A 115,343-nucleotide genomic window follows, 5' to 3' on the forward strand; every position below is an offset into this window, starting at 1 on the left:
TGAGCCGCGATTGCTTGAAGTCGTTGTTGATGGAAATATGAGAGAGGCCGCGTTGTACTTGTCAGCCAAGCCGGAAGAGGCGGCGAATGTATTTGGCTGCGCCTATCTCTATAACTCGCACTTCAATAACGAAAGGTCGGATATCCTTAAGATGTCGGCATCGTTCGTTGAAAATTTTGATGAAATACGAGTTGCATTTATTGAGAATGCCGTGAATAACCGTGATGTAGATACATCAATTGAACTGGTTAATTCGGGTGTTTTGGATGGGTGTGGGGACATTGAGCAACTTCTTGTTGAATTGTGCGAAGCCTACAGTTGTTGTCCGGAGATGGAACATCTGGTTGCAACCATCATTCATCGGAGTAGGTCTGTGGATTGTGCAGTGGTACTTCACCAACTGAACTATTTTCCATTGCTTTCACGCCGCCATGGATTAAGGGGAAGGGGCGTACATTCCGCTCTTCGTATCATGCATAAGAATGGGTGCAAATTCGGTGGTGGATCGCCCGTAAATCCAAAATCATTTTTCTATAGTTTTAACTACAGTCACGGTCTGATTTCGGACTTGATCGAATGGGGTGTTTGTGTGGAACGTCCATCACGCGACTGCAATGATGATGAGAGCAACGATGATGTTCGGTATATCAATTCGGAAATCGATGAAGGCGAACGCCGTATCGCCGAGCGTGACGCTGCAAATATCACCCAAGCACTTGCCGATGCCGGCCTGACTCAAGATGACGCCCCTAAGCCGAAAAGAAGGATGTGATGTCTGTTGCGCAACCATTGATCGGCTTGGTGGATGGGAACAACTTCTACTGTTCCGTTGAGCGCGTATTTGACCCCAAGTTGCGCGGTGTTCCTGTCGTTGTGATGTCCAACAACGATGGGTGCGCCATTGCCCGCAGTGAGGAAGCCAAAGCGCTGGGCGTGACCATGGGACAACCCATCCATCAAATCCCGGCACACATCCGCAAGCAAATCGCGTTTCGCTCACCCAACTTTGCCTTGTATGGCGACATCTCCGGACGCATTGCCACGATCCTGACCGACCTGTTTCCACAGGTGGAGGTGTACTCGATCGATGAGAGCTTCGTGTCCTTTGACGGGATCCGCGCCCAGGAGAGGCGGGCGGTTGCCATTGAAGCGCGTGCGCGGATCCTGCAATGGGTGGGGGTGCCGTGTTGTGTGGGAATTGGACCCACCAAAACGTTGGCAAAAATGGCGAACAAGATTGCCAAGCGCACACCGCATGGGGTCTGGAACGTTCGCCGCAAAGACCTGGGCGCGTTCCCCATCGGTGACGTGTGGGGCGTTGGGAGGAAGTTTGCTGCGCGCCTTACGGCCGAAGGGATCCACACAGCAGCGGATCTCATCTCCGCCGATCCGCGAGCCATCCAGGACCGCTACGGGGTGGTGTTGGTGCGCACGCAAACCGAACTCAATGGCGTGCGATGCGCCGAGCTGCAGGACGAAGAGCCCGAACGACAGCAGATCGTGGTGTCCCGCTCATTCGGCAGTGAAATCCGCAGCCACGACGACCTGGCACAAGCGGTGGCCACCTTCGCTCAGCGTGCCGCCGAGAAGTTGCGCGCCCGCCATCTCAAAGCGCACGGGGTGTGGGTGTTCTTCCACACCAATCCGTTTGGGAACACCCCCCAATACCACCCGTCTCGCACAGTCCGCCTGGTTGCGCCGACATCCGACACACGAACTATTTTGGGAGCAGTTCAGGCAGCAACGGCAGCGATGTACCGCCCCAACGTTGCGTGGAAGAAGGCCGGGGTAGGGCTGGTGGATCTCAGCGCCGAACACATCCAGCAAGCGGACCTGTTCGCCCCAGTGCGCAACCCCAAAAACGAAGCCTTGATGAAGGTACTGGACGCGGCCAACCACAAATTTGGGCGCGGCAGCGTGTCCTTCGCGTCGTCCAGTGCAGCGCCGGACAGTACCCCCGCATGGGCCATGCGGCAGGAGCATCTGTCGCGTTCCTTTACGACACGTTGGAGTGAGATACTGGTTGCCCAATGAGGTGGCACCAACCCTCATGATGTCTGGCTTACAGATGTAGGCAGGCGCGAACGACCACGACAGGGGCTTTTCATGAAATGGATTTTCGGTGTTGCAGCAATGGCCGCGTGTGCCAATCTTTGGGCGAGTGTATCTCCGCTTGCTTCGCCATGCGTGTTGACTGTTGGGGCCGTGGTTGGGACGCATCCCACATTGGAAGTTGCCGCACTGCTGGAGGCGGCGCCGACGAAGGATGAATTCCAGACATCGGAGCAACACGCAGCGAACGTAAAGGCATTTCTTGCAACTCTCCCGGCACAAGTGCAGGGCGGGCAATTGTGTGTATCGCCAATCGCCGACCAAAAGTTTTTCGACTACGACGCCGATGCCCAAGTTTTGTGGGCCAATGTGGAAGCTGCCTCCGGCACCCGCATTTTCCGTACGGCTCATGGGCGGATCACTGTGAGGGATGTTGTCTCCGATGAATGGGACAGCGTGGTTTCCGACCGAGTGATGACCAATGCTTTGGGTGTCAGCGTGGATGGGTTACATGCCACTGGAAAAGCAGCATCCGTTGGCTTCACCAGCGAGCAGATGGACGCATTTCACCGAAAGCTTCCTTACCACCGCTTCAAAAGCGCGTATGGGTCAAAGGCAATGTCCGTGCTCATGGATCCGAACCAGGCGCGAGACGTAAAGCCACACGCAATGTTGGTGTTCCAGTACAGGCTGCGAAGCCCATATCTGGCTCAAGGAACCGATGTTCATGCCGCTATGATGGACAGCCCTGGGAGCTTTGCCATTGAGAAATCGGTGGTGCTGGGTGACCTGATTGCCGTCGGCATTGTGGATGGCCGGACGGGTGAAGTTCTCGCCGTGACGCGGAATGAGGCAGATCCAGCACTTTAACTTTGGGTTGTCGAGCTGCTTTGTAGGTCATCAGAGCAACAGTCCAATGCGTCCATTGGGCTGCTTGCCAGTGCCGATAGTTTTCCAATCAACCAATGATTTTTCCGATTTCTTTGACTATCTTAAGTATGATTTTGAGATTTTCAACGGGTCCGTAAATTGCCATTACTGAGATGAGAATTAGAGTTGAGTATAGGTCCATAACTATTTTTCCTTGTAAAGTTATGGTTGCACGGTCATTTCCTTGTGTGGGTGTGAGTGCGGATTGAATTCTACGCTGAAAGTTATAATTAACAACTGGCGATGTGTGGCAAGTCCAAGTGAAGCCACTGCACTCCCTTGAAGTGCGTATGTCGCAAGCAAGGGTGCAATTCTAAAATTGAAAATAATTCGTAAGGGGGAGGTGTGGCATGATGACCATCGATGATATTGCCAATCAGTTTAAGGAATATATCGAGAATGGCGGCAGCAGTGCGCGTCGAGATATGCAAACTGTATCTCAGATGATCGATTCAGGCGAGCTAACACAAGATGATGTTCTTTTGCGTGAGAATTTCGTTGAGCGATATGTGTGGCTTATTTGCAAATCGAGAAATATCTTCTTGTCGTGGGCGAACTCCGATAATGGGCGGCCGGTACTCAATCAAAACGCGGGTATCATTGGGATGGTTGACCCGGAAAATGGAAACATTGTGGCGTTCACGATGCGTCACTCTGAACTAGCTGAAATTGAAGTCGATATACCGAAGAAAGGGAGGTACGCCGTCATTTCATATGAGGATTTTTCAGTTTGCCTGTACAAGTCGTACGAGGACTATCTGGAAAAATGGAATGAAGAGCATGGTGCCCCATCTGAGTATACGGACGATGCGCCATCGATGGCAGAAGAGCTAATTTCCAAGTTTTCAGAGTTCAAAAAGCAACTGCAAAACGCGGAAGATGGCAATGATGATCGTGCGTTTTCTTTTATGGAGCGCATGAAAGCCAGCGCAGACTCATACAGACGTCCGAACACAATAAGAGAGGCGCGAATTCAAGCTGGGTCAGTGTTCGCTGAGTCAGACGATAAGTTGCTAGAAGCTGTTGTAAAGGGTATCTATCAAAGTCGTCACGTTGACATAGATCCGAACGATCTTCGACGCTGTGCTATTGCTGCCATCTGCGCTGGACGGGATTTGCTTTACAAACAAAATGGACGAGTGGTAGATGACTCAAATCCATTCTCAAATGTGGCCGCTTCTAAGTCCCCGGAAGGCATCATCCATTCGTTTGCAATGAGCAATCATGTTGTTTTCTTTGGAGACGAGCCACTGGAAGAAGATGAGCGTCTGACGTTCGATTTGGACTACGTTCCACTTTCAATCCATTACGTTGACGCACGCACGCGAACTGTTAAAGAAATCACCCAGGAAGGCGAGCCGAAGAGTAAATGCCAAGATTTTCCGCGCCTGTTGGATCTAATCAATAATATTGGTCACGATCAACTTGGTGTTGTTGCAAACAATTTGGCTGTGATCGATGGAATAGCCAACGAGCAGCTGCCACAAGCCTTGGAGCTGGCGCTGTCAGTCGCAAAAATTGGATTTAAAGGCGGGCAGCTGGACGCCGTAAACGCCTATATCCGCGTGCGCTATGCAATGCGACTCAGTGGAAATCAAGACTGGTCTGTTGCCACCAGTGGCCGCGTTGTCACCGGACGCAACGCTGCCATCATTCTCAACTGTGATGCCGGGGCGGGGCACATCTATGCTGACGATGATGTGTACATGGCATCTATCAGTCAAATTTTCTTTATAGGCAAGGATGGCATCAGTCGATTTGTACGTAATTGATATTGAACGTAATCGTCAGTGAATCGAAGTGTGTAAAAACAAGCCCGCGAAAGCGGGCTTTTTTATTTGGATTGTATCCCACTCTTAAAGTGGCTTGGGGCTTGTTACTGCAAAGTACAACAAAAGGTATTGACAATATTGGCTTCCGTGGTTGTGTGGATATATCGCAACCAGAAAGGGGGTTTTATGGAAAATCGATGGGTGTGTACTGCGCGCGGGAAGCATATCTGCGAAAAAGCCTTGAGGACTTCACAAAGATCGTTTCAGTCTGCGTCAACATCAACTATCACTTGGGGGGCAGCGTCACAGACCAGGGGCACAAAAACACAACTTTGTTGCACGAGTGCATCAAAGATGGCGCGTACGATTTTGCAAAAGTGCTGATTGTGCACGGTGCGGATCCCAGCATTGGGGTTAGCCGTTCGTGGGAACTGACGGAATACGAAGCCAAGCATGCAAGTCCCCTTCATTCGGCAGTGCAGGATGAACGAATTGAACTTGTGCAGTTGCTGCTTGACGCAGGAGCTGACCACAGTGCAGTTGATGGAGACGGGTACACGCCGCTGTGTGTGGCAGTGAGAAACGACAAAATTGCTATTGCCAGGACTCTATTGGCAGGGGGAGCCAATCCCAGTCAAGTGCATGACACCGTGAAATGTCCGCTTCTGTGTGCCAATTCAGCGGCTATGGCGAAGTTGCTTGTAAGTAAGGGGGCAGATGTCAACATGGTGATGGGAAATGGCTATCCTCTTTTGTCCATGTTGATCTACGACGGAAAAGTAGCAATCGCCCGCTATATTCTCAAAGAATACCAACTCAGGTTTGATTTACGAGACAGGGATGGACAGTGGTTGGATCGACATCCGTTGATTGTTGCATACAGGGCCAATGAGTTTGATGTGTTCAAAGATTTGGTTGAATTCTCATGCCCAAACCAGCTAGGAGCATGGGGCAGTATTCAAGAGACTGTTGTTGAATTAGACTCGTACGATTACGCGAGAGTGTTGCTTAAACGAATGGTGCGACTGGGCTTAACTATTGATAGCACCTTGCTGTATTGCGCAAAGTCGCGCCGAATGCAGGAAATGCTTGTTCAATTTGGCGCCGATCCAACCATTAAAAGCCCGGAATACGGGAAAAAAACGCCAGATGAGTACATGATCTACCGGGATCGAAAATTGGTTTGGCGTGATCTGATTGAGCGGGCTCCCAGCATTGTTTCTGAACATCAGCGGAAATTACTGGCGGAAGCAGTGGGGCTGGAAGCTGAGCCTGCACCAGTCAAGCGGCGCATGTAGACCAAAAAATCATGATATTTGATTTTCATGCTTGACAATTTTGAACCCTCTGTTTGATTGGTGAAATATCAATCAAATAGGGGGTTCGCAATGAATGATGATGAAACTATTACTTCAAACAGCTTCAATATTTGGAGCATCGTCTTGACCTGGCAATCAAGCAAGATGATGTGGGTGCTATCCAAAAGATGATCGGGGAAGGTCTTGATCTTAATGTGCTGAATGCCCATGGCGTTTCTTTATTGTCAGCTTCGATTTGGTATGAGTCTCGTAATATTGTGCGAGAACTCATTGCGGCCGGTGCGGATGTCAACACCCAGGACGCGGATGGCGATACGCCACTGCACATTGCTGCGCATATCAACGACATTGAAGTAGTGAGCTTGTTGATTGATGCAGGCGCTGATATCAATCGTCAAGGCGCCTATGGGTTGACGCCACTGCACCACACAGACTGTGGAAAGTGCCAGGAGCTCCTGGTTCGGAATGGTGCAGACCCAACCATTAAAGATGAAGACGGACAATCTGTCGATGTTATGAACGCTGCACGTGTTGAGGATCGAATGTTCGGTGGTCAGAGCTACAGCCAAGCCGTGGGTACTATGAACATGTATCTGGAAGCAGATCAGCGTGCGGCTGAGCAGCGCGACGTTTTACAACAGGCCATTGAAGAATGCGTTCCCAGCAGACAATCCATGACGCGCCGAATGTAATTGATGAGCATGTTGGAATAAGGCCCGCTTATGCGGGCCTCTTTTTTGTCTTGACAAAGTTCAAACTTCTGTTTGATTGAAGTCATATAGAACATACGTAAGGGGGTATATATGACAAATTTGAAGTTGAATGAACTGCTTAGAACCGATGAATGGGATGCTGTTTTGGATCGAGACGAAATCAAGGAATATTTTCAAACCCATGACGTGAATGAGACGTTCTATGTGAGTGGAGGTGCGAGCCAAACACTATTGACGCCACTTGCTTATGTATCATCAAAGAGTATCAAAAATAACGTTGGTGACAACGTTCTTGATGTGATGAGGGATTTGATTGAATTGGGTGCAGACGTGAACGCGCCAGTTCGCAAGAGTGATTACTTTGGCGACGGGTTCTTAGATGGTGACAAGGAATTGGTAGACCTTGCTAATGGTGCAGATCGCATCGAACTGTTGGTCAAAAATGGTGCCAGGGCAAAAGAGTCGCACATCCTCACTTTGTTCCGAGACGGGGCGGATGGCGCTTTCATTGCAGAAAATTATTCTGACTTGATAAAGCCCAGGCATTTCTTCTACTTAAATAACGACGATGCAAGTGCAGCAATCATAGATGAACTGGCTCTTAAAGGTTATGACTTTAATATCCAGGATGTGAATGGTGACACCGCGCTCAGCATGGTGCAGGACATTGGTGTTGTGAAACGTCTTGTTGATGCGGGAGCTTCGGTGCGTATTCCGAACAATGATGGTGAAACATTCTTGGATCAATGCGATGCGGGGTTTATTGAGAGAAATACATCTGCTGAGGGTGTTAAAATCATGAAAGAACTTGGCGTTGATTTGAATTCTAAAGATATTTGTGGAGATAATACCGCCCTTCACATCATGATGATAAATGGCAACAAATTGGATGGCATTAGAAATCTGTTGGACGCCGGAGCCGATCCAACTGTCCGGAACGCAGATGACAAGCTTCCATCCCAAGTGGGTTTCACTGGGGCGGATCGCCATGAAGCCGTATTGTTGTTGGAAAGCGCGGTCACAAAGAGAAAATTGATGGAAGAACTGGGTGAGTCGCAACAACAACCCATCATGCGGCGAAAGATGTAAGAAAAATCTTGCTGATCTAAGGCCCGCTCAAGCGGGCCTTTTTTCTATCTTTCAATCCGGAACAGTTATCTCATTGACAAAAGGAAGTCATCTGTTTAATTGATGTAAGGCCAGAGCTATAGGGGGTTTGAAAATGAAAACTAAGGCGGTGCATGATGTTCTAAAAACCAGCGAAGTTGAGGCTGTTTTGGACCGTGAAGAAATTAGAGAATATTTTCGGGTAAATGATATCAATGAGTCTTTTGTTGTAACCGGAGTTGCGAGCCAGAGCCTAGTGACGCCGCTTGCGTTCGTTGCAACAAAAAGCTTGCATCCAGATAGACGGGGGCACGTCATTGAAGTTATGCGAGATTTGATTGCGCTGGGGGCGGATGTTAATGCGCCTGTCCAGAGATTGGGGTACTTCGCAGACGGCTATTCTGGCGGTGAAGGCCATGATTTGGCGGACGTTGTATACGGCGCAGATCGCATTGAGCTGTTGATCAAAAATGGTGCAAGTGCCAAAGAGAAGCACATTCACTGTTTATTTCAGGAAGGGGAGAATGGAGCTTTCATTGCTGGCAACTATTTTGACTTGATAAAGCCCAGGCACTTTGCTCAATTGAATAACAGACATGGAAGCTCATCAATTATCGATGAGCTGGCTCTTTCCGGGTTCAATTTCAATGCGCAAGATCGTAACGGTGACACAGCTCTTGCTTTTGTGCGTGACATTCAGAACGTGAAGCGCCTTGTTGACGCAGGCGCGTCATTAACAATCCCGAACGTCAGTGGTGAAACGTTTCTGGACCAGTGCAACGGTGATTTTGTGCACCGAAATTCGTCGCACGAAGGCGTTAAAATCATGAAAGACCTCGGCATTGATTTAAATGCGAAAGACGCATTCTCTAAAAACACAGCACTTCATAGATTGATGATCCTTGGCAACAATGTGGCAGCAATAAGTGATCTATTGGACGCAGGGGCTGATCCGACGGTTAGGAACGGAGAAAACAAACTTCCAACAGAAATGGGTTTCCCTGGGGCGGATCGCCGTGAAGCTTTAATGCTGATGGAGAGCGTAATCAGCAAGAAAAACTTGCTGAACGAGTTGGGTGAGACATGCCAACAGCCCATCATGCGGCGAAAGATGTAAGAGAAAAGCCCGCGATAGCGGGCTTTCTTTATTTCAAGAATTGGCCTTGCATGCCATCGGCCATTGACAAATTCCAAACTTCTGTTTGATTGGTGAAATATCAATCAAGTAGGGGGTTTAATGAACGAGCGAACTATATTTAACAACGATGAATTTGTTGCCTTTATCGATACAGCGACACCCGAGGAACTGAGGGAATACTTCAAGGAAACACATTTAAGTCACAATGTGAACGACACTTTTCTTGTCGAGCTAAGCGATGGAATTGATTTTGCTGGCAACGCACTTCAATACGCAATCTACTCAGATAAAACAGACGCAAGTCATGTCCAGGCGATCATTGACAGTGGTGCAAAGGTTGACCGCATTGAGAAGCCAGGTTTGCATCAACTGTATGATCCCAACGTGCAGGATCCGGACGAAAATGATTACATTCAACTTTCCTTCGATCCATTCACTGATGCGTCGGCCGACAAGGTGGAAGTGATTACCCGTGCCGTTGAAGAGTACAGCCAGTGGGTTAATCGAAAGTACAGTGACGCAGAAGTTTACGATTTGCTCACCAAAAAGGATTCATCGAGCATTGGCGACTACTTCGGCCGCCATGACCCGAACGCGGAAATCACCTGGGAGTACCCCGAAAAAAATTTGAGGTACGTCGGCTCCATATGTGGTTTGGCAGCGTTTGATGAAAAGGTGGATGGCTATTACGGCTTCAACACAGTTTTAAGCAAGGGCGGGGATCCGAATTTGCTGTGTCGTGTTGAAAACATCGACAACACGGAAAATTACGACGAATTAACCGTCACCGAGTTGTGCCATTCGGTCGATAAAATCAACCGTGCCTTAGACAAGGGTGGACTTCCCACGGAACATCTGTTGGGCGACGTTCTGTATGGCATGAAAGAGGAAGCTGCTAACGCTTCTCAGTTTTTCTCTGTCCAGGATTTTGCTAGTCGAATGACGATGCCAAAGGAACAACTTGAAGAAGCGCGGCGGAGAGAAGAATCCGCTTCCAATAATCTCAGGCAACTTGCGCCGCTTGAATTGAGGCTGGTCACGGACTATCCCGATATCTTTGAATCCCAACATATGCATGGGATGACAAACCCCCAGGCTGTAACAGAAATGCTGCTGATGGGGCACGATCCCAGCGTGGTGAACGAAGACGGGCACAGTCTGATGCTGGGTTCGCTTTTAAACGGAAATTTTGAGACGTTTGCAGTTTTGCAGCGGTTCGGCGTTGAGCCTGGGCCCGAAGGTCAGCGCCCCATGGATCTGGTGGTTAAGCACTATGAAAAAGTGCAGAAGGAACATGTACCTGGCTCAGGGGAGTTTGGAGAGTGGAGAAAATGCGACTATGCCATCAAGCATCTGATAGAAATCTCTGATGACCGTACATCAGATCTGGACTCCTATATGAAGCAAAACAGCCCCGACGCTGATGTGATCGTTGAGATGATTGATCGTGGCGCCGTGATGAGTGATGAAGCGCAGCAGAAATATATGTCACGCGGAGGAAGCAGTTTCTTGGATGAGGCGTACCAGGCTGGCAAGGATGCAGTCCAAGATGCCCTGAACCGACAGCAACGGGATACGATCCTGGCGGAAGTTGGGGAGGTATATACCCCGCCAACCATGAGACGAAAGATGTAAGAGAAAAGCCCGCGAAAGCGGGCTTTTTCTTTGAGCTTGACAATGTTGGCTTCCGTGTTTGAGTGAATGCATGTCAATCAAATAGGGGGTCAGTATGGATGCAAGTTATATAGGGTGGATCGCATTGGGCATTAGTTTTTCATCAGGTGCAGTATTTTACTATTTGGTCAGACGGTGGATGAAAGGTATTCTGACTGTAGAGGCTGAAAACAATCCCAAGATTGAAAGAGGTTTTGATATCGATGGTTTCTTGGATCTTGTTTGCACTAGGCTGGATGAGAATGCACCTGGTCTTGTTGGTGTGGTAATAAATCCCCTAGCTTCTCAGTTTTGGAGTTCGCGCCCACCAACAATTCGATCTGCATTTTTTTCACTACTGTATGGCGAGTTAAAAGAGAAACTAGAGGGTGGAGCCAAAGTCAACCCACATGACGCTGCGACGCTTCTACAGATGCACAATCGTGCGAGGTACTTCACCAATGGAGCAGGGGACATTCCTCAGTGGGAAACGGACCAAAGATGGCCCACACTTGAAGAGCAGTGCGAGCATTTAATTGAGGTTGCGCGGCGCCGACAGCAGAAAAAACTTTTGGACGTTGTGTCGGAAGTGCAGGTTGAAACGCCAGAACCGGGGAAGCGAAAGATGTGACGAATGAAGCCCGCGAAAGCGGGCTTTTTCATTGAGCTTGACAATGTTGGTATCCATGTTTGATTGATTTCATCGCAATCAAATTGAAGGGGGTGTTATGGATAAAATTTATCTTGCAGTATTGCAACACTGTTTTGATGATCTACATGGCTCTATCACTAGCTACATCGAGGCGTCAAAATCAAAAGCGAAGGTTGAACGAGCGATGTGGATCAGAACTGTTTGTTTGTCAGTTGTGACTGCTTTCAGTTTTGGGCTTGCCCTGGGATGTTTAATCGCCAGCGTTTAAATTGGATTGACTGATGTGTTTGAGACAACAAAAAGCCCGCTTCGGCGGGCTTCTTTATTGGGATTATATTCCACTCTTAAAGCGGCTTGGGGCTTGTTGGCGTAAATCACAATAGAAGGTATTGACAATGTTCGGCCTTGTGTTTGATTGAAGGTGTATCAATCATTCAGAGGATTAAAATATGACGAATTATTTATTGAGTGGGGTATCTGGGATTTGTGCTTGGGCGGCAACCGCCAAAACAAAGATTTCTGATGCAAAGCACAGGTTCCAATCAAACAGATCAGCAAAGGAAATGGAGCGTGCACTTGCGAAACTGCCAGCTGGGTTTCGTTTGACGTATGCCATTTCAAAAGGCGATGTTGGGACGTTTAAGTCGTTGATAAGCGAAAATCCGTGCCTTGCTCAACAACACGCTGCGCTGGGGACTGGATTCAATCAACCCGAACTGCTAACGATAAACCGCATTGTCTGTTCGGCCACGGCTGAAGCAGACCCACACAAAGAAGAAATGATCTTATATGCACTCGAAAAAGGGGCTGACATCAACGCCCGTTTGCACGGCAAGGGTTGGACCGCTTTGGAGTCAGCAGTCTATTCCCGAAACATTAGACTTATTCCGTTTCTTATCAAGCATGGCGCGCGCCCTGTGGATGGCGATGGGGATGATGTTCTTAAGGGTGAGAATTTTTTGCAGGAAATTTTCAAACTCAATCGCTACTATTTGGGAATCGCTTCCTCAGGATTACTACTTGAAATTATGGATTCGTTTGCCTCAATTGGACTGGTGAATGATTGCTCTAATCCAAAACAGGTGTTAATTGAATTTAACAACTCAGATCCTCTCCCTGAGATTTACGTTGCACTTGTCAATCGCTTGGTGCAGTCAGGGCTAAGGACTGATGAAGTGCAATTCGATCTTTGTTGGCTATGGAGGTTGATAATCGAAAAGATAGACGATTCATATGATTTGACCGTACTCCAAAACAATTTTATCGAGGATTTGGCCGTAAGTGGTTTTGAGTTGACAGATCAGCACGATATATGTAATACCGATATGATATCCATTCCGAGTGAGCGCCGCCCCGCAATTAAAGAATTGATTTTGCAATTCAGTGCCGCAAAGGCAAGTGTGCAAGCAAGAAAAGAGAAGGAAAACATCTTGCGCGAACTTACTATCGCTTCGGAAGATATAGAAGTCCGGCCCAGACGGCGTATGTAATGGAAACCCATAAACCCGCTTCGGCGGGTTTTTTATTGGACTTGACAAAAGTGTGAGGCGTGGTTGATTGAGATTTCATCATCACGTAGGGGGTTGAAATGGTTGGATCTTTTTACGACAGTGCGCCGGCCACCGAACAACAAAGAATTTGGCGCGAGTCGACACCAATAGGCCGCATCTTTGAACAGCCGGAACCCATCGTTCTAGGACCATTGCTGTGCGAAGCGCTGGACTTCAACGCTGCGGAATTGCCTAGTGATTTAACGTTCTGGCGTTCGGCCATCGAAGACCTGGCGCTTCGATTGCACGAAGGGCTCAAAGTCACGCCCAGGGCGGCCGCCAAAATCATGTGCGCGTACAACATCCATGTTCGTTTTAATGATCTTCCAACACCCCAATGGTCGATCCCCGACAGCCCCACAGAAGTGGAATTGACCCAGCACCTCAGCGATTTCCTGCATCACAAACAACGTCAGCGATTGCACCACGCCATTGGTGTCGAGCTTAACCATTCGGAAAGGATAGAGCGGCGAATGTAATTCCAGCTTGACTCCCGAAGCTAATGGGAGCTAGCTAGAACGGCTATGGGGTTGACAATATCCGTTCTTCTGTTTCAGTGAGTCAACTATTGGCTAACAACGGAGGTGCACAAATGAAAGTTGCAATTAACGCTTTAATCGGAACGATCTGGATTGGCTTTTGGTCAACCATCGTCGGCTTCCTTGTCAGCGGGGTGTTGTGGGGAAGCATGGAATTGGGTCCAGTTGTTGGCGTCCTGGGCTTCATCATTGGCGCCGGCATTCCTTTCTTCTTCCTCATGCGCAACATGCTTCGCAATATCGCCAAGTACCAAGCAGAGCAGCGCATGCGAACGTACTAGTGATGGCGTTTATGAAATATAAAGGCCCGCTTCGGCGGGCTTTTTTGTTCGCTTGACAATATTGCCATCCGTGTTTGAGTGAAATAACTCAAGAAGAACGGGGGTTTGTATGGAAAAAAAAGAAAAGCAGTTGATGGACAAATTGGAGGCAATGCTGGAAGCAAATTTGGATGTGAGTGAAATTCTTTCAAATTTGCCGCTGGTGGCTGTGTGTGAACTCACCTTACGCGATATTCTGTCACGTCAATTCGTTCTCTCCCACGCGCGGAGCGTCGGGCTTGTGCAAGCGGCCATCGCAGCTGGTGCCGACCCGAACGCACGTATACCGGCCTTTTACACGGTTCTCAGCGATGCCGCAGCGGCGTACCTTGCACCTTTGACGGCGATGTTGGATCACGAAGAGCGCACGCAGCGGTATCACAAGTATGTACCGCACTATCTCGATATTTTTGATGATACAGAAAGCATTGATACCGATCAGGATTGGCTCAAAATGTGTGGGAATTCTTTGGCCGTCCACCAGATCGTCAGCACCGAGTACCTGGGTGTGTCCACAGCCACGCAAGACACGTTTTTGTTATTCCACGCCAACAGCGCCGATCACGCACGTGGCTTGATTGAGTGTGGGTGTGGGGTGAGATCCTTGCACAACAGTGAGCATGCCGATGTCGTGCACTACCTTGTGTCGTTGGGTGTGGATCCAAACGCCCAGGACGAGCAGGGGCTTACCCCGCTGCATACAGTGGTCAGCGCCGAAGCGGCTCAGGCTTTGGTGGAGTGTGGGGCGGATCCCAAGGTCGCGACAAAGAAAGGCTGGACGCCTCTGCACACAGCAAGCAACGTTGACGTTGCCCAGGTGCTGATTGATGCCGGCGCCAACATCTCTGCACGAACCAACGAACGCTACACACCCCTGCACACAGTTACCAGCGATGTGGCTGCGTTGCTTCTGAGCAAGGGCGCAAATCCCAACGCGCGCGATCGCAAAGGCCGAACACCCTTGTTCCATGAGAGAAGGCTTAAGGCGTCTCGTGTTGAAGCATTTGTTCAGGCCGGAGCGGATGTCAACGCCAAAGATCACAAGGGAGCTGGAATTCTCAGTTGTGGTGATTGCTGTTTCGACACGCGGTCCGTTGAGGTGCTGCTGGACAATGGATACAACCCACTGGATAAAGCCACTGACACCATGTTCAATGGGACACTACTGCATTGGTTGATTGACGAGACAGTGAATTGCCGGCTCATTCATCGCGTTATTGACCTGGGAGTGGATGTCAATGCGCAGGACAAAGATGGCGATACAGCGCTGCACTATCTGGCGCAGTCTGATTACACCACGCGAATGAACTGGCTGCTGCAACGCAAGGCCGATCCCCGGATCCGAAACAACGAGGGTTTGAGGCCATCGGACATTGCTGTCAAACCCAAAGCAAAGAAACTGCTGTTGGAGCATGAAGCACGCTGGGACAAGGCCGCCATCACCAAGGCTGTTGGATCCGTGCGAAAGCAGCCTGTTGCCCGCAGAAGAATGTGATGGGTTTTTCAGCTTGACAATATTGGCATCCATGTTTGATTGAAATCAGTCAAACAATTGGGGGTGTCAATGTCAAAAGAATTCTATGCGCGCGTTTGCTTCTTTGCGTTGGTCTTGGGGTTTGTTGTTGAAATGGTGGGTTATGTATATATCACCCACAATGCACTGGTGTACAAGACAGGCATCGATATCACCATCGCCTGTCTGGCATTGGTTCAAGCCTTTGTTCTGTCTAAAAAGTACAGATATCCGACGCCAGAGTCCATCTCAAGAACTCAAGAATTGGCGTCTTTGCTGCAAGGTTTGACGGTGTTCGGCTTGGCTTTCTATGGTGCCTGGGCCATCGGTGGTGTGTGGCGCAGCGGACTGCTTGCCGCGCTGCTGGTCGGTCTGGTGCTGCGCTTGATCGTCAAGACATGCATGCAGAGATATTCTCAACTGCACAATAGTGTTCAGTGTTGATTGAAAGGCCCGCGAAAGCGGGCTTTTTTCTTGACTCGCCTTCATTTTCTGATTGGATGGGTATTCCATCCAATAAGGAATTGCCTATGCTGAAAATTAACGAATTACGACCCGGAATAATTGTCTACGCCTGCGTTGAGGTTTTGCACCGCAACAAGGTTGATACCACCTTACGTGTCACCCACCCATTGCTGTGCTTAGGGGTCAATGAGAAGGAGGGGTTGTGGGCGGTGGTCACAAGTTTGGAAACAAGTTTGGAACTTCGATCCCGCTGGAAAATTGGCCCAAGCACGTGGATTAAAAAGCGCTCATTTATCCACCCCGAGCGCGCAACCCTGCGCATACCCAATGACGTGCTCATGGAAGCTGCAGAGGCAGGGGAGGCGGACTACTACAGCGACAGCTACGAGCGGCCAGGTGTGAAGCCCAGCGCGTTGCAAACCATCATTGAAACGCTCGGGGTGGGCAACTCATTGCCCAGCACGGAACTAGTCAACATCAACGACCTGTCCATCACCGAATTGGAGCTGCTGTTAAGCCGGAAACACGACGAGCAACGTAAAGAGGATCTGGTGTTGGTTCTCAAAGGAATTGCAAAGGATGCAGGGTTTGATCTGTCCAACGTTGCTTTGTCGCCGTGTAAGTGACCGTAATAGGAAGAAAGTGAGCCGGCAAAGTCCGGCTCATTTTTGTTTAACGAGCGACAGAGCGGGTTTACGGTCCATGCCGTGCAGATTTAGCTTGACTCCAGCGGAAAATCGGAGCTAGCTACCACAGCGGGGGCTTGACAATGTTTCATGTTCTGGTTCTGTGAATGGATCAAATGAATAGGAGGAATTATGGACTTGCTCAAAACTTTAGGACGTATCTATCAAGACGCTGACCAATCCACGAGCAACTTGATCGAACAGAACATTCAGTTTGCACAGGGGCAGCAAGAGGATCAAAACATTCGGCAGCATCGGGTCGAGGAGCGGCGGAAGCACCGCCGTTCGGCTCTCGATCTGGATGCGGTCCAGCGGTCCTACGACTTGGCAAGACAGATCGAAGAGCTTCAGAGCCAAGTACGCCGCTTGGAACATCGGTGTGAAGTGACACGTGATCTTGCAGCAGATCTGATCTTGGATCGCTCAAGCATCATGAGTGCGATGAAATCACTGATTTCGAGCTGGAATGACCCAGTGCGTGAGGAACAGTTTCTTGCAAGCTTCGACACCGAGCGCCGCGAAGAAAAGGCGCGCATTGAGCAGGACGACGAGCGCCAAAACGCCGCCTATCATCGGGTGGATGAGGTTGTTAACAGTTGGTCCCTGCCAGACTCTATTCGCCGGAGACGCCCGCCTGGGCTAAAGAAGACATGATAAAGAAGCCGCCACAGGGCGGCTTCTTTATGTCGATGGATCTTCATTGGACAGTAGAAGGGAAATGGCTTGGCAATTGAAATTTGATCGGATATGATCCAGTTGCCAATTGCGGCTCATTAGACAAAAGTCACCCAATGAACGAGAAGACCTTTAGCTGGAAAGAAGCAGATGAGCTGGAAAAGAAGCTCGCCAAGGATCTTGCCGCGCTTGAAGAAAAGCAGGCTGCTGATCGTCAGCGCATTCAGGAAGCTCGCCGTGCTTCCGCTGGTGAAGTCCTTGAAGAAGCGTTGAACACTCTTGCCAATGTTGCCGAGTACCTGACCGACGGTCAGAAGGCCCAGGTCAGCAACTTCTTTGGCCCGGTGAAGAAGGGTGGCAAGTCGGCTGGTTCCAAGCCGCGCAACACCGTCCCCAAGGAACTGCGCGCCAACAACCGCTTCTTGCACGACGGCAAGAAGACCCCGTTCTACTACGGCGGCAAGGGGCCGAAGCCCGAAGCCCTCAAGAACTTTGAAAGCAGTGAAGCAGGTAAGAAGCTTCGTGAAGAAGGCAAGCCGACGTTCGGCGATCTGTAAGTCCTGCTGCAATCGCATTGGTTAAGCCCGCTTCGGCGGGCTTTTTTTTGTCCAGAAGTAGCTTGACAATATTGGCATCCATGTTTGTGTAAGTACATCTATCACACAAACAGGGGGCTGTATGCTGACGTTCTATATCAATCACAACAATCAAATCTGCGACGAGTTCAACGCTTCTGTCAGCTTCAAATGGAACCAGACTGTCGCCAGCTACCACATCTTCAATGCGAGTGTCTGGACGGGTGAAACATGGGCGGATCAGCCCTACAAGGTGATTGCAAGCGATTGCAGTAGGGAAGCCGCCATCGACGCCTGGGAGCAACTTGAAACACGCTTGCTGGCGCTTGAGGACGAGGACGCGGAGTTTTGCGAGAACCCAAGCATCTACGAATTGTACGCGTTGGGAAGCGATCACTGGTCTAGTGAGCAGGTCAAATGGTGAGCGGCGAACCCATGGTTCCTTGCGACATCTTTGGGGATAACGAGTTGCACAAGGCAGTCATCTTGGATGACCAACAAACCATAGCAAGACTTGTGGAAGAGGGCTGGGACATCAATGTCGTCAATCCTCGCGGTGAGTCGCCACTTCACTTTGCCGTGTGGTGCGAAAGCCCTTTGATAAAGAAATCTGGTGCGGACGGTTCCACAATTAGTTTGCTTCTGAGATTGGGAGCGGACGCCGGTTTACGCACGGACTATGGAATGTCAGCTAAGGACATCGCCTTATTTACCGCACGACCGGATCTTGGCGAACTGATCGACATCGAAGGTCAACGGGTTCGTATATCCAGTGAGGTCGCAAGGGTAGGAGCTGATGTTCCACGATCAAGAAAAATCTAAAGCAATGAGCCCGCTTTCGCGGGCTTTTTTATTGGGATATTATCCCACTCTCAAAGCGCCTTTGATTTTATTTTTTCGCTTCACAATAAAAGGTATTGACAATGTTGGACCTTGTGTTTAAGTGAAATAAGTACAAACAAAACATGGGGGTAGTTATGCAGAGCATCATTGATAAAGTTATCGAAAACGGATTTGTTGAATTGACCGAAGTTGCTCAACTGTGGAGCCGTGAGGGCATCGTTCGCGAAGCAATTGTGCGCGCCAAGTCCCGCTCGGATGAAGAGTTGTTCCGTGGATGGGAAGGCGACTTGTCCGCGTCGTTTTACTACACCTTCAACTGGATGGACGCCTCGGAGATTGCCGACAGTGAGCTTGAAGAGCTTCTGACCAACGCCCAACGGATCAATACAGAAAGCGGGTGGGTGGCCCAATGAATAAACTCAACGCGTACATCGTCGCCGTCATCGTGGTTGCACTCTTAATGAGCTTGGCGCTGTTCTCTGTCGCCGCAGCGTTCCCAGGACTGGGCGTTACTTTGGATATGTTCTATCCGGTTCTCACGTCGTTTCTTATTTGTGTGCCCGTACTTTTCATGGACTTTGAAATCACGCCACCCAATACGATCGCTCAATAAGTTTCTTCTGTTGTTTACATGGGGCCGATACGTCGGCCCTTTTTTTGCGGATTAAAAAAATTCAACCAATATTCAAAACTGTCGGTTATCTCACAGTTTTTACTCAATGTCTCAATAAAAGGTATTGACACCTTAATAATTTCTTTTACATTGAATGTACGGACAATAAATAAGGGGACACAAAATGATTATCGCAACTTTAGCAACCGCCGCCATTCTTCATGTGTCAATTTGCAATTTCATCAACCGAGTTTGCGAAACAATCTAACTTCAAAATCTCATTTAACTTTAAGGGGTAACTTATGGAAAACATCTTCAACCAAACCACATTGAAAATCACCGCCGCCGCTTTGGTCGTTGTCCTGGCTGGATGGTTGCTGGTCACTGTCGTCACTGGGTTGTTCAACTCAGCAACAAGTTCCACAAGCATGTACGACCGCGCCGACGCCGCTTTCCCCACAGCCGGCAAGATCCGCTGACAGGAGAGCAAAGCATGAAACACAACGACATCCGCCTCACAACCAAGGTTAAACGCGAATTGCGCTTTATCAAAAAACTGAAAGATAAATCCAAACGCCGTTAATTTCCCGCCCAACACCATCTCGGAGCCATACATGAATACATCAACCAAACTCTTCAACGCCATTGAAAACGCCAACTTAAAAAAGGTTCGTTCGATCGTCTTGACCACCATGATGAACCGCAGCATCAACCGCCGCACCGGCCACCACGATGACTCAACGGGAACAACGATCTTCCAAATGTTCCGTGGCTGCTTGCCTCCGTTCGTTCAGATGTATATCAAAACGGTTGACATGACCACTTACGAAAAACACACCGCCACTATCGGCTGATCCCCAATCCAAACGCTAAGGAGTTCCACTATGAAATTACGCTATGAAAGAAAATACGGTCGCAGTGCAATGACGTACTACATATTGCGTGCAGCGCTGTACGCAGCAATCGCCTTCAACGTATACGGTGTGTTTTACGTCTTCTGTGTCGAAGAGAATGACCCGATGATCTACGAAGCCCCCGTGTCCATACAGGAGCAAATGAAATGAAGACATCCGCACGCCAACGCTTGAAACGCTTTGAACGTCAAACCCGTTTCCAAATGCACGCAGCACTGATGGTGTCCATCGCCGTCCTCTCTTTCGCTGCCGGCTTCAACTTCTGAGACGCACACATGCACAGCCTATAAAAAAGGACCGAATGATCGGTCCTTTTTCTTTTTGGACTACGACAACTTGAGTTGCAGCTGCAGTTGTCGTTCCACCCGTTTGACCCGTTCGTCCCAATCTTCCAGTGGTTGGCCAGCCGCCACGCGCAAATCCAGCACCTGGGCGTGCTGTTCCATCCGTTCCAGGGTCTTGGCTTTCTTTGAGTTGTAGTGGCGCCGCGCGCGTACCGCGCCCGCGCTCATTGACAGTGTGTTCTTGATGTGCCAGGGCGCCGGTGCTTCACCGTACACGCGGCGTTTGAGATTGTCTTTCAGTGCGGCGTAGGAGCGGAACCAGTAGGAACGCCACTCACTGGTAGCATGCTCAGGGGTGATCGAAACGCGAACCTCACGGAGCCAACAGTTCTCTTCTGTCAGTGCCATCGTTGCTGCAAGCAGTCGATCGCGCGGCACGACGAACAGGTTCAAGCCGGCCTTGGCTGCCGGCATGTCATAGTCGCCATCGTTGCCCAGCCGCTGGGCTTTGAAGCCAAACACCAACAGCGAAGCCATCTCAGCAACGCGCTTGTTGGATCCACTGCGATCGGTCAGCCCGAAGACAACGTGTGTTGGCAGTACGGTGGCGAACACCGTTGTGCGTTCGTGGATCCATCGCCCTTGCACGTTCTTGCGCACAAGCTCGATGTCCGATTTGGGGGACAGCGGGGTGAGGTGGTTCCTCGCTCGCAGCAGCGCTGCATCGCGCATGGCCGTCAGCTTTGCATGCCACGTTGGGGTCAGCACCGTTTCATTGTCGGTCAGCGCCGACAGACAGTCGGCCGTTCCATATTTCTGGATGCACGGAATGCACGAGGGGATCCGGTTGTCGGCGGATGACTCCCCGCCCAGGTGCAACGGTATAGCGTGGGTGACGCCCCACGCATTCTTCTTTGAGCCGTTGAGTGGATCCCCACAGTACGCACACACGCCGCCGAACTTATCGAAGATGGTTGGCTTTTGATATTTGGGAATGTTCGTGCGCTGGCGCTTATTGAGGCCCAGCATGATCGAGATCATTTCGTCTTTTGGATTTGTCATTGAGTCCCCCTTAATTTGATTGTTTTCATCCAATCACACATATCTGTTTTGTCAATTTTCTCTTGACAAATGTGCAAGGTGTGGTGATGTAGGTTGAGTACAACTACAAAAAGGAGCTTTATGAACTTTGAAGACGAAAATTATGTAAGGGTTATAAAGGCCGCTGGTGCCTTGTCGAAATCTTCTGGCGGCTCGGTTGAGTTGAAAGAATTTTTGGACTCTATTGAGAACATACCCGATCTGAACGTTCTCAATGATAAAGGAAACTCATTGATGCACATGGCAGCTTTTAACGGTCAAGAACTGGTTATGAGGGAACTGGCTGATGCAGGGGCAGACATCAATGTGAGGAACGAGCCGGACGGTTGGCCCCCGCTTCATTGCGCCATGTACAGTAATTCTTTTGGATGCATAAATGCGTTGGTGAGCATGGGGGCGGATGTCAACGCCCAGGACGCAAAAGGCAACAACGCGTTGCATATCGCAGCCGCTTACAGCATTCCAAAAGTTGCTGAAATAATCTTAAATGCAGGTGCTGACGCCACAGCGCAAAACAAACATGGTCAAGTCCCAGCCGATTTAACTCAAGATGCTTTTACTTATGAAAAATTGAGCGAGGCTCTAAACGTTCAGACTGGGGAAAAAATAATGAGTGAGGTGAAAGCATGCCTGGACATGGAGCCGGTTAGGGTGCGGCGAAAAATGTAATCCTTAAGAACCCGCTTCGGCGGGTTTTTGATTACAGTAGGATAGTTTGGTAGGCTGAGATTTAACTGCCTAGGTACGGCAATGTGATTTATGGGGCTGGATGGTGGAGGTGTCCTTTGAAAGTAAATGCTTTTCAACTTATGGTTGAAAATAGGTTTGACGAACTTTTGACGAGTATTGATCGCGGCGAAGTCGATAATCTTAACGCTGATGGTAGTGTGCTTGGGCTAAAATTGATGCATTACGCAGTGAGCTATGATAAACCGCATCTAATAAGAGAGCTTGTTCGCCGTGGTGCTGATGTGAATTGCGTTGATCACGAAGGGAGGACACCCTTGGTGTCGGCACGGACAGTGGAAACAGTTAAGGCTCTACTTGAAGCTGGCGCAAACATTAACGCAATGGATCATTCTGGTCTTACGCCGATCTTCCATCTTTGGGGTGATGTCGAAACTGATGCGATTAAATTGCTTGTTCATGCGGGTGCGGATGTCAATGCGAGAAACAAAGACGGTGAAACGCTTCTAATGCATCACTTCATTAGCGCAAGTGAGTGGTGCGCTAATGAAGTTAATCCAGTGGCGTCCCTAATCGCCCTTGGGGCTGACGTTAACGCAGTCAACAATTATGGTGACACTGTTTTACATATGGCTGCATACGGGGCAAATGATGTGGAGGTAATTAAAGTTCTGCTGAATGCTGGTGCCAATCCCTCTGCATTAAATGCCAAGGGGAAAACCCCCGGTGATGTTGCAAACAGATCGGGCATCAAAGCGATTATTCAACGAGCAGTGCTAAACGCGGAGTTGCTTGCGTTATCTGAGAATTCAACGGACCGCATCAAGCGTGGTGAAGGTGGGATCTGACAACTAACAATTTTGGGGTTGCACGATAGGCCGTCCAATGGACGGCCTTTTTTATGCCCGTTGAATTCTCAACACCTGACGATTAAGTGTTCCAGGGTACTTGAGGCAGGACAACGTATGTATAACCAGAACGGCTGGACGAACAAAAGGTGTTTGGTTTGAGAACCTGACGCTGCGCGCGTTGACCGGACCAGACGCGTGATTGGCGTGTGGGGACTCAACGGCATCACCAGACGGCTGCACGCACGAACCCACAGAGCGGACCAGACGACGTGTGCAGGCCGTCCGAACAGACGGCGCACAGGTATCTCGCAAGCAACCAGACGAGCAGCAAAGAGCCGCAGGCGAGGGCAGGGGGTGCCCAGCTAACAGATACAGACGGCTGACACACAGACAGGCGCACAGCGGGCGAACCGAGCTGCAGGCACAAGCGGTGGTGCCGCGCTGCAAACATCCAGAGGAACAGCACGAGACGGCCAGGGCGGGACACTGACAGGCGAACGAGCGCGCCAGTGGGCAAAGCGAAGAACAAAAAGCACGAGCGCCCGCAAGGAGCAACAGCGGGACAGCCAGAGCAAGGCAGAAGCAAAAGCCAGAGCAAAAAAACAAAAAAGCGAAAAGCAAAAACAAAAGCTCGCGGGGGCCGAAAGTCTACAGCCGTCGGTTTGGGACTGAACAGAACGTATGCACATGTCGCACCTGTGGTGTTCTAACGGCGTGTAGCTAAAAACCAACAAAAGCCATTGGAAAGCCTTTAACGCCAATGCTTTCCGGATGTACACGCCCGTGTATTTTTGCAGCGGAAATTAAATGCCAAAAACCCAGTAATGCCAACGCTTTTGGGTGTGAGCTTGACAATATCCAATTTTTTGTTTGAGTAATGGAAACAAAAGGGAGGAAAAATGAAAACAATTAACAAGCACATCAAAATTTCAGAGCGGCAATTGCAGCGGGTTGAGCAACAAATGGCCCAAAACGGTATGACATTTACCGACTGGGTGCGTAATGCAATCGAGGTCAAGCTCGGTCGCGTTGAAACAGTGGCCGCAATCGAAGAAGCAAAATCCGATTTGCTCCGCACCCAAGAGGATCTGCGTAAGGAGGTGGCAAATCTCAGATTGAACCTGATGGCGGATCAAAAAACGTTTGTTGAGGCCGTGCGGAGCATCAATGAAGCAATGTCCGAACAGCATATCGAAATTTGCAAGCAACATATTAGTGGATTGAACACATTGGCGAGCCGACTCATTGAGGGTGGTGGTTTGCAAATAAATAATGGCCGGGGAAATCGGCAGCAGACATCTACGAGAAATTCCGGTGGTGTGTCGTTCCCGACGGACAACTCGTAAGAAAAATATCTTGGATGCAATGTCACGGGGAACATTGCAAAAGATCCCAACAACTTCCCCAGGTGCAAATTATTCATCAACAAAAAACTAGGAGATAAAAATGAAACAAATGATTTTAACGACAGCAGTAATGGTTGCATTGGTGGCCGGATCGATCGGCGCACACGCCCAGGCTCCGGCCGAAGATCAAGCGCGCACACAAAAGGCCGGGAAGATCGGTTGTGTGGTTGGCGGAATTTTGGGTGGAGTAGTTGGCGCGAAGGTATTGAAAGACGACAAAGCCGCAGGCGCTATTGGTGGCGGTGCGCTGGGATGCGCGGGCGGTAACTTCTTTGGGAAGAAGTGGAGCAAGGCAAAACAACTCAAAGAGTTCCAAGAGGCAAGCGCTTACGCGCAACAAGCCGGCTTGAAAGCATCGGTCGATGAGCGCGACGGTGTGGACGACAAGGGCAAGCCCACAAAAGAACTTGGCGCGATGGTGATTGCGTACGACCCCAAAGACATGTCACCGGTTTCTGATAAGACCGCGCTGGTGTTCGACAAGGTGGCTGCGATCAGTTCGCAATCCAAAAACCAATTGACGTTTGAGTTTTCCGGGAAGGCCGGTTGCGAACTTCCATTGGCCGAGTTGGGCAAGCGCGGTGCGTTCAACGGTGCTGGCGTGCAACACGCAGTGAAAGTGAGTTGCGGGCAGGGCGACAACAAGTTCGTCATCACCCCACTGCCTGAGATTGCTCAGCGGTAACCAAAGCAGGAGGCGAGGGCGTCAATGCGGCGGCGCCCTCTTCTTCAAGACCATCGTGAGATTGAAAGGAGAAAATATGACAGAAGAACACAAATCTAAAATTGATCCGCGCGCATTGCAAATGCAAATGGCGGACGACGATGATGATTTATTAAACGACAAGTCCAGCCAAGAATTGGACCGTGCCGTGGATAAGACCATCGAGACGGCACACAAGATGAAGGACGGTGCAAAAAAAGTGGGCGCCGGAATTTGGTCGGGACTAAAAAGCGGTGTGTCCGCCGCAACCAAAAAGAAAGAAGATCTATCGCCCGCACCCGTGAAGAGCGTCGCGGATGTCCAGGCACAGCCTGTGGTAGGCAATCCGGAACCTTCGGTCGCCGTTTCAGAACAGCAGCCGGTTGAACCGGAGCATGTGGTTCAAGCCGTAGAGCAAGGCCCGGTGGTTGGGGACGAAGTAAAACCAAAAGTGACTCCCACACCCGTCCCCGCAACACCTCACGCCCAGGACATCGAGACAGCCGATCGTGTGCAAGCTGCATCACGGCCGAAACGAAAACTGATCGTGATCGCAGTCGTTGCTTGCATCGTTGCAGCCGGATCGTTGGCCGCGTATTTCCACTTCAATGGATCCAGTGAAGCTCCATCGGCAGCAGTGGCGCCGGTCAAAAAAGACTTGCCAGTGATAAAGGAATTCAAAACACCACGCGGTGCTGTGTTGGGTGAGCGTGTGACAGCCATTTTCGGAAAAAGCTGGACCGATGGTGAAACCACATTTGAGATATCACGCAAGGGTGTTGTGACCTTGACCAGCCGTACGGTTGATGTGCGCGAGGAATACACGTTGGAACCGTCAGCGGATTACACCCCAACTCAGGTCAATCCGAAGATTTTGATCGTGACACCGGACGGCTACATAAAAACAACCGTTCACTACAAATCCGCAACGGAAAAATCGCCGCACAGCATTAGCATCACTCCGCGTGAAAATGTTCTTGTGGTTTTGCGGGACAAAGAGTTGTTCGACGCGGAGCAAGCGCAAGCGTTGGAAAAAGAAAAAGCGGCACAAGCGGAAGCTGAAGCTCAGAAGCGCGCGAAAGAACAACTGCCATTGGACGCAGATCATCAAGGCGAACTCAAACCCGTTGCAAGCAATTCACCTCTTGCCCAACTCAAACCGGCGCCTGAGCCTGCACCTCAACCAAAAACTGAGCCCGAGCAGAAAACTGTCAGCGTGAAGCAGCCGTCCAAAGAGTCGGTGGCACCCAAGGCAACTGCGACTGCACCGAAGCCGGTGGAGAAGCGTAAGGCAAAAAATGATGATGCGAAAGTAAAGGATAAAAAAGACGACTGGCAGGACAAGGCCAATTCGGATCTGGATGCATGGGCCAAAAAACTTTAACTATTGACTCTTGACAATATTGGCTTCCGTGCTTGAGTAACAATCACTCACATATATAAGGAGTAAAAATGCTTCATAAAATTTACGATCAATACAAAACGAAGTTTGGCCTGTCATTGGGAAGTCGGCTGTACGATTTTTACGGGCGAACACTAATCCGGACACCGTTGGATAAGTTTTCAAAGATGAACCCGCATTTGCAGCGGGAGTATTACTACAACACAGGCGATCGCGGAAGCACGTCCGACATTTCCGAGTCCGAAAGCAACTGGCGGGATCAAAGTTTGTTGTTGGCTCAAATTCGGGATGAAGAGGCACCACGTGTGTCGCGCGGGGTGTTCATGAATTCGCTTGCCATAATTTCATTTTTGGGCTTCATATTTTGGTTAATCATTAAAATCTAAAGGAGGTGGTATGGGTTTAAACATTTTCACAATTCCAGATTTTCTCGACAAGTTGAGCGGGAAAATCAAAAATGCGGGGGCGGTCCTTACGAGCGAACAAAAAACAGTGCGCAACGCCAACAAGCGTTTCTTGCGCTTAATTGGACGGGGTGATCGCTATGTTCTCAACGGTGAACTGCCGAACGTTCGCAGCAGCGACGTTGAGAAAGTATTAAAGATGGGCGCACAACGCCGGGATGATGGAACCTTGTACGTTCCCGAAGGCGTTGATTTGGAGCCGTTCCGGATGTACTCGCCCATGATCGCCGAAGACCTGGACGACGAGCATTCCAGCTACAAAGTAACGGCCGATGGATTGCCCTGGGAAAACTTTGTAACCACCAATGACCTGACTCAAGGCGCGGACTCCACAGCGACATCAATTGTGTACGGCATGATCCCCGTGTTGGCCGCCCTCACCATTGTGCTTGCAGCCCTGCCAAGCTTTTGGGCGTTACTGGCGGTGATCCCAGCGGCGCTTGTCGTTCCTCACATCATCGCCTTGCATCAAGGGGAGGACGTGAATGAAGCAATCAAGATGGGGTTCATCGGCTTTATCGCACCAGTCTTGTTCTCGCTGTACGCCATCTTTGTTGTCAAGACAGGTGTGAGTGTTGCGGCATTGGATCAAATGTCCGGGGACGGTGGATCATCCATGTCCGTGATGCAAGGGCTGACGAACTTCGCAGCGAGCCCATTTGGTTTCATCCTCAATATTATGGGTGCTATCGCCTTTTTTCTTTCGACCGTTTGGGGCGTGTTTATTTTTGGCACGATCGTCAACTGGGGCGACGACTCAAAATTGGGCGGCGCGGTACAAGGTGGTAAAGCATGGGCTTGGGGCTGGGCAAAGCTTTGCGCTGGTTTTGGCATTGTCATGTGTTTGCCGCCCGTCATGGCACCTTGGGTGATCTTGTTGTTCGCGTCTGCGTACGCCATGCGCTACACAGAATTGAATTTCCGTGCACGTGGTTGGGCACTGGATCAACAAAACAAGGTGGTTGGTGGGGTGATGCAAGACCACTCTTTCAAAACCACGAGAGAAGACCGCCACATGCAAGCGGTCAACGTAGAGAAGGACAAGTCACCAACAATCGTGATTGCCATTTCCAGTGGCTACTTGGCGTCCAAGCGTTACGATTTCAGTCCCGATCCCGGCAAGAAAATGGTTGTGTCAATCAATGACCTGTGCACACATATGCTGTGCTTGGGCCGTACCGGTATCGGTAAAACAACCAACTTCGCACGTTTGGTGGCACTGCAAATTGCGTTGTGCAGCATGGAAGGATATCGCGTTGGGTTGTTTGTTCTGTGTGGTAAGGGGACATTGCCAGGCGAACTGTCTAACGTTCTTGAGTGGAACATCAAGCCGGGTATGGCCGTTGGTTTGATTGAAGGATTAAGCGCCAAAGAACTAGCCAAAGCCATCAACTCCATGGTTGCCAGTTCCGACGATAAGAACAAAATTTGGTCGCAGGGTGCCGACAACCACGTTCTCAATGCCTGCATCATCTTTGAAGCGTTGTGTCAGCACGAAGAAAGTGTTTACAAAAAAGCTGTCCAAGAGTTGACCAAGATCGACATGATGATCCCCAACTTGGAATTCAACGTCAAACAGTTGAACAGCAATCCGGCAACCAAAGGTTCCGAAAACCACATCAACGCCGTCAAAGAGTTGCAAAAAACACGCGACCGTCTTGCGTTCTATAAAACCGAAGTGCAACGTCCGCGCAAATGGCGCTGGTGCTTCGATGACGCCGTTGCGGTGTTGGATCTGTTGGATAACATCGTGGTCACCCAGGGCAACGCTCAGGGAGCGATGGGTCCAGAACTGCAAAAATGGTTCAACTTCTTGGGCGTGAATGTTGTTGGCGTGGACCGCTCGCCAATTGCCATCCACCCGGAACTCACACGCCAAGGTTCAGCGCTTCAAAAAGCTGTGACATATGTGGCCAACACATGGGTAGGCATGCCCTATGAGCAACGCCAATCGTTCCGCTTGAACGTCAACCAACGCATCAACCCACTGATCCAATCCACCGGGCTTGTGGACGAGAACGGAACCCCATGGACCGCCTTGACCACGGGTGTTGACATCACAGCCGTTATGCGTGGTGCGCGCATCGGTATCGATCTGCCTGAGTCGCTGCACGAGGACGCCGGCACCGCAGTCCAGATTCTGTTGAAGCAACGTGTATACGCCAAACTCAAGCAGCGGGTGAAGGTTGCTGATTGGCGCAAGGAGATGCCCGAGGAAACAGTGTTCATCCAAATTATCGATGAATGCCAATTGTTGGTCAGCCAGCAGGAAATTAAGTTGCTCCCGATCGCACGTTCGTTCGGAATGGGTGCTGTGTATCTGACTCAAAACGTTGAAGGCTTGATGTCGTGCTTTGAGACTGAGGCAGGCATGGAAGGCTTCTTGGATCAATTCCAATCAATTACGTGTTCGCAAGCATCGGAAGCAACGTATGAGTTTGTGATGCGCAAGGTTGGACATGGAACATTGATCCAATACAACCCCTCTGGACGCGGTTTGGACTTCAAAGCCAGTACGTCCACTTACAAACGTTCGACTCTCAATGTTGACGATCACCCACAGCGCGCATTCATGCGGAAATTGAAGCGTTGGGGCTTTGCCAAAGTGGTGTCGCAAGACATGTTCCGCAACGACATTGGACACCGCTGGGATCAAAAATGGAGCGCTCTGCGTGGCACGAATGTCAAGGAAGGTTCGTCGTCCATCCGCTCGGCCATGATGGTTCACGGTTCAGGCGCAATGCAAGACGGTCCCATTGTCACGTTGGTGGAAATGGGACGCGAGTTGAACACCAGTGGCGGTGCGCGTGCGCTGGTTTACCTCAACCGTGGAAACGTCCGCCGTGTTGATTTTGCCAAAACCATTCCCGTCACACCCGGCAAGGTCGATGAGTACATGCGCAAGTTCAAAGAGGATCAACTTGAGCAAGAACTGTTTGAAACCGAAGCTGCTTAATACAACCAATAAAGGAGACTACTAATGAACAAAGACATACAAGATCAAAAAACATACAACGACTCGATGTTCAGCACCGATCTGAACAGCATCTTTGCTGCCCCCGATGACACATACCGTGAGGGCAAGCACCAAGCTGCAGAACAAGGAGACACCCAGGCGCAAGCCTGGGTGGAGCAAGATCAGAAGGTGGACACTCTTGAGCGGCGTATTGGACAGTACGACAGTGAGATTGAGCGTCGGAAGGATCCAACCCATGTGCTGCGCTTGGAAGAGGACTATCAGAGAGTTTTGCAAGCCCGCACCGAGTTTTTGGAAAACAACCCCAAGCCAATGACGTTTGGAAAAGACAAATGGCAAGAGCAGTTCAACGTCTACGAAGACAAGATCGCTGAGAGCCGTCAAGCCATGGCCGAATGGGAAGAAAAGTCTTCCCCCGAAGTGCTGGGTGAATTGACCGCGCGGCGCAACGCTAAGTTTGAAGAAATGTTGGAGGCCACCGGCCAACGCCAAAAGCTCGGAGAATTGCCCTCAGAACAGTTGATGCACGCCCAAGCGCAGGCGGATGCGTACGATCTTCAACAGGACAGCAATTCGTTTTCGTTTTCTCAACGCATTGCCCAGCGTCGCGCAAAGCAAGATGAACAAGGAGAGGGAAGCCAGTCGCAATCCGGACAGCGCGTAGGTGGCATGGCCTGGGCGGCGGAGACATTGGCAAAACCAAGCGATGAAGAAAAAATGCTTGCCGATGTCCAACACCGCTTTGTCATTGAAAACAACCGTTGGCCCAAGGAGAAAGAAGTCGATGCACTGCTTGCTAAGCAACGTCAGGAATCAGAAGGGCAGGTGCAAGTTCAAGAACAAGTGCAGGTTCAAGAGCAAACTCAGCGGTTCAGTCATAAAATGTGATCGTTTCAAGAAGAAGGCCAGATTGCTCTGGCCTTTTTTTTTGCGTCCAGTTCAATAAAAGGTATTGACAATGTTTGACGTTCCTCTTCAATAAATACACTCGTATTTAAAAAAGGGGAATTTATGCATCAATGGATTTTACGTTTCGTCTTTCTGTCACTTATGTCTTTGACAGTTAGTCCGTGCTTTGCGCACGTTGAAAAACCAATCACGTCCTATCCGTTGCAATCGTCTGTCAGCGTATCGCCGGTAAAAAACGCCAACGAAACCCAGTGGTGGAATTTCTTCAAGAAAAAACGCAACGAGAAGTTGTGGAAAGGCGTGCACCCGGACATGCGCACAAAACTTGAGGCGGTGTACGACATGATGGCCCAACGTGGGTTTGACATGCGGCCGATGGAGGGCATGCGCAGCGAGGCCCGTCAAGCGGCGCTGCTGGCAAGCAATTCGGGTGTCACGAGCGTTGGAGCGGGAATGAGTTGCCACAACCACGGCTATGCGATGGACAGTGTGTTGCATGTGGACGGCAAGCCCACGTGGGACATGAACGATCCACATGTGCGGGAAGGCTATATGTTGTTTGGCGAAATGGTTCAGGCGGTCGGTTTGGACTGGGGTGGAGCCTGGGCCTCCCTGAAAGACTATCCGCATGTGGAGATGAAATCCCAATGCCGTGTGGCAATCAGAGCCAAACGCAGTGGACAAAAAGCTCCCGCAATGATCGCCGATGCATCACAAATCTCCCCCGATATCTTGTTGTCGGCTTTTGCCTATCAGCCCATGGGTGAGATATGTCCCTTCGACAGCCCGTGCGAGGAACAAATTTATCTTGCTGTGCAAATCTGCCCCAGTCCTGCAACGCAAGCATGGGCCATGTATCAGCCCATGTATCAACTAAAATTCAGTTGGACTTGACGGAACGAAAAGCCCCTTTATGTTGAAAAGCAAAAGGGGGTTTTTATGGAACAAATTTATGAGGCGTTTGGGCGCGTGGGCAAGCATGTGCCACCCCACACACTGGTTCGGCGGTGGGACACGGCATTTTTATTGGCAACGGGTGTCTTCTGCCTTGTCTACACTCTTCTGATATTTGGAGTGCGGCTGTGGGAACCATCAACCGCAGTGCCCTACAGCTTGCATCTGAAATTGGGTGTGGTGGTCAGCATGAACTACGCGACATTGGGATTGATGATTGGTGGCGCACGCGACGCCATCGAAAGTCTTCAACTCACGGGCTCGCCTTACGCGACAATTTGGAGCTTCGTATTCTCTGTTGCCTGTGCCATTGGCGCACTGAAATACGGATTGATCCCACGGCGGAACATGTACGTCTTGGACGGGCCGCAGGTGCGAAAGGGGAAAGACGCAATCAAAGTGGCGAGGCAGATCACGAAGGCGGAAGTCGGCAAGGATACAATGCCGTTGCTCTTGCACCCTGAGTTGCGTTTGTCCCAGGAGCGCTGGAACCGACATCTGCTGTTGTACGGTTCGGTTGGATCGGGAAAGACACAGATCCTTTTGCCGCTCATTCGGCAAGTCATCCGTAAGAAGAAGAAATTGTTCTTGTACGACGTAAAGGGTGACTTCACGAGCTACGGTGATTTCAGTGCCGGCACTTACACTGACCCCGCATCACGCTGGAAGCGCGTGAAGGCCAAAACCATCAACGTGGTGTACCCACGCCCTATCGTTCTAAGCCCGTACGACAAGCAAGGGTACGTGTGGGATGTGGCGTGCGATATCCACACCAGCATCCAAGTGGAAGAGTTCGCCCGCTGCATGATCCCGGAGAAGCCTGGGGACAACAATCCATTTTTCACCAACACAGCCCGCATGATCTTTGTCGGATCCGTCCGTACATTGATTGCCAACAAGCCAAAATTGTGGAATTGGACGGACTTGAATGAGCAGTTGAACAAAACCGCCGAACAAATGCAGCCCGACATTCTTGCACACTACAAAAAGGCATTCCCGCTCATTGAGAACCCCGACTCGCAAACGACATCGAACATCATGTCCACCATCATGTCGAACATGCAGGCTGTGGAGTATTTCGCAAAGGCGTGGCCGGTCGTTGGCAAGCGCCGTTTCTCAATCACTGAGTGGGCTTCGGACGACTACAAAGGGCGCAAGGGCGTCATTGTCCAGGGAGGCGGAATGGAGCTTCTGACCAGCGCTTACATTTCCTCCCTCATCAATATTTTGGTGGGAGAGGTGATTTCCCCCAAGATGAAAGAAGACAAGAACCGTGGGATGTACATCATTTTGGACGAGCTGACATCGGCGGGGCGGTTGAACATCATGCCGTTGATCGACAAAGGACGGTCCAAGGGCGTCACCTTGATTGCCGGCATCCAAGAGCTTGGTCAGTTGTCGAAAGTGTACTCACCGGAAGAGGCAAAGATCCTGCCCACCATCGTCGGTACACACGTGATTTGTCAGCTGCAGATGTCCGAGACACGCAAACACGTGGCCGAAATGTTTGGAACAAATGTCACCGCCACCTTGGCCCACGACGAGAACGCCAACGTCCATCAAGACGGCCGTCAGGTTGTCTTTGAACACCAATTGACCAACGAGCTGGGTCCACGCCGGGGCAAGAAGGGATCGTTTGAGGTGCGGGCGATCGTTGCAACGGCCGGTTATGACCCCTTGTTGTTGTCGTTCCCCGGCCAATCGTTGGAGGTGCAACGACCTGGGCAAGTGCCAGCGCGTTGGATGATCGAAGCTGCGGCAATAGCCAAACCAGCGGAAGCCGTGATCCAGTCCCCCAATGAGTCAAACGCCGGAACCCACCGCCAGCCTCAAGTCCTTTCTCAGCAAGAGGTCATGGATTTGTTTCGATAGTATTGACTTTAATGGCTCATCTGTTTGTATGGATCAATACCATATAAAAAGGGGGTCAGTATGGATGCACGTAAAAAGTATAAGCAATTCATGGCAAATTTGGATGAAGATGAGGTGTCTTCTTCTGATTACGCTCAATTTCTGTTGGGTGAATTGTCATTGGATGAGCGTCTAAACAATCTCGATGTTGTTGCGGACGTTCTTGCGAAGGCGGGGTATTCAACCGTTGAGTATTGGGGTGGATCCCAGTTTGGAACAGCCAGTCGCGAGCTTGCTGAATTGTACTTGCAGTACGGTAACGTTGGTGGTGGCCCATTGACGATCAACTCCCATGCGAGCAGTGGCGTTGATTTGGACGCTGAATTCAAAGTTGCCGCCGAAGCACACAATATTCCGGTTATGAAGTTGCTCTATCGGCGTGGATGCAGCATTGACGGCGAGGGCGACATGAAAGATTCAGCACTGCACGAAGCGGCACGTGTGGGCGATCATGAATTGTCGGAGATATTGATAAATGACTTTGGCTTTGATCCATTACTTAAGAACGCCGAAGGCCGCACGCCATACGATATTGCCATGGACAGAGAACTGTGCCAGGCCGCTGCGCGTGGGGATCTTGAGACGGTCAATCAATTGATTGATGAAGGATATCCCTCACGAGCGGCCATCAACGAGTACCGTGGTGAAGGCTACTATTACGGGAGCTTTGAGCATGGTGTTCCCGACCGCCCGCTGTATCGTGAACGCCACTTAGAGAACATGGAGCCTGCATGGAAAAGCGCTTTAGACAACGGGCATGTTGAGGTCTTTATGGCCATAATTAACTGCGTTGGTCCCAATGACTATTTTTTAAACGACTTGCGCGAGCATATGTCGGCACTGCGTTGTGCCATGGAAATAGGCGACACAGGCGTTGCCATTGAGCTACTGGAACAAGGTGCGAGTATGCATTCGCTTTCTCAGGAATTCCATTTTGCCGTATCTCAGGCCGACACCACGTTGAGCCCAAAAATGCTTTCCTTGGGTGCGGATGTGCATCGGCAATCAAACATTAAAGTTGACGACCCCCAAAATCCCTACTTCATGAAATCCGTATCAGAGGGGTTTACACCGCTTCATTGCGCAGGATCCGCCGAACAAGTTCGACTGCTGATCCAACACGGGGCTGATGTGAATTCCAATGCCATGGGGGATGCGTGTTGGATAGTAAAAAGCGATGAGTTCATAACCCCGAAAGGGATTACTCCATTGCATTCGGCACGATCACCGGAAGTTGCTTTAGAGCTTCTTAACGCCGGGGCTAACAGCTGGGCAATTATGCCCTCAACGATGAATGATATTCACCAAAATCCTTCGCTGTCACATAGGATATCTGGGCGCGATGACATTGCCGATGCAATTGACAGTTTCGTTCAAAAGCAGTCACTGCTAACCCAACTGACAAATACGGCTGAACTCAAGGACGAACAGCCACGAATGCGGCGAAAAATGTGAGCAATGCCCGCCAATTGGCGGGCATTGAGCTTGACTTTGGCCGGTTCTTTGTTTGAGTGAATGTCACATTCATTTCTCAGGGGGCCGCATGACCTATTTCAACGAGCGCTTTAAAGGCGCAATCATCGACAACGACAGTCGCGCTGTCGTGGATTGTATTGCCGAGTATGGCGCCAACGTCGCCGATGAAAACGGCATCACACCGCTGCACTTCGCCGTTCTCGGGCACCGGGTAGAAATCACCGCTTTGCTTCTGGACAACGGCGCCAACGTGGAAGCGGCCGACATGCACGGTCAGCGTCCATTTGATCTGCGCAAGCCTGTGGTCAACAGCCGCGAACAACACCGGCTCACGGCCCACCAAGCTGCAAGCATGGGCAACCTTGAGCAAACGCGCGCGTTCATCGCCCTGGGCGGTGACCTGCACCAGTTGGACCACGCCAACAACACTGTGCTACAGCACGCGGCACGCAACGGCCACGCGGACGTTGTGCAAGAGTTGATTGAAGCCGGCGCCGACATCAACCGCACACACCGCTCGACCACCCCAGCGGTGCACTTGGCCGCTCAAAGCGGATCGGTGGACACCCTTTCCGTCTTGCTCAACAGCGGTGCGGATCCCACCGTTGTGGATCCTTTGCACCGGACGGCCATACACACGGCGGCAAGCAGCGGCAGTGTGGAGTGCCTTGCCTTGTTGATCGATCGTTGTGACCCCAACGAATTAAATATTTTGAAAGAGACAGCGTTGGACATCGCGCAAGCGGGTGGGCATGAAGACGCAAGCCGTTGGTTGGTGGAGCAGGGTGGCAAAAACGCTCCGGAAATCAAATTGCAAGATTTGGGCGTTGTAGAGGCAGAAGCCTATAAGCGCCGACTGCTGGCGTCGGCGTCCACACAGTACGAAGTGGGGCGCGGCGATACACCTCCCCGCTTGCACTTTCAATGCATGATCCCTTGACAAAACGGTATTCTTTGTTTGGATGAAGTCATTCATTCAAATGGGGGTGCCCGTGATCCAACGACAACTATTGCAACACAGATCAAGCAATCCAAAAGGCGATGATGTCATTGACTATCTGTTGGCGGTTCCCGATATCGAACTGCAACAGAAGACTCAAAAACAAGACGGTCAAGCCACTGACTATTACCTGGACGGCACACCGGATCTTGAGAGCGCAACATCCACCTATGTCACGTCCCACTGGGGTGGCAAGCTTGCCGGCGAGTTGGGGTTGCTCGGAAAGCCGGTCAACAAAGAAGACATGATGGCGCTGTTCGACGGCTTCTCACCAACAGGTAAGGAACTGTGTCAGAACGCAGGCGCCAGACCCACTGCCGAAGTGAAGATCGACAAGCGTACCGGCAAGCCTCGCTTGGACAAGGATGGCAATGTGATGATGGTGGACAAAGGCGGACGACGCGCGGGCTACGACCTTACGCACTCCCCACCTAAGTCCGTTTCGCTCTTGCATGCCCTGGGCGATGACGACACAAAGCTCATTGTGATGGAAGCCCAACGTGTGGCCGTGGAAACGTCCATGAGCAAGATGTTTGAGGCGTTCACCCAGTGTCGGCGCAGCAAAGGCGGGAAGGACGTGATTGACGTTGACGGCTTGGCGTACTCAATGCACATGCAGTTCGGAAGCCGCGAGTTGGAACCTCACTTGCACACCCACGTTCTTGTGTACAACGTGTGCAAAGGGTCGGACGGCACGCACAGCACTTTTGACGCATCTGAGATTTTTCGCTTCCGCCACGCAGCCGACATGGTGTACCAAAATGTTCTGGCGACAGAACTGTCCAAGGCTGGCTTCAAAATTGTTCAGAGCGAAGAGGTTGATGCCCATGGACAGAAAACAGGCGCGCGGTCCTGGGAGGTTGCGGGCTTGCACGACAGAGAACTCATCAACGAATTTTCGTCGCGCCATCTCGAAATCATGGAAGAGCGCTCCAAGGGCACGGCCGACGCCGCAGCATGGTTGAAGACGCGCAAGCACAAAGACGAGCCGTCCTACCCCGAACTGATGGACCACTTCTCCAAGCTCATCGAGAACGTCAGCCAAAAATTTAAAATACCCACCATTGCGGAACTCAAGGAACAGCAGGATGTGCGTTGCCCCGCCCGGACTCGTGAGGAACTGCTTGAACTGCTGCACGAGAACGACGCGGCGTTTGACTACCCAACATTGCTGCGTCAGATCGGCACAGAAAACCTGGGCTTTGTCACCGCAAGCGAACTGTTTGCCTTGGCCGATGCAGCCGTGTCGGACACCAGCGACTTGATGGAAATCAACCCAGTGGCGCTGCACGACGACGACAAAGGAATGACCTTGGCCCGACGCCACACTGAGTCGCGCTACGCGGCGCGATGGATGGTGGAGTGCGAGTTGGATTTGGTCACCATGTCCAACGCCCGCAAAGGGGAGGAATGGTGGAAGGTGGGCAAGGAATTGTCCACACCGATCATTGAAGCATTGGAACTGAAAAAAGGCTTCAAGTTGTCCAAGGAACAGCGTACAGCGGTCGATCACATCGTCAGTGACACGGCCGGGGTGTGCGTGGCGTCAGGCTTTGCGGGTACAGGAAAAACAACGGTGTCGGACTTCTACTCAGAGGTGTACCGCGCCCAAGGCAAACGCATGCTGGGTTGTGCCGTGTCCAACCAAGCGGCCAAAAAGCTGCAGGAAGAAAGCCGCATGGAATGCCGATCGGTGACCAAGATCCTTGCCGACTTATCGCGCAACCGCCTTGTGTTGACCAGCAATGATGTTGTTGTGTTGGACGAAGCTGGCATGATCGACGTGCCGCAGATCCGTGCGCTGTCCGCGCACTGCAAAAACGCAGGCGCAAAACTAATTTTGCAGGGCGACGAAGAGCAGTTGAAGCCCGTGGGCGCAGGGCAGGGCATGGCGTTGATGAGCGATGTCCTGGGCGAAAGCACCATCACCGAAATTCGCCGGCAGAAGGATCAACGGATGCGCGACATCGTAAAGATGTTCTACAAATACGACGAGAACGGGTTGCCGGTGAAAGCACGCTCACCCAAGTCCCGCAACGAAGTGTTGGAGCAGTCTTTCGCCATTTGGGGCGCGCTGGAAGCCGCAGGATGCATAGACGAGTACAACACCCACGCCGAGGCGGTTGACTCGTTGGTGTCCGACTACTTTGCTTCACATGCAACCACCGACGAGCGGTTGGTCCTGGCGCACTCCAATGCGGATCTTAAGACACTCAATCAAGCCATTCGTAAGGGCTATCAAGAGCGCGGTGAAGTGGCAAAGGAAGAGGTTCACATCCGTGCAATCGGCAAAAAGTTCTTTGAGGACATGTCGTTGTCCGTTGGTGATCGGATCCGCTTCACCACCGCCGACAGCGTGATGAATGTCGTCAACGGGACCGAAGCAAAAATCACATCGATCGTGCCCAACCGCAAGCGTGGCGGATTTGACGTAACGGTGGACATCGATGAGGGGTTGGAGCGTCGCAAACTCAAATTCAACACCGAAGAGTGGAACGCCATTCAGCACAACTACGCGCGCACGGTGCACGGTGCGCAGGGGCAAGGCAAGACAGATGTGTTCTTGCTGGGCAACGCGGGCATGACCGACAGCAGCAGTTTGATGGTTGCAATCTCACGAGTGACCAAAGGGAAGTTCACGTTGTACACAACCACCCACGAAGCCGAAACACTACGCCAACGCGCGGCTCTTGATCGCAACAAGGAGAACACCTTGCACGCGGGTGTGCGTGGCGAAGAAGGCGCGGAGATTGCCAAGATGTTTGATAAATTCAAATTTCAAAAGTCAGAAGTTGGTGCAGGTGTGAAAAAACGTGGAAATGAGACGCGGCAAAAACAAGCCAAATTGAACGCTGAAAGCAAACAAATTGAGGATTGGGTGGGACAACATGTATCGGAAATCCAAAAGGCGATGGACCGTGCGTTGACCCCCAATACTCAGCGTGATAGCTTCAAGAGACAGACCTTATGAGCTTAACGGCCATGGTGTATGTCCTTGTCATCATCTTGCTGGTCGCCGCGTGCTGTGTCGCGTGGCGATTGACTCGCCCACGTCCAGCGTTTGGTTCAGAAGAGGAACAAGAGCGCTTACGAGACGCCAACGAACGCGGGTACTACTGAATAATAATGGCCCCAAGGGGCCATTTTTTATTGGAACAGCGCCACCATTCCGGCAGCGGCACCGAACCCCAAGATCCATTTGAGCCATCCCCACATCCCGCGCTTTTGCCCAGGCCAGACGCACTGTTTGGCGATCGACCGGCGCAGGGGTGTCATGCGCAGTGCGGTGTTCACACGGATGTTTGGTGGCTTACCGTAGATTCGCCAACCAGCCCGTTGCGCAGCGAACCGCCACGCGTACTCATGGTTCTCCGCTTCGGCTTTGGTGCCGGTCATGGTCGCAAGTGGGATGAAGGTGAAGGACTGGCCTTGCCAGCCACCCGCGTGGCTTCTGTGCTGACCTTCGCGCCTACGCAGGTCTGTGGTTTGACCCACATAGCAGCACCCGTTGTCGAACAAGAGCGCGTAGATGTGGCGGGGGCGGGCTTGGTATTTTTCAGAGCGGCCAAACCGTGCCGCTCCATCACCACTCAAGCGCCCCCTTTATTAGCCAGACGGATCCCGTTGTTGGAAAGCAACGATAGATCCATCGTCCATTTTTGATTGTTCGCTGAGCGTTGGGTCCACAGCCCGAATGCTTCGATGATGTGCTTGTCCAGGAAGTCATCATCACAACCGTTGGTTGCCTTGAAATGGTGCCGCACTTCCGTCTCAGAACTGGTCAGCTTTGAGTAACCATAATTTGTGGCTCTCACGCACATCTGGCACGCGCTCACAAAGCGCTTGAGCGTTTGCACGTTCCCAGTGTCGCTGTACTCCCACCGCGCAATCACATCCAAGTATTCCGAGCGCTTTTGATCCTCTTTGGCGCCGCACAACTCGCATGTGTGGTTGCTTCTTTGGCGAAGCCCCGCCGACAGGCGTTTCCAGTCCGAGGGGTCCAAACAGGCTTTCACAGAGCGCATCCAGCAGCTCATGGGCACCATTGTGATGTGCAGATGGTTCCCGCCAAACGTGCGGTCTTCACCAATCAGTGTGGTGATGGGGTTGGGATTGGTGATGGGGTCAAAGTGCAGCCGCATCTTTTCGATGCATTCCACTGTGTCGGCGTACCAATGCTTTGTGTCGCCATCGAAGCGTGCGCCCAGTTCACGGGCTTTGTCTTTGTCGCTGTAAGGGACGTGGAAGTATTGAGCCATCATTCCCCCTTTGCATGGCTTGCAACGCCATACACCCGCTGGTTGGGTCCAGACCACACCCAGGAGAATAGGATGGACGGAGAGTCGTATCGCACGATATCGCCCACGAAGTTCTGGCGGTGTGTCTGTCCCAACTGGACTCGACCCGTGAACGATGTTGCCGCGTGGGACACGGTGTATTGGCCGTCCGACCGCACATTATTGAAGTGGTAGCGTCCTTTGCTATTTGTTCGTCGTTCTATCAGGCGGTTCGTTTCGTGGTGGTAGGCCCGCACCACTTCGCCCGCCATGGGCTTGCCCTGTCCATCCACAACAACCCCTGTGATATCTGACGCAAGAACGTGTGCTGCTTGTGCAGAAGCTGCAGACACCATGAGTGCCAGCGTAAGAATTATTTTTTTCATCATATGAAACCTCCTTTAATGCTGTAGAAAAAAGGGGGCGCTTGCCGGCGCCCCCATTGGTACTGCCGAGTTGTAGTTGTTGCGAGATATCAGTCGAAGGTGATTGAAGCCCCGAAGCCGCCGCCAACACTTGTTCCACCAGATCCGCCAGTGATGCTGCCGACTAAGCGAATGCGCTCAGTGACCTGTGCTGATCCTCCAAGAGCCACCGCAGCGGCTGGCCCGTAGAAGCCCACGCCCATATTGAAAGAGACTTTTCCAACAGGCAGGTATTGACTGGACATCGCCATCTGGCTCATCGCCATGGACTGTGCGCCCAAGCCGTTGATCCGTTTGTCCTGTTGAGAAATTCGACGGTTGGTGTCTTCCCAGCGGTCGTTCCAACGGTTCTCCATATCCCACAACTGCCCACCGTTCACCGCGTCTGTGGACCCTTGAGCGATACGGCCAGGTGCAACGCCGCTCAGGCGAGTCGACCCACCGGAGGCGCTTTGCAGTGTGGCTGTGGACTTGCTTTCGTCGTCGTACTTCACGGCCAAAGGATCAGTGGCGCCGTCGATGCCGTCTTTTCCGTCAACGCCATCCCGACCGTGTAAGGATTCAAGCCACTCTTGCTGTGATCCCTTAAACCCATCGGCAACCGCCACTTCATATGCACTGCGTCCATCCAAGCCATTCAACCCGTCAACACCATCCCGTCCGTCAACCCCAATTCCGTCTTTTCCGTCTTGACCTGGGGGGCCGGCGGGACCGGCGGGACCGGGTGTTGACGAACCACCGCCTGGGTTGTTCTCCACGGTGGTGAGGCGTCCATCGAGCGACACAAGAGCGTCGTGTACGTTCGTGTAGCTCGAGCCGCCAAGACTGACGCTCCAACCGTTGTAAACGCCGTTGGTAAAGCCGGCAGTGCCACCCAATGACTGGCTGACAGCCGACAACTGTCCAAGGTTCACTGCGTCGGTGCTGGCAATGCCGTTGGACACGAACAGCAGACGTTTTGTGCCATTGGCGTTTCCATTGCCAAACGACACTGTGTTGGCCTCACTGCACTCCGAATAATTGCCCAGCGATACGCAGGCGCCGTTGACCAGGGTGTTGTTGCCCAAACCCAAACCGCCATTGCCTACCGCGTTATTGAAGTGACCGACCAGTGTGCTGTTGGTTCCGCTCGCTTGGTTGTACGTTCCGGCCAGCAGATTGCCGCTTGCTGTTTCGGCACTACGGTTCCCATACCCGAACAGGTAGTTGTTCGTTCCGTATTCGTAGTTGGACACGCCGAACACTGCGCCACCTGCAACCGACATGATGAAGTTGTTGGTTCCAGAGATAAAGCCGCTGTGGCCTACGTTGCTCGTTCCGTAAATCATTGCGTAGCCGTACAAACCATTGCTTGAACCGTAGGCCATTGCGCCATTGGCAAGTTCGTCACTGACGTTCATATTTCCGGACACGAAAATATTATTGCCGCGCAACACATTTTCACGGCCTGAGACAAAGACCTGAGTCCCATCCAGCACGCGATTTTCAATGCCTGTCGCATACAAATTATAGCCTTGCAGGTAATTTCCATTTCCGTATGCGGTGTTGCGTGTGAGTCCGTACATGACCGATGGATCGGGAACAACTGTGGACGACCAAATACTTGTGTTGCCAAAGCCATTGAGATTGTTATGCACGCCATTATTGATGTTGTCATAACCAATTAAAATGGCTCCGGATGCATAGGATGGAGCATCATCGGTGGATGTGTTGCCTTCACCGACATTGATTGTTGACTGAGCTGCAGCATGTCCGCTTAGTGACGCGCCAATACATATGGCTAATATTAAGCCTGAATGTTTATTGCGTTTCATTTGACCTCCTTTTGATGGTGAGTAAGTTCACCAATTCAGGAAATCAGACATTGCAATTTTGTCAATACCTGACATCTTAATTGCGCGATGTCATTTTAGACAGTGTGACATTTTGGGTATGCAATTGACGACAAGCGTCCATAACCGTCCATTGGCGTCATTGCTCTTGCAAATAAAAAGCCCCCATTGAGGGGGCTTGCCTGTGCAGCGAAGGGGGTAAACGCTGCCGGCTCAATCAAACTAGCAAATCATAATGGGAAATCAAGCTTGTTGTATTGACTAAATTTCTTTTTTTGTTAACCCAAATATATCTATTCCATATTTGGGGAAACTATGAAGCTAATTGTATCAACAAGTCTTGCAATGGCGTTGAGTGTGGCATCCATCATGCACTGCCAAGCCCGCGAAAAAATACAAACAATCTATTCTGAGCCCAGCCAAGAACTCAGTGAATTTCTTAAAGTGGTCGGGTCTAAACTTCGGACATATACAGACAGGACAGGTCATGAAGCATGCGCGGCCATAGCAATTGACAACGCCAATACGTACAGCGTTCAAGTCTTTACCGATGGGGTGTCCATTGGATGCACGATCAACACAGCGGACATTGAATCTCAATCATCATTTACGGGTGAAATAATCCATTCGCATCCAACTCAAAAAATTCTCACGATAGGGTCGGCTGAGCGCAATTGGGCAAGTGAACACCGCCACTCCATTGGATCCACAACGGTGCGCAATGACGGAACCTCTGGTTTCTCCAAAGTTGATTACCAGTATCCAGGTGTGAGTTGGTTGGTTGCTGGCCGCAATTTGTTGCGCAAGGACGAGCGGGGTAGAGCGCAAAAAGTAGGCGAAATTGAACGATAATAAAAGGGGCCGACTGGCCCCTTTTCTTTTAATTGCACACGTATTCGTGAAGTTCCATTCGGGCTCCATCGCCATCCCATCCCATAGACATGTAGTTGTACACAACCACACTGGCATTATTTAATTTTTGACACGAACATTGAGCGGGCCACGCAAGTGGTGATCCGCCAATCGCGCTCATGCTCTTCCCGTAGTTTTGCGAACTGAGCGTATTTAGGCATGCGGTCACTTCGGGTGTGATTGTTCCCGAGCGTTTGAACGTAAATGGTCCGTAATACTCCGGCGCCCATGTTGCATCGCCAAAGTTTTCACTCATGTTCGGATTGCGGATACACAGACCGGCGTTGTATTGGTGCGCTCCATACAGCGATGTCATTGTTGAGTTGTCGCAAGCAATCGCCCAACCAAAGCCACTCTCGCCTGCACGCGCCCAGGCTCCACGGATGGTGCGAGCGGGAAGCAATGTTGGGAATGTTTCGGCATTGACACAAGTGTTGACCACATTGCGTGTGGCTCCGGTGTCCGCCCATCCACTCCAAGCACTGTATTGCGGGGCAGGACTTGTTGTTTGACCTGCTGGGCAGGAATAACTCACTGTGCGGGTGCGGATTTGTCGTTTCTCATACGAGTTCTGACCGCTTTGGCCGCTGGGGCAGCCAACGTTCACACCCACCCATTGTTCTTGAGCTTCCGAAGTTGAAGCAGGACAACCGCTGCAATTCTCAGTCAGACCAATGATCCCGGTTTCACGCCAAGGGGATGTGGTTTCATTTCGCCCAGGCGTCGTGTGCCCTGCCGAAGAATTGCACGCATACGAAACGCCCACAGTCTGCTTAAAGACCGCTTGCCACGTGCGTGTACCAAACGTTCCAGCTGGGCAGGATCCCGAGCGGGGTTCTGTGCGGGTCAATGTCGTGGAGGTGTCAGCTGGGCATGCGTTGCATTGCCCAACAACCGTTGACGCATTCAATTCCCACACGCCACTCCACACTGGGGCAGAAGTTGCGCTGGTGCATCGAGAGAATTGCTGTTCAACACCATTGCGTTCGCCATAGGTGTAAATGGGACACGCAACGGATGTGGCGCGCTGCATGCGTCCAGGCGCACAGCAGGTGCCCGTTGTTGTGCACGACGCGCTGCATGTGCTTGTCATCGTCTGCCATTCACCCCATTCCTTTGTTCCATCCGCTTTGCAATTGCGGTAGCGCTCACGAATGATGCTTCCGCCTTGACCAGCAGGACAGGTAGTCGTTTCCGTGCCTTTGTCCGTTGCAGGGTCAAATTCGCACGTTGTTTGAGGTGGCGCCGGATCGATGCATTTCCGAGTAACAGGCGTCCATGCTCCCCATTGTTGACTTGGACATGCGCGGGTGCGCCCTTCAACGACAAATCCAATTTGATTGCTTGGACAGTTCGATACGCGCTGTTCGTTGATTGGCGTGCAGATGGATTGTGGGACTTGCGGATCAATGACGAGTACAGGCGCAGCATTGGCCGCGCATGTGTTGCTGGTGGTCACCCACGATGTCCATTGGCGACTAGGGCAGGTCGTCGCAGGGCATGTGGCGTTGCGCCGTTGGGTAATGGAACCGCTGGCGTTGTCCTCGCACGCTAAAGTTTGGGTTTCGATTGTGGGCGAACACTCACAAGCAGACATGTCTGTTGCTTGAGTCGAAACATTTTTATTTGTGTAGCGAAACAGAACTTCATTGCGATCACGTGTGGCGCATTGCGTAGCCAGCAAGTCCTCACGCAATTTGGAGTATGGCTTTTGCACTTCCACACTGTTGATGCGGACAAAATCCGCCGAGCGGGCCAGTGCTGTTGCCAACTTCACACACGATCCATTTGGTACGGCTTGATAAACCAAGTCAATTGAGTCGTTGGTTCCAAAAGCTGTACCGGGTTGCACAATGGCCGAGGCGCCAATGCTTGATGGCGTGTCCAATGTGTCGTTGTGCACAATGAATTTTGAGTTGTACGTGCTTTCAAGTGTCGCCGTGGACAAGCCGGCGTACGAAGGTTGCAGCACATAGAGATCCGTGAGCGATTGAACGATTTGGCCTGCACGTGTTTGTTCTGTGCGGATCGCAGCCATTGAAGCTGATGGCTTGAACATCTTATATGTCAACGCCCCCAGTCCGACAATAAGCGCCATGACCAGGGTCAATTCAATCAAATTAAATCCTCTTTGTCTCATTGACCCTCCGTAAAATAATCTCAATTGAAATTACATTACGGGGCTTTTTACTTTTGGCAAGCTGTGGCAATTGAAACCCATCAAGCAATTGCCAATTGCAGAGTCAATTACAAAACCTCCGCATGGTCACACAAGCGATCATCGGGTGTTCGTTGTGTCCACGGGGAAACGGCCGTTGAAGACTTAAGAGTGAGGCGGGGGCGTCTTAAGACAGGTTGGGACACGAGGGGGCAGAACCTGTGTCCATTGTGTGTCCATGGGGAGTTTAGCTGGACACAGCGGCGGTGAAAGCCTTACAGTGCAAGCACTTTGAGGGTATCCGCAACCACACGCGAATAGTGCTTCATCAGCGGGGTGTGTTCGGCGGGCTTCTGGGTCACGCGGGGTCCATCGGGGCAGGCGGGTCCCCCCTATTGTAGAGCCACGCCCTGCGTGGCTGGGCCCTGCGCTGATCCCCTTGGTGCCGCTTCCTGCGATTTCATGGGAAGCAAAAAGAAACCGGGGCCCGTCACTCACGTAAAGCGTGTGAGGAGGGGAGCTGATCCGGGTGTGTGGATCCATTGTATCCCCGGGTCAGCCAGTCAACACCGTGATGCGGGGATGGGCCGCAAAGACGTCCATGACAATCTGGAAGAAAGTCAGGCCTTTTCCAGCCTCCAGCGCCTGCAACTGACCCGCGATGAGCGGTCGGTTGAACCTGTCGTTTCCATCCAGCTTGGCCTGCAGCCAGGCACGGGTGGTCTCCACACCGAGCGAGTTGCGGCTGTGCTCGATGTCTTTCCAGATCAAAGTGGCGCCTGCGTGCCCGGCCAACACCCCATAGCCGCCGTAAAGCATGTCATCCAGCGCATCCAGGCTGTGCCCGAGCTGCCAGTCCTCGTTGGCCATGAAGAGGCGGTTGATCTCCACGTAGAAGCTGGGGATGTCGTGTACGGCGCCGCCCTCGAGAACCAGCACCAGTGGATCCTGGCTTGTCATTAGGTCCTGCCCATCGGAGTGGGGACAACGAAGTGCTTCCTGAGGCTTCCAATTCAGACCACCACCAACCGGGCACGATTCGGTGTCGGTTAGCTGCATGATCCCAGGATACGAAAAAGCCCCTGCGTGGGGGCTTTAATCGATACCGCGCTAAGGCTTCTTCGGCGGTGGCGGCGGGTTCGGCGGCGGAGCAGGACGACCACTCCGGGCAGGGGAGTTGGCATTGTCAAAAACATGCTGTCTCCCAGGGGGAGGCGGGTTAGACCCCTTTCGCAGATTTGTCATCTTCGGTTCACTCCTTGGGGAACACCTCGACCCAACGTACGTCGGTCGCGTGGATAATTATGCCATCAAGCTTGGCGAGGTCTACAACGTCTCCAGCGTCGTCGATCCAGGCGGGCTGCTGTATGTAAAACTGACCAGTGGCGGGACTCGTAGGCCATTCTTTTGGCCAGCCAGTAAGGCGTCTTCCGTCTTGCAGCTGCAGGACTATGTACGCGGGATTAGAGTCTAAGACACAGAACCACTCGCTTGGGTGTGAGGTGCGGGAAGTAAACACGCGGCTCCTTAACCATGAATGGAACGTGTCCTTGTTGACAGCGGCTGCGACCGCAATTCCGAGCGCAGCTGCGACGGCGATTGACCATACCGTTTGGCTCTCGTTGGTCCAAAGGCCGAAGCTCCAGACTATTCCGCAAGCGAGAAGTGCCGCTTTGACTAGAGCCGTGATGCCTTGGACCACAAAGGTAAACACGAGCGCTTCAACTGTGCGCTCGAACTGGCTAGGTTTTGGGTGTGAAGTAAGTCCATAGAAGATCCAGGCTGAGAGAAATCCTGGCAGCAGGAACATGAGAAGAGGTGTTGCCTGCGAAAACAAGTTGTCCATTGTCCCTCAATAGTCCTTGATGGTCGGCCTGGTCATGTCAGACGGGCGCGGATAAGAGCCAGTGCGCGGGGGTCTTACCACTCGCAACTAGCGTGCTTCAAGGACGAAGCAGGGGCGATATCTGATTGCGACATCATGGGGGCGGGAGCTCGATAATTGGTCGGAGCTTCGGCCAAGGATGTCGGAAACAACTGGCGCGGCTGTTCCTGTAGCTACAACCGTATATGGGAATCGCCAACGGTTATTTAACTGCGGCGTTGCGGCATGGAAGAGTGGGCTTCTGTTCACGATCCGCCCCGGAGACCGCTCGCCCATGTCCATCGCCCGCTCCATGTCGCCGCTCAAGGTTATCGGTGCCACCGCACTGTCTGCAATGCTGCTGTTGGCGGCCCCACTGGCGTTTTCTGCTGAAGAAGGCGCCTCGCCGCTGCGTGCCTACCTCGCCGCCAAGCACGATGCCATCCAGGCGCAGTCGGCGAGACCGGCCACGCCCACCGCCATCCATGCGAAGGTCACCGCCGAAAGCCGCTCGGGCGTGCGTCGCCTGCGGATCGGGCCGACCGGGGAGTTCCAGTACATCAGCGACAGCGGTCGCGACTACGCGGGCTACAACCTCGGGGCCGGCTCCTGGGACTCGCTGGTGGGCACGCTGGCCAGTGCCGTGGCCGACGAGTACATCGTGCAGGCGGCGGCGCAGAGCGTGCCGCTGGATGGGCTGGACGTGGTGTTCACCAGCATTCCCGAGCGCAAGAGCGAAACCCTGGCCTACCCGAACAACCTTTCCTACGTGGCCTACATCGACTCACCGGCCACCGATGCGCAGTTGCAGGCCCTCAAGCGCGCCGTGCACGCGAACTCCTCGGCCATCGACCTGGTCACCCGGCCGCAGCAGGTCAGCCATGCCGAGGTGGAGTACGTCCACAGTGCGGCCACGCGCGATCCGTCGCTGCCGCCGGGCCTGCGCGATTTCATCACTGAAGAGAAGCGCCCGGCGGTGCTCGCCCGGCAGGTAAAGCCAGCCGCCGGCAAGCCCAAGCCCGCCGGCCAGGAACCGCTGGTGGCGCGTGCGCATGTAGAGCCGCATACCGGCCTGCGCCAGGTGTTCCTGGGCAAGGACGGCTACCACCAGCAGCAGCACGACAGCGCGCCCGAGCTGCTGGGCTATGGGCTCGCCCCGACCGTTGAGGAACACCTGCTCGGTGTCACCGGCACCTGCCTGACCCACATCTTCGAGGTGCAGGCCGCCTCGCGGAACGTGCTGCTGGATTCGCTTGAACTCACCGTGGATGGCCAGGTGAGCCCGCGCTTTGGCAGCAACGTCACTTCGCCGGCCCGCTTCAGCGGCATCACGTACAAGGTGCGGATCGAGTCGCCGGCGTCGGAGCAGGAGATCGACGCGCTGCGCCAGTCGGTCGAAGCCACGTGCCCGCTGTACAACCTGGTCAAGGACGAACAGAAGCTGGAAGGCAGCATCGTGCGAGGCGCGTATGCAGAAGCCGCGCGCTGAGAGCGGGCTGGTGCGCCGCAGCCCACGCGGCCTGCCGTGGCGACGCAGCCATCTGGCGCTGGCGTTGTGCACGCTGCTGGCGCCGGTGGGCGAGGCTGCCGAGCCGGCCGAGGAAAGCACTGCGTCGGCCTCGCAGACCCAGGGCTCCAACGCCCGGTTGCTGGACAAGGTCTCGGTGCTCGGTTCGCAGATCGCCGGGGGCGGCGCGCAGGCCGCGCTGCCGGTGGTCGCGGTGGACCGTGAGCAGATCGACGCCACGGCGGCGACCAACGGCAACGAGCTGTTCCGCAGCCTGCCGCAGTTCGGCGATGTGGCCATCACCGAGAAGGGCACCACCAATGCAGGCCGCAACTCCAACGTTGCGCGCGGCGATGTCGGCTCGGTGAACCTGCGCAACCTGGGCTCCAAGTACACGCTCCTGCTGGTCAACGGCCGCCGTACCGTGCAGCACCCGATCAGCAACAGCGGCGACGACACCACCTACAACGCCAACGCGATTCCGGTATTCGGCCTGGAACGGGTCAACCTGCTGCTGGATGGCGCGTCGTCAATCTACGGCTCCGACGCCATCGCAGGCGTTGTCGACCTGGTGATGCCGAGCAACCTGGCCGATGGTGGTGGGATCAAACTGAACTACGGCAAGGTCACCGACGGCCACCGGGAAGACGTGTCGCTGGAAGGGTACTTCGGCAGCGACTTTTCCGGAGGGCGTGGCAACCTGTCGGTGCTGTACGGCTTCTCGAAGCGCACCGCACAGTTGAATTCCGACGCCTGGTTCACCGCCACCGATGGCCGCCGTCCCCTCGGCGACGGCACCAGCGTGCCGGACCCGAACGGCACCACCGGCTTCAGCACGCGTACCCCCTGGGGCCACTTCGAGACCTACACCGGTGGCCGCCGTACAGGCAGCTGGTACGTCAACCCGACCACGGGTGCCTTGACCAGCGGGTCGGTGCCGACGCGTTACCACTACGATTCTGCGGCCGAGCCGGGCATCACTTCGTCGCCGGCGATCCGCAAGGGCAACGTGTTTGCCACTGGCCGCTACGACCTGACCGACAACCTGCAGCTGTTCGGCGAACTCGCCTATTACCGTGCCAGCTCCGAGTCCTGGGTGAGCAGCGAGTCTGGATTCGGCGGGGATGGCTTCCTGTTGCACATCCGCCCGGACGCGTACTGGGTGCCGCAGTCGCTGCGCGGTGCCGAGGCAATCCGGCTGCTCAACTACCAGTTCGCCGATTCCGGTATTCGAAAGGTCAAGGTGGACAACGACCAGTCGCGCTTCCTGCTGGGTGTGCGCGGCTGGACCGAGGGCGGCTGGAACTGGGAGAGCGCGCTGCTGTACTCGCGTGCGCGCAGCACCGACACCCAGCAGGGCGGGCTGACCGATGCCTTCATCGAAGCGGTGAACCGCACTGATGCCAGTGCCTACAATCCGTTCAGTGGCGGCGACCCGGCCAGCATCCGGGTCGGCGATGCCACGCCGTACGACACCTCGTCGTTCATCGGCGAAGCCACCCGCGAAGGGACGGCGGAACTGGCATTGTGGGACTTCAAGATCAACCGTTCCGACCTGTTGAGCTGGTACGCGGGTGACATTGGCATGGCGGCGGGCGTTGAGTACCGCTATGAGAGCCGCACCGACGACCGCGATGACAACATCGACGGCAGCAACCCCTACACGGACTGGTACACCGGCACCGTCGCGCGCAGCAATTTTTTCACCCATAGCCCGCGACCGGATGTCCACGGCAGCCGCAACGTCAAGTCGGCGCTGATCGAGTTCGCGGTACCGCTGGTCTCGCCCGCGCAGAACGTACCGTTCGTGCAGTCGCTGGATATACAGCTCGCTGGCCGCTGGGAGGACTACAGCGATGCCGGGCAGGTCGCCAAGCCGAAACTGGCGGCGGCGTGGAAGGTTAACGACAGCGTGCTGCTGCGCGGTTCGGTGAGTGGTGGCTTCCGCGCGCCTGGCCTGGAACTGGTCAACTCGCCACCGACCTATGGGTTCGGCTTCAACAACGATGCGATCCGCTGCCATGCGCTGATTGCCAAGGGCGCGCAGCCCGATTACAGCGCCTGCTTGAATGCCTTCAGCAGCGGCTCGGTGGTGAAGCCGTCGGTAAGCGCGGTGACCTCCTACGGTGAGGATGTCAAGCCGGAAACCACGAAGCAGTCGTCGTGGGGCGTAGTGTTCGAGCCGCGGTTCGTGCCCGAACGCTTCGGCACGATCAGCCTGAGCGTGGATGCGTGGCGGGTGAAGGTCGAGAATCCGATCAGCACGCTGGGCGATGAGCTGCTCTACGACGCTTACCTGCGCGTGGTGGAGGGCAGCAGCAATCCGAACGTGGTGCGCGCTGCGGTGACCGCCGAGGACATTGCGCAGTTCGAAGGTTCGGGTCTGGCGCCGGCCGGCGTGGTGACGCATGTCTACAACCGCTACCAGAACCGCAATCCGCTGACGGCCTCGGGCGTGGATTACAACTTCAACTGGCGCCTGACCGGCACCGCATGGGGCAACTTCGCCTTCCTGCTCAGTGCCAGCCAGCTCAGGGAGTACACCCAGCAGAAGCCGGCCGAGGTGCAGCTGGTGGCAGCGGCCATCGCCAGCGGGCAGCTGAACATCATCGCGCCGGACCTGGGTGCGGCCAACGAAGTGGGCATCAATGGCGCCAAGCCAGAATGGCGGGCCAGCGCCACCCTGATCTGGAACCTGCAGGACTGGACGGTGCGCCTGCGCGACGACTACATCGACAGCGTGACCGCCGGTGCCTATGCCGACCGCACCCCGTTCGTGGTCGGCTCCACCCAGCGCTGGACGCTGTCGGTGAAGAAGGAGTTCACCCAGGGCGCGCTCTCGGGCGCGGCGGTGGAAGTGGGCGCAAGAAACCTGTTCGACAAGGAACCGCCGCTCAATGCCTCCGGCAACTACCTGAGCGCGCTGCACGAAACCTACGGACGTTACCTCTACTTCGGCATTTCCAAAAACTGGTGAACGACATGAAGACGCACGCACGTGCCTGTTTGTTCGTGGTGAGCCTGTTCGCAACGGCCTGCAGCCAGCAGGACAGGGTGGCAGTCGTTACGCCTGCCGTTGCGCCGGTGGCGGAGGCGTTCCAGCGCGAGCACGCCGCGTGGGTACGCGAGCGTGCCGCCGACCTGGGCAAGCCCGATGGCTGGATCAGCCTGATCGGGCTGCACTGGATCGAACCTGGCGCGCACAGTGTGGGCGGCGGCGAGGAGAATGCCATCCATCTGGCGATAGCGCCGGATCGGCTGGGCCAGGTGGAGCAGCGCGCCGACGGCCTGTACTTCCAACCCACCGAGGGCGTGCCGATCACCGCCGATGGCACGCCGCTGCACGGCGAGGTGAAGTTGACGCCGGAAGGTGCGGGCGGAGGGACCAGGCTGGAGTATGACGGGGGCAAGGGCCAGATCACCGCGATCAAGCGTGTCCAGCGGCTGGCGCTGCGGGTGCGCCATGCGGACGCGCCGGCACGCCTGGCGTTCCATGATCTGGACTTCTTCCCGGCCGACCCCGACTGGCGGGTACAGGCGCACTTCGTGCCGCATCCGGCCGGCAGGACGCTGCCCATCGCGAGCGTGATCGGCACGGTGACCGATACGCCCAATCCCGGCTATGTGACGTTCGAGAAGGAAGGGCGTGAGTGGCGGCTGGAAGCGCTGGGGGATCCGGCCAAGGGCTTGAACCTGATGTTCCAGGACCAGACCACCGGCCGACTGACCTACGGCGTAGGGCGCTACCTTCACACCGATCCGGTCGCGGCGGACGGCACGGTCGTCGTGGACTTCAATCGCGCCTACAACCCACCCTGCGCGTATACCGATTACGCAACCTGCCCGCTGCCGCCGCCGGAGAACCGCCTCGCCTGGCAGGACGGCAACGGCCAGCGCGAACGGCTGGCGGTGCTTGCCGGCGAGAAGAAGTACGCGTTGGCAAAACACTGAGCGGTACGCTGCGCCCCGGCTACCGGCTGCTGCCTGAACGACTCAAGCCACGTTGACGCGGTATCGACGGGATTTCACGGGAGGTTGTCAGCCGCGCGCCGACACTGGCGCTACGTCGTGAAACGAGGAGACACCCATGAATCTCTCAACCCGGAACATGCTGTGTGCAGCCGCCCTGATGGCCTCGGTATTCAGCGCCAGCGCCCAGACCTACGGGCCGAAGGACGAAGGGCGCCGTTTCAATGACGGCACCAAGGTGGTCTGCAAGAACGTCGAGGTACAGCGCAACAGCAAGGATCCGAACCGCATTGCCGGTACCGCTACCGGTGCGGTGGTCGGTGGCCTGCTCGGCAATCAGGTCGGCGGCGGTAGTGGCAAGAAGATTGCTACGGTCGCGGGTGCGGTTGCCGGTGGTGCTGCCGGTCGCCAGATCCAGGGCAACTCGCAGAGCAAAAATGGCGACCGCGTAGTCGAGCGCCAGTGCTATCGCCGCTGATTCAGGCGTCGCTACAACCAGGTAAGTAAAAAGGGCTGGCCTCGCGCCAGCCCTTTTCACATCTGTTGAATGTTCGCAGGCTCAGCATCGAGCGTGATCGGGGGATCACCAGCGGGGGCAATGCTTCAGACTGCGATGAGTGCGGTCGGTGTTCCGGCTGTCCGATGGACGGCGGGTAACCGGCAGGCGTGGCTTGTCGCCGGGAGAAGACCGTGGCAAGCCTCTGTTCCCGGGTGCTTCGTGCACTCGTATTGGGCTGCGTGGGTGCTGTTTCGATCAATGTTGCATGCGCGCAGGGTGCAGGGGCCGCCGAGGGCCCCGGGGTGCTGTACAACGGGTGCTCCCGCACCGACACGCAGTCGTATGCGGGCTACATACAGCCCGGCTGGGCATCAGCACCCCGTACGGGTCAGTTCGTGGTGGCATCCGACCCGCAGTACCCGCGAACGCTGCTGAATTCCGGCGCCGAAGGGGAGGATAAAGCGCTCTCGTCGCAGCGTCTAAGCGCGGTTTTCGATGACATTGCGGCTTTCAGGAAGACAGCGGCCGGTTATGTTCCGTTGTTGATCAACGGCGACCTGACCGAGTTCGGGCATGGCTCGGAGCGCGGAGCTACCCAGTTCCTGTTTCGGCGGCTGGCCGGCACGGCCAGGGGGCCCCTGATGTTCCCCGGCCTGGGCAACCACGACTACCGGAACAACGTTGACGACTGCGCCAACAACGGTTGCGCACGCGACAGCATCTGCGACCTGATCTGGTGGTATTCGGAGATCCATCCGACCGCGCTGCAGCCGGCCTCCATGGATCACTACGCGTCCGAGGATCTGCATCGCGGCAGCTTCGGGTACTCCATCACCTATGGGCCGTTGCACTTCATCCAGCTCAACGACGAACCGAACTATCGGAAGGAGTTCGGGTCCGACATCATCATTCCGTTCGACAAGGTCAAGTTCTCGATCGTGCCTTCGCTGCGCTGGCTGCAGGCCGACCTGCGCGAAGCGCGTCGCAAGGGCCTGATCATCTTCGTCAGCCTCCACAAGCGCGTGGACTGGAATGGAAGCCTGGTGTTCAAGGAGCTGATCGAGTCTTACGGCGTCAGTGCGGTCTTTGCCGGGCACGAGCACGCTCAGCTTGGTGCCTATCCCACACCCGCCTTCTTCGGCAACATACCGGTGTTCCAGAGTGGTGCGCTGGCGTATCGCAGCTATCTGACGGTCAGCTACAACGCCGATGCGGGTACGGGAACGGTCTTCAAGGTGCCCCCGGGGCGGTCGCACACGCAGAAGGAGCGGGTCCAGGACATACCGCTGAAGGCGGGGACACAGCTTCCTGCGCCGATCATCTTCGACGATGCGCTGACGTTCTTCGAAGGCAACAGCGCGACCGAAAAGGCGATCTGCGATGTTCCGCTTGGTCCGCAGCAGTTCAACATGGGCGGCACGCACGGGTGCCCGAACGACGAGGCCCGGTCGCTGATGATCATGCAGGCCAGCAAGGGCACCGTGATCCACCTGTACGGCAACTGGAACTACAACGGCGACCAGGGCTATGCGGCGATCACGGTCACCGACGACATTGTCCAGCCCACGCTGGTGGGATCGTTCAATCGCGACTACAACGGTACGCAGTGGAACATCCGCAAATACGGGCCGGATACGCTGGATGGAAAGATATCGAGCGTCAGGATCAGTCGGCTCAACTACGACAATGGATACGTCACGCTGTACGAGGGGCACAACCAGACCCAGAATGTAGTGTGCACGGAATCGGTCGCGTACAACCGCTCATACAACATGGGTGGGAAATGCGCCAACGACGAAGCAAAGTCGGCGATCTTCCACTATGTGAAGCGGGGCGTCGAGGTGTGCTATTACGGCGACTGGAACAACGAGACAGGGCAGGGGTATACGTGTATTGCCACGTTTCGGGATTTGGACGAGATCCGAATAGATTCGTTCGATACTGCCGTCGATGTGCCGAACAGTTACTGGGTCTTTCGCGGGAGCAGCAAGATCGACGGCAAGATATCAAGCACCAGGGTGCACTACCTTGGATGGGGCAAGGAGGACGGGTCCGAAGAGCAGGTGTCGGACTAACGCGTCGGCGGATACTCGGCAATCGTGCGCGCCCCGGTGATGATCATGCGCAGCATCTGCGCGGTCTGTTCGATCATCTCCGGGTCGCGCTCGGGCGGCTGGTCCAGCGCGGTTCCGCCCATCGCGAACACCAGCCGGGTGATCGCCTTGGCCACCAGGTGCGGCTCATGCAGCCGCGCGCCGTTGTCGGCATGCGCCAGGCGGATCAGGTCCACGCACAGCTCTTCTTCGAAGTAGTTCAGTTCGCGCTCCACCGCCTGCTTGAACGCGTCCGAGCCGGCGCTGCCTTCGCGCAGCAGCACGTGCAGCAGGCGGTCGTCGGCGCGCAGCTGCTCGAAGAAGGTTTCCACCGACAGGCGGATCACGCTCCGGTCGGATGATGCCGCGCGCTGCCGCGACTCACCAATGATGGTGCGCAGCGAACGGCCGGCCAGGTCGATCAGCGCCACGGTCAGCTCGTCCATGTCGCGGAACTGGCGGTAGAACGAGTTCGGCGCGATCCCCGCTTCGCGGGCCACCTCGCGCAGGCTCAAGGTCGAGACGCTGCGGTGCGGGCCGATCAGCGCCAACGCGGCGGCCAGCAGGTCCTCGCGGGAAATCGAGGCTTTGCGGGCCGGCAGGGCGTCGTCGTGGACGGTCAGGTGCGAATCGGGCGGGGTCATCCAGGGGCCAGACGGTCAAGTCCCTGAATCATAGCCGGTCCGGGCAATATACAAGTGTATACACAGCTGTATGCTCGCCCGTATAGTGGGCCCCATGAGCGCTCTCCCTCGTCCCGCCGCCCGCCGTTCGTCCCTCTCACCTCGTCACTGGGTGTCTGAAGAGCTGTTCGACTTCTGGGCCGGTCGCGTGAATCCCCTCTGGACCCAGCGCCGCGCGCGGGCCCAGCTGGTGGCCCGCCACGCGGCTAGCGCCGATGCGGTCACCTTGGTGCTGCGCCCGAACCGGCATTTCCGCGGCGTGGCGCCCGGCCAGCACGTCACCCTGGGCGTGGAGGTGGACGGCCGCCGGCTGAGCCGCAGCTACAGCCCGACGGTGCTGGATGACGGCAACCTGGCGATCACGGTCAAGGCCGTGGCCGGCGGCAAGGTCAGCCAGCACCTGGCGCAGCACGCACAGCTGGGCGAGGTGTTCGAGCTGGGCGAGGCGTTCGGCGAGATGACCCTGCCTGCAGCGCCTTCCGCACGCCTGCTGTTGCTGGCCGCTGGCAGCGGCATCACCCCGATGCGCGCGCTGCTGCGCCAGCTGGACAGCGCAGGCATGCCGGTACAGGTCGACCTGGTGTACTGGGCGCAGCAGCGCGATGCCCTGTGCTTTGCCGAGGAACTCGCGGAACTCGCCGCGCGCCACCCCGGCTTCCGCGTGCACCTGGCGCTGACCCGCGACCCGGCGGCCCCGGCCGCGCGGGTGGGCGACTACGATTTCAGCGCGCTGGGCGATCTGTCCGGCGCGCACGTGATGGCTTGCGGCCCGGGTGGGTTCGTCGACGCCGCACAGGCCCGCCTGCACGGCCAGGTGGCCACGCTGCAGTCGGAAGCCTTCACCCCGCCGGTGCTGCCGGATGTGGAAACCGGCACGGTACGGGTGGAACTGCGCCGCAGCGGCCGCACCCTGGAACTGCCGCGCGGAACGTCCCTGCTGCAGGCGCTGGAAGCCGAAGGGCTGCGCCCGGCCAGTGGCTGCCGCATGGGCATCTGCAATACCTGCGTGTGCGGCAAGGCCAGTGGCGTGACCCGCCACACCCTGACCGGCGAGTACGCGGCCGAACCGGCCACGCAAGTGAAGCTGTGCGTGAACAGCGCCAGCACCGACCTGATCCTGGAGCTCTGAGCATGCCTGCCGTGCAGAACCGCGTGTTGTCCGCCGCCGAACTCGATGCGTTCGGCTCTGAACTCGACGCCTTGCGCGCGCGCCACCTGGAAACGCTGGGTGCCGCCGACGCGCGCTACATCCGCCGCGTGGTGGCCGGCGTGCGCTGGACCGGCGTGGCCGGCCGTGCGCTGCTGTTCCTGGGTGCGTTCGTGCACAGCGTGCTGATTCCCGCGTGGATCGCCGGCGTCGTGCTGCTGGCGCTGTCCAAGATCCTGGAAAACATGGAGCTGGCGCACAACGTCATCCATGGCCAGTACGACTGGATGGGCGACCCGCAGCTGCAGGGCAGCACCTACGAATGGGACATCGTCGGCACCGCCGACAACTGGCGCAAGACCCACAACTTCCGCCACCACACCTACACCAACGTGCGTGGGCTCGACGACGACATCGGCTACGGCCTGCTGCGGATCTTCCCCGAGCAGCGCTGGCGCCCGTTCTACCTGGCCCAGCCGGTGGTGGCGGTGGTGTTCGCGCTGCTGTTCGAATGGGGCATCGCCATACAGGATCTGCGCCTGGGCCGCTGGTTCGCCGGCAAGATCACCTTCCGCCAGCTGCTGGCGCAGGCGCGTCCGGTGGGCCGCAAGATGGGCACGCAGATGTTCAAGGACTACCTGCTGTTCCCGGCGCTGGCCGGCCCGTTCTTCCTGCCGGTGCTGCTGGGCAACGTGGTCGCCAACCTGATCCGCAACGTGTGGACCTACGTGGTGATCTTCTGCGGGCATTTCACCGCCGACGCGGAAACCTTCCCGAAGGAATGCGTGCGCGACGAGCGCCGTGGCCACTGGTACCTGCGCCAGCTGCGCGGCTCCTCGAACATCGCCGGTGGCAAGGTGATGAACCTGATGACCGGCAACCTGAGCCACCAGATCGAACATCATTTCTTCCCGGACGTGCCAGCCAACCGCTATGCGGCCATTGCCGTGGACGTGCGCGAGATCTGCACGCGCTACGGCCAGCATTACAACACCGGGTCGCTGCCGAAGCAGTTCGGCCAGGTGGTCTGGCGCATCCTGCGCCACGCGTTCCCGAGCCGCCCGGCGCGGGTACGCCCGCTGGTGGCGGCTGAACAAGGCGCCTGACCCGCCCAATAAAACCGTCACAGGCACGGGGGTACTCTGCAGATCCATCCATCGAAGGACTGGTGACATGGCTGTAGAGAAGAAGGACGCGCCGCGCGCCGCGGCGTCCGAACACGAGCCCGATGCCACCGCCGGGTACTGGTGCAACCGCCCGGAAAACACGCTGCCGCCACCCGACATGATGGGCGCTTACATGCGCAATCGTCCTGTGGCGCCGAAGGATGTGGCCACGCGCAAGGCGTGGATCATCGGTACCGGCATCGCCGGGCTGGCCGCAGCCTTCTACCTGATCCGCGACGGCGGAATGCCGGCTGCAAACATCACCCTGATCGACAGCCTGGACATCGAAGGCGGTTCGCTCGACGGGGCCGGGAATCCTGAACAGGGCTACATCATCCGCGGCGGTCGCGAGATGAACTGGAACTACGACAACTTCTGGGACATGTTCCAGGACGTGCCGGCGCTGGAACTTCCCGAAGGTTACAGCGTGCTCGACGAGTACCGGGCCGTGAATGACCACGATCCGAACTACTCCAAGGCCCGGCTGATGCACCAGCAGGGAAAGATCCAGGATTTCTCCACTTTCGGCCTGAACAAGGCGCAGCAGTGGGAGCTGGTCAAGCTGCTGCTCAAACGCAAGGAAGACCTCGACGATGTGACCATTGAGGACTACTTCAGCGAAGGCTTCCTGAAGAGCAATTTCTGGTTCTTCTGGCGTTCCATGTTCGCCTTCGAAAACTGGCAGAGCCTGCTGGAGATGAAGCTGTACATGCATCGCTTCCTGGATGCGATCGACGGCTTCAACGACATGTCCACGCTGGTGTTCCCCAAGTACAACCAGTACGAAAGTTTCGTCAAGCCGTTGGTGGACATGCTGCGGAAGCAGGGCGTGCAGGTGAAGTTCGGCACCCGCGTGAATGACCTGGAGATGCGGGTGGACGGGGAATCACGCACCGTCACCGCGCTTCGCTGCCGCGTCAGGGGTGAAGACACGCAGATTGCAGTAGGCGAGGGCGACCTGGTGTTCGCGCTCACAGGGTCCATCACCGAGGGCACGGCTTACGGTGACATGGATACCGTGCCGGTGCTGGAGCGCGGGCCGTCCACGCCGGGCGAAGACAGCGACTGGACCCTCTGGCGCAACCTGGCCGCGCAATCCCCGGTGTTTGGCAAACCGGAGAAGTTCTACAGCGATGTCGATGGCTCGATGTGGGAGTCGGCCACGCTGACCTGCCGTCCATCGCCGCTCACCGACAAGATCACCGAGTTGTCGGTCAACGATCCCTATTCCGGCCGCACCGCAACCGGCGGGGTCATTACCTTCACCGACTCGAACTCGGTGCTCAGCTTCACCGTCAACCGCCAGCCGCACTTCATCGGCCAGCCCGGCGACGTGCTGGTGGTCTGGGTCTACGCGCTGCTGATGGACCAGGACGGCAACCACGTGGCCAAGCCGATGCCGGCCTGTACCGGCCGGGAGATCCTGGCCGAGCTGTGTCATCACCTGGGCATCGTGGACCAGCTGGATGCGATTGCGGCCCAGACCAAGGTGCGCACCGCGCTGATGCCCTACATCACCGCGCAGTTCATGCCGCGTGCGGCCGGCGACCGCCCGCACGTGGTGCCGCAGGGCTGCACCAACCTGGGCCTGCTGGGCCAGTTCGTGGAAACGCGCAACGACGTGGTGTTCACTATGGAAAGCTCGGTACGCACCGCGCGCGTGGCGGTGTACACGCTGCTGGGCCTGCCCAAGCAGGTGCCGGACCTCAGTCCGACCCAGTACGACATTCGCAACCTGATCAAGGCCGCCCGCGCGATCAACAACAACGAACCGTTCCCCGGCGAGCGTCTGCTGCACAGGCTGTTGGGCAGGTCCTACTTCGCGCACATCCTGCCGCCGTTGCCGGACAACGAACGCGGCCCGGGCGCGATGCTGGAAGACGAGGCGTCGTGGCTGGTCGGCAAGGGCGGCGATGCGCTCAAGGATCTGCACGCACGCCTGGAACGGGTGCGCGAGACGCTGTCAAAGCGCGGAAGGTGATGCGTTGCGCTGACCGGCCCGTGCGGGCCGGTCAGTCGTCCAGGCCCATCGTCCCTTCGGCCAGCGGCACCCGCGAGCCGTCCAGCAGGCCGCGCGTCACCTTGCCGTCTTCGATGAACAGCAGCTCGCCGTTCTCGCCCTTCTTGATGCTGCTGTCGATGGCGATGATGCGCCCGTCGTGGAAGCTGCTGACGTGGGGCATCGAGGTGTGGCCGACCACGATGCGCTTGAGCTCCAGCTGCTTGAGCAGCGCATCGACCTGGGCGGTGTCCATGCGGCCGTCGAAGTAACCCCGGTACCAGATCGGACTGGTCTTGCCGTCGAACAGGCGGGCGGTATCCGGTGCGGCTTTCACCTGATCCTTGGGCAGGCCGACCGAGGCCTGGTACAGCGTGTTGGTGGCCTCCAGGTTGCGCACCAGGTCCAGGTTCTCCGGCGCGATGCCGCCGTGCAGGAACAGGGTGTCGCCGATCTGCAGCAGCACCGGGCGGGTGCGCAGCCACTGGCCGATCACCGAGTCGGCGCCGTACAGGGCCGGGTAGCTGCGGCCCAGCAGCTGCGCGCTCTTGAGGTATTTTGGATTGACGTAGCGCAGGTCGTCGTAGAGCACCATGGTTTCATGGTTGCCCAGCACGAAGTGCACCGCGCCGCCAGCGGCCGCCGCCTGCTGCTGCAGGCTGTACAGCAGCCAGAACGCTTCGGTCACCTGCGGACCACGGTCGAATACGTCGCCGGCAATCACCAGGGTGGCGTTGCCCAGCGACCAGCGGTCGTCGCTGTCGATCACATGGTGGGCGCGCAACAGCTTCACCAGCAGGCCGTACTGGCCATGGATGTCGGACAGCGCGACGATGCGCGGCGTGGCGGGGTAGCGGGCGCTCGTTGCCTGCTTCGGCCCTGACACGGTCAGCGGATGCGGATAGCCGCATTCGGGCAGCACCACGGTGCTGTCACCGCGCGCCGGCAGGTCGCGCTGGAACACGTGGTCATTGCAGACCCACTGCGCCTGGTGGCCCTTGGCGGTGGTGAATACATACGGGCCGTCGGCGTCCACGTGTTCTGCGGGGGCGGCAACCTCGCGGGCGCTGCCCAGCAGCGGCATCAGGAGCAGGCCGGCCAGCAGGAAGCGGGCGGCGGTGGAGCAGGCGTGGAGCGGCATCGAGACGTTTCCGAAAGGTGGCGGCTGCATGCCGCGTTCCCGATGCTACCCGGCGTAGGCGTCGGAGGACATGCCCGATCGGCCACCAAGGCATGCCGTTCGCGGCGACTGGGTGCATGGCCTTCGCAAATGCAATGTTATAAACCCCGTAATAGTCTCCCCGGCGCGGTCCACGTAGGCTTTGCCGCATTGCACAGGAGCCACTGCGATGGGCCACGACCACGATCACCTGCCAAGCCAGATCCGCCACGAGAAACCCCTGTGGTGGGCGCTGGGCCTCACCTGCACGTTCCTGGTGGTCGAGGTCGTTGGCGCGTTCTGGACCAACAGCCTGGCGCTGCTGTCCGACGCCGCGCACATGGCCACCGATACGCTGGCGCTGATGATCGCGCTGGTGGCGGTGCGGCTGAGCCGTCGCCCGCCGGACGCGCGCCGCACCTACGGCTATGCGCGGCTGGAAGCACTGGGCGCGATGATCAACGGCGGCATGCTGTTCGTGGTAGCCGCCTACATCCTGTGGGAAGCGGTGGCGCGGTTCCGCGAGCCGCAGGAGATCGCCTCCACCGGCATGCTGGTGATCGCCGCATTCGGGCTGCTGATCAACCTGATCTCGATGCGCCTGCTGCGTGCCGGCAGCGGCGAGAGCCTCAACGTGAAGGGCGCCTACCTGGAAGTGTGGGCCGACATGCTCGGTTCGGTGGCGGTCATCATCGGTGCGCTGCTGATCCGCTGGACCGGCTGGAAGCCGATCGACCCGATCCTGGCGGTGCTGATCGGCCTGTGGGTGCTGCCGCGCACCTGGGTGCTGATGCGCGAGGCAATCAACGTGCTGCTGGAAGGCGTGCCCAAGGGCATCCAGGTCGACGCGGTGCGCGCGCGGCTGTGTGCGCACGAGGGCGTGCTCGACGTGCACGACCTGCACGTATGGGCGCTGGCCTCCAGCACGCCGGCGCTGACCGCGCACGTGGTGATGGCAGAGGGCGTGGATGCAGACGGGCTGCGCCGCCGGCTGGGCAGCGCGCTGCACGAGGAGTTCGGGATCGACCACGTGACCCTCCAGATCGAAGCGGACCATTGCGGCGATGACTGCGGTGACGGTACGCCGGCGGGCAAGGCCGGGCATGCCGGACACGACCACGATCACGACCATGGCGCCGACGCGCAGGGCCACCACGGTCATCCGCACGCCTGAGCGGGGGAACGCCGCTACAATGGCAGCCTGCCTTGCCACCCACTCGGAGAAATCGCAGTGACCCGGAAACTCGTACTGTTGCGCCACGGCCAGAGCCAGTGGAACCTGGACAACCGCTTCACCGGTTGGGTGGACGTGGAACTCACCGAGCAGGGCCGCCGCGAAGCCGCTGCCGCCGGCCGTCTGATGCGCGAAGAAGGGCTGCAGTTCGACGTAGCGCACACCTCGGTGCTCAAGCGCGCGATCCACACGCTGCACGGCGCGCTGGCTGAACTGGACCAGGACTGGCTGCCGGTGAGCAAGAGCTGGCGCCTGAACGAGCGCCACTACGGTGGCCTGCAGGGCCTGGACAAGGCCGAAACCGCAGCCAAGCACGGCGAGGACCAGGTCAAGATCTGGCGCCGTTCGTACGACATTCCGCCGCCGGCGATGGACCGCGAAGACCCGGGCCACCCGATCCACGACCGTCGCTATGCGGGCCTGGACCGCAACGCGCTGCCGGGTACCGAGTCGCTGGCGACCACGCTGGAACGCGTGCTGCCGTACTGGTTCGACGCCATCGCGCCGCAGCTGAAGGACGGCAAGACGGTGCTGGTCACCGCGCACGGCAACTCGCTGCGCGCGCTGTACAAGTACCTCAACAACGTCTCGCAGGAAGCCATCCTGGAATTGAACATTCCCACCGGCATCCCGCTGCTGTTCGAACTCAACGACGACCTCACCGTGCAGTCGTTCCGTTACCTGGGCGATCCGGAAGCGGCGCGCAAGGCGGCTGAAGCCGTGGCGAACCAGGGCAAGGCGCGGTAACCCGGCCGCCGGGGGGAACCGCCTGTGACCTTTGGCCGGTTCCCCCACACCCCTCCCGCGCTACGCTGCGTGATTGCCCGTCTACCGGGCAATGCATCCACCCGTAGCCGGAGAGTCGAATGAAGTTGTCCCACCTGGCCCCGCTGGGCCTGACCCTTGCCATTGCCGCCTCGCTGGCCGCGTGTGGCAAGACCGAGACCGCTCCGGCGGCCACCACTGCCGATGCCAAGCCGGCCTTCGACCTGTCGCAGATCAAGACCCCGCTGATCTCGCTCAACAGCGCCGACCTCGACCCGGCCATTGCCGCGTGTACGGACCTCAACGGGTTCGTCAACAGCAAGTGGCTCAAGGCCAACCCGGTGCCGAACGACCAGACCACCTGGGGCAGCTTCGAAATCCTGCGCGAGCGCTCGCTGGAAGTGCAGCACGCGCTGGTCCAGCAGGCCGCCGCCAGCCAGGCCAAGGCCGGCTCGGTGGAAGCCAAGATCGGCGACATCTGGAAGACCGGCTCGGACGAAGCCAAGATCGAAGCCGCCGGCATCGCACCGCTGCAGCCGCAGCTGGACAAGATCGCCGCACTGAACGACACCGCCGCCATCACCCAGTACCTGCGCGACAGCCAGGCACAGGGCCAGGGCGTGCTGTTCTCGCTGTTCGCCAACGCCGACTACAAGGACTCGGCGAATGTGATCGCCTACGTCGGCCAGGGCGGCCTCGGCCTGCCGGAGAAGGGTTACTACTTCGACGAATCGCAGGCCAAGATCCGCGACGCCTATGTGGCCTACATCGCGCAGGCGCTAACCCTGTCCGGCGTCGACGCCGCGCAGGCCAAGACCGACGCCCAGGCCGTGATGGACTTCGAAACCCGCCTGGCCAAGGCCTCGCTGTCGCGCATCGAACTGCGTGACCCGGCCAAGCGCTACAACCCGCTCAGCGCCGCCGACGCCGACAAGCTCACCCCGAACTTCAGCTGGACCGCGCTGTTCGACACCCTGAAGATTCCGGCCGCGCAGAAGTTCTCGCTGGCCCAGCCGGCCTTCTTCACCGAAGTCGACAAGATGCTGACCGACGTGCCGGCCTCCACGTGGCAGGCCTACCTGCGCTTCCACACCGTCGATGACGCCGCGCCGTACCTGAGCAGCGCCTTCGAAAAGGCCAACTTCGACTTCTACGGCACCACCCTGCGTGGCCAGAAGGAAATGCAGCCGCGCTGGAAGCGCGTGCTGGAATCGGTCAACACCTCCATCGGCGAAGGGCTCGGCCAGCTGTACGTCGACGCCGTGTTCCCGGCCGAATCCAAGGAGCAGATGCAGCATCTGGTGGAAAACCTCTCGGTGGCGCTGAAGGCGCGCCTGGAGAAGCTGGAATGGATGGGCGAGGACACCCGCAAGAAGGCGCTGGAGAAGTGGGCCAGCTTCACTCCGAAGATCGGTTACCCGGACAAGTGGCGCGACTGGTCGGGCTTTGAGACCAACGCTGACAGCTACCTGGGCAACATGCAGGCCGCGCGTGCGTTCAACTACCGCTACATGCTGGACAAGGTCGGCAAGCCGGTCGACAAGACCGAGTGGGGCATGACCCCGCAGACCGTCAATGCCTACTACAACGCGACCAAGAACGAGATCGTGTTCCCGGCTGCGATCCTGCAGGCACCGTTCTTCGACGCCAAGGCCGACCCGGCATTGAACTACGGCGGCATCGGCGCGGTGATCGGCCACGAAATGATGCACGGCTACGACGACTCGGGCAGCCAGTTCGCCGCCAACGGCAACTTCGACAACTGGTGGACCGATAGCGACCGCAAGGCCTTCACCGGCCGTACCGACCAGCTGGTCGCGCAGTTCGACGGTTACGAGTCGCTCCCGGGCGTGAACGTGAAGGGCAAGCTGACCCTGGGCGAGAACATCGGCGACCTCGGCGGCCTGACCGTGGCCTACGACGCGCTGCAGATGGCGCTGAAGGAAAACCCGAAGGCCAACGTCGAGGTCGACGGCCACAGCCAGGACCAGCGCTTCTTCATGAACTGGGCCACCGTGTGGCGTCGCAACTTCACCGACGGTGAGCTGCGCGTGCGCCTGAACACCGACCCGCACGCCCCGGCGAACTTCCGCGCCAACGGTGCACCGTCGAACATGCCGGCCTTCGCGCAGGCGTTCGAGTGCAAGAGCGGCGATGCGATGGTGCGCGCCGACGACAAGCGCGTGGTGATCTGGTAACAGCAAAGAGGCCCGGCAATGCCGGGCCTCTTTTTTTCACCCCGGCGTCAACGTCGTCAACAACGCCTTGGCCGCGTTGAAGCGGTCTTCCGGCAGCGGCAGCGGCACCTTGATGCGCAGCTTGTCCGGGCCGTCCATGGTGTACAGCTTGGGCTGCTTCTGGATCATCTGGATCACCGCCATCGGGTCGATGCGCGGCTGCGCCTCGAACACGATACCGCCGCCGTTCTCGCCCAGCTCCAGCTTGCGGATGCCCAACGCGTTGCACTGCAGCTTCAACTCCGCCACCGCGAACAGATGCTTGGCCGCGTCCGGCAACAGGCCGAAGCGGTCGATCATCTCGACCTGCAACTCACGCAGTTCGCCGCTGTCGCGCGCGCTGCTGATGCGTTTGTACAGGGTCAGCCGGGTGTGCACGTCGGGCAGGTAATCGTCCGGGATCAACGCCGGCACATGCAGCTCCACTTCCGCACCGCGCACTTCCTCGCCCGAATCCAGGTCCGGCAGCTTGCCCAGCCGGATGCTGCGCACCGCGCGCTCCAGCAGCTCGGTGTACAGGCTGAAGCCGACCTCGGCCATCTGCCCGCTCTGGTCTTCGCCGAGCAGCTCACCGGCACCGCGGATTTCCAGGTCGTGGGTGGCCAGGGTGAAACCGGCCCCCAGCGAATCCATCGAAGAAATGGCTTCCAGCCGCTTTTCCGCATCCGGCGTCATCGAACGCTTGTCCGGCACCACCAGGTACGCATACGCGCGGTGGTGCGAACGGCCGACACGGCCGCGCAGCTGGTGCAGCTGGGCCAGGCCGAAGCGGTCGGCGCGGTTGATGATGATGGTGTTGGCGTTGGGGATGTCGATGCCCGACTCGATGATCGTGGTCGACAGCAGCACGTTGTAGCGCTGCTTCTGGAAGTCCAGCATCACCCGTTCCAGCTCGCGCTCGGGCATCTGACCGTGGGCGATGCCGATGCGTGCCTCGGGCACCAGTTCGGCCAGGTCGCGCTGCATGCGGCCGATGCTTTCCACGTCGTTGTGCAGGAAATACAGCTGGCCGCCGCGCGACAGCTCGCGCTGGAAGGCCTCGCGCAGCAGCGCGTTGTCCCAGGCGGTGATGATGGTCTGCACCGCCAGCCGGTTCGGCGGCGGGGTGGCGATGATCGAAAGGTCGCGCAGCCCGGCCATGGCCATGTTGAGCGTGCGCGGAATCGGCGTGGCGGTCAGGGTCAGCAGGTGCACGTTGGCGCGCATCGCCTTCAGCGCTTCCTTTTGCCGCACGCCGAAGCGCTGCTCCTCGTCCACCACCACCAGGCCCAGGTCCTTGAACTTCACGTCCGGCTGCAGCAGGCGATGGGTACCGATGATCACATCGATGGTACCGGCGGCCACCTTCTCCAGCTCGGCCTTGATTTCCTTGGCGGTCTTGAAGCGCGAGAGTACTTCCACGCGCAGCGGCCAGTCGGCGAAGCGGTCGCGGAAGTTGCGGTAATGCTGTTCGGCCAGCAGCGTGGTCGGCACCAGCACCGCCACCTGCTTGCCGGCACTGGCCGCAGCAAAGGCGGCACGCACGGCCACTTCGGTCTTGCCGAAGCCGACGTCGCCGCAGACCACGCGGTCCATCGGCTGGCTGCTCGCCAGGTCGCGCAGCGTCGCTTCAATGGCGGCGATCTGGTCCTGGGTTTCCTCGAACGGGAAGCCGGCCGCGAACGGCTCGTACATCGCCCGGTCCACGTGCAGCGCCAGCCCGGCGCGCGCGCGGCGGCGGGCCTGGATTTCCAGCAGCTCGGCGGCGACGTCGCGGACCTTTTCGGCTGCGCGGCGCTTGGCCTTGCTCCACTGCTCGCCGCCCAGCGAATGCAGCGGCGCGGTTTCCGGCGATGCACCAGAGTAGCGGCTGATCAGGTGCAGCTGGGCCACCGGCACGTACAACCGGTCGCCCTTGGCGTATTCGATTTCCAGGAACTCGCCCGGCATGCCACCGGCGTCGAGCACGATCAGGCCGCGGTAACGGCCGACACCATGGTCTTCGTGGACGATCGGCGCGCCTTCGGTCAGCTCGCCGAGGTCGCGGATGATCGCTTCGGGTTCGCGCCCGGCGCGGCGGCTGCGCCGGGTCTGGCCGGCGCGCTCGGGGAACAGCTGGCGCTCGGTCAGGACCGCCAGCGGCGGGGTATCGAGCGCGAAGCCATCTTCCAGCGGCGCTACGGTGATCGCGAAGCGCTGGGTGTCGTCTGCCAGGAAGGTGGGCAGGTCGGCCACCACCGGCGGCTTCAACTCCGCTGCCAGCAGGACCTCGAGCAGCGCTTCGCGGCGGCCGGGCGAATCGGCTGCGATCAGCACCCGGCCCGGGTAGTGGCCGATGAAGGTCTTCAGTGCCTCGCCCGCGGGCGCGTCGCGCGCGGCCACCGGCAAAGGCGGCAGCGGCTGGTCGCCGAGCGGCGAGGCCTCCTCGATGCGCGCATGGTCCCCGCCCCACACTTCGATGCGGGGCAGGGTGTTCAGGTGTGCATTCAACGCCTCGGGGCTGAGGTACAGCTCGCTCGGCGCCAGCAGCGGGCGCTCCACGTCGTGGCGTCGCTGTTCGTAACGGTTCTGGGTCTGTGCCCAGAACGAGGCCGCCGCTTCGCCCACGCCGGCCGCGATCACCGGCAGCGCGTTCGGCTGCAGGTAGTCGAACAGCGTGGCGGTCTGGTCGAAGAACAGCGGCAGGTAGTACTCCACGCCGGCCGGTGCCAGGCCGGCCTTGAGATCCTGGTACAGCGCGCTGCGCCGGGTGTCGACGTCGAAGCGCTCGCGCAGGGTGGCCAGCACCCGCGACACGCTCAGCTCGTCCAGCGGCACTTCGCGGCCGGGCAGCATGCGCACCGCGTCGACCTTGTCCAGCGAACGCTGGCTTTCCGGGTCGAACGCACGGATCGAATCGATGTCCTCGTCGAGCAGCTCGACCCGCAGCGGCGCGTCGGCGCCCATCGGGAACACGTCGAGCAGGCCGCCGCGCACGGCGAAATCGCCCGGGTCCATCACCTGCGGCACGTTGCGGTAGGCGGCGGCCTCAAGCCGGCGCTTTTCCGCGTCCAGGTCCAGGCGCTGCCCGACCTTCAGGTCGAAGCTGCCACCGATGATGTACTTGAGCGGGGCCAGCTGCTGCAGCAGCGTCTGCACCGGCACCACCACGATGCCGCGCTTGAGCGTGGGCAGCTGGTGCAGGGCGGCGAGGCGCTGCGAGATGATGTCCGGGTGCGGGCTGAAGGCGTCGTAGGGCAGCGTTTCCCAGTCCGGGAACGCCACCACCGGCAGGTCCGACGTGCTGCCCAGCAGGGTGCGCAGGTCGGACTCGATCTGGTTGGCGCCGTGGTTGTCGCGGGCGATGACCAGCAGCGGCCCGGCATGCGCATCGGCGGCGCGCGCGATGTACCACGCCAGCGCCGTCGGCGATGCAGGAGCGCGCCACCAGGCGCGGAGCTGCCCGGAACGGGGCAGCGGCGGAGCGGGATAGGAAGTGCGTGACATGAGCTGCCGATTTTAGCAGACGCCCACGTGATGACTTCCTATTGGCCCGGGTCGAGCTCCAGCACCATGCGCACCAGGCCGGAGCCTTCATTCGGATGCGGCACCTGCTTGAAGCCGAGCGAGGCGGCCAGCTGCTTCATCGGCACGTTCGCTTCCAGCACGTCGCCGTACAGGCGATCCAGGTACTTGCCGCGCGCCCACTTGACCAGCTTGCGCATCAGCTGCCGGCCCAGGCCCTGGCCGATCAGGAAGCGGCTGATCAGGATGGCGTACTCGGCCTCGCGGGTGCCGGGCACGATGGAGGCGCGCGCCAACGCACCGACCACGGCGTCGCCGGGCGTTTCGTTTTCGGCAGCCACCAGGGTGATCTCGCCCTTGGGGTTGGGATGGGTCAAGCGCTGCATCGACTCGTCGGACAGCTCGGTGACCGACTGCAGCAGACGGTCGCGGATTTCCTCCGGCCCGAACAGGCTGAAGGCGGCCTTCAACGGTGCGCCGTCTTCGGGACGGATCGGGCGGATCAGCAGTTCGTGGCCGCTGGGAGCCTTGAAGATTTCGTGCCAGGGCGGCATGCGGTTACGGGTAGCCATACCGGTGATTCCTTGGTGGTCTTCGGATTCTCGCATCCCCGGGGGCGCGTTCCGTGAACGGAACGCTCACGCCGGTCATTCGGCCTGCTTGAGCCACTGCAGCCGGGTACTCGCACCGGCTTCGCCCAGGTGCTGCTTGAGCGCGGGCATCGCCGGGGCCAGCACCTGGTCGAACTGCCAGGGCGGGTTGAGCAGCAGCATGCCGCTGCCGTTGAGCCTGAGGGGTGAGTCGTCGGGGCGCACCAGTAGTTCTACTGTAAGCACCGACTTCACCGGCAGGGCGCAGGCCTTGCGCAGGAAATGCAAGATGGTGCGGCGCTGCTTGATCGGGAACCAGATCGCGAAGCTGGCCTGCGGCCAACGCCCCAGGATCTCGCTCACCGAGGCAAGGATGCGCTGGTACTCGGCGTCCTGGCCCTCGTAGGGCGGGTCGATCAGGACCAGGCCGCGGCCGATCTTGACCCCGTTGGCCTTGGGCGGCAGCAGCGCCTTGTTCTGTGCGTAGCCGTCGGCGTGCAGCACCGCGACCCGGCTGTCGTGCGCGAACAGGGCCTTCAGCGATGCTGCTTCGGCGTCCTGCAGTTCGCACACCGCCATGCGGTCCTGCTCGCGCATGGCCTGCGCGCTGAGCAGCGGCGAGCCCGGGTAGCTGACCATCGCGCCGACCGGGTTGTCGGCCTGCACGGCCTTGAGGTAGCGCTCCACTACGGCCGGCAGGGTCGGCTGCGCCATCAGCCGCATCACGCCGTCTTCGGCCTCCAGGGTCTTGCGGCTCTCCTCGCTGGCCAGCAGGTAGCGGCCGGCGCCGCCATGGGTGTCCAGCACGAAGAACGGGCTGTCCTTGCGCTTGAAGCTGTCGAGCAGGGCAAGCTGCACGATGTGCTTGAGCACATCGGCGTGGTTGCCGGCATGGAAGGCGTGGTGGTAATTCATCGGCGCAGTGTACGGGGCGGCGGCCCCAGCGGCTATGCTGCGCGCATGAACCGCCCCCCGCATACCGTCCTGGTCGTCGAAGACGAGGCTGCCATCGCCGATACCGTGCTCTATGCGCTGCGCAGCGAGGGCTACGCGGCCGAGCACTGCCTGCTCGGCGCGCAGGCGCTGCAGCGGCTGCGCCAGGCGCCGGCGGACGTGGTGGTGCTGGACGTCGGCCTGCCGGACATGAGCGGGTTCGAGGTGTGCCGTTCGCTGCGCACCTTCAGCCAGGTGCCGGTAATCTTCCTGACCGCCCGCAATGACGAGTTCGACCGGGTGCTGGGCCTGGAGCTCGGCGCCGACGACTACATGGCCAAGCCGTTCTCGCCGCGCGAGCTGGTGGCGCGGGTGCGCGCCCGGCTGCGCCGCAGCGGGCCGGTGGAGGAGGCCGGGGTGGTGGGCTGGCAGCCGCACGGCCGCTTCGCGATCGACCGCGAGGGCCGCCGCATCCGCTTCGACGGCCAGGCACTGGACCTGACCCGCTACGAGTACGCGTTGCTGGCCGCGCTGCTGCAGCGCCCCGGCGCGATCCTCAGCCGCGCCCAGTTGATGGACCGCGGCTGGGACAGTGACGCCGACAGTGCCGACCGTACCGTCGACACCCATGTGAAGACCCTGCGTGCCAAGCTGCGCGCGGCCGGCGCCTACCCCGACCCGATCCGCACCCATCGCGGCGTGGGTTACGCCCTGGAGGTGTAGCGTGCGGCTGGGCCTGAAACTGTTCCTGGGTTTCTTCCTGATCGTGGGCATCGCCGCGTTCTTCGTGATGCGGGTGTTCGTCAACGAAGTGAAGCCGGGGGTACGCCAGGCGATGGAGGCGACCCTGGTGGACGCGGCCAACGTGCTGGCGGAGATGGCCGCGCCCGATCTCAAAGCCGGCCACATCGGCAACGGCCCGTTCGTAGCCAACCTGGCGCGCGCACAGCGCCGCGACCCGAAGGCGATGGTGTGGCGCTTCCCCAAGCGCAGCCTCGACTACCGCGTGACCATCACCGACGCGCGCGGGATCGTGGTGTACGACTCCACCGGCCAGGACATCGGCCGCGACAATTCGCGCTGGAACGATGTCTACCGCACCCTGCGCGGCGAGTACGGCGCGCGCTCCAGCCCGGAAACGCCGGGAGACGAGGTGCACTCGGTGATGCACGTGGCCGCGCCGATCCACGACCCGGCCGATGCCACCCGCCTGATCGGCGTGCTTACCCTGGCCCAGCCCAACCGCAGCATCGATCCGTTCATCGCCGCCAGCCAGCGCGCCATCCTGCAGCGCGGCGCGTGGCTGATCGGGATTTCGGCACTGATTGGGCTGCTGATGACCGCGTGGCTGATGCACGGCGTGAACCGCCTCAACCGCTACGCCAAGGCGGTCAGCGCCGGCGAACCGGTGCCGCCGCCGCAGGCGCGCCGCGACGAGATCGGCGACCTGGGCCGCGCGCTGGAAACCATGCGCCGCAAGCTGGAAGGCAAGGCCTACGTGGAGCAGTACGTGCAATCGCTGACCCACGAAATGAAGAGCCCGCTGGCGGCCATCCGCGGCGCGGCCGAGCTGCTGCAGGAGCCGCTGCCGGAGGCGGACCGCGTGCATTTCGCGCGCAGCATCCAGGGCCAGGAACAGCGCCTGACCGAAACCATCGACAAGCTGCTGGCGCTGGCGGAGGTGGAGCAGCATGGCTGGCTGCAGACGCGCGAGCGGATCGCCGTGGCACCGTTGCTGCAGGCCGCCGCCGATGCGGTGGCGGTGCGCGCGCAGGCGGCCGGCATCAGTGTCGACGTTGAGGCGGGGCCGGACCTGGAAGTGCAGGGCGACGCCTACCTGCTGCGGCAGGCGTTGAACAACCTGCTGGAAAATGCGCTCGCGTTTTCGGCGGAGGGCACTCGCATCACCCTGGGCGCGGTGCGCGAGGGCGACACGGTGGTGCTGCGCGTGGCCGACCGTGGAAGCGGAGTGCCGGACTATGCGCTGGAGCGGGTGTTCGAGCGGTTCTATTCGCTCGCACGACCGGCCACTGGGCAACGCAGCTCGGGACTGGGCTTGTCGTTCGTGCAGGAGGTGGCGCGGTTGCACGGGGGGCGGGTGACGTTGGTGAATCGGGAGGGCGGGGGGGCGGTGGCCGGCTTCACACTGGCTTCTTATTGACCACAAACGCCCCACACCGTCTGTTGGGAAGCTGGCACCCTTCCCAACCGAGGACGGGTGATGAAATCCCTGAAGATGCTGTTGCGGTTCGCCATCGTGGGCGGGCTGATCCTGTTGCTGCTGATTCCGTTGATGATGATCCGCGGGGTGATCAGCGAGCGCGAGGCGTATCGCGATGAGGCCTACCTGCGGGTGTCGCAGAGCCGGGCCGGGGCGCAGACCCTGACCGGCCCGATCCGGGTGGTGCCGTGGACCGACACCCGCCAGGTCGAAGTGGTCGATGCCACCGGCGTCCGCAAGGTCGAAACCCAGGTCGAGCAGAGTTACTGGCTGCAGATGCCGTCGAAGCTGGTGGTCGATGGCGGCATGGTGCCGGACGAACGCCGCATCGGCCTGTTCCGCGTGCCGGTGTACACCTGGAAGGCCAAGGTCAGTGCGGTGTTCAGCGATGACGATTACCCGATCAAGGATGGCCGCGTGTACGGCACCCCGTACCTGGCGGTGGGCATCGCCGACGTGCGTGGGCTGGTCGGCTCGCCCGACTTGAAGGTCGACGGCGAAGCGCTGACCCTGCAGCCGGGTATCGGCGATGTCAGTGGCATTGGAAAGGGCCTGCACGTGCCGCTGCAGGGCTTCACCGATACCGCCGGTGGCATGCTCAAGGCCAGCAAGGTGGACCTGTCGCTGGTGCTCGACGGCACCCGCTCGCTGGCGGTGGTGCCGGTAGGCGACGACAGCCGCATTGCGATCCGCTCGCCGTGGCCGCACCCGCTGTTCGGCGGCAGCTTCCTGCCGAATGAGCGCCGGGTGGACGAGAAGGGGTTCGATGCGCAGTGGGCCGTTTCCTCGTTGGCTTCCGAGGCGCAGCGGCAGCTGCGCAGTGGGCGCGACGCGGAGGCGGAAACGGTCAGCGTGGAACTGGTCAACCCGGTCGACATCTATACCCAGGCCGACCGCGCCAGCAAGTACGGCATCCTGTTCATCGTGCTGACCTTCGTCGGCTTCATCCTGTTCGAACTGATCAAGCAGCTGCGCATCCACCCGCTGCAGTACCTGATGGTCGGGCTGGCGCTGGCGATCTTCTTCCTGCTGCTGCTCAGCCTGTCCGAACACATTCCGTTCTGGGTCGCCTACGTGGTCTCGGCCGTGGCCTGTATCGGGCTGCAGGCGGTGTACCTGTCGGGAGTTCTGGGCAGCTGGCTGCGCGGCCTTGGCTTTGCCGGCATGCTTACCGTGTTGTACGGCGCGCTGTATGGCCTGCTGGTCTCGGAGAACAACGCGCTGCTGATGGGCTCGCTGCTGCTGTTCGGCGTGCTGGCTGCCGCAATGTGGATCACCCGCCGGATCGACTGGTACGAACTCGGCGCGAGCCTGAAGTAGGGTGCTGTTGCCGACACAGGGCGAACGCGGGATTGGAGGGTGGTGTTGACGCTTCCGGCATCGGGTTGCGCGCCACGATGCTGCTGGCGCAAGGGTGGGCTGGAAATGCGGGTGGATCGCGCTAGGTTCCAGCCTCTCGTGACCTCACTCCCCACCCATGGCGAACCTGACCCTGTCCCCACCAGGACGCGCTGACGGCGCAACGATTGCGCTGTCGCCCGTGCCGATGTCGCGGCGTCCCGCCGCCGCTGTCTCGGTCTCGAACCGAAGCCTGCATCCGACTGACACAGCGCGCCGTCTGTGGTTGGACGGCGTACCTCAGGACGAGCTGGATGCGCTCGCTCTGGCCCTGCGGAAGGGGCCGCTGGATGCCCACTTCTTCCTGACACTGGAGTCTGCGTTTCATCGCACCGCGCTGGCTACATCGATGGCGCAGGGGCTGGTGGACGACGCCCTGGATGGGCTGCTTCCGGCCGGACTGCCGGAGCAGCAGCGTGCCGCGTGGCGGATCTGCCTGACCACGCTGCTGACGCTGCCACGGGTGGACTGGGAGGTGCACTGCGTGTCGCTGCGCTCCCTGTTGAGCGAAGAAGTGGCATGCCGCAATTCACTGTTGGGCGCGATGCGTGACGCGCTTTACCGACCACTGGATGAGCCTCGGGATGTGTGGAACAGCACCCTCGGTGCGCAGCGGGAACGGGGCGTTCACGATGCGCGCGAGATCGCGGTGCGCGGGAGGCATCCGCCTGCGCAGCAACGCGACCTGGCACAACACCAGCTGCGTCAGTGGCTACCGGAACTGCCTTCGGCGCAGATCGAACGCGCCGTGGCACAGGTGGCGGCGAGCGCTGCGGCTACGGGCGATGACATTGATGCCCGGACTGCGCTGCCGCAACTGTTTGACATGCTGGATCTTGAGGAGCGACCCCTGGTCAGCGACACACAGCGCGTTGCGGCGTTGGCGACGCTTGAGAAACTGGCTGGTGGTGCCCCCGAACCCCTGCTGCTTACCGGGGGCGGCAACGGTGATCGGCTGGGCCAGCGGTTGCTGTCGGTCGCGGAACGTGCGGATCCTGCGCCGCCTCCTTCCACCAGCCTGCGCCGCGCGCTTGTGGATGCGTTGCTGTATGTCGCTTCCCTGGCGCCGGGATGGGAGCCACCGCTATCGCCTCGCGTTCCGGGTACACGCTTCGCCGTCCTGCCAGCTACCCACGTTCCCACGCCGATGAGCTCCGGCGCTGCCCAGCATGGCGGACGCAGTGTGCTGGCGGCGGCCGCAGGATTGGTCGGCAGCGGGCTCGGGCTGGCAACGTTGGGATGGCGTTGGGCATTCAGCGGTCCGTCGACGGAAGCACCTGCACCTGCTGATGCAGCGAAGCCCGCAGCCGAACAGATTGGACGCGCCGTGGCGTTGTTGGACGATGTGATCGACCGCGATGGCGCGGGCACGATCTGGCACACGCTGTGGCATCGGGTCCATGAAACCTCGCAGCTCGAGCCGGCGGCGCTTAGGAAAGATGTCATGGAACTGATCGAGTCCAACGAGCTGACGCGCGAGGTAGTCGAGGCGTTGAAACCGGCTGCCAATCGGCCCGAGGCTGAAGCACGCCATCGACCGCGGCGATCGTTGGACGCCGGCGAGCGTGCCCAGCTCGGGTCGGCCAGCCAACTGCTGATCGACGCTGCCGAAAAGGCGCCAACGCCCGACCGTGAAGCGCCCGCACTTCCACCCGGACTGGACCTCGCCCTGATCCGTTCGCGGATGCTGACCTGGGTGGAGTCGATGGGCCGCAATGCGAGCGAGCAGCATCATCGCCTCAGCAACGCCTGGCGGCAGGTGGTGGCGTCGGAACACCAGTTGATCGTGGCCTACGCCGCGCTGCCGAACCTGGATCGCGACCTGACCCAGCTGCTGACGGCCGACCTGCGCACGGCGACCGGCCGCGAGATCGATCCCACCCAGATCTACCTCAACACCTTCCAGACCAGCGAAACCTGGCCGACCTGGGAGGCCCGTCAGATTCGCCCGCCGGGCGTGATCTTCCGCAACCAGCACCGCCTGGTGCCGCCCGACCGCCGCGTGCGCAGCGGGCTGGTCAGCGCGCACACGCTGGTGGGCGCCGCGCTGTTGCCGGTGGAGGCCCACAACCTGCGCGTCGGTCTCTACTACCGGGGCACGCCGGAGACGTACTTCCCGATACAGGAATGCCGCGAACTCAACGTCGGCCAGTTCGCGCGCGCCATCGAAGGCCGCGACTACCTGGGGGCATTCCGGCGCCGCCACGACGCCAGCCTGGAACAGGCCTGGCACGGGCGGCACGTACCTGGCTCGGCGCGCTATGTCACAGCCATCGGCAGGCGCCTGGCGGGCGCGGCGGTGCTGTTGAATGCTGCCGGCCAGCTCAGCGATCCGGCGGCCGCCGCCGTCAAGGCGCTGGTGGACTTCCCGACCCGCTTCAACATTGCCGAGGCCGGCGAAGGCCGCGCGCTGGCGCTGCCGGGCTGGCAGATCGACGTGCACGCCCTGGCCGCCAATGCCAGCGGCCACGTAGTGCCGCTGCACGGCGTGGTGCTGATGACTGCAACCGCAGCCGCACAACCAGCGGTGCCGGTCACGCTGGTGATCAGCACCACCCGTACGCCGCTGATCCAGGCCTTCGACAGCAGTGAAGCGGCCATGCAGCACCTTGCCGCCGAGGTACCGCACCAGTTGTCGCTGCGGGTCGCAGTGAACCAGCATCCGCAGTGGCGCGACGGCGCCCTGCCGGTGATGCCCGCTTACGTGATCGAAAACGACTTCCGCTGGGCACTGTTCCTGCAGACGCTGGAACTGCGGCATGCCCAGTTGCGTGCAACCGGGCTGCCGTCGTGGGCGCAGCTGCGCCATGCCTTCAATGCGCTGGATGCCCAACTGGCCTCGCCGTATCTGCCCATTCCGGTGCCGGTGCTGGCTGCGGCCGGTGAACTCGCCGCACTGGAGGGCGCCGGGCTGTCTGCACGCAGCGCGGCACACTGGCTGGCACGGTTCCCGCCGGACACCCCGGGGGCGCTGCAGAACCTGGGCATCGAGGGTGCCCGTTGGCTGCACGCGCTGAGCGTGGGGCGCAGCCTCGTCGAACGCGCGTATCCGCTGCTGGTGCCGTTCGTGCAGCAGCGGCTGGACGATGAAATCATGCGCCGCTACCGCACTGCATTCGACAGCAGTTGCTGCTACGTGGTGTCCTTCAAGGACGGCCAAGCCAGCGACCAGACGTACAGCGGTTGGGTGCACAACCGCGCGCAGAAGCAGGCGGCGGCCAGCTTCGCCGAATGTGCGATGACCCGGGCGGCGGGTTTCGACGAGGCGCCGGGGCGCCTGATGGGCCTGTATACCAGCAGCGACAGCGCCCTGTTCGACGAGAACAACGAGGTGGTGGGGCTGGAAACCTCGCAGCTGCTGTCGATGGCGCGCGAGCTGGATGTGCAGGGTGATTATTTGCGGGCCCTGGACCAGTTCTGGGCGAGCCATGAAGCCGACGTCCTGGCCACCCTGCGGGGCGGCTATCTCTACGGCTGCGCGCAGCAGCATGCTGACGGCTCGCTGTCCGCGCGCGGGGCGCAGCTCGCACTTGGCGTGTTCGGAAACATGACGGCGGCACAGTCGCAGGAACCAACGTATGTGCCAACGCCGCGCGAAGGCACACGTACCGGCTGGCTGCAGATCCACGGCATCGCCTCCACCGTGCTGCACATCGGCGACGCGCAGGGTCCGGAGGTGCTGCTGTACTTCCCCAACGACCGCCACCGCTTCCACGAGTTCGCCAGTGACGCGGACATGATGGGCTGGGTCGAGCGCGCCGCCGCCACCGACATCGGGCGGCGGTGGCTGGAGACGTCGTTCGACCTCGCCGACCTGCAGGACGGCTGGATCTCGAACGGGGTGCATACCGCACTGGGCAATGGTGCGCAGGCCATGTTCAAGCACGGCAGCGCGGTGGTACCGGTCAACGGCGAAGCCTCGCAGGCGCTGGTGAGGCGCATGCGCCAACGCGCGCGGCGTGATGCACAGACCGTGATGACCTCACCGTGGGAAGCGTTCCGGCGCACCTGGATGCCACGCCTGGAGCGCTGCCAGGAAGCGATGGGGCTGGTGGCCCTGGTCCTGCCCGAAGTGCTGCCGGTGGTGGCGCTGTTGTCGGCCGCCGAACTGGCCGGGGGGCTGCAGGAGACGGCGTACGGTGACTCTCCGGCGCAGCGCCGTGAAGGCGCCGGCACGGCACTGGGCGGTGCCTTAGGCTTGGCCTTGTCGGCGCCGATGGGCGCCGCGCGCTTGGCCGGACTGGCCGCGCGCGATGGCGCGAGACTGCAACCAGCTATCCAGGCGCCATCGTTCGAGCGGGTAGCCGACCCGCTCGAGCACCTGGCTGAGCGCTACGCGCGGCCGGTGGCGCTGTCCGGTTCGCGTGCCGCCGACAATGGCGTGCACGGCTACCTGGGCCGCCAGTACATCGAGCAGGGCGACCATGCCTACGAGGTGGCATTCGACCGGGCGCATGGCACCTGGCGGCTGCAGAATCCCGCGCCGGGCAATTTCTACCACCAGCCGGTGCGCCTGAATGCCGAAGGCGCGTGGGAACCGCACAGCGATGTCGGCCTGCGCGGTGGTGCGCCCAACAGCGGTTCACGCAAGCGCCAGCAGTGGGTGGACCGCAGCTATCGCGGGTCGTTGAATTCGCTGGTCGAGCGTTCGCTGTCGCGCTCGGTCGACAGCAGTTCGCAGGACTTCGCCTGGGGCCAGGAGAACTGGGGACGGGTAAAACCGCCGCAGGAAGCGGACACCATTTCCCTGCAGCGCATGAAGGAGCTGTTCGTGTCCGGCAACCTCGACCCGGTGCAGCAGGGCGCGCTGTCGGTGATCATCGAACGGCTGGACAACACCCTGCGCGCCGAGCGCTACATCGTCGTCAACGAGGTGGTGCATGACTCGGTCCATATCGCCGGAGGGCAATTCATTCCGGCGTCGCAAAGCCTGCTGGGCGAAGGCATGGGCATGGCGTCGTCGGGCATGTGCACCGGGGTGTCGCGGATCGGAGTGGCCGCGATGGGGCAGGGCGAGGAGCTGCACTTGCTCAACCAGTTGCGGTTGGCCATCCGCGAGCCAGGCGGCGCCCAGGCGGGCGTAGTCCGGGCACTGATACGCGATGCCCAAGGGGTAGCACTTCAGCCCGGTTCGGTCTCGGCGTCTTCGCTGATCGCGATCGACGAAATTGCTGACTTCCTGGCCAAGGTGGCCAGCAGCAGCCAGTTCATTCTCAGTGGGGCGCAGCACAGCATGGCCCTGGCCGTTAAGGTGTTCGCCAACGGCCACCGCGAATACCAGCTGCTTGACCCGAATTTTGGACTCATGGTGTTCACCAAGCGGTCCAAGCTCAACGCATGGCTGGGCAGCCTGTTCGGCTCGCGCTATTTCAGCCGGCTGTCAGGCGGAGCGACCGGCAGCAAGGCCGACGCGACCCTGGCCGAAATGTACGGGGCGGTGCCGGCACCGGGCAGCGGCCGCCTGCAGTTCCACCTGCGCCAGGTCGACACCGCGCGCATGAAGGACCAGGCCGCCGCGCGCGGCTGGACCGCCCTGTTCGAGCACGTCCGCTGACCCCCCGCCCCCATTGCCGCCCGGGGCAGGTAAAATTGCCCCGAACCCTGTACCCCCGAGCCTTCCATGACCTGCCGCACCCGCTTTGCCCCCAGTCCCACCGGTTACCTGCATATCGGCGGCGCCCGTACCGCGCTGTACTGCTGGCTGGAAGCGCGCCACCGTGGCGGCGAGTTCGTGCTGCGCATCGAGGACACCGACCGCGAGCGCAGCACCCAGGGCGCGATCGATGCGATCCTGGAGGCGATGGACTGGCTGGGCCTGGGCTACGACGAAGGCCCGATCTACCAGACCCAGCGCGTGGCCCGTTACAAGGAAGTGGCCGAGCAGCTGGTCGCCGACGGCAAGGCGTACTACGCCTACGAAACCCGCGAAGAGCTCGACGCGATGCGCGAAGCGGCGATGGCACGCCAGGAAAAGCCGCGTTACAACGGCGCCGCGCGCGATCTCGGCCTGCCGTACCGCGATGACCCGAACCGGGTGATCCGCTTCAAGAACCCGCAGGAAGGCACGGTCGTGTTCGACGACCTGATCAAGGGCCGCATCGAGATCGCCAACAGCGAGCTCGACGACATGGTGATCTTCCGTCCGGACGGCTTCCCCACCTACAACTTCGCGGTGGTGGTGGACGACTGGGACATGCGCATTTCCGAAGTGATCCGCGGCGACGACCACATCAACAACACCCCGCGCCAGATCAACCTGTACGAAGGCATCGGCGCACCGGTGCCGAAGTTCGGGCACATGCCTATGATCCTGGACGAGCAGGGCGCCAAGCTGTCCAAGCGCACCGGCGCGGCCGACGTGATGCAGTACAAGGACGCCGGCTACCTGCCCGACGCGCTGCTCAGCTACCTGGCCCGCCTGGGCTGGTCGCATGGCGACCAGGAGCTGTTCAGCCGCCAGGAGCTGATCGACCTGTTCGACGTGACCAACTGCAATTCCAAGGCCTCGCGCCTGGACATGGCCAAGCTGGGCTGGGTCAACCAGCACTTCCTGAAGAGCGAAGACCCGGCCAGCATCGCCCCGCACCTGGTCTACCAGCTGAACAAGCTGGGCCTGGACCTGACTGCCGGCCCGGCCCCGGCCGACGTGGTGGTGGCGCTGCGCGACCGCGTGCAGACCCTGAAGGAAATGGCCGAAAAGGCCGTGGTCTGGTACCAGCCGCTGGTCGAATACGACGAAGCCGCGGTGGCCAAGCACTTCAAGCCGGGCGCCGAACTGGCGCTGGGCAAGACCCGCGAGCTGCTGGCGGGTCTGCGCGAGTGGACGCTGGACGGCGTGGCTGCCGCGCTGCATGACGTCGCAACGGCGCTGGAGATCGGCATGGGCAAGGTGGCGCAGCCGCTGCGCGTGGCCATCACCGGTACCCAGGTCAGCCCGGACATTTCGCAGACCGTGTTCCTGGCCGGGCGTGACGAGGCCTTGAAACGCATCGACGTCGCACTTACTAAAGTACCGACCGCCTGACGGCAGGAGACCGCGCATGTCCGCCAAGACCGCTTGTACCGCCCCCCATCACCACGTTCACGACGCTTCGGACTTCGTGAAGGTGGTGGAGCGCGTGTGCACGGAACGCGGACTGCGGCTGACGCCGATCCGCGCCAATGTGCTGCGCCTGATCGCCGAGGCCGGCAAGCCGGTCAAGGCCTATGAGCTGCTGGAGTGGGTGCGCAGCGGCAAGGGCGTGGGCGCCGACGCCCCGCCCACCGTGTACCGCGCGCTGGACTTCCTGATGGCCAACGGCTTCGTGCACAAGCTCGAGTCGGTGAACGCCTTCGTGGCCTGCCATCACCCGAGCAGCGCCCAGCATTCGGTGCCGTTCCTGATCTGCAACAGCTGCCACAGCGCGGTGGAGCTGGAAGACCGCGACATCGTCAGCCAGCTGGAAAAGCGCGCCAAGGAGCTGGGCTTCCAGCCGCAGGCGCAGACCTTGGAAGTCCATGGTCTGTGCGCCCGCTGCGCGGGCTAGGACACGCATGGCGTGTCCCTACGTCATGCCCGCGTAGTGACACGCCATGCGTGTCATCGCGGTGCCAGATCATCGCGACGCGTCGGCGGTATTGACCCGAACCACCACCGACATCCCCGGCCGCAACCGCTCTGCCAACGCCTGATCCGGATCAATCGCAATCCGGATCGGCAACCGCTGCACCACCTTCGTAAAGTTCCCGCTGGCATTGTCCGGCCGCAGCACGCTGAACTCCGAACCGGTCGCAGGTGCAATCTGCTCCACATGCCCGGTCAACCGCTCCCCATCGAACGCATCCACCGAGAATGACGCCGGCTGCCCAATCCGCATGCGCCAGGTCTGGCCTTCCTTGAAATTGGCGACCACCCACAGCGTGTCCGGCACCAGGAACAGCAGCTGCGAGCCGGCGGTAACGTACTGGCCCAGACGCACCGAGGCCTCGCTGACCTGGCCATCGCGCGGTGCGTGGATCACCGTGTTGGCCAGGTCGATGCGCGCCAGTTCCAGCTGCGCCTTGGCCGTTTCCACGCCCGCTTCCAGCCCTTTGCGCGCGACCTGGGTGGAGGTCAGGGTTTCTTCGGCAATCCGGATCTGCGCCTGTGACTGCTGCACGGACGACTGCGCCGCCTGAGCGCTGGTGCGGAACTTGTCGCGGTCGTTGAGCGCCACCAGTTGCTGGTCGGCCAGCTGTTCGTAACGCTTGAGCTCACTGCGAGACCGCGAGAGCTCAGACTGGCCGGCGTAAAGATTGGCCTTGGCCGCCCCGATCTGCGCCCGGTTCTGCGCCTGTGCCTGGTCGGAGTTGGCCAGCGCGGCCAGCGCGCTGTCGACGTTGGCCTGCGCCTGCGCCACCTTCTCCTTGTAGATGCGGTCGTCGATGCGCACCAGCGCCTCGCCCTGCTTCACGTGCTGGAAGTCCTTCACCAGCACCTCGGTCACATACCCGTTGACCTGCGGCGCCAGCACCGTGACCTGCCCGCGCACGTAGGCGTTGTCGGTGCTCACCCAGGTGCTGTTGAAAGGCCACAGCGACCATGCGCGCAGGATCAGCGCGATGCCGATCAGTGCCACCACGATCATCACCACCACCGCGCGCGCGCTCGGCTTGAGGTACTTCGGCGCGCCGCCGCCGCTGGGGGCGGGCGCGGCGGCCGGGGCCGGCGCCGCATCGGTCGGCGGTGGCGGGTTGACGTCGTCGGGTGCGTCGTCGCGCGGGGGCGTGCTGGACATGGGGGGACTCAAGACGAAGGGGAAAGGGCAGGGCGCGGGTGGCGCTTGCGCCACTGCTTGAGCACGGCGGTGCGCACCGACAACAGCAGCAGCCAGCCGAGGAAGCCGAGCGCGACGCGCCCGCTGAGCGAGAACACATCATTGAAGCCGCGCACGTTGGCTTCGCGGCGGGTCACCTGGGCCAGCTGCGCGGTGCCCTGCGCGCTGCGCTGCACCGGGTCGGTGATCTGCGCGGTGTACACCTGCTGCTGCAGCTTCAGCCGCTGCGCGACCACGCCATCTGACGGATCGAGCTGGCTGACCAGCGCGCTGGAATAGACCTGCTCGCGATGGACCTGGTACGTACCGAGCAGCGCCGAACCGGCCAGCCCGCCCAGGGTCTGGGTGATCGAGACCGTGACCAGGAAGGTGATCATGTGGTCGGTGCCCTGTTTCAGCGCCTGGGTGATGCCGAGCATGATCAGTGGGCCCATGAACATCCCCGACCCCATCGACGCCAGGAACTGGCTCAGGAAGAAGTCGTGCGGCCGGTCCTGGCTGGTGCGGCTCTGGTCGAGCAGGGCTGCGCTCCCCAGCAGCAGGATCGCCATCAGCAACTGGGCGATGATGCGTTTGGGGCCGAAGGTCAACGAACTTGTGGCGATGCCGGTGATCACCCCGGCCAGGATCACCGCAAACATCGGCCGCATCTGGTCGGGGCCCATGCCGAGTTGGCGCATGAGCCCGACCACGCCGTAGGACTGTTCGGTGGTGAGGAAGCGCAGCAGGAACGCGCCGACGATGAAGTGCAGCATCGGCAGGCTGGCCAGCCAGCGGATCTGCAACAGCGGATTGCGCCGGTAGTGTTCGACCACCAGCCCGGCGGTGCCCAGCGTGATCGAGGCGATCAGTGCCCAGCCCAGCCACGGCGTGTCCAGCCACCAGCGCAGGGTGCCCTGGGCCAGCACCACCACCAGCAGCGCTACCGCGGGGGCGAGCAGGGCGAAGCTGACGAAGTCCATCGGCTCGAACACCTTGATCTGCGCACCCGGCGGCAGCTTGAGCATGACCACTGCCGCGAACGCGCACAGTGCCAGCCCGGCTTCGAACAGATAGAGGTTGTGCCACTGGCCGGTGTCGATCAGGCCTGGGGAGACCATCCAGGCGATCGGCACCGCCATCTGCGAAATGCCCACGCCGATCACCAGCAGGTTGCCGGTGAAGCGCCGCGGCAGCGACTGCAGCATGTACAGCGTGCCGAGCGTGCTGCAGGCCGCGCCGGCGAAGCCGCTGGCCGCGCGCATCAGCAGGGTGGTCTCGAAACTGCCGACGAACAGGTGCAGTACCGCCAGCACCGCGTACAGGCCCAGGCCGATCTCGGCGAACAGGCGGATGCCGTATTGCTGGCGGAATTTGAAGGCGAGCAGGTTGGCGGTGACGTTGACCATCGCATACGCCGCCACCAGCCAGCTGCCCTGGGTCGGGGTGAGTCCGAGCTGGCCCTGCAGGAATGGAAGGTTAGCGGTAACCAGCGCGCTGCCCAGGCCGCCGGTGATGCCGACCAGCAGCGCCACCATTGCATAGGCCAGGCGGCGGTGCGGTGGATGCCAGGGCATCGAGGCTGAGCCGGGCAGGGTCGGCTTTTCGTGTTCCTCCCAGTCGGGAATCGGCTTGAGGTATTCGGGCATCAGCCGCTCCCGTCGACCTGCCCGCCCAGCCCTCCACGCAGCAGCTGCAGGGCACGCGTGGCCAGCCGTGCGCGTTCGTCCTTGGTTTTGCCGCGCAGCGCGGCGCCAAGCATGCTGGAGATCAGCGAGATGTCGGCCGCCTGCAGGTCCGGGCGGCACAGGCCGGCGTCGATCGCGCGCTGGATCGGCACCTTGAGCAGGCTGTGCACGGTCTGCCGGGCGGCCTTGATGCTGGGTTCGTCCGGGTCGACCGCGCGCCAGTAGTCGGCCAGCGCCGGCGAATGCACCAGCCGCGAGGCCATGCCCTGCAGCACTTCGAACAGCACGTCGTCGCGGTCGCCCAGGGTTTCCACCTGGCGCGCGATGCGGGCCACGGTGCGTTCGAGCAGCGCTTCGATCAGCGCGGTGCGGTCGGGGAAATTGCGGTACAGCGTGGCGCGCCCGACCTGTGCCTTTTCCACCACCAGGTCCAGCGGTGCGGTAACGCCATGCTGGCCGAACACCGCATCGGCGGCATCCAGGATGAGGGCGCGGCGGGCAGCCGCATCGGCACGTTGACTTTGCATGGGCTATTTTCGGACAGGAATGTCCGTAATGGAAGCCGGGGCAGGCGATGACGGTATGAGGCCGCTTTGGATGGTCAACGAGGCGTGAAGTCAGCCACGCAAGGCGTGGCTCTACCGTCTTCCATCCGGATCGTCCTGTGCTCGTAGCGGTTCGTAGTGCCACGCCCTGCGTGGCAACCGCGCGCAGCGCGGCTCAAGCATCCGAAGCCCTGCCCCCAATGCGCCGACATCCACCGACGTTTAGCGCCAAGCGAAGTAGCCCCAAACGAAACGGGGGCCTTGCGGCCCCCGAAGTTCACGTGACCCCAGCAAGGATCAGAAATAAGCGCGGATGCCAAAGGCGACACCACGGCCCGGCAGGGGCGAGTAGTCGCGCAGCAGCGAGGTGTGCGCACGGGCCTCGCGGTTGGTCAGGTTGTTGCCGTCCAGGAACACCTCGTAGCTGTTGCTGTCGCTGCGGTCCCAGCGGTAGGCGAAGTGCGCGTCGACCAGGGTGTAGCCGGCGCTCGGTTCTTCGTTCTGGGCGGTGTCCTTCTGGCTGCTGTAACGCACCGCTCCGACCGAGGCGCGCCAGCCGTCACGCGACCAGCGCAGGTCGGCACCGACGCGGGCCGGGGCGATGCGCGGCAGGTAACCGCTGTTGGCCAGGTCCACGGTGTAGTTGTGGTCGTGGTCGCCATGCGGCACGGCGATATCCACCGTGCGGCTGCCACTGCCATCCAGCTCGGCCTTCACGTAATCGCCGAACACGCGCAGGTCCCAGTCGCCGCTGTTGCCTTCGAACAGGTGCACCAGCGCTTCGGCCTCGGCGCCCTTGAAGGTGGCGTCCTGCTGCGTCCACAGGCGCACGGGCAGGCTTTCGACCACGCCGGTGTCGGCCAGGTAGATGAAGTCCTTGAACTTGGTCTGGTAAATGGAGGCCGAGAAGTCCAGGCGATCGCTGTGGGTGTGGATGCCCAGCTCCACGCGCTGGCCGCGCTCGGTCTTCAGGTTGGCGTCGCCGATTTCCAGCGAGCGGGTGGCGATGTGGGCACCGGCGGCATACAGCTCTTCGTTGGTGGGCGCACGCTCGGAGCCGTCCACGCCAAAGCGCAGGTCGACCGCATCATTGAGCTTCCAGATGCCGGCCGCCGACAGGTTGGTGGCGTCGAAGGTGCGCGCGCGGTAGTCGCCGGTCGGGTCGAGCTTGACCTGGTCGTGGCGGCCGCCGAGTTCCAGCTTGAACGGACCGAACTGCTTTTCCTGCAGCACGAACACACCCAGGTTGCGGGTGCCGGTGTCCGGCACGAACGCTTCTTCGCCCTTGGCGCCGAAGTCGCTGTTGCCGAACTGCAGGCCGAAGGCGCCGTCCCAGCCGCCAATCTGCTGCTGCACGGCTTCGAGACGGCCTTCGATGCCGCGGTTGGTGAAGCGGGTGGAGGGCGTGCCGGCTTCGAGTTCGACGTGTTCGTAATCGGTGTAGGCGGTGCGCAGGTTGATGTTCTTCAGGAACGAGACCGGGTTGTAGATGCCGCCCTTTGCTTCGAAGCGGTTCTGCACCATGTCGATGCGCACGTCGTGCTCGTCGCCTTCTTCCTCTTCGTCGCCATGGTCGTGATCGTGGTCATGGTCGTCGTCGGCGTGCACATGGGCGCCGTTGGGAATGCCGTAGTTGGTGCGGTAGGTGCTGGCCGAGGCACCGAAGAAACCGCCTTCGCCCAGCCAGGTCGCGCCGACGCCGCCGGCGCGGGTGCGGATGGAACTGTTGTCGAGGGTGCCGCGACGCGGTTCGTCGGTGTCGCCTTCTTCGTGGTCGTGGCCGCTGTGGTCTTCGAGGCCGTCGATCACGGCATAGCCGGGAATGCGGTAATCGTCGCCGTTGCGCACCAGGCCGTCGACATGCAGCACCCAGTTGCCGTTGACGCCGTCGAGCCGGAACATGCCGCTGCGCTCGTCGTTGACGGAGTTGCCACGCAGTTCGGCGCGGCCGCTGAGCGGGCGGTCGGGCAGGTCGCGGGCGATGCGGCCGTCGACCACGTTCACCGCGCCGCCGATGGCGCCGCTGCCGAACAGCAGGGTGGCCGGACCCTTGAGCACTTCGATCTGGTCGGCCAGGAACGGTTCGATGCTGGTGGCATGGTCGGCGCTGACGGTGGAGGCGTCCATGTTGCCCATGCCGTTGGAGAGCACGGCCACGCGCGGGCCTTCCTGGCCGCGGATGATCGGGCGGCCGACGCCGGGGCCGAAGAAGGTGCTCTGCACGCCGGGCAGCTTGGCGACGGTGTCGCCGAGGGTGCCGGCCTTCTGTTCGTCCAGGCGTTCGCCGGCGAGCACGTCGACCGGACGCGCCAGCGATTCGGCATCGCCCTGCAGCGGGGTGGCGGTGACCTTGACCGCGGAGAGCTCGGTCAGGTGGTGGTCACGTTCGCCGGCATCGTCGGCGGCGGTGGCCAGGGAGGGAACCAGGGCCACGGCGAGGGCCAGGGAGAGGGCGTGCGGCGTGAGGGAGCGGGAAGAACGCATGGTCGAAGGGTCCGTCAGTCAAATGTTATAACGTATCAATCAAGGGGCGCGCCGATCCCCGGGCAGGTGGGGGTGGAGGCAGGAAACGACAGGGGAGGGACTGCGCGTCGGGATTGATGTTATATTATTCCATATCGTTTCGTCGCCCTGCTGGAAGTCATGCCCCTGCTCTCGCGCCTCCGCCATCTGCTGGATCGTTTCGGTTCCACTGCGTCGCTGCTGTGTGCGGTGCACTGTGCGGTGCTGCCCGTACTGCTGGCGGCGGCACCGTCGCTGGGGCTGTCGGTGTGGCTGGGTGATGGGGTGGAGCTGGCGCTGGTCAGCTTCGTGACCCTGCTGGGTCTGTTCAGCCTGGTGTGGGGCTACCGCCGCCACGGGGCGCTGCGCGCGCTGGGCTTCCTGATTCCGGGCCTGACTGCGCTGTGGGCCGGCCTGCTGTACGGGCCGCTGCACCATGCGCCGGTGCCGCACGCGGTGGTGATGACGCTGGGCGGGGTGCTGGTGGGCGTGGCGCACCTGGTCAACCTGCGCTTGAACCACGGGCACGTCCACGACGCGAGCTGTGCGCACTGAGGGGCTGTGGTAGGCTTCCTGATCGTGCGCGGGCGCGTCCGCTGGACGGGCTCGCCGAACCCGTGTCAGCACGGGGTAATCAGAATTCAGAACTTGAGGAGTTGACGACATGGGTAAGGGTGACCGCAAGACCGCCAAGGGCAAGCGCTACAACGCCAGCTACGGCAATTCGCGCTCGCATGTGGTGAGCAAGGTGGCCGTGGGCGCAGCGGCGCCGGTCGCCAAGAAGACCGTGGCCAAGGCCCCGGCGAAGAAGGCTGTGGCCAAGAAGGCTGTCGCCAAGGCTGGCTGAGTCTCGCCAAACGCCTGAAGAAGGAACGCGGCGCATTGCGCCGCGTTTTTTTTTGCGCGTGGGCTGGTGCGGATTAGTACGTGGCGACGCTTCGAAAGCAGCGTCTCGATTTGTACGTGCTGGGGCGGCCGCCGGGCAGCCCCGCTCCGGGATAACCCGGGCCTTCGGCCCGCGTTATCCGCGCATTCCACCTTAACCCCCCGCCTTCGGCGCGCCCCCTTCAACAAGAAGGGGGCTTTTCACCAGACAGTTCTGTGGCGCCTTCCAGAGTAGACACGCGTGGCGTGTCCCTACGCGATGCGTGGGTCCATGGATCCTGCGGGTAGGGTCGGTTCCCAAACGACCGCCGTGGAATCATCCGCGCCCGGTAACGCATGGAAATGATCGTCATCGAAATGACGGCCAAGGCCGGCACCCGCGTTTCCCCTGGCCACCGGCCAACTGTCGAAGGGTCGACCGGGGTCGGTTTGCGGGGGAATCGGCGCCATGGATGGCGTCCGCTTAGCCTACATGGACGTACTTGCGGCGACCCCGCAAACCGGCACCGGGCGGCCCAAGCCAGGGTACCGGTGCGCCTGCGGCTGTTCGCCTGAATCCAACAGCAGCCGGGCAGGGCCCGGCGCTACGGATGACGCGCAATCATGTGACCCGGCCGGCGTTAGCGCAGCGCAGGCAGCAACGTTTCCGGGTTGCCGTCGTTCGGCGCGGCAGGAATGCCCAGCAGGCGCGTCGTCAGTGGGTAGACGTCGACGTTGTCGAACGCGGGAAGCGTAACGCCCTGCTTGAACGAGGGGCCGTGCGCGATGAACACCGCGCGCATCGAGGGCAGGGCGTTGTCGTAGCCGTGCGAGCCGCGGTCGCCCGGTTCGCGCTTGGCCAGGCGCTCGCGCTTCAGCGCGTTCCAGCCTTCGTGCATCTGGCAGATGATCGGCGGGATGCGCGGGTTGGAGCCGTATTCCCAGCGTGCCGGCAGCGTCTGCCGCGTCCAGCAGTCATAGGTGGCGTGCTTGCCCAGCAGGATCTTTTCGGCGGCGGCCTGCTTGCCCGGCATTGGCGCAAAACCTATCGACTGGCCGGTGGAAATGTTCGTGGCGATCTTCGGATCCACCATGTCTTCCACCGCGATGGTCTGGCCGTCCGGTACCTGCGCCATGCCGTGGTCCGACAGCACGATCACGTTGGTGTCGGTGTCCAGTCCGCGCGCGGCCAGGCCGTCCAGCAGGCGGCCGATGGCCGCGTCCACCGCCACGATGGCGGCCGCATAATCGGGCGAATCCGGGCCGTAGTGATGCCCGGCCTTGTCCACCTGTTCCATGTACAGCGTGACCAGGCGCGGCGCGTCCTTGTCCGTCTGCGCGAGCCAGCCCAGGACCTGGTCGACGCGGTCGGCCAGCGGCACGTCTGCGTCATACACCCGCCACTGACTCGGACGCACGCCCTGGATGGCTGCTTCGCTGCCCGGCCACGACCACGTCGCGCTGCGTACACCGGCCTTTTCCGCGCCCACCCAGATCGGTTCGCCGCCCCACCAGCGCGAATCGGTCACCGCCGCAGGCAGGTTCACCTGGAACCGGCCCAGGCCTTCTTCCTGCATGCTGTTGTGGATGATGCCGTGGTGGTTCGGGCGCAGCCCGGTCACCAGGGTGTAGTGGTTGGGGAAGGTCAGCGACGGGTAGGACGGGGTCATCCAGCGGGCGCGTACACCGTCCTGCGCGATCCGCGACAGGTTCGGCGTGATGCCCCTGTCCAGCATGTCCGCACGCAGGCCGTCGATCGACACCAGCAGCAGTTTCGGCGCGTGTGCGGCAACCGGAGTGGCTGCACCGGCAACCGCGGCCGGCGGGGTGGGCGGGGCGCTGGCACAGCTGGTCAACGCGAGGGCGGCGGCAAGCGCCAGCGAAAGGCGGACGGAAATCATCCGCCCATCATAGTTCCCCGCAGTGACGCAGCGAAGACAACCAATGGCATGGTCAGGCGAACAGCGGCTGCGTGCGCGACTCCAGTTCCAGCAGCGCCGCCTTGGTTTCCAGCCCGCCGCCGAATCCGGTGAGCGCACCGCTGCTGCCGATCACCCGGTGGCAAGGCAACACGATCGGCAAAGGGTTGCGCCCGTTGGCCGCACCGACCGCGCGGCTGGCGGTGGGGTGGCCGATATGGCGCGCCAGCTGCACGTAACTCCAGGTCTCGCCGAACGGAATGTCGGCCAACGCCTTCCACACCCGCAGCTGGAACACGGTGCCGTGCGGGGCCAGCGGCAACGCGAAGCCGTTGCGCTCGCCGCGCAGGTACTGCAGCAGCTGCGTGCGCGCCTCGCGCATCGCGTTCGCGTCGCGTTGCCACTGCGCGCGGCCCTTGGCGTCGTAGCGGTTGTTCTCGAACAGGATGTGGTGGATGCCCTGGCTGTCGCCGGCCACGGTGAGCGCGCCGATCGGACTGTCGAAGGTGTCGTAGAGCAGGTTCATGCGGTTACTCCGAAGCGGACGTGGCCAGATGCCACAGGTGCAGTACGGCGTAGGCACGCCAGGGTCGCCAGGCCTGCGAGCGGGCCTCGGTGGCGCGTTCGCTCAGGCGCGTGTCGCCGCCGAGCACCTGCTGCAGCACCAGGTCGCCGGCGGGGAAGGCATCGGGCAGCGCAAGCGCGCGGAGCGCGATGTAGTGCGCGGTCCACGGCCCGATCCCGGGCAGCGCCACGCAACGTTCGATGAAACTGTCCAGGCGCTGGCCGGCATGGAAATCCAGGCGACCTTCAGCAACCGCCGTGGCCACCGCGCGCACCGTGGCCGCCCGCGTGCGCGGCAGGCCGATGCCTTCCAGCGGCGCCTCGGCCAGCTGTGCCGGGCTCGGGAACTGACGGTCCAGGCCCTCGGGCATGCCCTCCAGCGGGGTGCCGAAGCGGTCGACCACGCGACGCGCCAACGTGATCGCAGCAGCAACGCTGACCTGCTGGCCGAGCACCGCACGCACCGCCACTTCGAAGCCGTCCCAGCCGCCCGGCACGCGCAGCCCCGGGCGCTGCGCGATGCCGCGCGCAAGCAGCGGGTCCTGCACCAGGGTGGCGTGCACGATGCGCAGGTCGGCGTCGAGGTCGAAGATCCGCCGCACCCGGCGCACGATGCCCGGAATCGCGCGCGGGTCGACCTGACCCAGCTGCAGCAGCAGTTCGGGTCGGCGCGGATCGGCGGTCACGCGGATCACCGAGGGGCGCTCGACCGGGCCGATCACGCGCTGGTAGCTGCTGTCATCGATCTGCTCGATGCCCGGAATGCAGCGCCGGCGCAGGAAGCCGAGCATCGCAGTGAAATCCAGCGGCGGCCGGTAGCCCAGGCGCAGCGTCAGCGCGCCGTCGGCGAGCGTGCCGCGCTGGCGGCGGATCGCGGTGGGCGGCATGCCGCAGCCCTCCACGAACGCGGCGTTGAAGCGGCGCAGGCTGTTGTAGCCGGCGGCCATGGCCACGTCGGTGACCGGCAGCGCGGTTTCGGTCAGCAGCTGCTTGGCCAGCAGCAGCCGGCGGGTGGCGTGGATCTGCGCCGGGGCGGCTCCCAGCCGGGCCACGAACAGACGCTGCAGCTGCCGGGCGCTCAGCCCCAGCCGCGCGGCCAGGTCGCCGACCGCGGCGTCCTGCAGGTAGCCCTCGTGGATCAGGGCGAGCGCGCGCTGCAGGGTTTCGTTGCTCAGCGCGTCCTGCGCTTCCGGGGCCAGCTCCGGGCGGCAGCGCAGGCAGGGCCGGAAGCCGGCGGCGGCAGCTGCAGCGGCGGTGGGGTAGTAATCCACGTTGGCCGGTTTCGGCGCCGGTGCCGGGCAGACCGGGCGGCAGTAGATGCCAGTGCTACGCACGGCGGTGAAGAACACCCCGTCGAAGCGCGCATCGCGGGCCAGGCGGGCGCTTTCGCAGGCGGCGTAGTCCAGGGGCAGGGCGGCGTTCATGGGGCCAGCATAGGCCCTGGGACCCGCCGTCGCTCGCCATTTTCGGACACCAATGCGTAGTGCCGGCCGCCGGCCGGCACTACCGGGGGATTCAGGGCAGGTTGCAGCGCAGCGCCCCGGCGGAACTAGACTGTGTGTCCACGTGCCGCATCCGGCACGCCAGTAATCGGGATCCGGGGATTCATGGTGTTCAAGTCGTGCGCGGTGTCACTGCTCCTTTGCCTGGGGCTGGCTGCCTGCAGCCAGCTGGAAAACCCGGGCAACGTCACTGCGGCCGACAAGGCCGTACGCGCGCAGACCGCCGACGGCGACCACATGGTGTCGTTCAACGCCGCCGACGCACCGCCTGCACCCGCGCCGCCGCCCAAGCGCGGCGAACAGGGTTGGCCGGAGGTGATGCTGGACAACGGCAAGGCGTGGATCAGCTGCGACACCGAATATGCGGACGCGGCCGGCGATGGCGCGCCGCTGGAAGCACTCGACCGTGCCAGCCTGGAAACCGCCATCGGCCCCTGCGTCGAACGCGGCCTGCTGCGCCTGCGCTACGCCGGCAAGATCAATCCCGGCTTCACCGAACTGGTCGCGCGGGTGGCACTGGTGGCCGAGGCGCAGCATGTGTCGCGGCGCATCCTCGACCTGGATTCCAGTGGCGGGCAGGTAGAAGCGGCGATCGTGGCCGGCGACCGCATCGGCGAGTCGAACTGGACCATCTGGGTACGCGAAGGCTCGGTCTGCCACAGTGCCTGTGTGTTCGTGCTGGCCGCCGGTGACAACCGGCTGGTGTCGGGCAAGGTCGGCATCCACCGCATGATGCGGATCAGCTCCAAGGCGACCTCGCGTGCCGAGCTCAACCGCGAGCTCCACGAGGTTTACGACAACGTCAAGGATTACCTGCAGCGCAACGGCGTGGCGGTGGGCGTGGCCGACCTGATGATGACCGTGCCCAACCGCAGCCTGCGCCTGCTCAGCAGCGACGAGCTGCGCCAGTTCGGCCTGGACGGCACCAACGCGGTGCAGGACGACCTGGAACGGATCAAGCAGATGCGCAAGTGCGGCGACGATTTCGTTCGGCGCAAGGACGCGTTCCTGGTGGCGTTCGACCAGGACTGCAAGCGCGAAGGCAGCGAGCTGGAGGCGATCACCCGCTGTGGGCAGACCCTGAAGCAGCGCTATGGCTTCCCGGATGCGACCTGTCCGGATGAAAGTCCGCTGTCGGAAATCGATGTGTCGATCCTGCTGCCGCCGAGCGACAAGCCGCGCGACGCGGTCGCCGAGCGTACCGCCAGCGATGACGAGCAGCCGTCCTCGGAGGCGGCCGAGCGCAACTGACGGACCGCTCACGGGATTCCCTTACACTGGCCCGTAGTCCACTGCCACTGACGGTGTCCCGATGCGCGTTCCGCTGCTGCTGTCGCTGTTGCTTCCGGCTGTTGCCCTGGCCCAGACCCCGCCGCCGGCCACCCCGGCTCCGGCACCCGCACGCCCGGCGGCGTCCGCACCCGCTGCGCCTGCTACGCCGGCACGTCCCGCGCTGACCCCGCAGCAGCAGGCCCAGGTGCAGAAGCAGGACGCCGAAATGGCCGCCGCCGGCCTGAAGGTCGCCCAGCTGGTGGATACCAATCGGGCCGCTGAAGCCTGGAAAGGCGCCTCGGCCATCGCCCGCAAGTCGGTCACCGAGCAGGCCTTCGTGAGCCAGCTGGCGGCCGACCGCACCCGCCTCGGCGCGCTGCAGTCGCGCGGTACGCCGGTGGTGACCCGGGTCAAGTACGCGCCCGGCGCCACCGTGCCCGAGGGCCTGTACATCAACGTCAGCTTCCCCACCCGGTTCGCCAACAATGCCCAGCCGGTGCGTGAGCTGGTCTCGTTCCGCCTGGACGAAGACAAGGTCTGGCGCCTGGCCGGTTACAGCGTGCGCGCCGCCGCTCCCTGACACGACGAGGAACATCGCATGGGTATCGAAATCCAGATGCTGGGCTGGGCCATCGTGCTCGGCCTGGTGCAGGTGATGCTGGCCGCCGCGGCGGTCACTCGCGAACGTGGCACGGCCTGGAACGCGTCGGCACGCGATGGCACGCCGCCGCCACCGGGGTTGCTGGCCGGGCGCCTGCAGCGCGCCCAGTCCAATTTCCTGGAAACCTTTCCGTTCTTCGCCGCCGCCGTGCTCGCGGTGGTGCTGACCCAGCGCCAGGACGCGACAACCGCGCTGGCGGTGCAGCTGTATTTCTGGGCGAGGGTGGTCTACCTGCCGCTCTACGCGGCCGGCATTCCGTACGTACGCAGCCTGGTCTGGCTGGTGTCGATGGCGGGCATCGTGCTGTTGCTGTGGGGCCTGCTGCACGGCCTGGCGTGAACTGTTGCCGACGCGGCTGATCCAGATCAAGGGCAGCCGCGCGGTGCAGCGGTAAGCTTGATCGTGGACCCACATCGGATAACGGATCATGGCGGACACGCCCGGAAGGGATGCGCAGTCAGTGGATGTACTGGTGGTTGGCGCCGGACCGGCCGGGCTGTGTTTCGCCCGCGCGCTGGCCGGCAGCGGCCTGTCGGTGACGGTGGTCGAACAGCAGCCGCGCGCAGCGCTGGCCGAGGCCGCGTTCGACGGCCGCGAGATCGCGCTGACCCATGCTTCGCGCCAGATCCTGGAGCAGCTGGGCCTGTGGGCGCGGTTCGATCCGGATGAAGTTTCGCCGCTGCGCGATGCGCGGGTGATGGACGGCGGCTCTCCGTTCGCGTTGACCTTCGCTGCCGGTGAAAAGCACGGTGGCGAGCTCGGGTGGCTGGTGCCCAACCACCTGATCCGGCGCGCGGCGTGGGACAGCGTGCAGGGCCAGGCCGACCTGGAGATCCTGGACGAGTGCAGCGTGCGTGGCATCCTGCCCGGCGCCCGCCACAGCACGGTGACCCTGGCCGACGGCCGCGAACTGCATGCGAAGCTGGTGGTCGCGGCCGACAGCCGCTTTTCCTCGACCCGGCGCATGCTGGGCATCGGCGCGCGCATGCGCGACTTCGGCAAGTCGATGCTGGTCTGCCGCATGCAGATCGAGGTGCCGCACCAGCACACCGCGTGGGAGTGGTTCGGCTATGGCCGCACCATGGCGCTGCTGCCGCTCAACGGCGACCAGGCCTCGGCGGTGATCACGCTGCCGCCGCGCGAGATCGAGGCGCTGCTGGCGCAGGACGAGGCCGGCTTCGGACAGCGCATCAGCGAATACTTTGAACATCGGCTGGGCGCGATTACGCCGGTGGCCAAGCCCATCGCGTATCCGCTGGTGGGCGTGTACGCCAACGCGTTCGTGGGCGAGCGCTGCGCGCTGATCGGCGACGCCGCGGTGGGCATGCACCCGGTCACCGCGCATGGGTTCAACCTGGGGCTGCAGAGCCAGCAGCGGCTGGCCGAGGTGCTGCGCCGCGCTGCGCAGCGGGGCACCGACATCGCCGCGCCGGCCGGGCTGGCCCGCTACGAGCGTGGCCACCGGCTGGCGTCACGGCCGCTGTACGAGGCGACCAACGCGATCGCCACGCTGTACACCGACGACCGCTTGCCGGCGCGCCTGCTGCGCCGGGCCGGGCTGCGGCTGGCGCAGGGGGTCACCCCGTTCCGGCAGCTGATCGCCGCGCACCTGACCCAGCGTTAGGGGGCGTCCGAGTCGGCGATGACGTTGATCACGGTGTCGCCGAACTGGACCTGCTGGCCTGCGCGGATCTTGCAGGCCTTGCGCAGCTCCACTTCACCGTCGACGGTGACATGGCCATCGCCGATCACGGTCTTGGCTTCGCCGCCGCTGGTAACCAGGTCGGCCAGCTTCAGCAGCTGCTTCAGTTCCACGTAGTCGCGGTCGAGTTCGAATTCCAGGGTCTGCATGGAAGGGGTATCCTAGGGGGCCGGAAGAGGGCGCGTATTGTGCGCCAGGACGGCGTTCCTGCGCGTATCTGTACACGTCGTTCAGGAACCATGCGGTATCATTCCGCCCTGAGCGAGTGAATCCTCCTCCAGACCGAGCAGCGCCAGGGCACGCGATAAGAAAGGGCGCCCAAAGCGCGGACCATCCTTTTTTTTATCGCACTGCCATGTGAATGGTAGTGCCTTCGGAGTTCCCCATGTCCCAAGAATCCCCCGCGCCGCTGCTGTTCGCAGACCTCGGCCTGTCCGACGCTGTGATGCAGGCCGTGGCCGCCGTCGGCTATGAAACCCCCTCGCCGATCCAGGCCGCCACCATTCCGGCCATGCTGGAAGGGCGCGACGTGCTCGGCCAGGCCCAGACCGGTACCGGCAAGACCGCCGCCTTCGCGCTGCCGGTGCTGTCCAACCTCGATTTCAACCAGACCAAGCCGCAGGTGCTGGTGCTGGCGCCGACCCGCGAACTGGCCATCCAGGTCGCCGAGGCGTTCCAGACCTATTCCTCGAAGATCCCCGGCTTCCGCGTGCTGCCGGTGTACGGCGGCCAGCCCTACGGCCAGCAGCTGCAGGCCCTGCGTCGTGGCGTGCACGTCATCGTCGGCACCCCGGGCCGGGTCATCGACCACCTGGACCGCGGCACCCTGGACCTGTCCGAGCTGAAGACGCTGGTGCTGGACGAAGCCGACGAAATGCTGCGCATGGGCTTCATCGACGACGTTGAAGCCGTGCTCAAGAAGCTGCCGGAAAGCCGCCAGGTCGCGCTGTTCTCGGCGACCATGCCGCCGGCGATCCGCCGCATCGCGCAGACCTACCTGCAGAACCCGGCGGAAGTCACCATCGCGGCCAAGACCACCACCTCGGCCAACATCCGCCAGCGTTACTGGTGGGTGAGTGGCATGCACAAGCTGGACGCGCTGACCCGCATCCTGGAAGTGGAGCCGTTCGACGCGATGATCGTCTTCGCGCGGACCAAGGCCGCGACCGAAGAGCTGGCCGAAAAGCTGCAGGCCCGTGGCCTGGCCGCAGCCGCCATCAACGGCGACATGCAGCAGGCGCAGCGTGAGCGCACCATCGCCCAGCTCAAGGAAGGCAAGCTGGACATCCTGGTCGCCACCGACGTGGCCGCGCGTGGCCTGGACGTGGAGCGGATCAGCCACGTGCTGAACTACGACATTCCGTACGACACCGAAAGCTACGTGCACCGCATTGGCCGTACCGGTCGTGCCGGCCGGACCGGTGACGCGATCCTGTTCGCCACGCCGCGCGAGAAGGGCATGCTGCGTGCGATCGAGCGCGCCACCCGCCAGCCGATCGAAGAGATGCAGCTGCCGACCGTGGACGCGGTCAACGACACCCGCATCACCAGGTTCATGAGCCGCATCAGCGACACGCTGGATGCCGGCGGCACCGAGTTCTACCGCGACCTGCTGCAGCGCCTGGAAGGCGAGAAGAACGTGCCGGCGATCGAGATTGCCGCCGCGCTGGCCAAGCTGCTGCAGGGCGACGCCCCGTTCCTGCTGACCCCGCCGGTGCGTGGCGCGCGTGAAGAACGTGCTCCGCGCAGCAACGACCGCAACGACCGTGGCGAGCGTCCGGCCCGTTTCGAGCCGCGCTTCGAACGTGGTCCGCGTCGTGAAGACGACCGTGGCCCGCGTCCGCCGCGTCCGGAAGGCGATTTCGGCAACAGCGACGGCGGCTTCGAACGCGCCCCGCGCCGTGACATCGCCCCGCGCGGTCCGGCTGAGCCGGGCATGGAAACCTTCCGTATCGAAGTGGGCCATGTGCATGGCGTCAAGCCGGGCAACATCGTCGGCGCGATCGCCAACGAAGCCGGCCTGGAAAGCCGTTTCATCGGCCGCATCGACATCCACAACGACTTCTCCGTGCTGGATCTGCCGGCTGAAATGCCGAGCGACCTGCTCACCCACCTGAAGAAGGTGTGGGTGTCGGGCCAGCAGCTCCAGATGCGCAAGGTCGAGCCGGGTGAAGACCTGACCCCGTCCGAACGTCCGGCGTTCAAGCCGAAGTTCGGCCGTGGCGGCAAGCCGGGCGGCCCGGGAGGCCACCGTGGCGGTCCGGGCGGCAACGACCGCCCGCCGCGTCGCGACGGCTTCAAGCCGCGCGGTCCGCGCAACGGCTGATCGTCCGCGCGATCACCCCCACAACGCCAGCCTTCGGGCTGGCGTTGTTGTTTGCGCCAGCCTCACGGTGCAGGGTTATGCTCTGATCACCATGGCGCCGGAGGGATCTGATGCTGGGACGCAGCAGTGACATGGGCAGCACGTCCGTACCGCATGTAACGCGGGGCTTGACCCTGCGCTTCGTACTGCTCACCGGCATGGCGATTGGATTGGTGGGGCTCTCGGCCCTGGTGCAGGAGCTGCAGGCGGCGTCCACCGCGTGGATCGTCGGCCAGAGCCACTGGTCGCGCAGCCAGCAGCACGCCACCTTCGCGCTGGAGCGTTACATCACCTCCGGCAATCCGTCGGCGCTGGCCGAGGCCCGTGAGGCATTGCAGGTGCCGCTGGGCGACCTCGATGCGCGGCGCGCGCTGGAACAGAACCCACCGGACATTGCGCGCGCGCGGCAGGGATTCCTGCAGGGTGGCAACGCGCCGGGCGACATCAACCGGCTGATCCTGTCCTTCCAGTACCTGGGCAGGATGGGGTACTTCCAGGATGCGGTGGAGGTGTGGCGGCAGACCGACCACGGCCTGGCCCAGATGCAGGAAATTGCGCGGACCGCCGAAGCCAACAAGGCCGACGGCAGTCCCGAGCCGGCGGTGCGCGATGCCCTGCTGGTGCAGCTGCAGGTGCTGGACCGGAGCCTGCAGGCTCAGGCCCGTGCCTTCTCGCTGGCGCTGCTGAACACCGCGTCCATCGTGCGCATCGCCACGCTGGTCGTGGCCGGGTTGTCGGTGCTGTTGATCACGCTGGTGGCGGTGCTGCTGGCGCGCCGTGTCCGGCACGACCTGATCGAGCAGGAAAGCCGCTTCCGCGCCGCGTTCTACCAGGCCACGGTGGGCATGCTCAAACTCGACCACGCCGGTGGCATCGTCGAAGCCAACCAGGCGGTGGCCGACATCCTCGGCTACCGTCGCGACGAGCTGCTGGGCATGGAACTGCCGGAACTGCTGGTGGACGGCGAGCTGGTGCTGGACGAGGCCGAAGGCATCGACTGGATCCGCCAGCTGCGCCCCGGTGAGCTGCGCTTCCTGCGTGCCGACGGTGGCCTGCTGTGGGGGCGCTGGAGCGGCACCCTGGTGCGCAGCCCCGGCCGCGAGCCCACCGTGTTCGCGATCATCGAAGACGTGTCGCAGAACCACGCGCTGGCCCGTGAAGTGGAGCACCATGCCAGCCATGATCCGCTGACTGGCCTGATCAACCGCCGCGAGATCGAACGCCTGCTGGAGCTGGCCCTGCTCGACGTGCGCAGCCACGGCGGCACCCACAGCCTGTGCTACCTGGACCTGGATTACTTCAAGCTGGTCAACGACGGGCTGGGCCATGCCGCGGGCGACCAGCTGCTTCGCGGGTTCGCCGACTACCTGGAAGGCGCGGTGCGCGAAGGCGACTGGGTCGGCCGCATGGGCGGCGACGAATTCGCCCTGTTCCTGCGCGGGGCGCGCCAGGAAGAAGCCAGGCAGGTGCTGCAGCGGATCGCACGCAACCTGGGCCAGGCCGGCTTCCAGCGCGACGACGGCACGCCCAAGGTCAGCTGCAGCATCGGCGTGGTCGAGATCGACGCCGACGTGGCCGACGTCAACTGGCTGATGAGCGCGGCCGACAGTGCCTGTTACGCGGCCAAGCAGGCCGGGCGCAACCGCGTGCACCTCTTCAATGAGAACCGCATGGCGCTGGAAGAGCGGCTGGCCGAGGCCGACCGGCTGGCACATGTCTCCAGTGCGATCGCCGAGAACCGCATGCTGCTGTACGCGCAGCGGATTGAGCAGGTCGGCGACCCCGGCTTCCTGCATTACGAAGTGCTGGTGCGCATGCGCGGCAGCGACGGCCAGCTGCATGGGCCGGGCGACTTCATGCCGGCAGTGGAGCGCTACGGCATGGGCATGGCACTGGACCGGCACGTGCTCGGCCTGCTGTTCCGCCACCTGCAGCTGTGCCCGGCGCATGTGCAGCGGCTGGGCCTGTGCAACGTGAACGTGTCGGCGCAGTCCATCGCCGAACCCAGCTTCCTGGCCTTCGTCTGCGACCTGCTGGAGCGCAACCGTGGCCTGGCCCGCAAGCTCTGCTTCGAGATCACCGAAACCGCCGCGATCAGCAACCTGGAGCAGGCGCGCAGCTTCGTCGAAGCGGTCAAGGCGCGGGGCTGCCGGGTGGCGCTGGACGACTTCGGCTCCGGGCTGTCCTCGTTCGGCTACCTGCGCCAGCTGCCGGCGGACATGCTGAAGATCGACGGCGTGTTCGTGCGTGACATGGACGTCGACCCGGTCAGCCGCGCCACCGTGCGCGCCATCACCGAGATCGGCCGCGAACTGCACATGAGCGTGGTCGCCGAATGGGTGGAGAGCGAAGAGGTGGCGCGGCAGCTTCAGGCGCTGGGCGTGGAAGGCCTGCAGGGCTACGCCATCGAGCGGCCGATGCCGCTGGAAAAGCTGACCCAGCCCTCATTGTGGCGGGAAGCGCCGAGCGCGTCCGGGCGGCTGTCCTGAACAGTCACGCGCGCGGCCGGGCTTCTTGCGATAATGCCGCCGGGGACGCGACGCGATGTGCGTAGCGGGGGACGGCAACAGGGTGGTGGAGTGAGGCGCAGCAACGGCAGGTGGCGGGGAACCGGAGCAGGGATCGGCGGGCTGGTCGGACTGCTGTGCCTGCTGCTGTCGGTGACCGCGATGGCCAGTACCGCCCAGGTCGGGCGCGACGTACTGCTGCTCGGCGCAGCCACCTCCGACCAGACCCCGCAGCGGGCCTGCCCGCCGGAGGTGCTGGCCCGGCACCAGGACATCCTGTCGATCCCGGCCCCGGCCGAGGGCTGGTCGGGGGCACCGCAGGCGGTGGACGTGTTCGGCGTGCTGACCGGCGAAGTCCGCATCAGCCACGGCGACCGCGAGATCTGCGGAAACATGCACGACGCGCGCACCCGCGACTCGCGCTTCCGCGCCGGCATCGGCATGGTGGTGGTGCCCAAGGCTGGCGAGCGCGAACCGATCGTGGTGTCCTGGGCGACCCCGCTGAAGCCGCGCTGGATTCCCACGGTCCGGCTGGGAGCACCCAGCCCCGTGCAGCAGAACGACACCGCGCGCCTGCTGGTGCGCGCGGCATGCATCGCCGTGGCGATCGCGCTGGCGCTCTCGGCGTTGATGGGGTTTGCCACCGCGCGCGACCGCACCTTCCTCTATTACGTGGCGATCTGCCTGGTGTTCGTGCTCTGGCAGGCGGTGCTGGGGGGATTGAGCGGCTATCCCGAGCCGTGGCTGCCGGTGCATGACCGCGCCTCGTGGTGGCTGGTCGGCCTGACCGCAATGGTGCTGGCCCTGCTGCTGCCGGTGCTGTGGCGGCTCAATGGCGGCGCGCGGCTGTGGCCGGGCTCGCGCAACGGCCAGCGGGTGGTGCTGTGGGGCCTGATCGGCGCCGGGCTGGTCGTGCCGCTGCTCGGCGTGACCGGGCTGGCCCGGATGGCGGCCGGGCTGGAACTGGTGTTCGTGCTCGGCTGCATCGCCTGCCTGGGCGTCGGACTCTGGGCGCTGTTCAAGCGCGACGGCTACGCCCTGGCCGGGCTGCTCGCACTGGCCCCGTGGTGGATCCTGATCGTCGCCGATGCGGTGCAGGCGCATTGGCTGACCTCCTACCGGATCGAGGCGCTGCAGCTGTCGGCCACCTGGTTCCTGATGATGGCGGCCTACGCGCTCAACCTGCGGCTGGGCCGGCTGCGCCAGCAGCGCGACGAGATGCGCCAGCTGGCCGACACCGATGCGCTGACCGGGCTGCCCAACCGGCGCCACGGGCTGCACCTGCTGGCCCGCCACCTGGAACGTGCCGGCGCCGAACAGCAGCCGCTGGCGATCGGCTTCCTCGACATCGACCTGTTCAAGGACATCAACGACCGCTTCGGCCACGACGTGGGCGACCAGGTGCTGGTGGCGGTGGCGCGCGGCCTGCGCGGCGCGGTGCGGGTGCAGGACGACGTGATCCGCATGGGCGGCGAGGAGTTCCTGGTGCTGCTGCCCGGCGCCTCGCACGGTGCAGCACTGGCGCGTCTGGAAAACGTGCGCCTGCAGATGGCGGCCGCCGCCGCGCCGCTGGGCATTGCCGGGCTGAACGTGACGGTGAGCATCGGGCTGGCCGTGCTGCGCCCGGGCCGCGACGATCTCGCGGGGCTGCTGCGGCGGGCCGACCATGCCATGTACCGGGCCAAGCGCGCCGGCCGCGACCAGGTCTGCGACGGCGAACAGCCGCTGACCGCCGACGACCCGCTGATCGCCTGAGGCCGCGCCGGGCCGGCTTTTGCCGGATAATGGCGGCATGACAACCCGACTCAACAAACATATTGCCGAAACCGGCTTCTGCTCCCGGCGCGAAGCCGACCGCCTGATCGGCGAGCGCCGCGTCACCGTCAACGGCCGCCCGGCCGGGACCGGGGCGGTGGTCGGCGAGGGCGACATGGTGCTGGTCGACGGCCAGCCGCTGCGCGCACGCGAAGCGAAAAAGGCCGGCGGCCGCCGCCACGTGTACATCGCGCTGAACAAGCCGGTGGGCATCACCTGCACCACCGAAACCGCGGTCAAGGGCAACATCGTCGACTTCGTCGGCCATGAGCAGCGGATCTTCCCGGTCGGCCGCCTGGACAAGGATTCCGAAGGCCTGATCCTGATGACCAGCAATGGCGACATCGTCAACCAGATCCTGCGCGCCGAGAACAACCACCAGAAGGAGTACATGGTGGCGGTGAACAAGCCGGTGACCGATGAGTTCCTGCGCGGCATGGCCCGTGGCGTGCGCATCCGCGACGAAACCACGCTGCCGTGCCGGACTTCGCGCATCGCCAAGTTCGGTTTCCGGGTGATCCTGCAGCAGGGCCTGAACCGGCAGATCCGCCTGATGGCCGCCGCGTTCGACTACCGCGTCACCCAGCTGCGCCGGGTGCGGATCGACAACGTCAAGCTGGGCGCGCTCAAGCCGGGGCAGTGGCGCAACCTCACCGACGCCGAGCTGAAGGGCCTGCTGCCCAAGCAGCTGGACTGGTAAGCCTGCACTTGCGGGTAACCCGCGAACGGCTAAGCTGTGGCCAGCTCCCGGATGCGACCACCGCATGATCAAGCCCGAGAAGCCCGCCAACGAAGCCATCCGCCTGGCGGCGCTGTACCGTTACAACATCCTCGATTCGGCGAGGGAGAAGTCCTTCGACGACCTCGTCACCATTGCCAAGGCGGTCTGCGGTGCGTCGATGGCGGCGGTGACGCTGATCGACGCCGAGCGCCAATGGTTCAAGTCCATCGAGGGGGTCGACGCGCAGGAACTGCCGCGCTCTGAATCGATGTGCGGCCACGCCATCCTGCACCCGTCCGAGGTGATGGTGGTGGAGGACGCGCGCCAGGACGCACGCTTCCACGACAACCCCAACGTGACCGGCGACCCGAAGGTACGCTTCTACGCCGGCGCGCCGCTGATCAATACCGACGGGCTGGCGCTGGGCACGCTGTGCGTGTTCGACCCGCAGCCGCACCGGCTCGACCACCAGCAGACCGAGGCGCTGGCCGCGCTGTCGCGGCAGGTGATGCTGGTGATGGAGCTGCGCCGTTTCGCGCTGGACATCCAGTCGCACATGCTCGAGCGCGACGACTACGAGAAGCTGCTGGGTGAGTACCACGACGTGCTGCTGGCGCAGAACGCAGACCTGGCCGAACAGAGCCGCACCGACGTGCTCACCGGGCTGCCCAACCGCCGTGCGATGGCGGTAGCGCTGGAGGCCTCGGTGCAGGACGCCGACGGCCAGCCGCGGCAGACCGCAGTGGCGCTGGTGGATATCGACCACTTCAAGCACATCAACGACTTCAACGGCCACGCCACCGGCGACCGCGTGCTGGCCGAGCTGGGCGTGCTGCTGCGCGCGCAGTTCGCCGGGCGCGGTCTGGCCGCACGTTACGGCGGCGAGGAGTTCGTGGTGCTGATGCCCGACACCGAACTGCGCACCGCCGAACTGCAGTGCGATTTCCTGCGCATGGCGGTGGCCGACCTGCCGCTGGGGTTCCCGGTGACGGTCAGCATCGGCGTCGCGGCGCACCGTCCCGGCGATACGGTCGACCAGACGGTGGCGCGGGCCGATGCGGCGCTGTACAAGGCAAAAGGCAACGGTCGCAACCGGGTGGAAACCGCTCCGTAACGCCGGGTCCTACCCGGCTTCGTGACGCGTTCGGCCCGCTCGCACCCACTGCGACGCTGGGACGGCATTCTACGTGTTCGTAGTTACCGTTCGGACCCCGCGCATGCTCCAGACCCTGGCCATTTCCCGTTACCGCTCCCTGCACGACCTGGTCGTGCCGATGGGGCGGCTGAACCTGGTGACCGGCGACAACGGCAGCGGCAAGTCCAGCCTGTACCGTGCGCTGCGCCTGCTGGCCGATACCGCCCAGGGCGGCGTCGCGGCAGCGCTGGCCCGCGAAGGCGGGCTGGGCTCCGCGCTCTGGGCCGGCCCGGCACAGACCAGCCGGGCCATGCAGCAGGGAGAGGTGCCGGTGCAGGGCGCCGCGCGCAGCGAACCGGTGGCGCTGCGGCTGGGATTCGTCGCCGACGACTTCGGCTATGCGATCGACCTGGGCTTTCCGGTCCCCAGCAATTCGGCGTTCGCGCTCGACCCGCAGATCAAATGCGAGAGCATCTGGGCCGGGCCGTTCCTGCGCGGCAGCGCGGTGCTGGTGGAACGGCGCGGCCCGCTGGTGCGGCGACGCAACGGCCGGCACTGGGAAACCGTGGACGACCGGTTGTCAGTGTTCGACAGTCTGTTTTCGCAGCTGGCCGACCCGCAGCGCATGCCTGAAGTGCTGACCCTGCGCGAGATGATCCGCGCGTGGCGCTTCTACGACCACTTCCGCACCGACACCGGTGCACCGGCGCGGCAGTCGCCGCTGGCCACGCGCACGCCGGTGCTGGCCCAGGACGGTCGCGACCTGGCGGCGGCCTGGCAGACCATCGTCGAAGTGGGCGACGCGCAGGGCCTGGCCGAAGCGGTGGACGACGCCTTCCCCGGTGCGCAGGTCCATATCGAAGGCAGCGAAGGGCGGCTGCACCTGAAGTTCCACCAGCACGGGCTGCTGCGGCCGTTGTCGGCCGCCGAGCTGTCCGACGGGACGCTGCGCTACCTGTTGCTGATCGCGGCGCTGCACACGCCGCGACCGCCGCCGCTGATGGTGCTCAACGAACCAGAAACCAGCCTGCACCCGGACCTGTTGCCGGCGCTGGGCCGGCTGATCATCGCGGCGACTGCGCGCAGCCAGCTGTGGGTGGTGTCGCACGCCACGCGGCTGGTGGCGGCGTTGCGCGAGTCGCCGTTGTGCAATCCGATCGCGCTGGAAAAACAGATGAGCCGCACCACCCTGGTCGGGCAGGGACTGCTCGACGCGCCGGCCTGGTACTGGCCGGAGCGCTGATCAGTTGGCGATGTTGCGCGCCTCGGAGGTGCCCAGGATCTCCGGGTGCTGCACCGGCTTGCGGCGATTCAACAGCGGGTGCAGGAACACCGCACCGACGATGATCGCCACGCCGGCGTAGAACAGCGGCGTGAGTTCGCGCTGTTCGTTCAGCAGCACCACGGCCAGCAGGATCGCGTAGACCGGCTCCAGGTTGGTCACCAGCTGCACGGTGTAGGCACTGAGGTGGCGCAGCGCGACCAGCGCCAGCGCAAACGGCAGCAGCGTGCACACCCCGGCCAGGACCAGCAGCAGCATGCTGTCGCGCAGGTCCGGCACCACCCACAACGGGCTGGCCAGCGCCGGCAGCAGGAACGGTAGCAACGGCGCCAGCAGGGTCAGGGTCACGGTACCGGCACCGAGTTCCACCGCGGTCACGGTGAGCGGGTCGGCGTGGCTGACCAGGCGCTTGTTGAGCGACCCGAAGATCGCCACCAGCAGCGCCGACATCGCACCGACCAGCACGCCCAGGCGCATGCCATCGGGCACGCCGCCGACCACCATGCCAACCCCCGGCAGCACCGCGATGCCGAAGGCCAGTTCGCGCAGCTGGAACGGGCGCTTGGCCACCCACGGTTCGATCACCGCGGTGAACACCGGGGCCAGCGCGATGCAGGTGGCGGCCACCGAGGCGTTGGCCAGCTTCACCGCGCCATAGAAGGTCAGCCAGTGCAGCGCGACCAGTGCGCCCACCCCGCAGTAGCCGGCAAACAGGGCCGGCGACAGCTGGCGCAGTCCGCGCCAGACGCGCGGCAGCAGCGCCAGCATGGCCACCACCAGCAGCATGCGCCACCACACCAGCGGCAGCGCGGGCAGGGAAATCAGCTTGCCGAGGATGGCGGTGATGCCCCACAGCAGCACGCAGAAGTGGATTTGCAGCAGGGCTTTGCGGGTGTCGGTCATCGGCATCCGCCCATTGTCCGCGAATGGCCTGGGCCGCGCCATCCACGCAGGGCGTGGATCTACCCGCCGACGCCTTCCAACTGCATGCGCAACGCCACCGCCGCCCCCGGGTTGCGCTGCTTGGCCGCGCCAATGAACAGCACGTACACCTCCCGTGGCGCACCCGCTTTCGCGGCGGGCAGCACGTGCGGCAGGTCCGGATTGTCCCCGCCCCGTGCCCAGCGCATCGCGCGCAGGCACCACTGTTCCAGCGTGCGTTGCGGGTACCCCGCGCGCAGGTTGGCGCGCGACTGCATCAGCCGGGCATAGATGAAGTCCGCCGTGGGGTCGGCAAAGCTCGGGTACTCCTTGGAACCGCTGAAGACCAGCGCGGCGTTGTGCGCACGCGCCACCGCCAGCAGCTCGGGCGTCCACGCTGCCGGATTGCGCACCTCGAGCGCGTGCTGCAGGGTGCGGCCGTCGGCCTGCTTCGGCAGGGCGTCCAGGAAACGGTCGAACTCCTCCGCGCCGGCGGGATGGCGGTCGGCGAACTGCCAGAGCAGCGGGCCCAAGCGGTCCTGCAGTGCGCTGATGCCCTCGATGAAGCTTTCCGCACGCGCGCCGGCCTCGACCAGGTCATGCCGTTGGGTGATCGTGCGCGGCGCCTTGGCCGAGAAGCGGAACCCCGGTGGCGTCTGCTCGCGCCACTGTGCGTACACCGCCGGCTTCTGTGCGCGGTAAAAGGTGCTGTTGATCTCGATGCAGCCCAGCTGCCGGCTGGCATGCGCCAGCTCTTCGCGTTGCGGCATGCCGGCCGGGTAGAAGGTGCCGCCGCGCCAGGCCGGGAACACCCAGCCGCCGATACCGGTGCGGATCGGCCCGGGCGCCCCCTGCTTCAAACGCTGGCCTCCTTCCACGGGTCGTAGCTGCCGAACCACCACAGGTGGCCTTCCAGGTCGCGGCAGGCATAGCCACGGCCGCCGTAGTCCTGGCTGGCGATGGGAATCACGATCTCGGCGCCGGCCGCGAACGCCCGAGCGTGGTGGGCATCGGCGTCGGTCACGATCACGCAGGCGCTCTGGGTTTCGCGGTGGCCGATCTCGTCGGGCTGGACCACCCACTTGCCCCATTCGCCGCCGTTGTCGACCGACCCGAGCATGATCATGCCGCGGCCGTACACCAGCTGGGCGTGGTAGACGATGTCGCCTTCGGCATACACGGCCTGTGCGGTGAATCCGAACGCTTTCTCCAGCCACGCGATGGCGGCATGGGCGTCGCGGTAGCGCAGGCAGGGAATGATGGTGGAACCGGCATCGGGGGGCGTGGTCATGGGGGACTCCGGGTGGACGGCTTCTGGCACAGGCGAGCCTGCGACCGCCCGCGTTACCATCGTGCGAAACCTCGACGTCCCTGCAACACGCAACCGGAGACACTGTTTGAACACATCCTGGATCGGAGGCCTCGTGCTGCTGGCATGCGCACCCCTGGCGTCGGCCGCCGTGCCGGCCGAACTGCAGCGGCTGGACGCCACCGTGGAACGCGTGCGCAGCCAGTTCGACGTGCCCGGCATCGCCGTGGCGGTGGTCAAGGACGGCCAGGTGGTACTGGAACGCGGCTACGGCGTGCGCACGCTGGGCGAGCCGGATCCGGTCGAAGCCGACACGCTGTTCGCGATCGCCTCCAACACCAAGGCGTTCACCGCGACCTCGCTGAACCTGCTGGCCGAGCAGGGCAAGCTGAAGATGGACGACCGGGTGATCGACCACCTGCCGTCGTTCCGCATGTCCGATCCGTACGTGACCGGCGAGATGCGCATCCGCGACCTGCTCGCGCACCGCAGCGGGCTGAGCCTGGGGGCGGGCGACCTGCTGTTCTGGCCGACCACCACCTACAGCAATGCCGAAGTGGTGCAGCGCCTGGGCAAGGTGCCGCTGAAGGCCGGCTTCCGCGACCGCTACGCCTACGACAACATCCTGTATGCGGTGGCGCAGCAGGTGATCGAGAAGGTGTCGGGCCAGTCCTATGCCGATTTCCTGCAGCAGCACATCTTCACCCCGGTCGGGATGACCGGCACCCGCTTCAATGCGGACCACCTCCAGAAGGGCGACAAGCCTGCCACCGGGCACGCCAAGTTCGACTTCACCGAGCTGCGTACGGTGGCGCCGCTGACCTGGTCCAACAACGCCGGTGCCGGCGGGATCTACTCCAGCGTGCACGACATGGCACGCTGGATGCAGGTGCAGCTGGCGCAGGGCAAGCTGGAAAACGGCACGCCGCTGTTCAGCCCCAAGACCCAGCAGGCGATGTGGCAGGTGATCACCCCGCAGGTGGTGCCCGAGCCGAGCGTGCCGGCGCTGGCGGCCGCGCGCCCGAACTACGTCGGCTACGGCGAAGGCTGGAGCCTGAGCGACTACCGTGGGCAGAAGCTGGTCTGGCACACCGGTGGCTGGCCGGGCATGGTGTCGCGGGTGACCCTGGTACCGGGGAAGAATCTGGGCGTGGTGGTGCTGACCAACCAGGAAGTGGGCGCGGCGTTCAATGCGGTGACCATGGCGGTGCTGGACGCGTACCTGGGTGCGCCGGACACCGACTGGGTGGCGGCGTATGCGGCGGCGGTGGCCAAGGCGCAGGACAAGGCCGACGAGGGCTGGGCGGCGCACCAAGCGGCCCGCGACCCGAAGTCGACGCCGTCGCTGGCGCTGGGTGGCTACGCCGGTACCTACCGCGACCCGTGGTATGGCGAAGTGTTCGTGGAGCAGCGCGGCAAGGCGCTGCGCCTGCGCTTCGGCAAGACCGCGCAGCTGGTGGGGACGATGGAGCACTGGCAGCACGATACGTTCATCGTGCGCTGGGACGACCGTTCGCTCAATGCGGACGCGTTCGTGAATTTCAGCCTGGACCCGGACGGCAAGGTGCGCGAGGTGCGCATGCAGCCGGTGTCGTCGTTGACCGACTTCAGTTTCGATTTCCAGGACCTGGTGTTGACCCCGGTGCGCACCGACGCCGCCAAATGAACGGCGTGTTGCGGGGGTGAAAACAAACGGCAGGCCGCGGTGGGATAATCGCGGCCTGTCTGTTTTCCGGGAAAGGGAATGTTCCGCTGGTTCGAGTCGCTGATTCCGGTGTTTCCGCCGACCGACGCGCGCATGCCGCCGCGCCGGGTGCTGCCGTTCTACATCCACTACCTGCGCCCGGTCTGGCCGGTGCTGCTGGCGACGCTCATCGCGGGGCTGCTGCTGGCGCTGGTGGAAGTGGCGATGTTCGATTTCCTGGGCCGCATCGTGGACATGGTGAGCGAGCAGCCGGACGCGGGCTTCTTCGCGCGGCATGCCGATTCGCTGCTGTGGATGGCGGCGATCACGCTGGTCGCGCGGCCGGTGCTGGTGGGGCTGCACAACCTGCTGGTCAACCAGGCGATCGTGCCGGGGCTGAGCAACCGTTCGCGCTGGTTGATGCACAACTATGTGGTGCGGCAGAGCCTGTCGTTCTTCCAGAACGACTTTGCGGGCAGCATGGCGAACCGGGTGATGCAGACGGGGACGTCGCTGCGCGAGTCGGCGGTGCAGATGGTGGATTCGCTGTGGTACATCGTGGTGTACACAGGCACGGCGCTGTACCTGTTCGCACAGGCGGACTGGCGGCTGATGATTCCGCTGGTGCTGTGGCTGGGTGCGTACGTGGCGATCATGGTGTACTTCGTGCCGCGCGCGAAGCAGCGGGCGTGGATCGCGTCGGAAGCGCGGTCGAAGGCGATGGGCCGGATCGTGGATGGCTACACGAACATTCCGACGCTGAAGCTGTTCGCGCACGGTGGGCGCGAGCAGGCCTACGTGGCGGAGGCGATCGAGGAGCTGGCGGTGAAGCATCGCCGGCAGACGCGGATCACGACGAGCCTGGACCTGACCATTTCGATCGTGAACGGGTTCCTGATCACGGGCACTTGCGGGCTGGCATTGTGGCTGTGGAGCCACGGCAACATCACGGTGGGGGCGATCACGCTGGCGACGGGGCTGGTGATCCGGATCCACAACATGTCGGGCTGGATCATGTGGACGATCAACGGGATCTTCGAGGACATCGGAACGGTGCAGGACGGGATCACGACGATCTCGCAGCCGCTGAGCGTGCAGGACCGCGCAGACGCGGTGCCGCTGGTGGTGGGCGAGGGCGGGGTGGAGTTCGACGACATCCACTTCCATTACGGCAAGAAGGGTGGGGTGATCGCGGGGCTGGACCTGGTGGTGAAGCCGGGCGAGAAGATCGGTCTGGTGGGCCCGTCGGGTGCGGGCAAGTCGACGCTGGTGAACGTGCTGCTGCGGTTGTACGACCTGGAAAGCGGGCAGATCCGCATCGACGGGCAGGACATTGCGGCGGTGACGCAGGAAAGCCTGCGCCGGCAGATCGGGGTGGTGACGCAGGACACGTCACTGCTGCACCGGTCGATCCGCGACAACCTGTTGTACGGTCGGCCGGACGCGACGGAGGAACAGCTGCACGCGGCGGTGGCGAAGGCGCGCGCGGCAGGCTTCATCGAGACGCTGCGTGACGGCGAGGGCCGGCAGGGATACGACGCGCATGTAGGCGAGCGCGGGGTAAAACTGTCGGGTGGCCAGCGCCAGCGCATCGCGATTGCGCGGGTGCTGCTGAAGGACGCGCCGATCCTGGTGCTGGACGAGGCAACCTCGGCGCTGGATTCGGAAGTGGAAGCTGCGATCCAGGAGAACCTGGACGAGTTGATGGCGGGCAAGACGGTGATCGCGATTGCACACCGCCTGAGCACGATCGCGCGCATGGACCGGCTGGTGGTGATGGACCAGGGCCGGATCGTGGAAACCGGCACGCACGCCGAACTGGTGGCTGCGGGTGGCCTGTACGCACGCCTGTGGGCGCGGCAGACCGGCGGGTTTGTTGCGGCGGACGAAGCGTAGAGCTGCGGTTGCATGGAATCGCGTAGAGCCGGGCTCTGCCCGGCTGCTGTTGGATTCAGGCGAACAGCCGTCGTTTGCACGGTGTCCCCGGCTTGGGCCGCCCGGTGCCGGTTTGCGGGGTCGCCGCAAGTACGTCCGTGTAGGCTAAGCGGACGCCATCCATGGCGCCGATTCCCCCGCAAACCGACCCCGGTCGACCCTTTGACAGTGGGTCGGTGGCCACGGAAAAAGCAGGGGCCGATCATCTCAATGCGTCACCGGGCGCGGATGATTTCACGGCAGTCGTTTGGGAACCGACCCTACCAAAGCGGGCCAGCGCACGGTTTCGCCCGCGCGTAGGGACACGCCATGCGTGTCTGATTTCCCCACCGCACACAACCATGTATGGGGGCGGCCGCCGGGTAGCCCCCGGAGGGACGCTAGAAAACATGGATGTTTTCTAGCAGCCCCCATGGACGGGTTCACGGCGTGTCTCGGAGCGGGGCTGCCCGGCGGCCGCCCCAGCACGTACCAGGGAGACGCTGCTGTTCGCAGAGGAATCGAACGCACACCATCAACAAAAAACGGCCCGGTTCTCACCGGGCCGTTTGCATTCTCAGAACCTGCCAGCCATCACTCGATCGGCTGGTCCAGCATCAGCTGGCGGGCGAAGCGCACCGGCGGGGCGCCGTAGGACAGCATCTGGTCGTGGTAGGCCTTCAGGTTGAACTTGTCGCCCTGCTTTTCCTGCACGGCCTTGCGGGTGTCGAAGTGTTCCTGCGCACCGACGAAGTAGGTCGGCAGCTGTGCGGAGGTCAGCTGTGCACGCACCCACTTGCCCGAGGCTTCGCTTTCCTGCTGGAAGGCGTCGTGGGTCATCAGCTGCATGGCCTGTTCGCGGGTCCAGTTGTCCACGTGCACGCCCTGGTCCAGGATCGCGTTGGAAATGGTGCGCAGGTAGAACTTCAGCTGCACCAGGTGGAACAGCGGGTCGTTGTCCAGGTAACCCTGCTCCTGCATCATCCGCTCGGTGTAGACCGCCCAGCCTTCGGCGAACAGGCCCGAACGCAGCACGGCACGCAGCGTCGACGGGAACTTGCCCGAATGCCAGCCTTCCAGGTAGTGGCCCGGGGTGCCTTCGTGGATGCTCAGCAGGTGGATCATGCGGCTGTTGTATTCGCGCAGGAACGAGTCGACCTGCTTGTCGGTCCAGTCGTCCGGAATCGGCGACACCGCGTAGAAGGTCTTCAGGTTCTTGTCGAGCGGGCCCGGCGAGTCGCAGTAGGCCACGGCCACGCCGCGCTGGAACTCCGGCATCAGGATGATGTCGACCGGCGCGTCGGGCAGGGTCATCAGGTCGTGCTTGCGCACGAACTCGGTGGACTGGGCCAGCGCGGCCTTGGCGTCTTCAACCACCTTGTCGCGTGCCGGCTTGTCGGCGTAGGCCAGTTCCAGCGCGGCTTCGATTGCCGCCTGCTGCTGCGCATCGGTCGGGTTGGCCGGCAGTTCCGGGGCACCCGGCTTGTCCTTCAGCACCGTCTGCGCGATGCCGTACATGTCCTGGCGCACGCGCTTGAGTTCTGCACGCGCGCGCTCGCCGATCTCGGCGCGCGACAGCGAGGAATTCAGCGCGAACTTCAGCTTCTGGTCGTACAGCTCGGCGCCGATGCGGAAGTCGCCCTTGGCGTTCGGCACCAGGGTCTTGTCCAGCCAGGTCTGCTGCTCGTCCACGGCCTTCTTCAGGCCGTCGATGGCCGCCTGCAGGCGCTTGCCGTCTTCGGCCGGCAGTTCGCCGATGTGCGGGGTGATGAAGGTGTCGACGATGCTGAGGATGCCGCGGTTCTGCTTGGCCACGGTTTCGGCGTGGATCTTCGGCACGCGCGCCGGATCCAGGTTCTCGCGGGCCTGGGCGAAGATCTGCGGCAGCTTTTCCATGCGCGCGGTGGCCGACTTCAGGCGCTCGGGCAGCGGCGCGAACTCGCGTGCCATCAGGCCGTACAGCGCGCTGCCGGCGGCACCGTTGTAGATCTGCGGGTCCCACTTGGAGGACTGCAGCACCTCGGCGGTCCAGATTTCCTGCTGCAGCTGGTTGCGCAGGATGGCGGCGTCGACCTGGTTCTCGCGGCCGAGCTTGCTGACGTCGATCTGGTCCAGTTCGCCGAGCAGGCCCTTGTAGGCGGTCAGCATCTTCTGCTGGCCGGCAGCGCTCAGGTCGTCGATCTCGCTGTCGTAGCGGTGGTCGCCGATCTGGGTGGCGCTGATCGGGGACAGCTGCATCCAGGTGTCCAGGGCGCGCTTGGAGAGGTCGGCGAAGCGGGCATCGACGGCGGCGTCGGCGGCCGGGGCGGCAGCCTCGGTACCGGCCGGGGCGGTGGGGGCGTCGGCCTGCTGGCAGCCACCCAGGGCGGCGATCAGGGCGAGGGCGAGAAGATGCTGGCGCATCGGCGATCCTGTGCTGTGGTCAATCAGCCAGCATAGGCGGCCCGGCGGGGTGCCGCCCGTGCCATTGGATTACCATGGCGCTTTCCAGACCGGCGGGTGGTGCCATGCAGTACCAGGGAGGCTGTCACTGTGGAAACATCGCATTCACGTTGGAAGCGGCAGAGCCGATCACCGAAGCGATGGACTGCAACTGCTCGCTGTGCCGCAAGCGGGGCGGGCTGCTCTGGTTCGGGCCGCGCGCCGCGCTGAGCCTGACCACGGACCCGGCGGCGGTCAGTACCTACCAGTTCAACCAGCGCCACCTGGAGCACCATTTCTGCGCCGCATGCGGCGTGGCGCCCTTCAGTGAGGGCGTCGACCCGCGCAGCAACCAGGCGATGGTGGCGGTGAACGTGCGTTGCCTGCCGGAGGTGGACCTGGAAGGGTTGAAGATCAGCCATTACGACGGAGCGAAAGTTTGAAGACAGGGACGCGCTGGCGCGGATGCGCCGTGGCAGGGATGGTGGTTCTGGCGCTGGCGGGTTGCGGCAACAAAGAGCAGTACCCGTCGCTTGCCGCAAAAATGGAATCGGGAGCCGTGGCCTCGCCG

At 60.9% G+C, this 115,343-nt stretch carries 97 protein-coding genes (2 of these 97 only partly in view); 71 read left to right on the top strand and 26 right to left on the bottom strand.

What is annotated here, in order from left to right; translation table 11 throughout:
• The 22 genes from HGB51_RS12910 to HGB51_RS13015 all read left to right on the top strand — a co-directional run.
• Nucleotides 1-772: the 3' portion of a hypothetical protein gene (locus HGB51_RS12910; RefSeq protein WP_141739026.1), read on the top strand. It extends 89 nt beyond the left edge of the window; only the last 772 of its 861 coding nucleotides appear in the window; the start codon falls outside the window, past its left edge; the stop codon is at nt 770-772.
• The gene (locus HGB51_RS12915; RefSeq protein ID WP_070206739.1) at nt 772-2,034 is read left to right on the top strand and encodes a Y-family DNA polymerase; all 1,263 of its coding nucleotides are present in this window, start codon (nt 772-774) and stop codon (nt 2,032-2,034) included. Before HGB51_RS12910 ends, HGB51_RS12915 begins: the two co-directional genes overlap by 1 nt.
• 72 nt (nt 2,035-2,106) lie before the next feature.
• Nucleotides 2,107-2,922, top strand: a complete 816-nt coding sequence (locus HGB51_RS12920; protein ID WP_141739025.1) for a hypothetical protein — start codon at nt 2,107-2,109, stop codon at nt 2,920-2,922.
• 410 nt (nt 2,923-3,332) lie between these two features.
• Nucleotides 3,333-4,754 carry a hypothetical protein gene (locus tag HGB51_RS12925; protein WP_141739024.1) on the top strand — a complete coding sequence of 474 codons (1,422 nt, stop codon included), beginning with the start codon at nt 3,333-3,335 and terminating at the stop codon, nt 4,752-4,754.
• A gap of 2 nt (nt 4,755-4,756) precedes the next feature.
• The gene (locus HGB51_RS12930; RefSeq protein ID WP_141739023.1) at nt 4,757-6,052 is read left to right on the top strand and encodes an ankyrin repeat domain-containing protein; all 1,296 of its coding nucleotides are present in this window, start codon (nt 4,757-4,759) and stop codon (nt 6,050-6,052) included.
• 131 nt (nt 6,053-6,183) lie between these two features.
• A complete protein-coding gene (locus HGB51_RS12935; RefSeq protein WP_084738836.1) occupies nt 6,184-6,765 on the top strand; it encodes an ankyrin repeat domain-containing protein in 582 nt (193 codons plus the stop codon).
• 111 nt (nt 6,766-6,876) lie between these two features.
• Nucleotides 6,877-7,875 (top strand): ankyrin repeat domain-containing protein, encoded by a 999-nt coding sequence (locus tag HGB51_RS12940; protein ID WP_171966852.1) that lies wholly within the window; start codon nt 6,877-6,879, stop codon nt 7,873-7,875.
• Between the two features lie 133 nt (nt 7,876-8,008).
• Nucleotides 8,009-9,010, top strand: a complete 1,002-nt coding sequence (locus HGB51_RS12945) for an ankyrin repeat domain-containing protein (RefSeq protein ID WP_141739021.1) — start codon at nt 8,009-8,011, stop codon at nt 9,008-9,010.
• Between the two features lie 120 nt (nt 9,011-9,130).
• Entirely contained in the window at nt 9,131-10,666 is a 1,536-nt protein-coding gene (locus HGB51_RS12950; protein ID WP_070206735.1) for a hypothetical protein, read from the top strand.
• 178 nt (nt 10,667-10,844) lie between these two features.
• Complete coding sequence (locus HGB51_RS12955; protein WP_171966853.1) at nt 10,845-11,315, top strand: hypothetical protein; 471 nt, start codon at nt 10,845-10,847, stop codon at nt 11,313-11,315.
• Nucleotides 11,316-11,785: 470 nt separating this feature from the next.
• Nucleotides 11,786-12,826 (top strand): ankyrin repeat domain-containing protein, encoded by a 1,041-nt coding sequence (locus HGB51_RS12960; RefSeq protein WP_141739019.1) that lies wholly within the window; start codon nt 11,786-11,788, stop codon nt 12,824-12,826.
• Between the two features lie 98 nt (nt 12,827-12,924).
• A complete protein-coding gene (locus HGB51_RS12965) occupies nt 12,925-13,365 on the top strand; it encodes a hypothetical protein (RefSeq protein WP_141739018.1) in 441 nt (146 codons plus the stop codon).
• A gap of 113 nt (nt 13,366-13,478) precedes the next feature.
• Nucleotides 13,479-13,706, top strand: coding sequence for a hypothetical protein (locus HGB51_RS12970; protein ID WP_070206733.1), 228 nt, complete (start codon nt 13,479-13,481; stop codon nt 13,704-13,706).
• A 109-nt stretch (nt 13,707-13,815) separates the two neighbouring features.
• Nucleotides 13,816-15,240, top strand: coding sequence for an ankyrin repeat domain-containing protein (locus HGB51_RS12975; protein WP_070206732.1), 1,425 nt, complete (start codon nt 13,816-13,818; stop codon nt 15,238-15,240).
• Between the two features lie 69 nt (nt 15,241-15,309).
• A complete protein-coding gene (locus tag HGB51_RS12980) occupies nt 15,310-15,702 on the top strand; it encodes a hypothetical protein (RefSeq protein ID WP_070206731.1) in 393 nt (130 codons plus the stop codon).
• A gap of 86 nt (nt 15,703-15,788) precedes the next feature.
• Nucleotides 15,789-16,349, top strand: a complete 561-nt coding sequence (locus HGB51_RS12985; RefSeq protein ID WP_070206730.1) for a hypothetical protein — start codon at nt 15,789-15,791, stop codon at nt 16,347-16,349.
• Nucleotides 16,350-16,541: 192 nt separating this feature from the next.
• Nucleotides 16,542-17,063, top strand: coding sequence for a hypothetical protein (locus tag HGB51_RS12990; RefSeq protein WP_141739017.1), 522 nt, complete (start codon nt 16,542-16,544; stop codon nt 17,061-17,063).
• Nucleotides 17,064-17,200: 137 nt separating this feature from the next.
• Entirely contained in the window at nt 17,201-17,641 is a 441-nt protein-coding gene (locus HGB51_RS12995) for a hypothetical protein (RefSeq protein ID WP_070206728.1), read from the top strand.
• A gap of 121 nt (nt 17,642-17,762) precedes the next feature.
• The gene (locus tag HGB51_RS13000) at nt 17,763-18,083 is read left to right on the top strand and encodes a hypothetical protein (RefSeq protein ID WP_070206727.1); all 321 of its coding nucleotides are present in this window, start codon (nt 17,763-17,765) and stop codon (nt 18,081-18,083) included.
• Nucleotides 18,080-18,481 carry an ankyrin repeat domain-containing protein gene (locus tag HGB51_RS13005; RefSeq protein WP_171966854.1) on the top strand — a complete coding sequence of 134 codons (402 nt, stop codon included), beginning with the start codon at nt 18,080-18,082 and terminating at the stop codon, nt 18,479-18,481. The genes HGB51_RS13000 and HGB51_RS13005 overlap by 4 nt, the downstream gene beginning before the upstream one ends.
• 155 nt (nt 18,482-18,636) lie before the next feature.
• On the top strand, nt 18,637-18,915 hold the full coding sequence (locus HGB51_RS13010) for a hypothetical protein (protein ID WP_088430322.1): 279 nt from the start codon (nt 18,637-18,639) through the stop codon (nt 18,913-18,915).
• On the top strand, nt 18,912-19,115 hold the full coding sequence (locus tag HGB51_RS13015; protein WP_070206725.1) for a hypothetical protein: 204 nt from the start codon (nt 18,912-18,914) through the stop codon (nt 19,113-19,115). Before HGB51_RS13010 ends, HGB51_RS13015 begins: the two co-directional genes overlap by 4 nt.
• Nucleotides 19,116-19,341: 226 nt before the next feature.
• Here HGB51_RS13015 and HGB51_RS13020 read toward each other — a convergent pair whose 3' ends face one another.
• A complete protein-coding gene (locus HGB51_RS13020; protein WP_141739016.1) occupies nt 19,342-19,731 on the bottom strand; it encodes a hypothetical protein in 390 nt (129 codons plus the stop codon).
• Here HGB51_RS13020 and HGB51_RS13025 point away from each other — a divergent pair.
• Nucleotides 19,730-19,969 (top strand): hypothetical protein, encoded by a 240-nt coding sequence (locus HGB51_RS13025; RefSeq protein WP_141739015.1) that lies wholly within the window; start codon nt 19,730-19,732, stop codon nt 19,967-19,969. The two genes, HGB51_RS13020 and HGB51_RS13025, sit on opposite strands and share 2 nt — an antisense overlap.
• Nucleotides 19,970-19,999: 30 nt before the next feature.
• Nucleotides 20,000-20,179, top strand: coding sequence for a hypothetical protein (locus HGB51_RS13030; RefSeq protein WP_141739014.1), 180 nt, complete (start codon nt 20,000-20,002; stop codon nt 20,177-20,179).
• A gap of 176 nt (nt 20,180-20,355) precedes the next feature.
• Here the strand turns inward: HGB51_RS13030 and HGB51_RS13035 are convergent, their stop codons facing one another.
• The gene (locus HGB51_RS13035) at nt 20,356-21,408 is read right to left on the bottom strand and encodes an HNH endonuclease (protein WP_141739013.1); all 1,053 of its coding nucleotides are present in this window, start codon (nt 21,406-21,408) and stop codon (nt 20,356-20,358) included.
• A gap of 87 nt (nt 21,409-21,495) precedes the next feature.
• On the opposite strand from HGB51_RS13035, the gene HGB51_RS13040 reads away from it, so the two are divergent.
• From HGB51_RS13040 to mobF, 13 genes are all read left to right on the top strand, one after another.
• Complete coding sequence (locus tag HGB51_RS13040) at nt 21,496-22,083, top strand: ankyrin repeat domain-containing protein (RefSeq protein ID WP_084738834.1); 588 nt, start codon at nt 21,496-21,498, stop codon at nt 22,081-22,083.
• A gap of 116 nt (nt 22,084-22,199) precedes the next feature.
• On the top strand, nt 22,200-22,949 hold the full coding sequence (locus HGB51_RS13045; RefSeq protein WP_141739012.1) for an ankyrin repeat domain-containing protein: 750 nt from the start codon (nt 22,200-22,202) through the stop codon (nt 22,947-22,949).
• A 902-nt stretch (nt 22,950-23,851) separates the two neighbouring features.
• Nucleotides 23,852-24,298: a hypothetical protein gene (locus tag HGB51_RS13050; RefSeq protein ID WP_141739011.1), complete on the top strand. Its 447-nt coding sequence runs from the start codon at nt 23,852-23,854 to the stop codon at nt 24,296-24,298.
• 100 nt (nt 24,299-24,398) lie between these two features.
• Nucleotides 24,399-25,043 (top strand): glycine zipper 2TM domain-containing protein, encoded by a 645-nt coding sequence (locus HGB51_RS13055; RefSeq protein ID WP_070206721.1) that lies wholly within the window; start codon nt 24,399-24,401, stop codon nt 25,041-25,043.
• Nucleotides 25,044-25,119: 76 nt separating this feature from the next.
• Nucleotides 25,120-26,445 carry a hypothetical protein gene (locus tag HGB51_RS13060; protein ID WP_141739010.1) on the top strand — a complete coding sequence of 442 codons (1,326 nt, stop codon included), beginning with the start codon at nt 25,120-25,122 and terminating at the stop codon, nt 26,443-26,445.
• 68 nt (nt 26,446-26,513) lie between these two features.
• A complete protein-coding gene (locus tag HGB51_RS13065) occupies nt 26,514-26,849 on the top strand; it encodes a hypothetical protein (protein ID WP_070206720.1) in 336 nt (111 codons plus the stop codon).
• Nucleotides 26,850-26,859: 10 nt separating this feature from the next.
• Nucleotides 26,860-29,883, top strand: a complete 3,024-nt coding sequence (locus tag HGB51_RS13070) for a type IV secretory system conjugative DNA transfer family protein (RefSeq protein ID WP_070206719.1) — start codon at nt 26,860-26,862, stop codon at nt 29,881-29,883.
• Between the two features lie 24 nt (nt 29,884-29,907).
• Complete coding sequence (locus tag HGB51_RS13075) at nt 29,908-30,792, top strand: hypothetical protein (protein ID WP_141739009.1); 885 nt, start codon at nt 29,908-29,910, stop codon at nt 30,790-30,792.
• 123 nt (nt 30,793-30,915) lie between these two features.
• Nucleotides 30,916-31,707: a M15 family metallopeptidase gene (locus HGB51_RS13080; protein ID WP_084738832.1), complete on the top strand. Its 792-nt coding sequence runs from the start codon at nt 30,916-30,918 to the stop codon at nt 31,705-31,707.
• Nucleotides 31,708-31,752: 45 nt separating this feature from the next.
• On the top strand, nt 31,753-33,639 hold the full coding sequence (locus tag HGB51_RS13085; RefSeq protein ID WP_070206716.1) for a type IV secretion system DNA-binding domain-containing protein: 1,887 nt from the start codon (nt 31,753-31,755) through the stop codon (nt 33,637-33,639).
• Nucleotides 33,640-33,699: 60 nt separating this feature from the next.
• The gene (locus HGB51_RS13090; RefSeq protein ID WP_084738831.1) at nt 33,700-35,133 is read left to right on the top strand and encodes an ankyrin repeat domain-containing protein; all 1,434 of its coding nucleotides are present in this window, start codon (nt 33,700-33,702) and stop codon (nt 35,131-35,133) included.
• Nucleotides 35,134-35,221: 88 nt separating this feature from the next.
• Nucleotides 35,222-36,094 carry an ankyrin repeat domain-containing protein gene (locus HGB51_RS13095; RefSeq protein ID WP_070206715.1) on the top strand — a complete coding sequence of 291 codons (873 nt, stop codon included), beginning with the start codon at nt 35,222-35,224 and terminating at the stop codon, nt 36,092-36,094.
• A gap of 22 nt (nt 36,095-36,116) precedes the next feature.
• Nucleotides 36,117-39,125, top strand: a complete 3,009-nt coding sequence (gene mobF, locus HGB51_RS13100) for a MobF family relaxase (protein ID WP_070206714.1) — start codon at nt 36,117-36,119, stop codon at nt 39,123-39,125.
• Between the two features lie 176 nt (nt 39,126-39,301).
• Here the strand turns inward: mobF and HGB51_RS20335 are convergent, their stop codons facing one another.
• The 4 genes from HGB51_RS20335 to HGB51_RS13120 all read right to left on the bottom strand — a co-directional run bounded on the left by HGB51_RS20335 (nt 39,302) and on the right by HGB51_RS13120 (nt 42,670).
• Complete coding sequence (locus HGB51_RS20335; RefSeq protein ID WP_084738830.1) at nt 39,302-39,748, bottom strand: GIY-YIG nuclease family protein; 447 nt, start codon at nt 39,746-39,748, stop codon at nt 39,302-39,304.
• Entirely contained in the window at nt 39,745-40,416 is a 672-nt protein-coding gene (locus tag HGB51_RS13110) for a DUF5710 domain-containing protein (RefSeq protein WP_070206712.1), read from the bottom strand. The genes HGB51_RS20335 and HGB51_RS13110 overlap by 4 nt, the downstream gene beginning before the upstream one ends.
• The gene (locus HGB51_RS13115) at nt 40,413-40,817 is read right to left on the bottom strand and encodes a carboxypeptidase-like regulatory domain-containing protein (protein WP_171966855.1); all 405 of its coding nucleotides are present in this window, start codon (nt 40,815-40,817) and stop codon (nt 40,413-40,415) included. Before HGB51_RS13115 ends, HGB51_RS13110 begins: the two co-directional genes overlap by 4 nt.
• A gap of 89 nt (nt 40,818-40,906) precedes the next feature.
• A complete protein-coding gene (locus HGB51_RS13120; RefSeq protein WP_084738828.1) occupies nt 40,907-42,670 on the bottom strand; it encodes a YadA-like family protein in 1,764 nt (587 codons plus the stop codon).
• 333 nt (nt 42,671-43,003) lie between these two features.
• On the opposite strand from HGB51_RS13120, the gene HGB51_RS13125 reads away from it, so the two are divergent.
• On the top strand, nt 43,004-43,540 hold the full coding sequence (locus tag HGB51_RS13125) for a hypothetical protein (protein ID WP_141739008.1): 537 nt from the start codon (nt 43,004-43,006) through the stop codon (nt 43,538-43,540).
• Between the two features lie 28 nt (nt 43,541-43,568).
• Here the strand turns inward: HGB51_RS13125 and HGB51_RS13130 are convergent, their stop codons facing one another.
• The 3 genes from HGB51_RS13130 to HGB51_RS13140 all read right to left on the bottom strand — a co-directional run bounded on the left by HGB51_RS13130 (nt 43,569) and on the right by HGB51_RS13140 (nt 47,604).
• Nucleotides 43,569-45,719: a type 4 pilus major pilin gene (locus HGB51_RS13130; RefSeq protein ID WP_171966856.1), complete on the bottom strand. Its 2,151-nt coding sequence runs from the start codon at nt 45,717-45,719 to the stop codon at nt 43,569-43,571.
• A gap of 594 nt (nt 45,720-46,313) precedes the next feature.
• On the bottom strand, nt 46,314-46,718 hold the full coding sequence (locus HGB51_RS13135) for a barstar family protein (RefSeq protein WP_070206710.1): 405 nt from the start codon (nt 46,716-46,718) through the stop codon (nt 46,314-46,316).
• A 292-nt stretch (nt 46,719-47,010) separates the two neighbouring features.
• Entirely contained in the window at nt 47,011-47,604 is a 594-nt protein-coding gene (locus HGB51_RS13140) for a DUF6338 family protein (RefSeq protein WP_070206709.1), read from the bottom strand.
• 313 nt (nt 47,605-47,917) lie between these two features.
• Between HGB51_RS13140 and HGB51_RS13145 the strand changes: the two genes are divergently transcribed.
• The 5 genes from HGB51_RS13145 (at nt 47,918) to HGB51_RS13165 (ending at nt 55,672) form a co-directional block, all read left to right on the top strand.
• Nucleotides 47,918-49,111 (top strand): OsmC family protein, encoded by a 1,194-nt coding sequence (locus HGB51_RS13145; RefSeq protein WP_171966857.1) that lies wholly within the window; start codon nt 47,918-47,920, stop codon nt 49,109-49,111.
• Nucleotides 49,092-52,106 carry a TonB-dependent receptor plug domain-containing protein gene (locus HGB51_RS13150; protein WP_171966858.1) on the top strand — a complete coding sequence of 1,005 codons (3,015 nt, stop codon included), beginning with the start codon at nt 49,092-49,094 and terminating at the stop codon, nt 52,104-52,106. Before HGB51_RS13145 ends, HGB51_RS13150 begins: the two co-directional genes overlap by 20 nt.
• Before the next feature lie 5 nt (nt 52,107-52,111).
• Entirely contained in the window at nt 52,112-53,080 is a 969-nt protein-coding gene (locus HGB51_RS13155) for a DUF1684 domain-containing protein (protein ID WP_070209351.1), read from the top strand.
• A 136-nt stretch (nt 53,081-53,216) separates the two neighbouring features.
• On the top strand, nt 53,217-53,576 hold the full coding sequence (locus tag HGB51_RS13160) for a glycine zipper 2TM domain-containing protein (RefSeq protein WP_070209345.1): 360 nt from the start codon (nt 53,217-53,219) through the stop codon (nt 53,574-53,576).
• 212 nt (nt 53,577-53,788) lie between these two features.
• Nucleotides 53,789-55,672, top strand: coding sequence for a metallophosphoesterase family protein (locus HGB51_RS13165; RefSeq protein WP_171966859.1), 1,884 nt, complete (start codon nt 53,789-53,791; stop codon nt 55,670-55,672).
• On the opposite strand, the gene fabR is transcribed toward HGB51_RS13165, so the two are convergent.
• Entirely contained in the window at nt 55,669-56,334 is a 666-nt protein-coding gene (gene fabR / locus HGB51_RS13170) for an HTH-type transcriptional repressor FabR (protein ID WP_070209347.1), read from the bottom strand. The two genes, HGB51_RS13165 and fabR, sit on opposite strands and share 4 nt — an antisense overlap.
• 94 nt (nt 56,335-56,428) lie before the next feature.
• On the opposite strand from fabR, the gene HGB51_RS13175 reads away from it, so the two are divergent.
• From HGB51_RS13175 to HGB51_RS13185, 3 genes are all read left to right on the top strand, one after another.
• Complete coding sequence (locus HGB51_RS13175; protein ID WP_070209348.1) at nt 56,429-57,502, top strand: ferredoxin reductase; 1,074 nt, start codon at nt 56,429-56,431, stop codon at nt 57,500-57,502.
• A gap of 2 nt (nt 57,503-57,504) precedes the next feature.
• A complete protein-coding gene (locus HGB51_RS13180) occupies nt 57,505-58,626 on the top strand; it encodes a fatty acid desaturase family protein (RefSeq protein ID WP_070209349.1) in 1,122 nt (373 codons plus the stop codon).
• A 67-nt stretch (nt 58,627-58,693) separates the two neighbouring features.
• Nucleotides 58,694-60,667, top strand: coding sequence for an oleate hydratase (locus tag HGB51_RS13185; RefSeq protein ID WP_070209350.1), 1,974 nt, complete (start codon nt 58,694-58,696; stop codon nt 60,665-60,667).
• A 31-nt stretch (nt 60,668-60,698) separates the two neighbouring features.
• Here the strand turns inward: HGB51_RS13185 and HGB51_RS13190 are convergent, their stop codons facing one another.
• Nucleotides 60,699-61,826 carry a metallophosphoesterase gene (locus tag HGB51_RS13190; RefSeq protein ID WP_171966860.1) on the bottom strand — a complete coding sequence of 376 codons (1,128 nt, stop codon included), beginning with the start codon at nt 61,824-61,826 and terminating at the stop codon, nt 60,699-60,701.
• 208 nt (nt 61,827-62,034) lie between these two features.
• Here HGB51_RS13190 and HGB51_RS13195 point away from each other — a divergent pair, with 208 nt between their 5' ends.
• The 3 genes from HGB51_RS13195 to HGB51_RS13205 all read left to right on the top strand — a co-directional run bounded on the left by HGB51_RS13195 (nt 62,035) and on the right by HGB51_RS13205 (nt 66,041).
• Nucleotides 62,035-63,018 (top strand): cation diffusion facilitator family transporter, encoded by a 984-nt coding sequence (locus tag HGB51_RS13195; RefSeq protein WP_070208930.1) that lies wholly within the window; start codon nt 62,035-62,037, stop codon nt 63,016-63,018.
• A 57-nt stretch (nt 63,019-63,075) separates the two neighbouring features.
• Entirely contained in the window at nt 63,076-63,825 is a 750-nt protein-coding gene (gene gpmA, locus HGB51_RS13200; protein ID WP_070208931.1) for a 2,3-diphosphoglycerate-dependent phosphoglycerate mutase, read from the top strand.
• Between the two features lie 119 nt (nt 63,826-63,944).
• The gene (locus HGB51_RS13205; protein ID WP_070208932.1) at nt 63,945-66,041 is read left to right on the top strand and encodes a M13 family metallopeptidase; all 2,097 of its coding nucleotides are present in this window, start codon (nt 63,945-63,947) and stop codon (nt 66,039-66,041) included.
• Between the two features lie 36 nt (nt 66,042-66,077).
• On the opposite strand, the gene mfd is transcribed toward HGB51_RS13205, so the two are convergent.
• The 3 genes from mfd to HGB51_RS13220 form a co-directional block, all read right to left on the bottom strand.
• Nucleotides 66,078-69,545, bottom strand: coding sequence for a transcription-repair coupling factor (gene mfd / locus HGB51_RS13210; RefSeq protein WP_070208933.1), 3,468 nt, complete (start codon nt 69,543-69,545; stop codon nt 66,078-66,080).
• A gap of 38 nt (nt 69,546-69,583) precedes the next feature.
• Nucleotides 69,584-70,135: a GNAT family N-acetyltransferase gene (locus HGB51_RS13215; RefSeq protein ID WP_070208934.1), complete on the bottom strand. Its 552-nt coding sequence runs from the start codon at nt 70,133-70,135 to the stop codon at nt 69,584-69,586.
• Nucleotides 70,136-70,210: 75 nt separating this feature from the next.
• Nucleotides 70,211-71,068 (bottom strand): 23S rRNA (adenine(2030)-N(6))-methyltransferase RlmJ, encoded by an 858-nt coding sequence (locus HGB51_RS13220; RefSeq protein ID WP_070208935.1) that lies wholly within the window; start codon nt 71,066-71,068, stop codon nt 70,211-70,213.
• A 45-nt stretch (nt 71,069-71,113) separates the two neighbouring features.
• Between HGB51_RS13220 and creB the strand changes: the two genes are divergently transcribed.
• The 6 genes from creB (at nt 71,114) to HGB51_RS13250 (ending at nt 82,231) form a co-directional block, all read left to right on the top strand.
• On the top strand, nt 71,114-71,809 hold the full coding sequence (creB, locus tag HGB51_RS13225) for a two-component system response regulator CreB (RefSeq protein ID WP_070208936.1): 696 nt from the start codon (nt 71,114-71,116) through the stop codon (nt 71,807-71,809).
• A gap of 1 nt (nt 71,810) precedes the next feature.
• Nucleotides 71,811-73,247, top strand: coding sequence for a two-component system sensor histidine kinase CreC (creC, locus tag HGB51_RS13230; protein ID WP_070208937.1), 1,437 nt, complete (start codon nt 71,811-71,813; stop codon nt 73,245-73,247).
• Between the two features lie 60 nt (nt 73,248-73,307).
• A complete protein-coding gene (gene creD, locus HGB51_RS13235; RefSeq protein WP_070208938.1) occupies nt 73,308-74,627 on the top strand; it encodes a cell envelope integrity protein CreD in 1,320 nt (439 codons plus the stop codon).
• 304 nt (nt 74,628-74,931) lie between these two features.
• Complete coding sequence (locus HGB51_RS13240; RefSeq protein WP_070208939.1) at nt 74,932-80,259, top strand: dermonecrotic toxin domain-containing protein; 5,328 nt, start codon at nt 74,932-74,934, stop codon at nt 80,257-80,259.
• Nucleotides 80,260-80,325: 66 nt separating this feature from the next.
• Complete coding sequence (gene gltX / locus HGB51_RS13245; protein WP_070208940.1) at nt 80,326-81,729, top strand: glutamate--tRNA ligase; 1,404 nt, start codon at nt 80,326-80,328, stop codon at nt 81,727-81,729.
• A 16-nt stretch (nt 81,730-81,745) separates the two neighbouring features.
• Nucleotides 81,746-82,231: a Fur family transcriptional regulator gene (locus HGB51_RS13250; RefSeq protein ID WP_068850345.1), complete on the top strand. Its 486-nt coding sequence runs from the start codon at nt 81,746-81,748 to the stop codon at nt 82,229-82,231.
• Nucleotides 82,232-82,300: 69 nt separating this feature from the next.
• Here the strand turns inward: HGB51_RS13250 and HGB51_RS13255 are convergent, their stop codons facing one another.
• The 4 genes from HGB51_RS13255 to HGB51_RS13270 form a co-directional block, all read right to left on the bottom strand.
• A complete protein-coding gene (locus tag HGB51_RS13255) occupies nt 82,301-83,461 on the bottom strand; it encodes an HlyD family secretion protein (RefSeq protein ID WP_070208642.1) in 1,161 nt (386 codons plus the stop codon).
• Between the two features lie 8 nt (nt 83,462-83,469).
• Nucleotides 83,470-85,131: an MFS transporter gene (locus HGB51_RS13260; RefSeq protein ID WP_070208662.1), complete on the bottom strand. Its 1,662-nt coding sequence runs from the start codon at nt 85,129-85,131 to the stop codon at nt 83,470-83,472.
• Entirely contained in the window at nt 85,128-85,694 is a 567-nt protein-coding gene (locus HGB51_RS13265) for a TetR/AcrR family transcriptional regulator (RefSeq protein WP_070208643.1), read from the bottom strand. The genes HGB51_RS13260 and HGB51_RS13265 overlap by 4 nt, the downstream gene beginning before the upstream one ends.
• 315 nt (nt 85,695-86,009) lie before the next feature.
• Nucleotides 86,010-88,196: a TonB-dependent receptor gene (locus tag HGB51_RS13270; protein ID WP_070208644.1), complete on the bottom strand. Its 2,187-nt coding sequence runs from the start codon at nt 88,194-88,196 to the stop codon at nt 86,010-86,012.
• 159 nt (nt 88,197-88,355) lie between these two features.
• Between HGB51_RS13270 and HGB51_RS13275 the strand changes: the two genes are divergently transcribed.
• Nucleotides 88,356-88,769 carry a MerC domain-containing protein gene (locus HGB51_RS13275; protein WP_070208645.1) on the top strand — a complete coding sequence of 138 codons (414 nt, stop codon included), beginning with the start codon at nt 88,356-88,358 and terminating at the stop codon, nt 88,767-88,769.
• A 109-nt stretch (nt 88,770-88,878) separates the two neighbouring features.
• On the top strand, nt 88,879-89,061 hold the full coding sequence (locus tag HGB51_RS13280; RefSeq protein ID WP_070208646.1) for a 30S ribosomal protein THX: 183 nt from the start codon (nt 88,879-88,881) through the stop codon (nt 89,059-89,061).
• Between the two features lie 658 nt (nt 89,062-89,719).
• On the opposite strand, the gene HGB51_RS13285 is transcribed toward HGB51_RS13280, so the two are convergent.
• The 3 genes from HGB51_RS13285 to HGB51_RS13295 are packed head-to-tail and all read right to left on the bottom strand — an operon-like array spanning nt 89,720 to nt 92,985.
• A complete protein-coding gene (locus HGB51_RS13285) occupies nt 89,720-90,979 on the bottom strand; it encodes an alkaline phosphatase family protein (RefSeq protein WP_070208647.1) in 1,260 nt (419 codons plus the stop codon).
• Nucleotides 90,980-91,031: 52 nt separating this feature from the next.
• Nucleotides 91,032-91,523 (bottom strand): methylated-DNA--[protein]-cysteine S-methyltransferase, encoded by a 492-nt coding sequence (locus HGB51_RS13290; protein WP_070208648.1) that lies wholly within the window; start codon nt 91,521-91,523, stop codon nt 91,032-91,034.
• A 4-nt stretch (nt 91,524-91,527) separates the two neighbouring features.
• Nucleotides 91,528-92,985, bottom strand: a complete 1,458-nt coding sequence (locus HGB51_RS13295) for a DNA-3-methyladenine glycosylase 2 (RefSeq protein WP_070208649.1) — start codon at nt 92,983-92,985, stop codon at nt 91,528-91,530.
• A gap of 186 nt (nt 92,986-93,171) precedes the next feature.
• Here HGB51_RS13295 and HGB51_RS13300 point away from each other — a divergent pair, with 186 nt between their 5' ends.
• The 4 genes from HGB51_RS13300 to ubiM all read left to right on the top strand — a co-directional run bounded on the left by HGB51_RS13300 (nt 93,172) and on the right by ubiM (nt 96,620).
• Complete coding sequence (locus HGB51_RS13300; RefSeq protein WP_256123618.1) at nt 93,172-94,314, top strand: COG3904 family protein; 1,143 nt, start codon at nt 93,172-93,174, stop codon at nt 94,312-94,314.
• Between the two features lie 61 nt (nt 94,315-94,375).
• Nucleotides 94,376-94,915 carry a DUF4019 domain-containing protein gene (locus HGB51_RS13305; RefSeq protein ID WP_070208651.1) on the top strand — a complete coding sequence of 180 codons (540 nt, stop codon included), beginning with the start codon at nt 94,376-94,378 and terminating at the stop codon, nt 94,913-94,915.
• An 18-nt stretch (nt 94,916-94,933) separates the two neighbouring features.
• Nucleotides 94,934-95,335, top strand: coding sequence for an MAPEG family protein (locus HGB51_RS13310; RefSeq protein ID WP_070208652.1), 402 nt, complete (start codon nt 94,934-94,936; stop codon nt 95,333-95,335).
• A gap of 88 nt (nt 95,336-95,423) precedes the next feature.
• A complete protein-coding gene (gene ubiM / locus HGB51_RS13315) occupies nt 95,424-96,620 on the top strand; it encodes a 5-demethoxyubiquinol-8 5-hydroxylase UbiM (protein ID WP_070208653.1) in 1,197 nt (398 codons plus the stop codon).
• On the opposite strand, the gene HGB51_RS13320 is transcribed toward ubiM, so the two are convergent.
• Nucleotides 96,617-96,847 (bottom strand): RNA-binding S4 domain-containing protein, encoded by a 231-nt coding sequence (locus tag HGB51_RS13320; RefSeq protein ID WP_070208654.1) that lies wholly within the window; start codon nt 96,845-96,847, stop codon nt 96,617-96,619. The two genes, ubiM and HGB51_RS13320, sit on opposite strands and share 4 nt — an antisense overlap.
• Nucleotides 96,848-97,083: 236 nt before the next feature.
• On the opposite strand from HGB51_RS13320, the gene HGB51_RS13325 reads away from it, so the two are divergent.
• The 6 genes from HGB51_RS13325 to HGB51_RS13350 all read left to right on the top strand — a co-directional run bounded on the left by HGB51_RS13325 (nt 97,084) and on the right by HGB51_RS13350 (nt 106,484).
• Nucleotides 97,084-99,024: a DEAD/DEAH box helicase gene (locus tag HGB51_RS13325; RefSeq protein WP_070208655.1), complete on the top strand. Its 1,941-nt coding sequence runs from the start codon at nt 97,084-97,086 to the stop codon at nt 99,022-99,024.
• A 110-nt stretch (nt 99,025-99,134) separates the two neighbouring features.
• The gene (locus HGB51_RS13330; protein ID WP_070208656.1) at nt 99,135-101,552 is read left to right on the top strand and encodes a putative bifunctional diguanylate cyclase/phosphodiesterase; all 2,418 of its coding nucleotides are present in this window, start codon (nt 99,135-99,137) and stop codon (nt 101,550-101,552) included.
• A gap of 180 nt (nt 101,553-101,732) precedes the next feature.
• Nucleotides 101,733-103,325, top strand: a complete 1,593-nt coding sequence (locus HGB51_RS13335) for a sensor domain-containing diguanylate cyclase (RefSeq protein WP_141739190.1) — start codon at nt 101,733-101,735, stop codon at nt 103,323-103,325.
• A 37-nt stretch (nt 103,326-103,362) separates the two neighbouring features.
• Nucleotides 103,363-104,085 (top strand): pseudouridine synthase, encoded by a 723-nt coding sequence (locus HGB51_RS13340; protein WP_070208658.1) that lies wholly within the window; start codon nt 103,363-103,365, stop codon nt 104,083-104,085.
• 64 nt (nt 104,086-104,149) lie between these two features.
• Entirely contained in the window at nt 104,150-105,220 is a 1,071-nt protein-coding gene (locus HGB51_RS13345) for a sensor domain-containing diguanylate cyclase (protein WP_070208659.1), read from the top strand.
• Between the two features lie 103 nt (nt 105,221-105,323).
• Entirely contained in the window at nt 105,324-106,484 is a 1,161-nt protein-coding gene (locus HGB51_RS13350; RefSeq protein ID WP_070208660.1) for an AAA family ATPase, read from the top strand.
• On the opposite strand, the gene HGB51_RS13355 is transcribed toward HGB51_RS13350, so the two are convergent.
• The 3 genes from HGB51_RS13355 to HGB51_RS13365 are packed head-to-tail and all read right to left on the bottom strand — an operon-like array spanning nt 106,485 to nt 108,735.
• Nucleotides 106,485-107,432, bottom strand: a complete 948-nt coding sequence (locus tag HGB51_RS13355) for a DMT family transporter (RefSeq protein ID WP_070208661.1) — start codon at nt 107,430-107,432, stop codon at nt 106,485-106,487. It lies immediately after the preceding gene.
• Nucleotides 107,433-107,485: 53 nt separating this feature from the next.
• Complete coding sequence (locus HGB51_RS13360; RefSeq protein WP_171966861.1) at nt 107,486-108,304, bottom strand: DUF72 domain-containing protein; 819 nt, start codon at nt 108,302-108,304, stop codon at nt 107,486-107,488.
• Nucleotides 108,301-108,735 (bottom strand): VOC family protein, encoded by a 435-nt coding sequence (locus tag HGB51_RS13365; RefSeq protein ID WP_070209619.1) that lies wholly within the window; start codon nt 108,733-108,735, stop codon nt 108,301-108,303. Before HGB51_RS13365 ends, HGB51_RS13360 begins: the two co-directional genes overlap by 4 nt.
• A 106-nt stretch (nt 108,736-108,841) precedes the next feature.
• Here HGB51_RS13365 and HGB51_RS13370 point away from each other — a divergent pair, with 106 nt between their 5' ends.
• Together HGB51_RS13370 and smrA are read left to right on the top strand one after the other, a co-directional pair.
• A complete protein-coding gene (locus HGB51_RS13370; RefSeq protein WP_070209618.1) occupies nt 108,842-110,419 on the top strand; it encodes a serine hydrolase in 1,578 nt (525 codons plus the stop codon).
• Nucleotides 110,420-110,497: 78 nt separating this feature from the next.
• Nucleotides 110,498-112,333 carry a multidrug efflux ABC transporter SmrA gene (gene smrA / locus HGB51_RS13375; RefSeq protein WP_070209617.1) on the top strand — a complete coding sequence of 612 codons (1,836 nt, stop codon included), beginning with the start codon at nt 110,498-110,500 and terminating at the stop codon, nt 112,331-112,333.
• A gap of 612 nt (nt 112,334-112,945) precedes the next feature.
• Here the strand turns inward: smrA and HGB51_RS13380 are convergent.
• Entirely contained in the window at nt 112,946-114,754 is a 1,809-nt protein-coding gene (locus HGB51_RS13380) for a DUF885 domain-containing protein (protein ID WP_070209571.1), read from the bottom strand.
• A gap of 104 nt (nt 114,755-114,858) precedes the next feature.
• Between HGB51_RS13380 and HGB51_RS13385 the strand changes: the two genes are divergently transcribed.
• Both HGB51_RS13385 and HGB51_RS13390 read left to right on the top strand, forming a co-directional pair.
• Nucleotides 114,859-115,215 carry a GFA family protein gene (locus tag HGB51_RS13385; protein WP_070209572.1) on the top strand — a complete coding sequence of 119 codons (357 nt, stop codon included), beginning with the start codon at nt 114,859-114,861 and terminating at the stop codon, nt 115,213-115,215.
• 38 nt (nt 115,216-115,253) lie between these two features.
• Nucleotides 115,254-115,343, top strand: partial view of a DUF4349 domain-containing protein gene (locus HGB51_RS13390; protein WP_070209573.1) — the 5' portion only. Its footprint extends 678 nt past the window's final position; only the first 90 of its 768 coding nucleotides appear in the window; its start codon is at nt 115,254-115,256; its stop codon lies beyond the right edge, outside the window.

The organism is Stenotrophomonas bentonitica (assembly GCF_013185915.1).
Lineage (GTDB): Bacteria > Pseudomonadota > Gammaproteobacteria > Xanthomonadales > Xanthomonadaceae > Stenotrophomonas > Stenotrophomonas bentonitica.

Coding starts and splice junctions, on each gene's coding strand:
- HGB51_RS12915 (WP_070206739.1), top strand. CDS start 772: ATGTCTGTTGCGCAACCATTGATCGGCTTGGTGGATGGGAACAACTTC.
- HGB51_RS12920 (WP_141739025.1), top strand. CDS start 2,107: ATGAAATGGATTTTCGGTGTTGCAGCAATGGCCGCGTGTGCCAATCTT.
- HGB51_RS12925 (WP_141739024.1), top strand. CDS start 3,333: ATGATGACCATCGATGATATTGCCAATCAGTTTAAGGAATATATCGAG.
- HGB51_RS12940 (WP_171966852.1), top strand. CDS start 6,877: ATGACAAATTTGAAGTTGAATGAACTGCTTAGAACCGATGAATGGGAT.
- HGB51_RS12945 (WP_141739021.1), top strand. CDS start 8,009: ATGAAAACTAAGGCGGTGCATGATGTTCTAAAAACCAGCGAAGTTGAG.
- HGB51_RS12950 (WP_070206735.1), top strand. CDS start 9,131: ATGAACGAGCGAACTATATTTAACAACGATGAATTTGTTGCCTTTATC.
- HGB51_RS12955 (WP_171966853.1), top strand. CDS start 10,845: ATGAAAGGTATTCTGACTGTAGAGGCTGAAAACAATCCCAAGATTGAA.
- HGB51_RS12960 (WP_141739019.1), top strand. CDS start 11,786: ATGACGAATTATTTATTGAGTGGGGTATCTGGGATTTGTGCTTGGGCG.
- HGB51_RS12965 (WP_141739018.1), top strand. CDS start 12,925: ATGGTTGGATCTTTTTACGACAGTGCGCCGGCCACCGAACAACAAAGA.
- HGB51_RS12970 (WP_070206733.1), top strand. CDS start 13,479: ATGAAAGTTGCAATTAACGCTTTAATCGGAACGATCTGGATTGGCTTT.
- HGB51_RS12975 (WP_070206732.1), top strand. CDS start 13,816: ATGGAAAAAAAAGAAAAGCAGTTGATGGACAAATTGGAGGCAATGCTG.
- HGB51_RS12980 (WP_070206731.1), top strand. CDS start 15,310: ATGTCAAAAGAATTCTATGCGCGCGTTTGCTTCTTTGCGTTGGTCTTG.
- HGB51_RS12985 (WP_070206730.1), top strand. CDS start 15,789: ATGCTGAAAATTAACGAATTACGACCCGGAATAATTGTCTACGCCTGC.
- HGB51_RS12990 (WP_141739017.1), top strand. CDS start 16,542: ATGGACTTGCTCAAAACTTTAGGACGTATCTATCAAGACGCTGACCAA.
- HGB51_RS12995 (WP_070206728.1), top strand. CDS start 17,201: ATGAACGAGAAGACCTTTAGCTGGAAAGAAGCAGATGAGCTGGAAAAG.
- HGB51_RS13000 (WP_070206727.1), top strand. CDS start 17,763: ATGCTGACGTTCTATATCAATCACAACAATCAAATCTGCGACGAGTTC.
- HGB51_RS13010 (WP_088430322.1), top strand. CDS start 18,637: ATGCAGAGCATCATTGATAAAGTTATCGAAAACGGATTTGTTGAATTG.
- HGB51_RS13015 (WP_070206725.1), top strand. CDS start 18,912: ATGAATAAACTCAACGCGTACATCGTCGCCGTCATCGTGGTTGCACTC.
- HGB51_RS13025 (WP_141739015.1), top strand. CDS start 19,730: ATGAATACATCAACCAAACTCTTCAACGCCATTGAAAACGCCAACTTA.
- HGB51_RS13020 (WP_141739016.1), bottom strand. CDS start 19,731: ATGTATGGCTCCGAGATGGTGTTGGGCGGGAAATTAACGGCGTTTGGA.
- HGB51_RS13030 (WP_141739014.1), top strand. CDS start 20,000: ATGAAATTACGCTATGAAAGAAAATACGGTCGCAGTGCAATGACGTAC.
- HGB51_RS13040 (WP_084738834.1), top strand. CDS start 21,496: ATGAACTTTGAAGACGAAAATTATGTAAGGGTTATAAAGGCCGCTGGT.
- HGB51_RS13050 (WP_141739011.1), top strand. CDS start 23,852: ATGAAAACAATTAACAAGCACATCAAAATTTCAGAGCGGCAATTGCAG.
- HGB51_RS13055 (WP_070206721.1), top strand. CDS start 24,399: ATGAAACAAATGATTTTAACGACAGCAGTAATGGTTGCATTGGTGGCC.
- HGB51_RS13060 (WP_141739010.1), top strand. CDS start 25,120: ATGACAGAAGAACACAAATCTAAAATTGATCCGCGCGCATTGCAAATG.
- HGB51_RS13065 (WP_070206720.1), top strand. CDS start 26,514: ATGCTTCATAAAATTTACGATCAATACAAAACGAAGTTTGGCCTGTCA.
- HGB51_RS13070 (WP_070206719.1), top strand. CDS start 26,860: ATGGGTTTAAACATTTTCACAATTCCAGATTTTCTCGACAAGTTGAGC.
- HGB51_RS13075 (WP_141739009.1), top strand. CDS start 29,908: ATGAACAAAGACATACAAGATCAAAAAACATACAACGACTCGATGTTC.
- HGB51_RS13080 (WP_084738832.1), top strand. CDS start 30,916: ATGCATCAATGGATTTTACGTTTCGTCTTTCTGTCACTTATGTCTTTG.
- HGB51_RS13085 (WP_070206716.1), top strand. CDS start 31,753: ATGGAACAAATTTATGAGGCGTTTGGGCGCGTGGGCAAGCATGTGCCA.
- HGB51_RS13090 (WP_084738831.1), top strand. CDS start 33,700: ATGGATGCACGTAAAAAGTATAAGCAATTCATGGCAAATTTGGATGAA.
- HGB51_RS13095 (WP_070206715.1), top strand. CDS start 35,222: ATGACCTATTTCAACGAGCGCTTTAAAGGCGCAATCATCGACAACGAC.
- mobF (WP_070206714.1), top strand. CDS start 36,117: ATGAAGTCATTCATTCAAATGGGGGTGCCCGTGATCCAACGACAACTA.
- HGB51_RS13110 (WP_070206712.1), bottom strand. CDS start 40,416: ATGATGGCTCAATACTTCCACGTCCCTTACAGCGACAAAGACAAAGCC.
- HGB51_RS13115 (WP_171966855.1), bottom strand. CDS start 40,817: ATGAAAAAAATAATTCTTACGCTGGCACTCATGGTGTCTGCAGCTTCT.
- HGB51_RS13120 (WP_084738828.1), bottom strand. CDS start 42,670: ATGAAACGCAATAAACATTCAGGCTTAATATTAGCCATATGTATTGGC.
- HGB51_RS13125 (WP_141739008.1), top strand. CDS start 43,004: ATGAAGCTAATTGTATCAACAAGTCTTGCAATGGCGTTGAGTGTGGCA.
- HGB51_RS13135 (WP_070206710.1), bottom strand. CDS start 46,718: ATGACAAGCCAGGATCCACTGGTGCTGGTTCTCGAGGGCGGCGCCGTA.
- HGB51_RS13140 (WP_070206709.1), bottom strand. CDS start 47,604: ATGGACAACTTGTTTTCGCAGGCAACACCTCTTCTCATGTTCCTGCTG.
- HGB51_RS13145 (WP_171966857.1), top strand. CDS start 47,918: ATGTCCATCGCCCGCTCCATGTCGCCGCTCAAGGTTATCGGTGCCACC.
- HGB51_RS13150 (WP_171966858.1), top strand. CDS start 49,092: ATGCAGAAGCCGCGCGCTGAGAGCGGGCTGGTGCGCCGCAGCCCACGC.
- HGB51_RS13155 (WP_070209351.1), top strand. CDS start 52,112: ATGAAGACGCACGCACGTGCCTGTTTGTTCGTGGTGAGCCTGTTCGCA.
- HGB51_RS13160 (WP_070209345.1), top strand. CDS start 53,217: ATGAATCTCTCAACCCGGAACATGCTGTGTGCAGCCGCCCTGATGGCC.
- fabR (WP_070209347.1), bottom strand. CDS start 56,334: ATGACCCCGCCCGATTCGCACCTGACCGTCCACGACGACGCCCTGCCG.
- HGB51_RS13175 (WP_070209348.1), top strand. CDS start 56,429: ATGAGCGCTCTCCCTCGTCCCGCCGCCCGCCGTTCGTCCCTCTCACCT.
- HGB51_RS13180 (WP_070209349.1), top strand. CDS start 57,505: ATGCCTGCCGTGCAGAACCGCGTGTTGTCCGCCGCCGAACTCGATGCG.
- HGB51_RS13185 (WP_070209350.1), top strand. CDS start 58,694: ATGGCTGTAGAGAAGAAGGACGCGCCGCGCGCCGCGGCGTCCGAACAC.
- HGB51_RS13190 (WP_171966860.1), bottom strand. CDS start 61,826: ATGCCGCTCCACGCCTGCTCCACCGCCGCCCGCTTCCTGCTGGCCGGC.
- HGB51_RS13195 (WP_070208930.1), top strand. CDS start 62,035: ATGGGCCACGACCACGATCACCTGCCAAGCCAGATCCGCCACGAGAAA.
- HGB51_RS13205 (WP_070208932.1), top strand. CDS start 63,945: ATGAAGTTGTCCCACCTGGCCCCGCTGGGCCTGACCCTTGCCATTGCC.
- mfd (WP_070208933.1), bottom strand. CDS start 69,545: ATGTCACGCACTTCCTATCCCGCTCCGCCGCTGCCCCGTTCCGGGCAG.
- HGB51_RS13215 (WP_070208934.1), bottom strand. CDS start 70,135: ATGGCTACCCGTAACCGCATGCCGCCCTGGCACGAAATCTTCAAGGCT.
- HGB51_RS13220 (WP_070208935.1), bottom strand. CDS start 71,068: ATGAATTACCACCACGCCTTCCATGCCGGCAACCACGCCGATGTGCTC.
- creB (WP_070208936.1), top strand. CDS start 71,114: ATGAACCGCCCCCCGCATACCGTCCTGGTCGTCGAAGACGAGGCTGCC.
- creD (WP_070208938.1), top strand. CDS start 73,308: ATGAAATCCCTGAAGATGCTGTTGCGGTTCGCCATCGTGGGCGGGCTG.
- gltX (WP_070208940.1), top strand. CDS start 80,326: ATGACCTGCCGCACCCGCTTTGCCCCCAGTCCCACCGGTTACCTGCAT.
- HGB51_RS13250 (WP_068850345.1), top strand. CDS start 81,746: ATGTCCGCCAAGACCGCTTGTACCGCCCCCCATCACCACGTTCACGAC.
- HGB51_RS13255 (WP_070208642.1), bottom strand. CDS start 83,461: ATGTCCAGCACGCCCCCGCGCGACGACGCACCCGACGACGTCAACCCG.
- HGB51_RS13265 (WP_070208643.1), bottom strand. CDS start 85,694: ATGCAAAGTCAACGTGCCGATGCGGCTGCCCGCCGCGCCCTCATCCTG.
- HGB51_RS13270 (WP_070208644.1), bottom strand. CDS start 88,196: ATGCGTTCTTCCCGCTCCCTCACGCCGCACGCCCTCTCCCTGGCCCTC.
- HGB51_RS13275 (WP_070208645.1), top strand. CDS start 88,356: ATGCCCCTGCTCTCGCGCCTCCGCCATCTGCTGGATCGTTTCGGTTCC.
- HGB51_RS13280 (WP_070208646.1), top strand. CDS start 88,879: ATGGGTAAGGGTGACCGCAAGACCGCCAAGGGCAAGCGCTACAACGCC.
- HGB51_RS13285 (WP_070208647.1), bottom strand. CDS start 90,979: ATGATTTCCGTCCGCCTTTCGCTGGCGCTTGCCGCCGCCCTCGCGTTG.
- HGB51_RS13290 (WP_070208648.1), bottom strand. CDS start 91,523: ATGAACCTGCTCTACGACACCTTCGACAGTCCGATCGGCGCGCTCACC.
- HGB51_RS13295 (WP_070208649.1), bottom strand. CDS start 92,985: ATGAACGCCGCCCTGCCCCTGGACTACGCCGCCTGCGAAAGCGCCCGC.
- HGB51_RS13305 (WP_070208651.1), top strand. CDS start 94,376: ATGCGCGTTCCGCTGCTGCTGTCGCTGTTGCTTCCGGCTGTTGCCCTG.
- HGB51_RS13310 (WP_070208652.1), top strand. CDS start 94,934: ATGGGTATCGAAATCCAGATGCTGGGCTGGGCCATCGTGCTCGGCCTG.
- ubiM (WP_070208653.1), top strand. CDS start 95,424: ATGGCGGACACGCCCGGAAGGGATGCGCAGTCAGTGGATGTACTGGTG.
- HGB51_RS13320 (WP_070208654.1), bottom strand. CDS start 96,847: ATGCAGACCCTGGAATTCGAACTCGACCGCGACTACGTGGAACTGAAG.
- HGB51_RS13325 (WP_070208655.1), top strand. CDS start 97,084: ATGTCCCAAGAATCCCCCGCGCCGCTGCTGTTCGCAGACCTCGGCCTG.
- HGB51_RS13330 (WP_070208656.1), top strand. CDS start 99,135: ATGCTGGGACGCAGCAGTGACATGGGCAGCACGTCCGTACCGCATGTA.
- HGB51_RS13335 (WP_141739190.1), top strand. CDS start 101,733: ATGGCCAGTACCGCCCAGGTCGGGCGCGACGTACTGCTGCTCGGCGCA.
- HGB51_RS13340 (WP_070208658.1), top strand. CDS start 103,363: ATGACAACCCGACTCAACAAACATATTGCCGAAACCGGCTTCTGCTCC.
- HGB51_RS13345 (WP_070208659.1), top strand. CDS start 104,150: ATGATCAAGCCCGAGAAGCCCGCCAACGAAGCCATCCGCCTGGCGGCG.
- HGB51_RS13350 (WP_070208660.1), top strand. CDS start 105,324: ATGCTCCAGACCCTGGCCATTTCCCGTTACCGCTCCCTGCACGACCTG.
- HGB51_RS13355 (WP_070208661.1), bottom strand. CDS start 107,432: ATGCCGATGACCGACACCCGCAAAGCCCTGCTGCAAATCCACTTCTGC.
- HGB51_RS13365 (WP_070209619.1), bottom strand. CDS start 108,735: ATGACCACGCCCCCCGATGCCGGTTCCACCATCATTCCCTGCCTGCGC.
- smrA (WP_070209617.1), top strand. CDS start 110,498: ATGTTCCGCTGGTTCGAGTCGCTGATTCCGGTGTTTCCGCCGACCGAC.
- HGB51_RS13380 (WP_070209571.1), bottom strand. CDS start 114,754: ATGCGCCAGCATCTTCTCGCCCTCGCCCTGATCGCCGCCCTGGGTGGC.
- HGB51_RS13385 (WP_070209572.1), top strand. CDS start 114,859: ATGCAGTACCAGGGAGGCTGTCACTGTGGAAACATCGCATTCACGTTG.